Annotated in this window: 107 protein-coding genes and 1 tRNA gene (2 of these 108 cut by a window edge); 76 read left to right on the top strand and 32 right to left on the bottom strand. The window is 69.7% G+C overall.

All coding sequences use genetic code 11. The features are described 5' to 3' along the window. Positions 1 to 219, top strand: the final stretch of a protein-coding gene (locus DX116_RS05060) for an adenylate/guanylate cyclase domain-containing protein (RefSeq protein WP_233556569.1). 1,314 nt of this gene lie to the left of the window's left edge; 219 of the gene's 1,533 nt are visible here — the last part of the coding sequence; its start codon lies beyond the left edge, outside the window; it ends in the stop codon at positions 217 to 219. Between the two features lie 8 nt (positions 220 to 227). Here DX116_RS05060 and DX116_RS05055 read toward each other — a convergent pair whose 3' ends face one another. Further along, entirely contained in the window at positions 228 to 824 is a 597-nt protein-coding gene (locus DX116_RS05055) for a TetR family transcriptional regulator (protein WP_147393582.1), read from the bottom strand. Positions 825 to 928: 104 nt separating this feature from the next. Between DX116_RS05055 and DX116_RS05050 the strand changes: the two genes are divergently transcribed. Beyond that, the gene (locus tag DX116_RS05050; protein WP_119703076.1) at positions 929 to 2,356 is read left to right on the top strand and encodes an MFS transporter; all 1,428 of its coding nucleotides are present in this window, start codon (positions 929 to 931) and stop codon (positions 2,354 to 2,356) included. A 25-nt stretch (positions 2,357 to 2,381) separates the two neighbouring features. On the opposite strand, the gene DX116_RS05045 is transcribed toward DX116_RS05050, so the two are convergent. After that, positions 2,382 to 3,281 (bottom strand): LysR family transcriptional regulator, encoded by a 900-nt coding sequence (locus DX116_RS05045; RefSeq protein WP_119703075.1) that lies wholly within the window; start codon positions 3,279 to 3,281, stop codon positions 2,382 to 2,384. A 202-nt stretch (positions 3,282 to 3,483) separates the two neighbouring features. Between DX116_RS05045 and DX116_RS05040 the strand changes: the two genes are divergently transcribed. Beyond that, positions 3,484 to 4,662, top strand: a complete 1,179-nt coding sequence (locus DX116_RS05040; protein WP_119703074.1) for a CaiB/BaiF CoA transferase family protein — start codon at positions 3,484 to 3,486, stop codon at positions 4,660 to 4,662. A gap of 15 nt (positions 4,663 to 4,677) precedes the next feature. On the opposite strand, the gene DX116_RS19845 is transcribed toward DX116_RS05040, so the two are convergent. Beyond that, a complete protein-coding gene (locus tag DX116_RS19845) occupies positions 4,678 to 4,830 on the bottom strand; it encodes a hypothetical protein (RefSeq protein ID WP_158591902.1) in 153 nt (50 codons plus the stop codon). On the opposite strand from DX116_RS19845, the gene DX116_RS05035 reads away from it, so the two are divergent. From DX116_RS05035 to DX116_RS04995, 9 genes are all read left to right on the top strand, one after another. After that, entirely contained in the window at positions 4,805 to 5,671 is an 867-nt protein-coding gene (locus DX116_RS05035) for an ABC transporter permease (protein WP_158591901.1), read from the top strand. The genes DX116_RS19845 and DX116_RS05035 overlap by 26 nt on opposite strands. Continuing rightward, the gene (locus tag DX116_RS05030) at positions 5,668 to 7,179 is read left to right on the top strand and encodes a sugar ABC transporter ATP-binding protein (RefSeq protein WP_119703072.1); all 1,512 of its coding nucleotides are present in this window, start codon (positions 5,668 to 5,670) and stop codon (positions 7,177 to 7,179) included. Before DX116_RS05035 ends, DX116_RS05030 begins: the two co-directional genes overlap by 4 nt. Before the next feature lie 31 nt (positions 7,180 to 7,210). Next, the gene (locus DX116_RS05025) at positions 7,211 to 8,281 is read left to right on the top strand and encodes a sugar ABC transporter substrate-binding protein (RefSeq protein WP_119703071.1); all 1,071 of its coding nucleotides are present in this window, start codon (positions 7,211 to 7,213) and stop codon (positions 8,279 to 8,281) included. Between the two features lie 89 nt (positions 8,282 to 8,370). Beyond that, a complete protein-coding gene (locus DX116_RS05020; protein WP_119703070.1) occupies positions 8,371 to 8,907 on the top strand; it encodes a cupin domain-containing protein in 537 nt (178 codons plus the stop codon). Between the two features lie 2 nt (positions 8,908 to 8,909). Then, entirely contained in the window at positions 8,910 to 10,025 is a 1,116-nt protein-coding gene (locus DX116_RS05015) for a zinc-binding dehydrogenase (RefSeq protein WP_119703069.1), read from the top strand. A 54-nt stretch (positions 10,026 to 10,079) separates the two neighbouring features. Next, the gene (locus DX116_RS05010; protein WP_119703068.1) at positions 10,080 to 11,579 is read left to right on the top strand and encodes an aldehyde dehydrogenase family protein; all 1,500 of its coding nucleotides are present in this window, start codon (positions 10,080 to 10,082) and stop codon (positions 11,577 to 11,579) included. Beyond that, on the top strand, positions 11,576 to 12,094 hold the full coding sequence (locus DX116_RS05005) for a hypothetical protein (protein WP_119703067.1): 519 nt from the start codon (positions 11,576 to 11,578) through the stop codon (positions 12,092 to 12,094). Before DX116_RS05010 ends, DX116_RS05005 begins: the two co-directional genes overlap by 4 nt. After that, a complete protein-coding gene (locus DX116_RS05000; protein WP_119703066.1) occupies positions 12,091 to 13,473 on the top strand; it encodes a tripartite tricarboxylate transporter permease in 1,383 nt (460 codons plus the stop codon). Before DX116_RS05005 ends, DX116_RS05000 begins: the two co-directional genes overlap by 4 nt. Beyond that, a complete protein-coding gene (locus DX116_RS04995) occupies positions 13,470 to 14,408 on the top strand; it encodes a hydroxymethylglutaryl-CoA lyase (RefSeq protein WP_119703065.1) in 939 nt (312 codons plus the stop codon). Before DX116_RS05000 ends, DX116_RS04995 begins: the two co-directional genes overlap by 4 nt. A 40-nt stretch (positions 14,409 to 14,448) precedes the next feature. Here DX116_RS04995 and DX116_RS04990 read toward each other — a convergent pair whose 3' ends face one another. Next, positions 14,449 to 15,102 (bottom strand): NUDIX domain-containing protein, encoded by a 654-nt coding sequence (locus DX116_RS04990; protein ID WP_119703064.1) that lies wholly within the window; start codon positions 15,100 to 15,102, stop codon positions 14,449 to 14,451. A gap of 85 nt (positions 15,103 to 15,187) precedes the next feature. On the opposite strand from DX116_RS04990, the gene DX116_RS04985 reads away from it, so the two are divergent. Further along, entirely contained in the window at positions 15,188 to 15,958 is a 771-nt protein-coding gene (locus DX116_RS04985; RefSeq protein ID WP_119703063.1) for a cyclase family protein, read from the top strand. 26 nt (positions 15,959 to 15,984) lie between these two features. Here DX116_RS04985 and DX116_RS04980 read toward each other — a convergent pair whose 3' ends face one another. The 5 genes from DX116_RS04980 to ligD form a co-directional block, all read right to left on the bottom strand. Next, entirely contained in the window at positions 15,985 to 16,317 is a 333-nt protein-coding gene (locus DX116_RS04980; protein WP_119703062.1) for an STAS domain-containing protein, read from the bottom strand. Next, a complete protein-coding gene (locus DX116_RS04975; protein WP_119703061.1) occupies positions 16,314 to 18,593 on the bottom strand; it encodes a SpoIIE family protein phosphatase in 2,280 nt (759 codons plus the stop codon). Before DX116_RS04975 ends, DX116_RS04980 begins: the two co-directional genes overlap by 4 nt. Before the next feature lie 81 nt (positions 18,594 to 18,674). Then, positions 18,675 to 19,055 carry a TraR/DksA family transcriptional regulator gene (locus DX116_RS04970; protein ID WP_119703060.1) on the bottom strand — a complete coding sequence of 127 codons (381 nt, stop codon included), beginning with the start codon at positions 19,053 to 19,055 and terminating at the stop codon, positions 18,675 to 18,677. A 75-nt stretch (positions 19,056 to 19,130) separates the two neighbouring features. Continuing rightward, positions 19,131 to 19,628 carry a hypothetical protein gene (locus tag DX116_RS04965; RefSeq protein ID WP_119703059.1) on the bottom strand — a complete coding sequence of 166 codons (498 nt, stop codon included), beginning with the start codon at positions 19,626 to 19,628 and terminating at the stop codon, positions 19,131 to 19,133. Between the two features lie 81 nt (positions 19,629 to 19,709). Continuing rightward, the gene (gene ligD, locus DX116_RS04960; protein WP_119703058.1) at positions 19,710 to 20,666 is read right to left on the bottom strand and encodes a non-homologous end-joining DNA ligase; all 957 of its coding nucleotides are present in this window, start codon (positions 20,664 to 20,666) and stop codon (positions 19,710 to 19,712) included. 235 nt (positions 20,667 to 20,901) lie between these two features. On the opposite strand from ligD, the gene DX116_RS04955 reads away from it, so the two are divergent. Both DX116_RS04955 and DX116_RS04950 read left to right on the top strand, forming a co-directional pair. After that, positions 20,902 to 21,678, top strand: a complete 777-nt coding sequence (locus DX116_RS04955) for a sigma-70 family RNA polymerase sigma factor (RefSeq protein ID WP_158591900.1) — start codon at positions 20,902 to 20,904, stop codon at positions 21,676 to 21,678. A gap of 112 nt (positions 21,679 to 21,790) precedes the next feature. After that, positions 21,791 to 22,012 carry a hypothetical protein gene (locus DX116_RS04950; RefSeq protein ID WP_147393581.1) on the top strand — a complete coding sequence of 74 codons (222 nt, stop codon included), beginning with the start codon at positions 21,791 to 21,793 and terminating at the stop codon, positions 22,010 to 22,012. Here the strand turns inward: DX116_RS04950 and DX116_RS04945 are convergent. Beyond that, positions 22,006 to 22,497 carry a hypothetical protein gene (locus tag DX116_RS04945; RefSeq protein WP_119703055.1) on the bottom strand — a complete coding sequence of 164 codons (492 nt, stop codon included), beginning with the start codon at positions 22,495 to 22,497 and terminating at the stop codon, positions 22,006 to 22,008. The genes DX116_RS04950 and DX116_RS04945 overlap by 7 nt on opposite strands. A gap of 194 nt (positions 22,498 to 22,691) precedes the next feature. On the opposite strand from DX116_RS04945, the gene DX116_RS04940 reads away from it, so the two are divergent. Continuing rightward, positions 22,692 to 23,405 carry a GAF and ANTAR domain-containing protein gene (locus tag DX116_RS04940; RefSeq protein ID WP_158591899.1) on the top strand — a complete coding sequence of 238 codons (714 nt, stop codon included), beginning with the start codon at positions 22,692 to 22,694 and terminating at the stop codon, positions 23,403 to 23,405. Here DX116_RS04940 and ku read toward each other — a convergent pair. Together ku and DX116_RS04930 are read right to left on the bottom strand one after the other, a co-directional pair. Next, the gene (ku, locus tag DX116_RS04935; RefSeq protein WP_119703053.1) at positions 23,398 to 24,336 is read right to left on the bottom strand and encodes a non-homologous end joining protein Ku; all 939 of its coding nucleotides are present in this window, start codon (positions 24,334 to 24,336) and stop codon (positions 23,398 to 23,400) included. The genes DX116_RS04940 and ku overlap by 8 nt on opposite strands. A gap of 136 nt (positions 24,337 to 24,472) precedes the next feature. Continuing rightward, complete coding sequence (locus DX116_RS04930; RefSeq protein WP_158591898.1) at positions 24,473 to 25,201, bottom strand: CatB-related O-acetyltransferase; 729 nt, start codon at positions 25,199 to 25,201, stop codon at positions 24,473 to 24,475. A 48-nt stretch (positions 25,202 to 25,249) separates the two neighbouring features. Between DX116_RS04930 and DX116_RS04925 the strand changes: the two genes are divergently transcribed. From DX116_RS04925 to DX116_RS04915, 3 genes are read left to right on the top strand one after another with little or no spacing between them, the layout of a single operon-like run. Next, positions 25,250 to 25,822 (top strand): hypothetical protein, encoded by a 573-nt coding sequence (locus DX116_RS04925; RefSeq protein ID WP_119703051.1) that lies wholly within the window; start codon positions 25,250 to 25,252, stop codon positions 25,820 to 25,822. A 35-nt stretch (positions 25,823 to 25,857) separates the two neighbouring features. Continuing rightward, on the top strand, positions 25,858 to 26,481 hold the full coding sequence (locus DX116_RS04920; RefSeq protein WP_119703050.1) for a Pr6Pr family membrane protein: 624 nt from the start codon (positions 25,858 to 25,860) through the stop codon (positions 26,479 to 26,481). Positions 26,482 to 26,531: 50 nt separating this feature from the next. Then, positions 26,532 to 27,884 carry an NAD-dependent succinate-semialdehyde dehydrogenase gene (locus tag DX116_RS04915; protein WP_119703049.1) on the top strand — a complete coding sequence of 451 codons (1,353 nt, stop codon included), beginning with the start codon at positions 26,532 to 26,534 and terminating at the stop codon, positions 27,882 to 27,884. 197 nt (positions 27,885 to 28,081) lie between these two features. On the opposite strand, the gene DX116_RS04910 is transcribed toward DX116_RS04915, so the two are convergent. The 3 genes from DX116_RS04910 to DX116_RS04900 form a co-directional block, all read right to left on the bottom strand. After that, positions 28,082 to 29,518 (bottom strand): NAD-dependent succinate-semialdehyde dehydrogenase, encoded by a 1,437-nt coding sequence (locus tag DX116_RS04910; RefSeq protein ID WP_119703048.1) that lies wholly within the window; start codon positions 29,516 to 29,518, stop codon positions 28,082 to 28,084. After that, complete coding sequence (gabT, locus tag DX116_RS04905) at positions 29,515 to 30,861, bottom strand: 4-aminobutyrate--2-oxoglutarate transaminase (protein ID WP_119703047.1); 1,347 nt, start codon at positions 30,859 to 30,861, stop codon at positions 29,515 to 29,517. Before gabT ends, DX116_RS04910 begins: the two co-directional genes overlap by 4 nt. An 87-nt stretch (positions 30,862 to 30,948) precedes the next feature. Beyond that, complete coding sequence (locus tag DX116_RS04900; RefSeq protein WP_119703046.1) at positions 30,949 to 31,299, bottom strand: DUF3817 domain-containing protein; 351 nt, start codon at positions 31,297 to 31,299, stop codon at positions 30,949 to 30,951. A gap of 55 nt (positions 31,300 to 31,354) precedes the next feature. Between DX116_RS04900 and DX116_RS04895 the strand changes: the two genes are divergently transcribed. Then, a complete protein-coding gene (locus tag DX116_RS04895) occupies positions 31,355 to 31,999 on the top strand; it encodes an ACT domain-containing protein (protein WP_119703045.1) in 645 nt (214 codons plus the stop codon). An 88-nt stretch (positions 32,000 to 32,087) separates the two neighbouring features. On the opposite strand, the gene DX116_RS04890 is transcribed toward DX116_RS04895, so the two are convergent. Then, positions 32,088 to 32,987 (bottom strand): SDR family oxidoreductase, encoded by a 900-nt coding sequence (locus DX116_RS04890; RefSeq protein ID WP_119704132.1) that lies wholly within the window; start codon positions 32,985 to 32,987, stop codon positions 32,088 to 32,090. A gap of 52 nt (positions 32,988 to 33,039) precedes the next feature. Further along, positions 33,040 to 33,426 carry a DUF4180 domain-containing protein gene (locus DX116_RS04885; RefSeq protein WP_119703044.1) on the bottom strand — a complete coding sequence of 129 codons (387 nt, stop codon included), beginning with the start codon at positions 33,424 to 33,426 and terminating at the stop codon, positions 33,040 to 33,042. A 51-nt stretch (positions 33,427 to 33,477) separates the two neighbouring features. Here DX116_RS04885 and DX116_RS04880 point away from each other — a divergent pair, with 51 nt between their 5' ends. After that, the gene (locus DX116_RS04880; RefSeq protein WP_119703043.1) at positions 33,478 to 34,383 is read left to right on the top strand and encodes a 1,4-dihydroxy-2-naphthoyl-CoA synthase; all 906 of its coding nucleotides are present in this window, start codon (positions 33,478 to 33,480) and stop codon (positions 34,381 to 34,383) included. A 56-nt stretch (positions 34,384 to 34,439) separates the two neighbouring features. Here the strand turns inward: DX116_RS04880 and DX116_RS04875 are convergent, their stop codons facing one another. After that, on the bottom strand, positions 34,440 to 35,168 hold the full coding sequence (locus DX116_RS04875; RefSeq protein ID WP_199715930.1) for a M20/M25/M40 family metallo-hydrolase: 729 nt from the start codon (positions 35,166 to 35,168) through the stop codon (positions 34,440 to 34,442). Positions 35,169 to 35,356: 188 nt separating this feature from the next. On the opposite strand from DX116_RS04875, the gene DX116_RS04870 reads away from it, so the two are divergent. The 4 genes from DX116_RS04870 (at position 35,357) to pntB (ending at position 45,144) form a co-directional block, all read left to right on the top strand. Next, positions 35,357 to 40,099 carry an NHL domain-containing protein gene (locus DX116_RS04870; RefSeq protein ID WP_119703042.1) on the top strand — a complete coding sequence of 1,581 codons (4,743 nt, stop codon included), beginning with the start codon at positions 35,357 to 35,359 and terminating at the stop codon, positions 40,097 to 40,099. A 32-nt stretch (positions 40,100 to 40,131) separates the two neighbouring features. Next, positions 40,132 to 42,102, top strand: a complete 1,971-nt coding sequence (locus DX116_RS04865) for a phospholipase C (RefSeq protein WP_119704130.1) — start codon at positions 40,132 to 40,134, stop codon at positions 42,100 to 42,102. A 99-nt stretch (positions 42,103 to 42,201) separates the two neighbouring features. Continuing rightward, a complete protein-coding gene (locus tag DX116_RS04860; RefSeq protein ID WP_119703041.1) occupies positions 42,202 to 43,746 on the top strand; it encodes a Re/Si-specific NAD(P)(+) transhydrogenase subunit alpha in 1,545 nt (514 codons plus the stop codon). 9 nt (positions 43,747 to 43,755) lie between these two features. Next, the gene (gene pntB, locus DX116_RS04855; RefSeq protein WP_119703040.1) at positions 43,756 to 45,144 is read left to right on the top strand and encodes a Re/Si-specific NAD(P)(+) transhydrogenase subunit beta; all 1,389 of its coding nucleotides are present in this window, start codon (positions 43,756 to 43,758) and stop codon (positions 45,142 to 45,144) included. Between the two features lie 108 nt (positions 45,145 to 45,252). On the opposite strand, the gene upp is transcribed toward pntB, so the two are convergent. Beyond that, positions 45,253 to 45,894: a uracil phosphoribosyltransferase gene (gene upp / locus DX116_RS04850; protein ID WP_119703039.1), complete on the bottom strand. Its 642-nt coding sequence runs from the start codon at positions 45,892 to 45,894 to the stop codon at positions 45,253 to 45,255. A gap of 111 nt (positions 45,895 to 46,005) precedes the next feature. On the opposite strand from upp, the gene DX116_RS04845 reads away from it, so the two are divergent. The 8 genes from DX116_RS04845 to DX116_RS04810 all read left to right on the top strand — a co-directional run bounded on the left by DX116_RS04845 (position 46,006) and on the right by DX116_RS04810 (position 53,020). Beyond that, positions 46,006 to 46,476 carry a tRNA adenosine deaminase-associated protein gene (locus tag DX116_RS04845; RefSeq protein WP_119703038.1) on the top strand — a complete coding sequence of 157 codons (471 nt, stop codon included), beginning with the start codon at positions 46,006 to 46,008 and terminating at the stop codon, positions 46,474 to 46,476. Continuing rightward, positions 46,473 to 46,928 (top strand): tRNA adenosine(34) deaminase TadA, encoded by a 456-nt coding sequence (gene tadA / locus DX116_RS04840; RefSeq protein ID WP_378018823.1) that lies wholly within the window; start codon positions 46,473 to 46,475, stop codon positions 46,926 to 46,928. The genes DX116_RS04845 and tadA overlap by 4 nt, the downstream gene beginning before the upstream one ends. 98 nt (positions 46,929 to 47,026) lie before the next feature. Next, entirely contained in the window at positions 47,027 to 47,998 is a 972-nt protein-coding gene (locus DX116_RS04835; protein WP_119703037.1) for an LLM class flavin-dependent oxidoreductase, read from the top strand. A gap of 11 nt (positions 47,999 to 48,009) precedes the next feature. Next, positions 48,010 to 49,062, top strand: coding sequence for a GNAT family N-acetyltransferase (locus DX116_RS04830; protein ID WP_119703036.1), 1,053 nt, complete (start codon positions 48,010 to 48,012; stop codon positions 49,060 to 49,062). Positions 49,063 to 49,233: 171 nt separating this feature from the next. Continuing rightward, complete coding sequence (locus tag DX116_RS04825; RefSeq protein WP_119703035.1) at positions 49,234 to 50,010, top strand: SDR family NAD(P)-dependent oxidoreductase; 777 nt, start codon at positions 49,234 to 49,236, stop codon at positions 50,008 to 50,010. Between the two features lie 85 nt (positions 50,011 to 50,095). Continuing rightward, on the top strand, positions 50,096 to 51,220 hold the full coding sequence (locus DX116_RS04820) for an LLM class flavin-dependent oxidoreductase (RefSeq protein ID WP_456047841.1): 1,125 nt from the start codon (positions 50,096 to 50,098) through the stop codon (positions 51,218 to 51,220). After that, positions 51,217 to 51,822 carry a CE1759 family FMN reductase gene (locus tag DX116_RS04815; RefSeq protein ID WP_119703034.1) on the top strand — a complete coding sequence of 202 codons (606 nt, stop codon included), beginning with the start codon at positions 51,217 to 51,219 and terminating at the stop codon, positions 51,820 to 51,822. The genes DX116_RS04820 and DX116_RS04815 overlap by 4 nt, the downstream gene beginning before the upstream one ends. Before the next feature lie 112 nt (positions 51,823 to 51,934). Further along, positions 51,935 to 53,020: a hypothetical protein gene (locus DX116_RS04810; protein ID WP_119703033.1), complete on the top strand. Its 1,086-nt coding sequence runs from the start codon at positions 51,935 to 51,937 to the stop codon at positions 53,018 to 53,020. Here DX116_RS04810 and DX116_RS04805 read toward each other — a convergent pair. After that, on the bottom strand, positions 52,977 to 53,606 hold the full coding sequence (locus tag DX116_RS04805; protein WP_119703032.1) for a nucleoside/nucleotide kinase family protein: 630 nt from the start codon (positions 53,604 to 53,606) through the stop codon (positions 52,977 to 52,979). The two genes, DX116_RS04810 and DX116_RS04805, sit on opposite strands and share 44 nt — an antisense overlap. A gap of 63 nt (positions 53,607 to 53,669) precedes the next feature. Between DX116_RS04805 and DX116_RS04800 the strand changes: the two genes are divergently transcribed. Beyond that, positions 53,670 to 53,756: transfer RNA gene (locus DX116_RS04800), tRNA-Ser, on the top strand. Between the two features lie 462 nt (positions 53,757 to 54,218). Here DX116_RS04800 and DX116_RS04795 read toward each other — a convergent pair. Next, positions 54,219 to 54,905: an EthD domain-containing protein gene (locus DX116_RS04795; RefSeq protein WP_158591897.1), complete on the bottom strand. Its 687-nt coding sequence runs from the start codon at positions 54,903 to 54,905 to the stop codon at positions 54,219 to 54,221. Between the two features lie 91 nt (positions 54,906 to 54,996). Next, positions 54,997 to 55,737 (bottom strand): SDR family NAD(P)-dependent oxidoreductase, encoded by a 741-nt coding sequence (locus DX116_RS04790; protein WP_119703030.1) that lies wholly within the window; start codon positions 55,735 to 55,737, stop codon positions 54,997 to 54,999. 131 nt (positions 55,738 to 55,868) lie between these two features. On the opposite strand from DX116_RS04790, the gene DX116_RS04785 reads away from it, so the two are divergent. The 8 genes from DX116_RS04785 (at position 55,869) to DX116_RS04750 (ending at position 65,361) form a co-directional block, all read left to right on the top strand. Beyond that, on the top strand, positions 55,869 to 56,465 hold the full coding sequence (locus DX116_RS04785) for a TetR/AcrR family transcriptional regulator (RefSeq protein WP_119703029.1): 597 nt from the start codon (positions 55,869 to 55,871) through the stop codon (positions 56,463 to 56,465). A gap of 378 nt (positions 56,466 to 56,843) precedes the next feature. Next, positions 56,844 to 57,995, top strand: coding sequence for a substrate-binding domain-containing protein (locus DX116_RS04780; protein ID WP_147393580.1), 1,152 nt, complete (start codon positions 56,844 to 56,846; stop codon positions 57,993 to 57,995). A 43-nt stretch (positions 57,996 to 58,038) separates the two neighbouring features. Further along, entirely contained in the window at positions 58,039 to 60,552 is a 2,514-nt protein-coding gene (locus DX116_RS04775; protein ID WP_119703027.1) for an ATP-binding cassette domain-containing protein, read from the top strand. Next, positions 60,549 to 61,613 (top strand): ABC transporter permease, encoded by a 1,065-nt coding sequence (locus tag DX116_RS04770; RefSeq protein ID WP_119703026.1) that lies wholly within the window; start codon positions 60,549 to 60,551, stop codon positions 61,611 to 61,613. Before DX116_RS04775 ends, DX116_RS04770 begins: the two co-directional genes overlap by 4 nt. Positions 61,614 to 61,616: 3 nt before the next feature. Beyond that, positions 61,617 to 62,465: a mycofactocin-coupled SDR family oxidoreductase gene (locus DX116_RS04765; RefSeq protein WP_119703025.1), complete on the top strand. Its 849-nt coding sequence runs from the start codon at positions 61,617 to 61,619 to the stop codon at positions 62,463 to 62,465. 29 nt (positions 62,466 to 62,494) lie between these two features. Then, positions 62,495 to 62,989: a VOC family protein gene (locus tag DX116_RS04760; RefSeq protein WP_158591896.1), complete on the top strand. Its 495-nt coding sequence runs from the start codon at positions 62,495 to 62,497 to the stop codon at positions 62,987 to 62,989. 45 nt (positions 62,990 to 63,034) lie between these two features. Next, positions 63,035 to 64,264, top strand: coding sequence for an acyl-CoA dehydrogenase family protein (locus DX116_RS04755; RefSeq protein ID WP_119703023.1), 1,230 nt, complete (start codon positions 63,035 to 63,037; stop codon positions 64,262 to 64,264). Continuing rightward, positions 64,261 to 65,361, top strand: coding sequence for an acyl-CoA dehydrogenase family protein (locus tag DX116_RS04750; RefSeq protein WP_119703022.1), 1,101 nt, complete (start codon positions 64,261 to 64,263; stop codon positions 65,359 to 65,361). Before DX116_RS04755 ends, DX116_RS04750 begins: the two co-directional genes overlap by 4 nt. A gap of 4 nt (positions 65,362 to 65,365) precedes the next feature. Here the strand turns inward: DX116_RS04750 and DX116_RS04745 are convergent, their stop codons facing one another. Then, positions 65,366 to 66,370 carry a mycofactocin-coupled SDR family oxidoreductase gene (locus tag DX116_RS04745; RefSeq protein WP_233556567.1) on the bottom strand — a complete coding sequence of 335 codons (1,005 nt, stop codon included), beginning with the start codon at positions 66,368 to 66,370 and terminating at the stop codon, positions 65,366 to 65,368. Positions 66,371 to 66,422: 52 nt separating this feature from the next. Here DX116_RS04745 and DX116_RS04740 point away from each other — a divergent pair, with 52 nt between their 5' ends. The 4 genes from DX116_RS04740 to DX116_RS04725 all read left to right on the top strand — a co-directional run bounded on the left by DX116_RS04740 (position 66,423) and on the right by DX116_RS04725 (position 70,040). Next, positions 66,423 to 67,076, top strand: coding sequence for a TetR/AcrR family transcriptional regulator (locus DX116_RS04740; protein WP_158591895.1), 654 nt, complete (start codon positions 66,423 to 66,425; stop codon positions 67,074 to 67,076). Between the two features lie 72 nt (positions 67,077 to 67,148). Next, positions 67,149 to 67,907, top strand: a complete 759-nt coding sequence (locus DX116_RS04735; protein ID WP_119703019.1) for an SDR family NAD(P)-dependent oxidoreductase — start codon at positions 67,149 to 67,151, stop codon at positions 67,905 to 67,907. Positions 67,908 to 67,957: 50 nt separating this feature from the next. Continuing rightward, positions 67,958 to 69,502 carry an AMP-binding protein gene (locus tag DX116_RS04730; protein ID WP_119703018.1) on the top strand — a complete coding sequence of 515 codons (1,545 nt, stop codon included), beginning with the start codon at positions 67,958 to 67,960 and terminating at the stop codon, positions 69,500 to 69,502. A gap of 358 nt (positions 69,503 to 69,860) precedes the next feature. Then, the gene (locus DX116_RS04725; RefSeq protein WP_147393579.1) at positions 69,861 to 70,040 is read left to right on the top strand and encodes a hypothetical protein; all 180 of its coding nucleotides are present in this window, start codon (positions 69,861 to 69,863) and stop codon (positions 70,038 to 70,040) included. On the opposite strand, the gene DX116_RS20470 is transcribed toward DX116_RS04725, so the two are convergent. Beyond that, complete coding sequence (locus DX116_RS20470) at positions 70,037 to 70,255, bottom strand: Rossmann-fold NAD(P)-binding domain-containing protein (RefSeq protein ID WP_147393578.1); 219 nt, start codon at positions 70,253 to 70,255, stop codon at positions 70,037 to 70,039. The genes DX116_RS04725 and DX116_RS20470 overlap by 4 nt on opposite strands. A gap of 105 nt (positions 70,256 to 70,360) precedes the next feature. Here DX116_RS20470 and DX116_RS04715 point away from each other — a divergent pair, with 105 nt between their 5' ends. From DX116_RS04715 to DX116_RS04705, 3 genes are all read left to right on the top strand, one after another. Next, the gene (locus tag DX116_RS04715; protein ID WP_119703015.1) at positions 70,361 to 70,852 is read left to right on the top strand and encodes a VOC family protein; all 492 of its coding nucleotides are present in this window, start codon (positions 70,361 to 70,363) and stop codon (positions 70,850 to 70,852) included. Between the two features lie 57 nt (positions 70,853 to 70,909). Next, positions 70,910 to 71,860 carry a mycofactocin-coupled SDR family oxidoreductase gene (locus DX116_RS04710; RefSeq protein WP_233556566.1) on the top strand — a complete coding sequence of 317 codons (951 nt, stop codon included), beginning with the start codon at positions 70,910 to 70,912 and terminating at the stop codon, positions 71,858 to 71,860. Between the two features lie 198 nt (positions 71,861 to 72,058). After that, positions 72,059 to 73,066 carry an alpha/beta hydrolase fold domain-containing protein gene (locus DX116_RS04705; RefSeq protein WP_158591894.1) on the top strand — a complete coding sequence of 336 codons (1,008 nt, stop codon included), beginning with the start codon at positions 72,059 to 72,061 and terminating at the stop codon, positions 73,064 to 73,066. Between the two features lie 26 nt (positions 73,067 to 73,092). Here the strand turns inward: DX116_RS04705 and DX116_RS04700 are convergent, their stop codons facing one another. Both DX116_RS04700 and fabG read right to left on the bottom strand, forming a co-directional pair. Next, positions 73,093 to 73,674, bottom strand: coding sequence for a QsdR family transcriptional regulator (locus DX116_RS04700; protein ID WP_199715929.1), 582 nt, complete (start codon positions 73,672 to 73,674; stop codon positions 73,093 to 73,095). 712 nt (positions 73,675 to 74,386) lie between these two features. Then, complete coding sequence (gene fabG / locus DX116_RS04695) at positions 74,387 to 75,124, bottom strand: 3-oxoacyl-ACP reductase FabG (RefSeq protein WP_119703012.1); 738 nt, start codon at positions 75,122 to 75,124, stop codon at positions 74,387 to 74,389. Positions 75,125 to 75,988: 864 nt separating this feature from the next. On the opposite strand from fabG, the gene DX116_RS04690 reads away from it, so the two are divergent. Genes DX116_RS04690 through DX116_RS04675 form a run of 4 tightly spaced genes read left to right on the top strand, consistent with a single transcriptional unit; the run spans position 75,989 to position 79,321 of the window. Then, positions 75,989 to 77,179, top strand: coding sequence for a thiolase family protein (locus tag DX116_RS04690; RefSeq protein ID WP_119703011.1), 1,191 nt, complete (start codon positions 75,989 to 75,991; stop codon positions 77,177 to 77,179). After that, entirely contained in the window at positions 77,176 to 77,847 is a 672-nt protein-coding gene (locus tag DX116_RS04685) for a 3-oxoacid CoA-transferase subunit A (protein ID WP_119703010.1), read from the top strand. The genes DX116_RS04690 and DX116_RS04685 overlap by 4 nt, the downstream gene beginning before the upstream one ends. Further along, positions 77,844 to 78,530 (top strand): 3-oxoacid CoA-transferase subunit B, encoded by a 687-nt coding sequence (locus DX116_RS04680; protein ID WP_119703009.1) that lies wholly within the window; start codon positions 77,844 to 77,846, stop codon positions 78,528 to 78,530. The genes DX116_RS04685 and DX116_RS04680 overlap by 4 nt, the downstream gene beginning before the upstream one ends. A 5-nt stretch (positions 78,531 to 78,535) precedes the next feature. Beyond that, positions 78,536 to 79,321 carry an IclR family transcriptional regulator domain-containing protein gene (locus DX116_RS04675; protein ID WP_119703008.1) on the top strand — a complete coding sequence of 262 codons (786 nt, stop codon included), beginning with the start codon at positions 78,536 to 78,538 and terminating at the stop codon, positions 79,319 to 79,321. A gap of 22 nt (positions 79,322 to 79,343) precedes the next feature. On the opposite strand, the gene DX116_RS04670 is transcribed toward DX116_RS04675, so the two are convergent. Continuing rightward, on the bottom strand, positions 79,344 to 79,958 hold the full coding sequence (locus tag DX116_RS04670) for a TetR-like C-terminal domain-containing protein (protein ID WP_119703007.1): 615 nt from the start codon (positions 79,956 to 79,958) through the stop codon (positions 79,344 to 79,346). 132 nt (positions 79,959 to 80,090) lie between these two features. On the opposite strand from DX116_RS04670, the gene DX116_RS04665 reads away from it, so the two are divergent. From DX116_RS04665 to DX116_RS04650, 4 genes are all read left to right on the top strand, one after another. Next, a complete protein-coding gene (locus DX116_RS04665; protein ID WP_119703006.1) occupies positions 80,091 to 80,903 on the top strand; it encodes a mycofactocin-coupled SDR family oxidoreductase in 813 nt (270 codons plus the stop codon). Between the two features lie 47 nt (positions 80,904 to 80,950). Next, entirely contained in the window at positions 80,951 to 81,808 is an 858-nt protein-coding gene (locus DX116_RS04660) for an SDR family NAD(P)-dependent oxidoreductase (RefSeq protein WP_119703005.1), read from the top strand. A 144-nt stretch (positions 81,809 to 81,952) separates the two neighbouring features. After that, the gene (locus tag DX116_RS04655) at positions 81,953 to 83,179 is read left to right on the top strand and encodes an alpha-hydroxy acid oxidase (RefSeq protein ID WP_119703004.1); all 1,227 of its coding nucleotides are present in this window, start codon (positions 81,953 to 81,955) and stop codon (positions 83,177 to 83,179) included. A 77-nt stretch (positions 83,180 to 83,256) separates the two neighbouring features. Beyond that, positions 83,257 to 84,057, top strand: a complete 801-nt coding sequence (locus DX116_RS04650; protein ID WP_158591893.1) for an alpha/beta fold hydrolase — start codon at positions 83,257 to 83,259, stop codon at positions 84,055 to 84,057. A 21-nt stretch (positions 84,058 to 84,078) separates the two neighbouring features. Here the strand turns inward: DX116_RS04650 and DX116_RS04645 are convergent, their stop codons facing one another. Beyond that, on the bottom strand, positions 84,079 to 85,602 hold the full coding sequence (locus DX116_RS04645) for a PucR family transcriptional regulator (protein ID WP_147393577.1): 1,524 nt from the start codon (positions 85,600 to 85,602) through the stop codon (positions 84,079 to 84,081). Between the two features lie 260 nt (positions 85,603 to 85,862). Between DX116_RS04645 and DX116_RS04640 the strand changes: the two genes are divergently transcribed. The 6 genes from DX116_RS04640 to DX116_RS04615 all read left to right on the top strand — a co-directional run bounded on the left by DX116_RS04640 (position 85,863) and on the right by DX116_RS04615 (position 93,948). Continuing rightward, positions 85,863 to 87,071 carry an ABC transporter substrate-binding protein gene (locus tag DX116_RS04640; protein WP_158591892.1) on the top strand — a complete coding sequence of 403 codons (1,209 nt, stop codon included), beginning with the start codon at positions 85,863 to 85,865 and terminating at the stop codon, positions 87,069 to 87,071. A gap of 31 nt (positions 87,072 to 87,102) precedes the next feature. Continuing rightward, positions 87,103 to 89,868 (top strand): ABC transporter permease subunit, encoded by a 2,766-nt coding sequence (locus DX116_RS04635; RefSeq protein ID WP_119703000.1) that lies wholly within the window; start codon positions 87,103 to 87,105, stop codon positions 89,866 to 89,868. Then, the gene (locus tag DX116_RS04630; protein ID WP_119702999.1) at positions 89,865 to 90,587 is read left to right on the top strand and encodes an ABC transporter ATP-binding protein; all 723 of its coding nucleotides are present in this window, start codon (positions 89,865 to 89,867) and stop codon (positions 90,585 to 90,587) included. Before DX116_RS04635 ends, DX116_RS04630 begins: the two co-directional genes overlap by 4 nt. 31 nt (positions 90,588 to 90,618) lie before the next feature. Then, on the top strand, positions 90,619 to 91,506 hold the full coding sequence (locus DX116_RS04625; RefSeq protein WP_119702998.1) for an alpha/beta fold hydrolase: 888 nt from the start codon (positions 90,619 to 90,621) through the stop codon (positions 91,504 to 91,506). 205 nt (positions 91,507 to 91,711) lie between these two features. After that, entirely contained in the window at positions 91,712 to 92,635 is a 924-nt protein-coding gene (locus tag DX116_RS04620; RefSeq protein WP_119702997.1) for an alpha/beta hydrolase, read from the top strand. A gap of 65 nt (positions 92,636 to 92,700) precedes the next feature. Continuing rightward, entirely contained in the window at positions 92,701 to 93,948 is a 1,248-nt protein-coding gene (locus DX116_RS04615; RefSeq protein WP_119702996.1) for a metal-dependent hydrolase family protein, read from the top strand. A 26-nt stretch (positions 93,949 to 93,974) separates the two neighbouring features. Here the strand turns inward: DX116_RS04615 and DX116_RS04610 are convergent, their stop codons facing one another. Continuing rightward, positions 93,975 to 95,198, bottom strand: a complete 1,224-nt coding sequence (locus tag DX116_RS04610) for a PucR family transcriptional regulator (RefSeq protein ID WP_119702995.1) — start codon at positions 95,196 to 95,198, stop codon at positions 93,975 to 93,977. Positions 95,199 to 95,497: 299 nt separating this feature from the next. Between DX116_RS04610 and DX116_RS04605 the strand changes: the two genes are divergently transcribed. The 7 genes from DX116_RS04605 to DX116_RS04575 all read left to right on the top strand — a co-directional run bounded on the left by DX116_RS04605 (position 95,498) and on the right by DX116_RS04575 (position 104,570). Beyond that, a complete protein-coding gene (locus DX116_RS04605; protein ID WP_158591891.1) occupies positions 95,498 to 97,120 on the top strand; it encodes an ABC transporter substrate-binding protein in 1,623 nt (540 codons plus the stop codon). 22 nt (positions 97,121 to 97,142) lie between these two features. Next, positions 97,143 to 98,135 carry an ABC transporter permease gene (locus DX116_RS04600; protein ID WP_233556565.1) on the top strand — a complete coding sequence of 331 codons (993 nt, stop codon included), beginning with the start codon at positions 97,143 to 97,145 and terminating at the stop codon, positions 98,133 to 98,135. Then, positions 98,135 to 100,036, top strand: coding sequence for a dipeptide/oligopeptide/nickel ABC transporter permease/ATP-binding protein (locus DX116_RS04595; RefSeq protein WP_119702993.1), 1,902 nt, complete (start codon positions 98,135 to 98,137; stop codon positions 100,034 to 100,036). The genes DX116_RS04600 and DX116_RS04595 overlap by 1 nt, the downstream gene beginning before the upstream one ends. Then, positions 100,033 to 100,761 carry an ABC transporter ATP-binding protein gene (locus DX116_RS04590; protein ID WP_119702992.1) on the top strand — a complete coding sequence of 243 codons (729 nt, stop codon included), beginning with the start codon at positions 100,033 to 100,035 and terminating at the stop codon, positions 100,759 to 100,761. The genes DX116_RS04595 and DX116_RS04590 overlap by 4 nt, the downstream gene beginning before the upstream one ends. Positions 100,762 to 100,994: 233 nt before the next feature. Continuing rightward, positions 100,995 to 102,236: a metal-dependent hydrolase family protein gene (locus DX116_RS04585; protein WP_119702991.1), complete on the top strand. Its 1,242-nt coding sequence runs from the start codon at positions 100,995 to 100,997 to the stop codon at positions 102,234 to 102,236. Positions 102,237 to 102,279: 43 nt separating this feature from the next. Further along, positions 102,280 to 103,197, top strand: a complete 918-nt coding sequence (locus tag DX116_RS04580) for an alpha/beta hydrolase (protein ID WP_233556564.1) — start codon at positions 102,280 to 102,282, stop codon at positions 103,195 to 103,197. Further along, positions 103,194 to 104,570 (top strand): FAD-binding oxidoreductase, encoded by a 1,377-nt coding sequence (locus DX116_RS04575; protein ID WP_119702990.1) that lies wholly within the window; start codon positions 103,194 to 103,196, stop codon positions 104,568 to 104,570. Before DX116_RS04580 ends, DX116_RS04575 begins: the two co-directional genes overlap by 4 nt. 240 nt (positions 104,571 to 104,810) lie before the next feature. Here DX116_RS04575 and DX116_RS04570 read toward each other — a convergent pair whose 3' ends face one another. Continuing rightward, positions 104,811 to 106,118, bottom strand: a complete 1,308-nt coding sequence (locus DX116_RS04570) for an NAD(P)/FAD-dependent oxidoreductase (protein WP_119702989.1) — start codon at positions 106,116 to 106,118, stop codon at positions 104,811 to 104,813. Positions 106,119 to 106,228: 110 nt separating this feature from the next. Next, positions 106,229 to 106,732, bottom strand: a complete 504-nt coding sequence (locus DX116_RS04565) for an Lrp/AsnC family transcriptional regulator (RefSeq protein ID WP_119702988.1) — start codon at positions 106,730 to 106,732, stop codon at positions 106,229 to 106,231. 190 nt (positions 106,733 to 106,922) lie between these two features. Here DX116_RS04565 and DX116_RS04560 point away from each other — a divergent pair, with 190 nt between their 5' ends. The 6 genes from DX116_RS04560 to DX116_RS04535 all read left to right on the top strand — a co-directional run bounded on the left by DX116_RS04560 (position 106,923) and on the right by DX116_RS04535 (position 112,123). Further along, the gene (locus DX116_RS04560) at positions 106,923 to 108,014 is read left to right on the top strand and encodes a Glu/Leu/Phe/Val dehydrogenase dimerization domain-containing protein (protein ID WP_119702987.1); all 1,092 of its coding nucleotides are present in this window, start codon (positions 106,923 to 106,925) and stop codon (positions 108,012 to 108,014) included. Between the two features lie 67 nt (positions 108,015 to 108,081). Continuing rightward, positions 108,082 to 109,191 (top strand): thiamine pyrophosphate-dependent enzyme, encoded by a 1,110-nt coding sequence (locus DX116_RS04555; protein ID WP_199715928.1) that lies wholly within the window; start codon positions 108,082 to 108,084, stop codon positions 109,189 to 109,191. Next, positions 109,191 to 110,165 (top strand): alpha-ketoacid dehydrogenase subunit beta, encoded by a 975-nt coding sequence (locus DX116_RS04550; protein ID WP_119702986.1) that lies wholly within the window; start codon positions 109,191 to 109,193, stop codon positions 110,163 to 110,165. The genes DX116_RS04555 and DX116_RS04550 overlap by 1 nt, the downstream gene beginning before the upstream one ends. 11 nt (positions 110,166 to 110,176) lie before the next feature. Next, the gene (locus DX116_RS04545) at positions 110,177 to 111,514 is read left to right on the top strand and encodes a dihydrolipoamide acetyltransferase family protein (RefSeq protein ID WP_119702985.1); all 1,338 of its coding nucleotides are present in this window, start codon (positions 110,177 to 110,179) and stop codon (positions 111,512 to 111,514) included. Next, positions 111,511 to 111,834: a hypothetical protein gene (locus DX116_RS04540; RefSeq protein WP_119702984.1), complete on the top strand. Its 324-nt coding sequence runs from the start codon at positions 111,511 to 111,513 to the stop codon at positions 111,832 to 111,834. Before DX116_RS04545 ends, DX116_RS04540 begins: the two co-directional genes overlap by 4 nt. Before the next feature lie 4 nt (positions 111,835 to 111,838). Further along, positions 111,839 to 112,123: a hypothetical protein gene (locus DX116_RS04535; RefSeq protein ID WP_119702983.1), complete on the top strand. Its 285-nt coding sequence runs from the start codon at positions 111,839 to 111,841 to the stop codon at positions 112,121 to 112,123. Between the two features lie 20 nt (positions 112,124 to 112,143). Here the strand turns inward: DX116_RS04535 and DX116_RS04530 are convergent, their stop codons facing one another. Further along, positions 112,144 to 112,501, bottom strand: the 3' end of a protein-coding gene (locus DX116_RS04530) for a bifunctional proline dehydrogenase/L-glutamate gamma-semialdehyde dehydrogenase (protein ID WP_119702982.1). The gene runs 3,083 nt beyond the window's last position; the window shows 358 of its 3,441 coding nt (coding positions 3,084–3,441); the start codon falls outside the window, past its right edge; it ends in the stop codon at positions 112,144 to 112,146.

The raw sequence follows: 112,501 nt of genomic DNA, 5'->3' as shown, positions 1-112,501 counted from the left end.
GTCGGGCACCGCTCGCGCTTCGAGTACACCGTCATCGGCGACGCGGTCAACGCCGCGGCCCGTCTGACCGAGCTCGCCAAGGACGTCGAGGGACGCGTGCTGGTGGCCACCGCCAGCGTCACCGCTGCCGACGAGCGCGAGCGGCGCCACTGGACGCCTGATGGGTCGCCGGTGCTGCGCGGACGGTCGGAACCGACTCCCACGTCACGCCTGGCCTGACCGAGCGGTCACCTGAGCGGTGCCACAGCCCCCATCGCGTCGTCGAGGAGCTCGCCCAGGGACGTCCCCGGGTTCTCGGCCCAGGCGATCTGGGCTGCCTCCAGGCACGCGACGGCGCTGGCGGTCACGGCGGCGGCCCGCGTGCCACTGCGGTCGGCGGCATCCGTCGACGGGAGGCGCGCGGCGGTGAGCGGTGCCAGGCGCTCGACCCACAGGCGCCGACGGGTCTCGATCGTGGCCCGCAGGGCCGGCTCGGCGCGCAGCATGAGCTGGAGCGGGCGCGACTTCTCGTGGTGCTGCTCCTGCAGCCTGATCGTCGCCGAGAACGCGGCACGCAGGGCGGGCCACGCGGCCTCGTCGGCCGGACGTTGCTCGAGGGCCGTCGCGATCAGGTTGCCCGACTCGACGAGACGCTCCAGGACCAGCTCGTCCTTGCCCGCGAAGTAGCGGAAGAACGTGCGCCGCGACATGCCCGCGGCGTCCGCGATCTGGTCGACCGTCGTCGCCTCGTAGCCGTGCGCGGCGAACAAGGTCCAGGCGTGCTTGGCGACCTCGTCGCGGATCGCCTCGCGCGCGTGGTCACGCAGGCTCATGTCCGGGGTCACGGCGCCACCCTACCGTCGGTGACACCGAGGGGCGAAGTTGGCACTCGGTGTCACAGACGGATATGGTTGCTCGGCCCTACCAACATCCCCCCGGAAGAGTCGACATGACCGACCACGACGTCTCCGCCACCGCCGTGGCCGAGCACACCTCCCCCCGACGCGCGACCTTCGAGCTGCTCGTCGTGGGACTCGGCGCCCTGGTGGTGGCCCTCGCCCAGTCGGTGCTGATCCCGGTGCTGTCGATCCTGCCGGCCGACCTCGACACCTCGGCCAGCAACGTCAGCTGGCTGCTGACGTCGACCCTGCTGGTGGCCGCGGTGTCGGTGCCGATCCTCGGCCGCCTCGGCGACATGTTCGGCAAGCGCCGCATGCTGCTCGTGGCGATCGCCGCGCTCGTCGTCGGCTCGCTCATCACCTCGTTCACCGACAACATCGGGCTGCTCATCGCGGGACGCGCGATCCAGGGAGCGTCGGCCGCGGCGATCCCGCTCGGCATCAGCCTGCTGGCGACCGTCATGCCCCGCGAGCGCGTCGGCTCGAGCATCGCCCTGATCAGCGCGATGCTCGGCGTGGGTGGCTCGCTGGGACTGCCGCTGGCCGGGTTCGTCGCCGAGCACGCCGACTTCCACGTGCTGTTCTGGATCACGGGCCTGGCCGGTGTGGTGGCCTTCGTCGGCATCCTGCTGATCGTCCCCGAGGCGCCGGGCCGCAGCGGGGGACGCGTCGACGTCGTCGGCTCGGTGCTGCTGGCCGCCGGGCTCGTGTGCCTGCTGCTCCCGCTCGCGCAGAGCTCGACGTGGGGCTGGGACGACCCGCGCATCTGGGTGCTGCTGGCCGCCGCCGTCGTGCTGATCGCGATCTTCGGGTGGACGCAGCTGCGCATCGAGGACCCGCTCGTCGACCTCAAGGCCCTGCGTCGTCCGCCCATCGTGCTGACCAACGCGGCATCGATCCTGTTCGGCTTCGCGCTGTTCGCCTCGTTCATCGGCACCGCCTCCTACATCGAGGCGCCCGAGTCGAGCGGCTACGGCTTCGGCTCCAGCCTGCTCGTGGGCGGTCTCGCGATGCTGCCCAGCGGCCTCATGATGCTGCTGTTCGCGCCCGTCGCGGCCAAGCTCATCGCGACCCGGGGGGCGTCGCAGACCCTCGCCCTCGGCGCGCTCGTCGTGGCCGCCGGTTTCATGGCGCGCATCTTCGTGCACGAGGCGCTGTGGCAGGTCGTCGTGGGCTCGACGGTCATCGGCGTCGGTACCGGCATCGGCTACGCCGCGATGCCCTCGCTCATCAACGCCCACACGCCGGCCGACGAGACGGGTGCGGCCAACGGCCTCAACTCCCTGTTCCGTAGCCTCGGCAGCTCGCTGGCCAGCGCGATCGGCGGCAGCATCCTGGCGGGGTCGACCGTCATCGTCGGCACCTTCGCGGTGCCGTCGCTCGACGCGTACCAGCTGATCTTCGCCCTGTGCGGCGCCGCGGCCGTGCTCGCCGCCGTGCTGGTCATGTTCATCCCGCACCGCCCCCAGCAGGCCTGATCAGACAGGCCGCCCGGGTGGGCGATCAGGCCAACGAGGTGCGCAGCGTGGTCGCGACGTGTTGGGCGGCAGGTGAGATCGAGCGTCCAGGGACGTAGGCGAGCACCAGGTCGCGATCGACCGTCGGCTCCACCAGCTCGGCGGAGCTCAAGCCGGCGAAGGACATCAGCGGCAGGACCATCGCGGGTGCAGCCGCCACGCCGAGGCCGGCGGCAACGAGGCCGGCGATGACCGCGATGTTCTGCGCTTCCGCAGCCTGCGCCGGGGCCAGGCGGAGGCGGGAGAATGTCTCGTCGGTGAGCGCTCGCAGGCTGCTGGCCTCGCCGAAGCTGACGATCGGTTGCTCCGCCAGGTCTGCCCAGGTCACCTGGTCTCGCCCATGGAACGGATGGTCGTCGCGAAACACCGCGTGGAACCGGTCCTTGGTCAGCGGCGTGAGGGCGAGCTCGTCCGGCAACCCCTCGTCGACCGTGATCGCGAAGTCGACGCGGCTGGTGAGCAGCTGCTCGGTGGCCACGTGCGCCAAGGTGTCGGCGATGTCGAGGACGATGTCAGGCGATGTCACCCGCAGCTCGGCGACGATGGCAGGCAGCATCGTCGCGGCGATCGACGGCAGAGCAGCGATGCGCACGATGCCGCCGAGGCCGTCGCGGAACAGCACGAGCTCCCTGAGCCCACGCTCGTAGTGCTCCACCATCGCCGACCCGAGCCGCACCAGCTCGCGGCCCACCGCGGTGGGCTCCACCGAGCGGGTCGTGCGTTCGAACAATCGGGCTCCGACTCGTCGTTCCGCCTCGTTGACCGCGCGGCTGAGAGCGCTCTGCGACATGTGGACGGCCTCGGCTGCGACCGTGAATGACTGTTTCTCGGCAACTTCCAGAATCAATCGCAGGTCGCGGAGGCTCAAGTCGATGGAGGGGTCCATCACGTCATGTTAATGCGTCTGATGCATCAAATAATGCAAATTCTAGCGTGCGGGCGCATCAATTGCGCTCGTATCGTGACGTGGGCCACCCGGGAGATGTGGCGACGGTCACGTCGCCGACGTGTGTGGCGATCTCGACCAGACGGAGACACGTGATGACGCGAAGCTGCTCAGGCATCCACCACCGAGGACCGGTGCGACGATGACTGTTGCCTTCCAGCCGCTCGCTGGGGTCCGCGTCATCGACTTCACCCGTGTCCTGGCCGGCCCGTACGCGACGATGCAGCTCGCCGAGCTCGGTGCTGACGTCATCAAGATCGAGATGCCCGGGACCGGCGACGAGACCCGGGCCTGGGGGCCTCCCTTCGTGGGCCAGACCAGTGCGTACTTCCACGCCGTCAACCGGGGCAAGCGCAGCGTCGCTCTCGACCTGACCACCAAGGACGGCCGCACGGCGGTGGATCGTCTGATCGCGTCGGCCGACGTCGTGGTCGAGAACTTCCGTCCGGGCGTGACCGATCGCCTCGGCATCGGCCCAGCGGCGGTGCTCGAGCGTCATCCTTCCGTCGTGTACGGGTCGATCACGGGCTTCGGCGTCGATGGTCCGATGGCTACTCACGCCGGCACCGAGGTCATCGTGGAGGCGGAGTCGGGGCTCATGAGCATCACCGGCCTGCCGGACGGCGAACCGGTTCGCTTCGGCGTCGCCATGGTCGACCTGGCCACAGGCCTGTCGCTGGTCAACGGTGTTCTCGCCGCCCTGCTCGAGCGTGTCCGCACGGGTCGCGGGCGGCGCATCGACGTCTCCTTGTACTCCACGGCCATCAGTGCCCTGGGCACGGTCATCGCCGGATCGTCCGTCGACGGCGGGACGCCGCGCCCGTGGGGCAGCGCGCACCCGTCGATCGTCCCCTACCGGGCCTTCGCCGCCCAGGACGGCCACGTCGTCCTCGGTGCCACCAACGATGCGATGTACCGCCGACTGATCGAGTCGTTGGATGCCTCGAGGGCCTTGGGGCGACACGCGTGGAGCGGCAACGCGGGCCGGGTGGCCGAGCGAGACGAGGTCGAGGCTGAGCTGCAGTCGATCGTGGGCGAGCTCACGGTGGACGAGCTGCTCACCCGGCTGCGCCGGCTCGGCGTGCTCGTCGCCCCCGTCCGCACGCCTGGCGAGGCTGCACGCAGCGACCAGGCCGCTGCGCTGCGACTCATCATCGACGACGACGGGCTCCTGGTCCCCCGGTCACCGCTGTCGTCGACCGGCACGCGGGACCTGTGCCGGGCGCCTGAGCTGGGGGAGCACACCGAGCAGGTCTTCACCGAGCTCGACGGTCTCGACGTCTCGCCCAGCACCGGAAAGGACAACCATGTCGTCAACTGAGAGCGCTGTGACGGATCAGGCCGCCGCTCCGGCCGCCCCAGAAGGGCCGAGGTCCAGCAGGTCGTCGGTCCTGCGACCGATCGCCGCGAACAGGCCCTTGATCGCGGTGCTGTTCCTGATGCTGCTCGTCGGGTTCTTTGCGGTGAAGCTGCCGGACACGTACCTCACGGCCGACAACATGAAGTCGGTCCTGACCCAGCAGTCGACGCTGCTGGTGCTTGCGCTGGGCGTCACGTTCGTCCTCGTGATCGGTGAGTTCGACCTGTCCTTCGCATCGACGATCGGCTTGTCCGGAGCGAGCTCGATCCTCCTGATGTCGAACCACGACGTGTCACCGCTGGTGGCCGTCGTCGCCGCGATCCTCGTCGGCGGAGCTGTCGGGGTCGTCAACGGGGTCGCCGTCGCCTGGGGGCGCGCACCCGCCTTCATCGCGACGCTCGCCGCCGGCTCGGCCGCCGTCGGGATCGAGCAGCTGATGACCAGCAACAACACGATCTCGGACAACATCCCGCTCGGCTACCTCGGCTTCACCCTGAACGAGCACCTGGGACTGCCGTGGTCCACCTGGCTGACGCTCTTGCTGGTCGTGGTGGCGGTCGTCGTGATGTCGTTCACGACACTCGGTCGGCGCCTCCGCGCCACGGGGATGAACCCGACGGCGGTGACCTTGGCGGGCATCTCGGTGAGCCTCGTCCGTCTGTCGGCCTTCGTGGTCCTCGGGCTGCTGGCCGGGCTCGCCGGCGTCATGGTCACGTCCCAAGGTGGTTCCTACTTCCCCAACAGTGGCGCCGGCCTCCTGCTCCCGCCCTATTCAGCGGTGTTCCTCGGCGCCGCGATCGTCGGTCGAGGTCGGTTCAGTCCTGCCGCGACCGTGTTCGGCGTCGTCTTCATCGCCCTGCTCGAGCGCGGACTGACGATGATGGACCAGAAGGCGGCCGTCATCCAGCTCATCGAGGGAGCCGTGCTGCTCGCGGCGGTCGTGCTGGCCCGGCAGGAGCGCAAGCAGTGACCTCCTTCGAGACCGAGGCGCTCCGCGCAGACGGCGTGACGAAGCGGTACGGTCCGGCCCTGGTGCTGGACCGGGCGTCCTTGACGTTGGTGGGGGGGCGTGTGGACGGCCTGATCGGCCGCAACGGAGCGGGCAAGAGCACCTTCGTGAACGTCCTGACGGGTCGCGTGGGGGCCGACGGCGGCAGCGTCGCCGTGGCCGGCGCAGAGCTGGAGCTGAAGGGACCGGCCGAGGCCCTTGCCGCTGGCATCGTCGCCGTGCCGCAGGAGCTCGTGATGCCCATGGACATGACGGTCACCGAGGTGGTGACGTTCGGCGCCGAGCCGAGCCGGGGTGTCCTCCTCGCGCCCCGCGCCGCCGAGCGCCATGTCCGCGCGCTGTTCGAGTCCCTCGGGCTCGACCTCGACGTGCGCCGTCGGGTGAGAGAGCTTCCCGTGTCCTGGCAGAAGGTCGTGCTGCTGGCGCAGGCGCTCCACCGCGACGCGCGCATCCTGATCCTCGACGAGCCCACCGCCGCGATGAACGCCGAGGACTGCGAGCGGGTCATGACGGTCGTCCGCAGGCTCAGGGAGCGAGGTCTCGCGATCCTCTACATCAGCCATCGATTCGACGAGGTCGAGGCGCTGTGTGATCGAGTCACCGCCATGGCGGACGGTCAGGTCATCGACGTCATGGAGCAGGGCGAGGTCACCCACGACAGGCTCGTGCGTGCCATCACCGGACCCGAGGTCGTCGCGACTCGCCCGACGCGCGCATCCGCGCCACGAGCCCTGCGGGACAGCCCCGTGTCGTTGACGGCAACCAATCTGAGTGGCGCCCGGCTCGATGGTGTCGACATCGAGGTCGTGGCCGGAGAGATCCTCGGTGTCGCAGGCCTGCCCGGTTCTGGTGCCGAGGAGGTCTTCGCGCAGCTGGCCGGTCGCCAACGGCCTCGAGGTGGGTCGGTGGAGGTCGGTGGCGAGCCGCTCACGACGGCCGCGAGCGCGAACAGGCTGGGAGTCAGCCTCCTGCCGGCCTCGCGGGCGTCGGCCTCGTTGCCCTCCGAGCCCGTCATCGAGAACCTCGTGCTCCCCGCGCTGCGCCGGGTCGGGCGACACGGCTTCATGACGGTGCCTGCCAGTCGTCGCCGGGCAGCGGCCATCATCGATCGACTGTCGCTCCGACCTGTGGCGGACCGCCTTCTCGGGCAGCTGTCCGGTGGCAACCAGCAACGGGTCCTGGTGGGTGCCAAGCTGCTGGCCGAGCCACGCTTCCTGCTCCTCGAGGACCCCACGGTCGGCGTGGACGTGGCAGCCCGCGCAGAGCTCCACACCCTGCTGTGGAGTCTTGCGGACGAAGGACTCGGCCTCGTCGTCGGATCGAGCGACGCGGAGGAGCTCCTCGAGCTCTGCGACCGCATCGTCGTCCTGCGACGAGGTCGCATCGTCGCATCGTGGTCGGCCGCCGAGGCGACCGAGTACGCGCTCATCGGGGCCATGACCGGCAGCATCGCTGCACCAGCGAGCTGAACACCGGATACACCGGAGAAGGAGAAACATCATGCGAGGAACTCAAGGACGACGTTGGTCGGCCGTCGTGGCCGGACTGGCGCTGCTCGTGCCTCTGTCGGCGTGCGGGTCGTCCGACAGCGGGGACGGGGGAGGCGCCGGTGGGTCCGGTTCCAAGGACGTCGGCTCGAAGACGATCGGGTGGGTCGACGGCACGCTCGCCGGCTCGTACCAGCAGCGGCTCTACGAGGCGGGCAAGGACGCGGCGTCCCACGTGGGGTGGAAGGTCAAGACGGTAGACACCCAGGGCGATCCGGCGAAGGCCGCCTCCGGCGTCTCCAGCCTCGTGACCTCGGGCGTCGACGCCATCATCATGTCCGCCGTGACCCCGTCGACGGCGCGCGCCGGTCTGCTCCAGGCCAAGGCCAAGAAGATCCCCGTCCTGATGGTCGGGTCATCGGTCGACAGCAGCCTGAACTCCGACCTCGACCTCACGTACATCGGCGAGGACGAGGAGGCGCTCACGAAGCCGCTGGCCGACCTGATGCTTCAGAACCTCAAGCCCGGCGACCAGGTCGGGATGCTCACGACCACGGCACTGGCCTCGGCGGTCGAGCGCACTGATGCGCTCACGACCGCGCTCGAGGATGCCGGCATCGAGGTCGTCCCGCCGCTCGAGACCGGATTCGACTTCAGCGCGGGTCAGAAGAATGCGGCGACCCTGCTCAGCCAGAACCCGAGGATGACGGCGATCGTCCCCATCTTCGACCTCTGGACGGCGGCGACGCTCAGCGCGCTCAAGTCGGCCAAGCGCGACGAGGTCAAGGTGTACTCCTACTACGCCGACGCCATCAGCACGCCGCTGATGCGGGACAACCCCGACGTCGTGCTCGGCCTCGCCGACGGCGACATGATCTCGAGCCCGTACGTGGCGATCGACAAGCTGCTCGCCTTCTTCGCGGACGGCAAGAAGATCACCGAGTCGGACGATGACTACGAGTACGTCGCGGTCACGAAGGACAGCCTTCCGCCCGGAGAGCAGAATGGGCCGGTCTCCCAGGCGGAAGCCGCGAAGCCGTTCTTCGAGAAGTGGGCCGCCGAGTACGACATCGCCGCTTCGTGAAGCCCCGGTCGGGGCGGGCCAGGTGCCGCTCCGACCGGGTGCCCGGGGACAGCCCGGTACACCTCGACACCGACCACGAAGGAGACACCATGACCAGCCGACGACGGGTCGTCACCGGCCACACCGACAACGGGACCTCGACGATCGCGAGCGACGCCGCCGTCCCGGCCCGTACCTCACCCGGCCTGCCCGGGGTCGACATGCTGTATCTCTGGGGCACCGACGGGCCGCAGGCATACCCCGACCAGGGTGCGGAGCCGGCCTGGACGCAGCACTTCCCTCCCGTCGGGGGGTTCCGGTTCGTGACGTTCACGCTGCCGCCGGCCGACTTCGTCCGGCCGGAGGACGCGGACTCGCCGGAGAACCAGCAGCACGCCCGATCGTCCTTCCCAGGGCTGCTCGAGACCTACCGCGAGGACGAGCCAGGCGTCCACACCTCCGACACGACCGATGTCGCCGTGGTGCTCTCGGGCGAGGTCGTTCTGGGACTGAGTGACGGGACCGAGACGACGCTGGCTGCTGGCGACACGGTCGTCCAGAACGGCACCGCTCACAGCTGGACCAATCGGACCAACCAGCCGGTCGAGATGCTCTTCGTCCTGGTCGGCGCCACCCGGAAGGCGTGAGGATGAGCGAGCAGACCACTGGCCGCGCGGCCGTGATGAGCGACTACAAGGAAGACTTCGAGATCCGGGAGTACCCGCGACCGGTCGCGGCTCCGGGTGGTCTCGTCGTCGAGATCGACGTGGCCACGGTCTGCGGGTCGGACGTCCATGCGTGGCAGGGCAACCTCGCCCTGCCTGTCGATCCACCGCTGATCCTCGGGCACGAGATGGCCGGCCGGATCGTCGAGATCGGCGACGGAGCGGAGCTCGACAGCGTCGGCCAACGGCTCGAGCTAGGCGATCGGGTCGTGTGGGCTCACGTGCCGTGCGGCCGATGCCACGAGTGCACGGTGCTGCACCAGCCCGTGCTGTGCGCACGCCGCTACATCGCCTATCTCACGAGCTGCGCGGAGGCTCCGCACTTCACCGGCACCTTCGCCGACTACGCGATCGTCCGCCCCGAGGCGGGACGCGTCCGGGTGCCCGATGGCGTCGAGTCGTCCTGGGCATCTGCAGGCAGTTGCGCGCTCCGCACCGTCGTCAAGGCGCTCTCCCTGGCGGGCAAGATCGATCACGACGACACCGTCGTCGTGCAGGGAGCGGGACCGTTGGGGCTGTTCGCGACGGCGCTGCTGTCGATCCACGAGCCGCGCAAGCTGGTGGTCGTCGGTGGTCCCGAGGACCGTCTGGAGCTCGCTCGCGAGTGGGGTGCCACTGACACCGTCCTCGTCGACCCGTCGGCTGATCCCGCCGGACGCATCGCCGAGGTCACGTCGATCACGGGGCGCGGTGCGTCGGTGATGTTCGAGCTCGCAGGTGCTCCGGGAGTCATGACCGAGGGCATCCAGATGATGGCCCGCGGAGGTCGCTACGTCATGCTCGGCACGCTCGGAGGCCGGCCGCAGGAGATCAGCGTCTCGACGATCGTGACACGCGGCATCACGGTCATCGGCTCCATGAGCGGTGAGATCGGCGACTACCACACCGCGATGCAGTTCCTCGATCGCTATCAGGACCGCTTCGACTGGAATCGCATGCTCGGCAACGAGTACGGCCTCGACGAGCTCGCCGACGCTATGGCGGCGATGCGCCGGATGGACGAGATCAAGCCCGTCATCCGGCCGTCGCGCCAGACCTGAACCCCCTCTAGCCCATCAGCATCCCGGCCCTCAGGCCGCCACGGAAGGACCAGCATGTCGACCGACACCTCGCCCGCCAATCTCCACGAGCTGCGTGGAGGACTCGATGACCACGGCACCGCGCTCCCCGGGACGTTCCCGCTCGACGTCGGCGGAGAGCTCCGCGAACCCACGACGTGGGTCAAGAACGTCGACCCCGCTACCGCAGGAACGCTGGCGACGGTCGCGTCCGCGACACCTGATGAGATCGACGATGCCGTGGTCGCGGCTCGTGGGGCTGCCCCCGGGTGGGCGGCACTGGCGCCCAGCCAGCGCGGCACGTTGCTGCGCAGGCTGGCCGATGTGGTCCGTCGTGACGCTGACGTCCTCGCGCGTCTCGAGACCCGCGACACCGGCAAGCCACTGACGCAGGGACGGGCGGACATCACCGCAGCCGCTCGCTACTTCGACTTCTACGGCTCCGTCGTCGAGGGATTGCTCGGCGACTCCATCCCGCTGGGCCCCGGTTCGCTCGCTGTCGTCGATCATCAGCCCCATGGAGTCACGGGCCACATCGTGCCCTGGAACTATCCCGCGCAGATCACGGCCAGATCGGTGGGTGCCGCCCTGGCAGCCGGCAACGCAACAGTCGTCAAGCCCGCGGACGAGGCTCCGATGGTGGCCTTGGCGTATGCACGTCTTGCCAGGGAGGTCGGTTTCCCGGCCGGCGTGCTGAACGTGCTGCCCGGAGGCGCCGATGCCGGTTCTGCGCTGACCGCCCACCCCGACGTCGACCACGTGTCGTTCACCGGGTCCGTTGCGACGGGTCGGCTCGTCGCCGCGGCCACCGCTGGCCGTGGTCGTCCTACGCTGCTCGAGCTGGGCGGCAAGTCGGCGCACGTCGTGCTCGAGGGAGCCGACGTGAGCAGGGCGGCGCCAGTCATCGCCCGCGCCCTGCTGCTGCACGCCGGTCAGACGTGCACCGCCGGGACGCGTGTGATCGTTCACGAGTCGCTGCACCGGGAGCTCGTCGCGGCGCTCGCACCTCACTTCGAGGCGGCCACTCTCGGCCTCGGCCTGACTGATCCCACCGTCGGCCCGGTCGTGTCGGAGCAGCAGGCCAGGCGCGTGCAGGGATTCCTGGAGCGAGCCGAGTCCGAAGGTGCCGTCGTCGCGGGTCGGGCTCCCGCCGTCGAGGGCCTCACGGGATTCTTCGTCCCGCCCGTCCTGTTCGACCAGGTGTCGCAGGACACCGAGCTGTTCGCGGAGGAGGTCTTCGGACCGCTGCTCGCGGTGACCATGGTGGCATCGGACGACGAGGCGATCGCCGCAGCTCACAACAGCCGTTACGGCCTGACCGGGGCCGTGTGGTGCCAGGACATCGACCGTGCCCTGCGCACGGCTCGCGGCCTCGACGTAGGCCAGGCCTATGTCAACGGCTACGCGCCGGGTGGTGGCGTGGAGCTGCCGTTCGGGGGGACGCGTGACAGCGGATACGGCCGGGAGAAGGGCGTCGAGGCCCTGCGCGAATACTCGCGCATGCGGACGCTCTTCGTCGACATCGCCGGCGCATGAGCGGATTCTCGGCCGACCGAGGTCGCGGCGTCACCGTGGAGAGCCCCGCCGGAGGGTCGCTCGACGACTCCCACCTCGTCGAGGTGTGGGGCGACACCGTGGACGAACGCCACGTGAAGATCGCCGTCGCGCTCGGCGTGCTGCTCGCCGTACCGTCCTTTCTCGGTGCCCGAGAGGTGCTGACGACCACGATGGACAACCAGGACCTGGCGCGCACCTACTCGATGCTGACAGGCCTCGCGGCCTGCCTGGTGTCGGCGCTGGTCTCGGCGCGGCTCTTCGAGCCGAAGCGCATCGTCACCGAGCGCCAGCTCGACCCGGAGGAGCAGATCGCTGCGGCGATGGAGCTCGCCCAGCTGCCGCAAGGACTCGGCACTCTCGACTCCTTGAGCGAAGGGGAGCAGGAAGACATGCGACGCCTCGGGTTGTACGACGTCTTCGCGGAGGCCGAGCGCCGGATGGCGCTGCAGGCACAGACCGCCACCGGTCATGTGACGCCTGGAGGCATCCCATGAGTGTCGAGGTGCTCGACGGCCTGACCGCCGCCCTGCTGGCAGGTCTCGCGGGAGCCGTCATCTTCTCGCTGCTCGGTCTCGTGTCAGGTACGGACGAGACGGCGACGCTTGCCCCGTTGACCCTGGCGGTCGTGCTTCTGGGCGTCCCCCCCGCAGGTGTGCTGACCTTCTTCATCGCGGGCGCTGCGGCGAAGCACATGACCCACGCGGTGCCTACGACGTTGCTCGGCATACCCGGCGACACCATGGCGATCGCGGTCATGGAGGAGGCCAACTACCTGCGACGTCTGGGCGTCCCCCACATCGCGCTGCGCAAGATGATCTCGGCGGCGCTGATCGCGGCCTTGATCGCGGTACCCGTCTCGGTCCTTGCCGCCAGCGTGCTCGCCAACGTCGCCGACAACCTCCGAGAGGTCGTGCCGTACCTGTTTCCGATCATCGCGATCGCCATCGCGTACCTCTCGCGGGGCCGCTGGGCCTCGGTGCTGGCACTGGTCCCGCTCACCGCGATGATCACGGGGCTCAACTCCTACGTCTCAGCCGAGACGGGCAAGACCCTCGCGATCAGCTTCTTCGTGGGTCTGGCGATCGGGCCGATGATCGTCGACCTGGTCGGGCTGTCGTCCCCGCTGCTTCGTCAGTCGCTCGTCCGAGACAAGCGCCCGACGTTCTGGCTGGCACCGGAGGCACCTGAGTCGGGTCGTCGTCGGATGCAGAACCCACTCACGGTGCTGAACGGCCGGGAGATTCGCGACACCTCGATCGCCGCCGCCGCGACGAGCCTCACCTTCGTCGTGAGCCCCTTGGCGATGGCGATCCTCGTGGGCGACGTCGTCGGCTCGCGGGTGAAGCACGCCTATCAGCGGCTCACTCGGGTGATCTCGGTCCGCAACGGTGTCACGGACTCGACGTATCTCGCTGAGACGTTGATCCCCTTGGTGGCCGTAGGACTCCCTCTCAGCCCGATCGCCGCCGGGGCCGCGGCTCCGCTGTTCAACGCGCCGCCGGTGTTCACGGTCGGCGGGGACGGTGTGGAGCTCGAGAACCTCCACACCATGCTGTCGGCTCCGCAGTTCCTGGTCTTCAGCCTGATCGGCGTGAGCCTGGCCGGGTTGATCGCCTACCCGCTGACGGTCCGTTACGCCCGCCGAGCGGCGATGTTCGTCGCCCGGCGGCTGAGCCACGAGGCAGTCATCGGAGCCTTCGCCGGGCTGGTGCTCGTCGTCGCCATGTACGAGGGCGGCCTCTACGGCGTCATCGTGATGGTGACCGTCGGCCTGGTCGGCGGCATACTCAACAAGACGATCGGCATGCACGTCGGCGTCCAGTGCATGGCGTACTACGTGTCCGTGCTGTCCGTCCCGGTGCTGCTGGGATGAGCGTCACGGCGTGGCCTGTCCTCCCGGCGACACATCCGGAGGCCGGCCTACCGACCAGCGTCTCGGTGTACGAGGTGGGTGCCCGCGACGGCCTGCAGGCCGAGATTGGCATCGTCGCGACCGAGGAGAAGATCCGCTTCCTCCTGGCCCTCCGGGACGCGGGTCTCCGGACCGTCGAGGCCACGAGCTTCGTCTCGCCACGGTGGGTGCCTCAGCTCGCCGACGCGGCCGAGGTCCTCGCCGGTCTCGGCGACGACCTCGCGCCGTACCCGGTCCTGGTGCCCAACCAGCGTGGCCTGGAGCGGGCGCTCGAAGCCGGTGCCACGGCGGTGGCGGTGTTCGTCAGTGCCACCGAGACCTTCGCGCAGCGCAATCTCAACATGACCCGCGGGCAGGCTCTCGAGGCGGCGCAGTCCGTCGCGGCCTCGGCGCTGGATGCAGGCCTCACGGTGCGCGGATACGTCTCGATGTGCTTCGGCGATCCGTGGGAGGGACGCGTTGCTCCCCAGGCCGTCGCCGAGGTGTCGCGATCGCTGATCGACGCCGGTGCCTACGAGGTGTCGCTCGGCGACACGATCGGCGTCGGCACAGCAGGTCACGTGCGGCACCTGGTCGACGTGCACCGTGCCCATGACGTCCCGGTCGACAGCGTGGCACTCCACTTCCATGACACCTACGGCCAGGCGCTGGCCAACGTCCACGCCGGGCTCCAGGCCGGCGTCAGGTGCTTCGACGCCTCGGCCGGCGGCATCGGCGGGTGCCCATTCGCGGGGACGGCCACCGGCAATCTCGCGACCGAGGACCTGCTGTGGATGCTCACGGGCCTCGGGATCGAGACAGGAGTCGATCTGGCTCAGGTCGTGGCGGCAGGTGCTCGGATGACGTCCTTGCTCGGGAAGCCCACGCAGTCCCGCGTGGCTGCGGCGCTCGGATGACCGGCGGGATCCTGGGCCCGCGAGCCCAGGGGCGTCTGGGTCAGCGGCTGAAGGGGCCCGTCAGGACGGCCCACTGCAGCAGCATGATGGTCTTGGCGTCGACGACGGTGGAGCCGATGCCGGCCAGCGCCTCGTCGACCGTCAGCTCGACCAGCTCGATGTCCTCGCCCTCGGCCTCGACGCCGTGGTGCGTCCCGTCGACGTCGTCGCGCCGGTAGGGCGCGGCGTAGAAGTGGATCTTCTCGGTCACCGACCCGGGGCTCATGAACACGTCGAAGACGTGCTCGACGTCGCCGACGGCCACGCCGGTCTCCTCGGCGGCCTCGCGCCGGATCGCGGTCTCGGGATCGTCCTCGTCGAGCAGCCCGGCGGGCGTCTCGAGGAGCATGCCGTCGGGGTGGCCGTTGACGTAGACGGGGTAGCGGAACTGGCGGGTCAGCAGCACGGTGCGCCGCGAGACGTCGTGCAGCAGGATCGTCGCGCCGTTGCCGCGGTCGTAGGTCTCACGACGCTCGGTGCGCCAGGTGCCGTCGGAGCCACGGATGTCGAGCGTCGTCGCGCGGACGACGTACCAGTCGCTGGCCAGCAGCTCGACGTCCTTGACGACGACGTCGGGGTTGCGGTCGAGACCGAGCCCCGTCAGGTGCAGGCCGGTGCGGCCGCGGCGGTCAGGGACGTCGACGCCAGCAGTCATGCGACCAGCCTGCCAGGTGAGTGCACCGGAGGGCGAGGCCGCTCCGGCCGTGCGAGTGTGGAGGCCCGACCGATGGGAGCACACCATGGCCGCATCATCTGAAGACGCCGACCGTCACCCGCTCTGGGCGCTGCAGCGCCAGCTGCTCGAGGGTCACGTCTGGACCGACCTGACGCACGCCTTCCACCCGGGCCAGCCGCACTTCCCCGCGTTCCCGGACGAGGAGCGCACCCAGGTCTTCGACGTCTCGAAGGACGGCTTCACGGTGCACCGTCACACGATCGTGGGGCAGTGGGGCACGCACGTCGACCCGCCGTCGCACTTCGTCGAGGGTGCCCGGACGCTCGACGCCGTGCCGATCGAGCAGATGATCCTGCCGCTGGTGGTGCTCGACATCTCGCACCGGGTCGCGGGCGACCCCGACGCCGTCCCGACGCTCGACGACGTCACGGCCTGGGAGGAGCGCAACGGTGCGATCCCCGCGGGATCGTTCGTGGCGCTGCGCACCGACTGGTGGAAGCGGTGGCCCGACGCCGCGGCGATGGAGAACCGCGACGCCGACGGCGTCAGCCACGCGCCGGGCTGGTCGCGCGAGGTGATCGAGCGGCTGGTCGACGCCGGGGTCACGGCCGTCGGGCACGAGCAGACCGACACCGACGCGGGACGCTCGACGTCGGCCGGCGACTACGGCCTCGAGCTGCTCTGGCTGCAGCACGACCGCTGGCAGGTCGAGCTGATGGCTCGTCTCGACGAGGTGCCCGAGGCGGGTGCGCTGCTGGTCGCGTCGTGGCCCAAGCCGCTCGGGGGGTCGGGGTTCCCGGCCCGCGTGTTCGCGATCCATCCGACCGGCGCCTAGCCGACGCGACCGGCCGTGGCGCGGGGTCAGTCGCTGGTGGCGTCGTCGACGCTCTCGTAGAGCGCGAAGACGTCTTCCATGCCGGTGACCGACAGCACGCGACGGACGATCGAGTTGGCGCCCGCGATGCGGAACGTGCCGTCGTCGCGCGTCAGCTGCCACCCGCTGACCAGCGCGCCCAGGCCCGACGAGTCCATGAAGTCGACGCCGGTCAGGTCGACCACGACCCGGGCGTTGGAGTCGCTGAAGCGCTCGACGATGTGGGCGCGCAGGGTGCGTGCGGTCTCGACGTCGATGTCGCCGGCGAGCTCGATCACGTCGAACTCGCCGCGCACGCGATCGGCGATGGTCAGGCTCATGCAGGCTCTCCCGTGAGGTCGGTGCAGCGGCGCAGGGCGACCACCGTCAGGTCGTCGTCGAGCGTGCCCGGGACGGCCGTCAGCAGGTCGTCGATCCAGGCGTCCAAGGTGTCGGTGTGGTCGGAGTGCGCGGCCGCGGCCGCGAGGCTGTCGATCGAGACGTCGATCTCGACGCCGCGGCGCTCGACCAGGCCGTCGGTGTAGGCCAGCAGGATGTCGCCGTCGGCCAGCGTCAGGCGGTCGGTGCGTGCCTCGCCGTGCGCCACGCCCAGCAGGGGACGACCCGCGTGCGGCATCACCCTCACCTCGTCGCCCGACAGCAGCAGCAGGGGCGGGTGGCCAGCGTTGGCGAGCTCGACCTCGCCGGTGCGGGGATCGAGCGCCACCACCACGGCCGTCGCGGTCTGGCCCGGCAGCAGCGACTGCACCAGCACGTCGAGACGGTCGAGGCACGCGGCGGGGGAGTGGCCGTCGAACATGTAGGCACGCAGCGCCGTGCGCGCCTGCGCCATCGCCGTCGCGGCCGTGACGCCGTGCCCGGCGACGTCGCCGACGCTGACGACGAAGCGCCCGTCGGGCAGGTGGAAGGCGTCCCACCAGTCGCCGCCGAGCTGGCTGCCCTTGGCCGGACGGTAGCGGGCGAGGACGTCGTGCCCCTCGACCGTCGGCGCCTCCTCGAGCACCACGGTGCGCTGCAGCGACTCGGCGATCGCGGTGTGCTCCTGGCTGCGGCGCAGCAGCTCGCTCGACAGGTGCTCGCGCAGGCTCTGGGCCGCGGCGACCTGCCACGCGAGCCAGGGCGCGCTGCGTCCGCGCACGACCTGGCGCCACTTCGCGAACGACTTGCGGGGGCTCAGCCGGACGTTGGGGTTCTCGGCGAGCGCGAGGGCCTTGTTGGTGGGATCGCCGCCCCAGTCGACGGTGCGCTCGATCTCGGGGCGCAGCCACATGAGCCAGCGGTCGGGACCGTTGCCCACGTGCAGGGCACCGGCGGCGACGTCGGCGATGTGCTCCAGCTCGGGCGCCAGCACGCTCAGGTGGTCGGACGCCGTCGGCTGTCCGGCGGGCCCGTCGAGCTGGCGCGCGATGAGGTGCAGATCGGCCTCCGACGGCACCTCGCCGACCGTCAGCAGGCGACCGTCGACATACAAGGCCGCGCCCTGCGCGTCGACGAGCTCGAGCAGGCGCTGGTCGTCGAGCAGGGCGTCGTAGAGCGGGCGGGTGTCGGCCGCGAGGGCGGCCGTGAGGCGTGCGAGGGTGACGCTGGCGCGCAGCTCGTCGGTGTGGGTGTCGGCACGCTCGCGGTCGTCGATCAGCTGCGACGCGGTCTGGCCGAGGAACTCGGCGGCCGACCGGGCGTCGTACGGCACGCGCAACGGCCCGGAGTAGTGGTGGCACGCGACGAGCCCCCAGAGCAGCCCGTCCTTGACCATCGACACCGACATCGACGCCGAGACGCCCATGTGTGACAGGTACTCGATGTGGATCGGCGACACGCTGCGCAGCACCGAGTGCGACAGGTCGAGCGGAGCCCCCGTCGACGGGTCGATGACCGGCTCGAGCGCCACGGGCGCGTACTCGATGTCGGCGATCAGCCGGGTCCAGTTGACGGTGTAGAGGCGCCGCGCCTGGGCCGGGATGTCGGTGGAGGGGTAGTGCAGGCCGAGGAAGGGGTTGAGGTCGTCGCGGCGGTCCTCGGCCACGACCTCGCCGTTCCACTCGGGGTCGAAGCGGTAGACCATGACGCGGTCGAAGCCCGTCAGGTGCCGGATCTCGGAGGCGAGCTGCTGGCAGAGCTCGGCGGTTGTCGACGACTGCGTGAGCCGCGTGACGGCGGCGCGCGCCGAGCGGTACGACACGGTCTGGCTCGGCACCGGCACGGTGACGGGCTCGACCTCGACCACGATGCGCCCGCCGGAGCGGTGCACGATGATGTCGACCTCCTCGCCGGCCAGGTCGCCGTGGCCGGGAGGCATCGTGGTGCGGATGGGCGTGCTCATGTCGTCGGCGGCCACGGCCTGGGCGACGGACGCCGCGGGCTCCTGCCCCATCGCGTCGCCGACGTCGGTGCCGATGAGGTCGTGCGCGGGACGACCCAGCATCTGCGCGCAGTTGCGCGACACCGTCACGACCCGGTGCTCGGCGTCGAGCGCGAGCAGCAGACCGTGGGGTTGGATGGCGCCCGGGATGTGGATCGGCTCGCGCTCGCAGTTGGTCAGGTCGGGCGTCGAGTAGGCCGGGGTGTGGGCTGCGGCACGACTCAGGTCAGGGATCACGGGGCGTCTCTCGTAGGGCGCACCGCCTGGTGGCTCAACCGGTTCGTCGCAAGGCTATCGCTTGCGGGGACCGGCTGCCGTTCAGGCCACGCACTCCATGCACAGCGTGGCACGGGGGAACGCCTCGAGACGAGCGCGGGCGATGGAACCCGAGCACGACTCGCAGATGCCGTAGAGATCGGCGTCGAGGCGGGCCAGCACGTGCTCGATCTGCGAGAGGATGGCGGCGGCGTTCGCGGCCTGGACGGCGTCCTGCATCAGCTCGGAGCGCTGCGACGCGACGTCGAGCTCGTCGTGCAGCACCTCGATCGTCGCGGCCGACACGTCGCCGGTCGCGTCGACTCCGAGCACGACGAGCTCGGCCTGGATGCGCGTCACCGAGCTCTCGAGCAGCTCGCGGATGGCGGACAGCTCGGCGGGCGTCCAGGCGGGGTCGGTGGTGGGGTCGAGCTCGAGCGTCATGGCGAACCTCAGGGGGGCGGGGAATGAAGGTTGCTCCCTCATACCCCGCCCCCCGGCGGTCAATCGCCGCTGCGACTAGATCTTCGGCGCGGTGTCGGTGCCCGTCACGTCGGTCGGCGCGGGGGCCGGCGGGGGAGTGGTGGCCGCCGGCGGCGGCACGGGGGCGACGTACGGAGCAGGAGCGTCGCCCTTGCGCTTGAGGATCGCGAACGCGGCGGCACCCGCACCGGTGAGGATGCCGACGGCGGCGACGCGGCGCAGACGCTTGCGCTGCGGCTTGACCTTCTCGGGCAGACGGTCCTGGACGTTCTCGGGCAGGCGGTCGAACAGGTCGTCGCGCAGGTCGAGCAGCTGGTCGCGGTCGGGCAGGTGCGACACGATCTGGTCGCGGACCGCCGGTGCGCGGTCGGCGACCTGCTTGCGCAGCTCTCCGGTCTGCTCGACGATCTGGTCGCGGACGGCCGGCGCGCGGTCGGCGACCTGCTTGCGCAGGTCGTCGGTCTGCTCGGCCAGCTCGCTCAGCTGGGCCTCCAGCTTGTCGCGGAGGGTCTTGTTCTTGAACGGCCTCGTCATGTCGTGCTCCCTTGTGTGATGGGTTCGGGTCGGGTGGGACGGTGGTCGGCTGGTGCTGGGTGGGTCGAGGATTCGCGCCGGTCAGCGTGGTGCCGCTGAGTCGAGACTTTCACCTCTCGTGCCGTGGCGCGAGGCGGCCCCGGCACTCGGTGGGTCGGCGCCGAGCTCGGCGAGCGGGTCCTTGCGACGTCGCATGCGCGCCAGGACGTCGTCGAGCGTCAGCTGCTGCAGGTCGTCGCCGAGCTCGCGCCAGGTGCGCGGCACGGCGACGCGCGGCTCGATGGTGCCGCGCAGCGAGTAGGGCGCGACCGTGGTCTTGTTGCCGTTGTTCTGGCTCCAGTCGACCAGCACCTTGTCGGTGCGCTCGCTCTTGCGCATCGAGCTGACGACCAGGTCGGGCAGCTCGGACTCGAGGGTCTTGGCGAGCTCGTGGGCGAAGGCGTTGACGTAGTCGGAGTCGTTGGTGCCGTCGAGGGCGGCGTACAGGTGGATGCCCTTGCTGCCGCTCGTGACCGGCACGGCCTGCAGGCCGACGTCGCGCAGGAGCCCCCGGGCGGCCTTGGCGACGGTCACGCACTCGGGCAGACCGGTGCCGGGCCCGGGGTCGAGGTCGAGCACGAGCCGGTCGGGGTGCTGGGGGACGCCGTCGTCGTCGACGCGCCACTGCGGCACGTGCAGCTCGAGGGCGCCGACCTGACCGGCCCAGGCGAGGGAGGCCTCGTCGTCGAACACCGGGTAGGTGTTGGTGTGGTCGCGGTGCTCGATCGCGACGCGCCGGATCCACGTGGGAGCGGAGTCGGGCAGGTTCTTCTCGAAGAACACGTCGCCCGGCCGGTCGGCGGTGCCGACGCCGTCGACCCATCTCTTGCGCGTCACGATGCGCCCGGTCACGTGGGGGAGCAGGTGGGGAGCGATCGCGAGGTAGTACGCGATGACGTCGGCCTTGGTCGTCCCGGTGGACGGGTACACGACCTTGTCGGGGTGCGTGAGGCGGAGTCGCCGACCCGAGACCGTGACGTTCTCGGTGCTGGTCGCCATCGGATGCCCTCTCGGTGGCCGTGGATGTCGCGATCTGGGGAAATTTCTTGTACCCGGGTCGCGATGGACGAAACCCCTGCCGTGCGACGGGTTTCGTCGCGCCTAGTTCTTTCGTACTAGACGCAGTAGTCAGAATTGACTGAACAAGTCTTGCGCAACCTTGCCCCGAGGTGCGATGGTGAGACAGCTGGTTGAGCAGAAGCCCGCAATGGATCGAGACATTGAGAGAGTCATCGTGAATTCTGCTCCCACGCAAGTCGCCCAGATCCACCCCGACGACACCGCCGCACAGCTCCAGGCCGCGGCGGCCGCATCGCCCGTCGAGCGCGCACGCATCGAGGACGAGGTCGTCCGCCGTCACCTCGGGCTCGCGCGTCACCTGGCCGGTCGCTACGCGGGCCGCGGTGTCGACCGCGACGACCTCGTGCAGGTCGCCAACTTTGCCCTGGTCAAGGCCATCCGCGGCTTCCACCACGACCGCGGCGAGTTCGTCCCGTTCGCGACGGTGACGATCCTGGGCGAGATCAAGAAGCACTTCCGCGACCACTGCTGGAGCGTGCGCCCTCCCCGTCGCATCCAGCAGATGCAGGCCGACATCACCGCAGCGTCCGAGCGTCGCCTCCAGAACGACTCGCGCACCCCGCTGGTCGCCGAGATCGCGCACGACATCGACGCGTCGGAGTCCGACGTGCGCGAGGCCATGGCCGCCCGCGGCTGCTTCTCGCCGACGTCGCTCGACCAGCCCATGCGCGAGGACGGCCAGCCGCTGGGCGAGACCCTGCGGTGGGACGAGCCGGCCTACGCCTTCATCGACGACTGGGTCACCGTGGGCCCCCTGTGCCAGGACCTCACCGACGACGAGCGTGAGCTGTTGCGCCTGCGCTTCGTCGAGGACCGCACGCAGCAGGAGATCGCCGATCTGGTCGGTGTCAGCCAGATGCAGGTCTCGCGCCGCCTGTCGAAGCTGCTCGAGCAGCTGCGCGTGCGCGCCTCGGTCGACGACGCCGCCTAGGTCGAGCGGTCCCAGCGCCCGGGTCCGCACGGCCGACATCGGTCGTCGTTGGTAACGTTCTCGTGCCGGTTCAGCAGCAGCCGTCTGCTTCGCGAACCGAAAAGAGCAGCCGTTGCCACGCATCACCTTGGTGTTCACGCTCAGTGACCCCCGAGCCCAGGCCGACCTGCTGCGCGAGTTCGCCCTGCACGACGGCGTCGTCGCGACGCCCGACGAGGTCGAGGGCGCACCGGCGATCCGCATCGAGGCCCGAGACGCGGTGAGCAGCCTGTGGGACGTCCGGGCGACCGTCGGGATGTTCGACGACCTGGCCCGCGAGTGGTCGGCTCAGTGAGCGCTGGGGGGACGGCTCGGCGCGAAGGTGCTGCTGGAGAAGGCCGGGGCAGCGTCCTGGGAGCCGATGTGGTCGGCGATCGACGAGGCCAGCTCGGACGCTCGCACCATCGCTCCGTCGAGACTGCCGGTCGGCAGGCCGAACGGTGCGTGCCAGATCATCGACACGTCGTGGCTGTCGCCGCACTGGCGGCACAGGTGGTCGAGCCGAGCCGCGGCCAGCTCGTCGTCGGACGTGGCGCACACCGCGACGACGTGGGTCGCGGGCATCTCGCGCGACGTGAGGTCGGACAGCGCCTGCTCGCCGGCGCGGGTGTCGAGGCGCACGATGGCATGGGTCACGGAGGCGAGCCAGCCCATCGGGGTGGTGACCGAGTGCGTGCTGCAGCCTCGCCGGCCGAGCTCGTCGCTGATGGCTGCGCCCAGTGCGTCGCGGTCGCCGAAGAGCGTGACGGTGGGACCTGCCAGGTGGAGATCGGTGGTCATGTGGCCATCCCTTCGTGGAGCCTCGAGACGGCGGGTGCCGACGGCGCGACGGACCGGGACGGTTCGTTGCGGAACTACACCCGATGCGCAGTACCCTTGGCGCGCGTGTCCAAACCGCGGACGCACGTCGACCGACCGGCCGTCGCGACGAGGTCGTCGCGATGAGGCGCCCCGATCTTCGAAAGGTGTCATCGATGGAAAGCCTGACGTTCTTCTCGCAGATGGCCCTCGACCTCCACGACGCCCCGACGTCCGAGAGCACGATCGAGCGCATCGCCGAGTACGCCAAGCTCGCGATCGGCTGCGACGAGGCCGGCATCATGCTGGTGCACGCGCGCAACCAGATCGAGACCGCGGCCGCCACCGCGCAGCGGGTCGGCGAGTCGCACAGCCTGCAGATCATCCACGACGAGGGCCCGTGCCTCGATGCGATCGACGGCCACGACCACTACCACTCCGACGACATCCGCATCGATCCGCGCTGGGCGAAGTGGGGCCCGGCCGTCGCCGAGCTCGGCCTGCGCAGCGTCCTCAGCCTGCGGCTGGAGACCCGGGCGCGCCGTTACGGGTCCCTCAACCTGTACGCCGAGCGGGTCGGTGCGTTCGACGAGGACGACCTGGCCGTCGCGACGATCTTCGTGCGACACGCGTCCGTCGCCATCGCCAACGCCCACAACGAGGAGGGCCTGCAGGTCGCGATCGACGCGCGCAAGCTCATCGGGCAGGCGCAGGGCATCTTGATGGAGCGCTTCGACATCGACGCCGACCGGGCCTTCGAGTTCTTGCGGCGTCAGTCGCAGTCGCACAACGTCAAGCTGCGCTACGTCGCCGAGTGGGTCGTCGACCACCGCGACACCCCGGACGCGACCTTCTCGGCGCCGGCCGACCAGGACGCCTCGGTCAGCTAGCCCGGCGGGACGACTTCTTGGCGGGCGCCTTCTTCGCGGCCGTCTTCGCGCTGGCGGCCTTCTTCGCGGCCGGTTTCTTGGCAGCGGCCTTCTTCGCCGGGGTCTTCTTGGCCGGCGCGCTCTTCGTGGCGGGGTCCTTCTTGGCCGTGGTCTTCTTGCGGTCGATGCTGCGCTTCAGCGCCTCCATCAGGTCGACCACGTCGGCGTCGTCGTCGCTCTCCTGCCCGCCGAAGGTGGCGCCGGTGTCGAGCGCGGCGCCCTGCTCGAGCTTGGCCTCGACCAGGGTGCGCAGCTGCTCCTGGTAGTCGTCGGTGAACGCCGCGCTGTCGAAGTCGCCGGTGAGCGAGTCGACGAGCTGGGCGGCCATGTCGCGCTCCTTCTGCGTGATGCGCGGGGCCTCCTTCAGCACGTCGAAGGTGGGCGAGCGCACCTCGTCGTCCCAGAGCAGCGTCTGCAGCAGCAGCACGTCGCCGCGCACGCGGAGTGCGGCGAGGCGGGTCTTCTGGCGCAGCGCGAAGCGGACGATCGCGGTGCGGTCGGAGTCCTCGAGGGCGCGGCGCAGCAGGGTGTACTGCTTGATCGTCGCGGCCTCGGGCTCGAGGTAGTAGCTCTTGTCGAGTCGCAGGATGTCGACCTGGTCGGCTGGCACGAACTCGACGACCTCGATCTCGTGGTTGCGCTCGGCCGGCAGCGACTTGATGTCCTCGTCGGTCAGCACGACGGTCTGCCCGCCGTCGTCGTAGGCCTTGTCGATGTCGCCGTAGTCGACGACCTTGCCGCAGACCTCGCACCGCCGCTGGTAGCGGATGCGCCCGCCATCGGCGTCGTGCACCTGGTGCAGCGGCAGGTCGTGGTTCTCGGTCGCGCTGTAGACCTTGACGGGCACGCTGACCAGCCCGAAGCTGACGGCGCCCTTCCAGATGGATCGCATCCTTCATTCCACCGCGGCCGGGGGCAGGTCGCAACGCCTGGGTCCCGGTGGGTCGGCAACGACGCGCACGCGTCGGTGACCTCTCGACCGTCTGCCGCCGCATGCGGTGCCAGATGCACCGCCCGGCAGGGGAGGTTCAGCGGAACCGGGCGAAGCGCCTGCGGGGCTCGTCAGGCTTCGGGATCTCGACGAATCCCGGGTCGTACGGCTCGAGGCCGGCCTTGATGCGAGGGCGGAGCGCCGCCGCGGCCGCCGCTGGGTCGTCGAAGGGGATGCCGGCGAGCTGGTTGGGCGAGTGACGCCACCACTGCAGCGCGACCAGTGCGTCGCGGACGTCGTCGGGCAGGCGCTTCTTGATGACCTTGGCGGGCAGGCCGCCGCAGATCGTGTAGGGCGGGAGGTCCTTGGTGACGACGGCGTTGGCCGCCACGATGCAGCCGTCGCCGATCGTGACGCCCCGCAGCACGACGACGCCGGCGCCGAGCCAGACGTCGTTGCCGATCCAGGCGCGGTCGGGGCCGACGCTGCGGAACGACTGGCGTCCACCGGCCTCAGGGTCGATCACCTCGGCCTCGGCGGCCGCGGGGTGCCAGCCCCACGTGGCCGCCTTGTACTGGAACGCCGAGACGCCCATCCACGTCAACGGGTGGCCCGTGGCGCCGATCGTCGAGTTGTTGCCGATCTCGCTGTAGCGGCCGATGTCGGCGGCCTGCACCTCGACGTGCTGGCCGAACTCGGTGAAGCAGCCGACCCGGGTGTCGGAGCGCAGCAACAGGTCGCCGAGCACGCGGACGGGGGGCTCGACGAGTAGGCGCGACGAGCCGACGCGTCGGACGTGATGGTCTCCACGGATGTGCTCGGACACGTTCCTCCTCGGGGCGGACCTCAGGCTATCGACTGCCATCATGGGCGCGTGAACCGTCCTGACCTGCGGATGCTGCTCCGCGATCGCCGCCACTGGCGGGGCACGGTCCACGAGCTGTGCGAGATCCGTGCCGACGGCTCCGTCGGGGGTGTCATCGCCTCGGCGAAGCAGTCGCTCGACCGCGCCCGGTTGACGCTGGTGTTCCACACCGACGTCGAGCACAACCGGCCGCTCTTCGCCTTCGCCAGCGACCACGTCTGGGACACGTGGGGCACGTACGCGGTCACGGACGACCGGGGAGTCGTGCTCGGCTCGTTCCGCAAGGACGTGAAGGCGTCCTTCGGTCGCTCGACCTGGCACCTCGAGACCGCCGACGGCATCACGGCCGTCGGACGCGAGCGCAGTCGCCTCTGGGCGCTCGTGCGGCGGTTCTCGGACGATCCTCCGCTCCGGTTCGACTTCGCGACCGGCGACGGGCACGTCGTGCTCTCGACCGCCCGCCGATGGGTGCTGCGCCGCGAGTACGACCTGGCCCTCTGGGGCCTGCCCGACGGTCGCCGGCTCGACTGGCGGCTGGCAGCGGCCGTGGGGTCGGGCGTCACCCTTTTGCAGCGCGACTGATCGCGCGCCGACCCGGTGACGACTATCGTCGATGCGTGACCCGCACCTGGCACGGACTCATCGCGCTGCTCGTCGCGATCGCGCTGGTCGGCCAGACGGCGATCACGGTCGACGACGGCCGCTCGCTCGTCAACTTCTTCAGCTACTTCACGATCGAGTCGAACATCCTCGTGCTGGTCGCGTCGGTGCTGCTGGTGCTGAGGCCGGACCGAGGCGGCACGGCCTTCGGCATCCTGCGGCTCGGCAGCCTCACCGCGATCACCGTGACCGGCGTGGTCTACGCGACGCTGCTGGCCGGCAACGCGGAATTCGAGGGTGCGGAGTGGTGGTACGACAAGATCTTCCACTACGTCGTGCCCGTGATGACGGTGATCGGCTTCGTCGCCCTGCGGCCGCGCACGCGTCTCGAGCGGACGGCCCTGTGGTCGCTGGCCTTTCCCGTCGCGTGGCTGGCCTACACGCTGGTGCGGGCCGAGGTGGCCGATCCGGTCTACGCGCTGACGCCCACCACGACCGCGCCGGTGCCGTACGGCTTCCTCGACGTCGCCGACCTCGGCTGGCTCACGGTTTCGTCGATCTGTCTGGTGATGACGGCAGGATTCGTCGCGCTCTCAGTGTTCTACGCCCGTATCAGTCGTTCTCGCCCGGCCAGGCGGTAACGTCGGGCTCATCCCGGCAGCGTGATCCCCACCTCTCCGAAGGAGCGCCCATGACCAGTCCCACCTACCAGGTGACCGATCCGTCGACCGGAGACGTCGTCGAGACCTTCGACCACGCCACCGACGCCGAGATCGAGTCGGCGCTGACGTCGGCGCACTCGGCCTACACGGCGTGGAAGGACGTGCCGATCGCCGAGCGGGCCGTGGTGGTCAAGCGGGTCGCGGCGCTGTTCGCCGAGCGGGCCGACGAGCTGGCGGCCATCGCGACGACCGAGATGGGCAAGCCGGCGTCCGAGGGCGTCGAGGAGGCCGAGTTCTGCCAGGCGATCTTCGACTACTTCGCCGACGAGGGCCCGACCCTGGCCGCCGACCAGGAGATCAAGGGCATCACGGGCGGCCGCGCCGTCGTGCAGAAGCTGCCGGTGGGCCCGCTGCTGGGCGTCATGCCCTGGAACTTCCCGTTCTACCAGATCGCCCGCTTCGCGGCGCCCAACCTGATGCTGGGCAACACGATCATCCTCAAGCACGCCGAGTCGGTGCCGCGGTCGGCGCTGGCGGTGCAGAAGATCATGGACGACGCCGGGCTGCCGAAGGGCGCCTACGTCAACATGTTCGCGACCTTCGACCAGGTCGAGACGATCATCGCCGACCCGCGGGTGGCCGGGGTGTCGCTGACCGGCTCGGAACGCGCGGGCGCCGTGGTCGCGGCCCTGGCGGGCAAGAACCTCAAGAAGTGCGTGCTCGAGCTCGGCGGCTCGGACCCCATGGTCGTGCTCGACACCGAGGACCTCGACGCGGTCGCCGATGCCGCGTGGGACTACCGCATGTACAACACGGGGCAGGCCTGCAACTCCAACAAGCGCATGATCGTCATGGACGACCTGTTCGACGACTTCGTGGGCAAGCTGACCGACAAGGCCCTCGCCCTCGACGCGTTCTCGCCGCTGTCGTCGCGCAAGGCCGCCGAGACCCTGCACGAGCAGGTCCAGGACGCCGTCTCCAAGGGTGCGACCCTGCACGCCGGCGGCGTGCTGAGCGACGGGCCCGACGCGCACTACACGCCGGCCGTGCTCACGGGCATCACCAAGGACATGCGGGCGTACTCCGAAGAGCTGTTCGGCCCGGTCGCGGTGGTCTACTCCGTCGGATCGGACGACGAGGCGCTCGAGCTGGCCAACGACACGACCTACGGTCTCGGCGGCTCGGTGTTCGCGGTCGACGAGAAGAGGGCGCGCTCGCTGGCCGAGCGTCTCGAGGTCGGCATGGCCAACGTCAACACCACGGCGGGCGAAGGTGCCGAGATCCCGTTCGGCGGCGTCAAGCGCTCGGGCTTCGGCCGCGAGCTCGGCCCCCTGGGCATGGACGAGTTCGTCAACAAGCGCATGTTCTACATCGCCGACTGACCGAGCTCGCTCCGCGAGCGAGCGTCAGTCGGCCGCCAGCGGAGCGTGAGTGGTTCGCGGCGAAGCCGCCGTTCAACGAGGCGCTGGTGAGAAATCAAGCGCGGGTGCGTGTCTGCACCCGCGCCGGATCAGCCGCACGCCTCGCGATGGGCGGCTTCGCCGCACGGCGCTCACGGCCGCCCTCTCGCTGCGCGCGTTCAGTCCTCGGGCCAGGCGATGCTGAGGTACTGGGTCTCCTGGAACTCCTCGAGACCCATGCGGGCGCCCTCACGACCGATGCCGCTCTGCTTCATGCCGCCGAACGGTGCGGCGGGGTCGGAGACCAGCCCGCGGTTGACGCCGACCATGCCCGCCTCGATGGCCTCGCCGAGGCGGATGCCACGCTGCAGCTCGCCGGCGTAGACGTACGCGGCCAGGCCCATCTCGGTGTCGTTGGCGTAGCCGATCACCTCGTCGTCGGTCGTCCAGGTGACGATCGGCGCGATCGGGCCGAAGATCTCCTCGTGCACGATCTCGGCATCGGCCGGCACGTCGACGAGCACCGTCGGCGGGAACCAGTAGCCCTTGCTGTCGGACGGCACGGACGCCTCGTGCGTCACGCGGGCGCCGGCCTCGATCGCCCCGGCGAGCAGGGCGTTCGTCTTGTCGACGGCCTTGGCGTTGATGAGCGGACCGATGTCGGAGCCGTCCGCGGCCGGGCCGACCTTCAGCGAGGCGACCTTCTCGCCGAGCTTGCGGGCGAACTCCTCGGCCACGTCGGCGTGGACGTACAGCCGGTTGGCGGCGGTGCAGGCCTGACCTCCGCCACGGAACTTCGCGATCATGGTGCCCTCGACCGCGGCGTCGAGATCGGCGTCGTCGGTGACGATGAGCGGGGCGTTGCCGCCGAGCTCCATCGACGAGTTGACGATGCGGTCGGCGGCCTGCTTGAGCAGCACCGAGCCGATGCCGGTCGAGCCCGTGAACGAGACCTTGCGGACGCGGGGGTCCTCCAGCCACGTCGTGACGACCTTGCCGGCCGACGACGACGGGACGATGTTGACGACGCCCGCGGGCAGACCCGCCTCGACCATGAGGCGGGCGATCGCGAAGGCGGTCAGCGGCGTCTCGGACGCCGGCTTCAGCACGACGGTGCATCCCGCGGCGAGCGCGGGCGCGATCTTGCGGGTGGCCATGGCCGCCGGGAAGTTCCACGGCGTGATGAGCGCCGCGACGCCGACCGGGTGGTGGGTCACGAGGGTGCGGGTGCCGCCGGCGGGCGCGACGCCGTAGTCGCCGCCCATGCGGACGCCCTCCTCGGCGAACCAGCGGAAGAACTCGGCCGAGTACGTCACCTCGCCCTTCGCGTCGGTCAGCGACTTGCCGTTCTCGGCGGCGATCAGCTCACCCAGCTCGTCGCGGTCGCGGATCATCAGCTCGAACGTGCGGCGCAGGATCTCGCTGCGCTCGCGCGGGGGCAGGTGGCGCCAGGTCTTCAGCGCCTTGGCGGCGGCGTCGACGGCCGCGGTCGCATCGGCCTCGCTGCCGTCGGAGACGGCGCGGATCGTCTCGCCGGTCGCGGGGTCGACGACGTCGAACGTGCCGTTGGCGCCGGGGAGCCACTCGTTGTCGATGAACAGGTCTGTCGCGGTCATTTCGTCTCCTCGAAGGCGTCGATGAGGACCTGGAGTCCCTCGGTCAGGAGCTCGTCGCTGATGGACAGCGGCGGCAGGAAGCGGAGCACGTTGCCGAACGTCCCGCACGTCAAGACAATCACGCCCGCCTGGTGGGCGCTCGCCGCGACGGTGCGGGCCAGGTCGGCGTCGGGCTCGTCGGTGCCGGCCTTGACCAGCTCGACGGCGATCATGGCGCCGCGGCCGCGGACGTCGCCGATGCGGTCGTCGTCGGCCTGCAGGCGGTGCAGCACCGGCATCATCAGGCGCTCGATCTCGCCGGCCCGATCGACCAGGCCGTCGTGCTCGATGGTCTCGATCGTGGCCAGGGCGGCGGCGCACGCCAGGGGGTTGCCGCCGTAGGTGCCGCCGAGGCCGCTGACGTGCGAGGCGTCCATGACGTCGGCGCGCCCGGTGACCGCCGACAGCGGCAGGCCGCCGGCGATGCCCTTCGCGGTCACGATGAGGTCGGGCACGACGCCCTCGTGGTCGCAGGCGAACATCGCGCCGGTACGGGCGAAGCCGGTCTGCACCTCGTCGGCGACGAACACGACGCCGTTGTCGGTGCACCACTGCGCGAGCGCCGGCAGGAAGCCGTCGGCCGGCACGATGAAGCCGCCCTCACCCTGGATGGGCTCGATCACGACGGCGGCCAGGTTCTCGGCGCCGACCTGCTTCTCGATGACGCTGATGGCGCGCTGCGCGGCGGTCGTCCCGTCGACGTACGTTCCTGATGAGTCGAGTCTGTCGCGGTACGGGTACGACAGCGGCGCGCGGTAGACCTCGGGCGCGAACGGGCCGAAGCCGCTCTTGTAGGGCATCGACTTGGCCGTCATGGCCATCGTGAGGTTGGTGCGGCCGTGGTAGGCGTGGTCGAACACCACGACGGCTTGGCGCCCGGTGTGCGCGCGGGCGATCTTGATGGCGTTCTCGACGGCCTCGGCGCCGGAGTTGAACAGCGCGCTGCGCTTGTCGTGGTCGCCCGGCGTCAACCGGTTGAGCGCCTCGGCGACGGCGACGTAGCCCTCGTAGGGGGTGATCATGAAGCACGTGTGCGTGAACGCCTCGACCTGCTCGCGCACGGCCTCGACGACGCGGGGGGCGCTGTTGCCGACGGTCGTCACGGCGATGCCGGAGCCGAGGTCGATCAGGCTGTTGCCGTCGACGTCCTTGACGACGCCGCCGCCGGCCTCGACGGCGAACACCGGCAGGGTCGTGCCGACGCCGCGGGCGACCGCCGAGGTCTTGCGAGACATGAGCTCGATCGAGCGGGGGCCGGGGATCGCGGTGACGAGCTGGCGGACCTGGGGCAGGGAGGCAGACATGAGGCCATTGTCCGACCGTGAACCCATGCCGTCCAATACTGAGTGGTGATCGGATGTATGCGCGCTCAGCATGAGCTGCGCGGCCGGCTAGAGCGAGGTGGGTGCTTCGCGACGAGCCGCCGGGGCGAGCAGGCCCTGGCGGTCGGCCCAGGTCTCGAACCACACCGTGAAGAACGGCGGGATGCTGGCCGCGAGCCCCAGCACGAGTGTCTTGGCGTCCCACCGGAAGGCGCGCGCCGACACGAGCGTCGAGAGGACGTAGAGCACGAAGATGCCGCCGTGGATGGGGCCGGCGACGGGCACGCCGCCCTCGGTGAGCCCGAGCGGCTCGGCGTCGAGCACCCACTTGAAGAACATCGCGACGAGCAGGAGGCCCCACGAGACGGCCTCGGCGATGGCGACGGTACGAAAGACGGTGCGGATGACAGCAGGATTCACGCCACCACGCTACCCGCGTAACCGCAGCGAAATGCTGACCGGTGACAATGGTCATATGGCCTTCCTGCTGCGCGTCGAGCTTCCGGACGTGCCCGGATCACTCGGTGCCCTGGCGACGGCGCTCGGTGGCGCCGGCGCCGACATCGAGGCGATCGAGATCGTGGAGCGCCGGGCGGGCGGCCTCGTCATCGACGACGTCCTCCTCGAGCTGCCTCCGCAGGTCATGCCCGATGCGCTCATCACGGCGTGCCACCAGCTCGAGGGCGTGACGGTCGAGTGGATCTCGCGCTACAACGCCGGTGCGAACCTCAGCATGGACCTCGAGGCCGTCGAGCGCTTCACCGACGACCCGGCCCAGGCCATCGCCCGTCTGGTCGAGGTCATCCCCGAGACGTTCCGCACCGACTGGGCCCTGGCGCTCGACCGCGTCGACGGTGCGATGCACGTGATGGCCCAGTCGCCGACGGCCCCGAAGCTGGTGCCCGAGGCAGACGACTGGCTGGGTCTGCGCAAGGCCAAGGTGCTGCGCGAGGTGCCCCAGTGGGAGTCGACGGTCCTGGCCGCGGCGCCGGCCCGCGACCGCCGGGGCAACGGGCTGGTCGTGGTGGTCGGACGACACGGGGGGCCCGAGTTCCTCAACTCCGAGGTCGCGCGGCTGGGGCACATGGCGTCGTTGGCCGCGTCCGTCCAGACCGTCTGAGCCCTGTGACGACCTGATCGCTGATCGAGCCTGCTGGCTCACCGGGCTTCGCCGACCGGCGGCTCCGCCGCGCGCCGCTCACGCTTCGCTAGCCTGCCTGCGAGCGCCTCGCTTCGCTCGGCGTCGCAGGCACGTGGGCGTGGTGGAAGCGGCCGAGCGCGTCGACCTCGCGCTCCATGCCGGGCACCGCCTTCGACGCCATGCGCTTGAGCACGGGCCAGGCCAGCGGTGAGTTGACCAGCGACTTCGTCCAGTTCGAGACGATGACGTTCTTCGGGACGTAGGCGCGTCCCTTGCGCTTGGCCAGCCCGGCCAGGATCAGCTCGACGCACGTCTCGACGCTGGTGGTGCCGTTGGCGGGCCACGGCAGCTGCTGACGGACCCGGCGGAACGTCGGCAGGTCCTTCTCGGCGTTGCGGACGATGTCGGTGTCGATCCACGACGGGTGGCACACGCCCACGGCGATGCCGAGGTGGGCGACCTCCTGCTTGTACGCCAGGGCCAGCGTCTCGGCGCCCGCCTTGCTCGCGTTGTACGAGGCGAGGCCCGCCAGCGGGGTGAACGAGGCCTGCGACGCGACGACCAGGGCGTAGCCCTTGGTCTTGGCGAGGTGGGGCGTCGCGTACTTCAGGGTGCGGAAGACCCCGTTGACGTTGATGTCGACGACGCGCTCGAAGGCCTCGTCGTCGATCTGGCGGACGGTGCCGTACGACGCGATGCCGGCATTGGCCAGCACGAGGTCGAGACGTCCGAAGTGGGCGGCCGCCGCATCGGTCGCGGCCTGGACGGCGGCGCCGTCGCGCACGTCGGCCTCCCACCACGCGGCGGCGTCGCCGAGCTCGTCGGCGAGCGCCGACAGCAGCTCGGGCTCGAGCCCGACGAGGGCGACCCGGCCTCCTGCCTCGACGATGCCGCGGGCCACACCCGCTCCGATGCCGCGCGCGGCACCCGTGACGAGTGCGACCTTGCCGGTGAATGTCTGAGCCATGTCGGTCAACATACCGTCGGTATCTGAGTTGCGCCAGGGAACGTCGTGCGGGTCACCGCGACGAGGGGCTCCGCCGGTCGAGTCGTGCCTGGAAGGCGTCGAACGTGGGGCTGAACCACACCTGGGTGCCGTGGTTCACCTGGTCGACCCAGCCGGCGAGCGCGGTGTCGGCGGCGACCCGCTCGGCGATGTCGCCCACCACGGCGAGCCGGACGCCGTACGTGCCGAACTTCTGCGTGATGCCCTCGGCGACGCCGGTGGCCAGGTCGAAGAAGTCGTCGGTCAGACGTTCGGCGGGCACCACGACGATCTGGGCCCGCTGACCGATCGCCTCGCCGACCAGCTCGGTCGCGGCGCCGTCGGTGTCGAGGGGCATCCCGTCGGGTGCGCAGACCATCACCGAGGTGCCGTACACGGTGACCAGGTGTTCGTCCGTCATGGGCTGACCATAGCGACATGTCGGGCAGTCGCGCCGGGTAACCTCGCCGCCATGACCGTCTCCGAGACATTCGATCCGTCCGCCTGGCAGGAGGTCCCGGGATTCGAGGGACTCCAGGACCTCACCTACCACCGCGCCATCTCGCACGGCACGGTCCGCATCGCCTTCGACCGTCCCGAGGTGCGCAACGCCTTCCGCCCCGGCACGGTCGACGAGCTGCTGGCGGTGCTCGAGCACGCGCGGACGTCGTCGGACGTGGGCTGCGTCCTGCTGACGGGCAACGGCCCGTCGCCGAAGGACGGCGGCTGGGCGTTCTGCTCGGGGGGCGACCAGCGCATCCGCGGCAAGGTCGGCTACCAGTACGCCGAGGGCGAGACCGCCGCGACGGTCGACCCCGGCAAGCTGGGCCGCCTGCACATCCTGGAGTGCCAGCGCCTGATCCGCTTCATGCCCAAGATCGTCATCGCCGTGGTGCCCGGATGGGCCGCCGGTGGCGGTCACAGCCTGCACGTCGTCGCCGACCTGACGCTCGCCTCGGCCGAGCACGCACGCTTCAAGCAGACCGATGCCGACGTGGGCTCGTTCGACGGCGGATTCGGCTCGGCGTACCTCGCCCGTCAGGTGGGCCAGAAGTTCGCGCGCGAGATCTTCATGCTGGGCGACGAGTACTCCGCCGACGACGCGCACCGCATGGGCATGGTCAACAAGGTCGTCCCGCACGCCGAGCTCGAGGCCGAGGCGCTCGAGTGGGGACGCAAGATCAACGCCAAGTCGCCGACAGCCCAGCGCATGCTCAAGTACTCGTTCAACATGATCGACGACGGGCTGGTCGGCCAGCAGGTGCTGCTCGGCGAGACCACGCGCCTGGCCTACATGACCGACGAGGCCGCCGAGGGACGCGATGCCTTCCTCGAGAAGCGCGAGCCCGACTTCTCGCCCTTCCCCTGGTACTACTGAGTCCCTGGTGCTGCTGAACCCCCAGCAGTGCTGGGCGGGCGCGCCCGGGGCCGCCCTCAGGCGCGGAGCAGCTCTCGCACCACGTGCTCGCAGGCGGCGAGCTGCGCCGTGGGCACGTGCTCGTGCTCGGTGTGCGCCAACCGAGGATCGCCCGGCCCGAACGTGAGAGCGGTGAGGCCGAGCCGCTCGAGGCGAGCTGCCCCGGACCGTCCGGCGGCCCGGACCGGCTCCGGCTCGACCAGGGCGAGGAGCTCCGCGACGGCAGGGGTGTCGAGATCGCCGTCGGCGAACTCGACGCGAGCGTCGGTGGGCTCCAGCACGATCGCCAGGTCGGCCTCGAGCAGGTCGGGGCGCTGCTCGGCGAGCCGGTCGAGGCCGCTGGGCCCGTCCGCCGCCTCCCCGCCGTCGTGGAACACGAAGGTGGCATCGCGGCCGTAGGTGCCGAGCGTGGCCGCCTTGAGCATCGCCGCGAGCCCTCCCTTCATGTCGCACGCGCCCAGGCCGAAGAGCTTGCCCATCTCGACGTACGCGACCGGATCGCCGGCGCCAGCGACCGTGTCGAGGTGACCTGCGAGCAGGACGCGCTCGGGGTGGCCCAGAGCGGTGCGGGCGACGACGGTGCCGCCGAAGCGCTCGACGGTCAGGTGCGGCTGGGTCCGCAGAGCCTGCTCGATCGAGTCCGCGATCGGTCCTTCGTCGCCGCTGGCGGACCCGATGTTCACCAGCCCCATGGTCAGGGAGGCGATGTCGAGCGGCAACGGGAGCGGCATGACGAAGGTGTCCACGTCGATCACTCTCCCAGCCCTGGATCCGGTCGTCGACCAGAGGCGTCCACGTCTCGATAGTTGTTCATCGCAACCATTCCGGTCGTTGGTGGGACGTTCATCTCGGGCCGCTCAACTACCCATGCGTCATAGCGGCCTGTCGGGTCTGCTGGCACCCCTCTGCACGACCGCACCGAACTGGAGAGCTGATGAACGTCGCGCCGCCCCTGAGGGTCATGGAGCAGCACCGCGGGTTGCGCCGGCTGTGTGCCGTCCTGCTGGCGTTCGCGATGGGGCTGGCCGTGCTCAGCGCCGTCTCGCCGAGCGCCGTCGCCGCGTCGTCGGCACCCGACCACCTCGTGATCTCGGCCGTCTACGGCAGCGACGGCGGCGCCTACAACAGCGACTGGGTCCAGCTCTACAACCCCACCGACAGCGACATCTCGCTCGGCACGATCAGCGGCTCGACCGTCACGCCGAGCTACTACCAGTGCTACCGCTCGGTCACGAGCACGAGCTGCTCGTCGATGAAGCTGTACGGCACCGTGCTGGCGCACCACTCCTTCCTGATCTGGAACGGGCACAACGCCGACACCGCGGCCGGCAGCAGCCGCGGCCTCCCGCCGGCCGACGTCACGCCCGACCTGAACTTCGCGCTCAACGCCGGCAACACCGCCGGCACGTCGACCGACCCGTCGGGCCAGTCGAACAACGGCTTCGGCGGCTACTCGTCCGGTGGACAGATCATCCTGCTCAAGGCGTCGAGCGGTGGCACCTACACGGGCACCGGCGACCTGTCGTCCGCCGCCGCCAAGACCGCCGGTGTGGTGGATGCCGTGGGGTGGACCAAGTACGCGTCATCGGCGTACACGCAGCCGGGAAGCGCCGAGACCGGCGGTGCCGCCACGGTGTCCGGTGCCTCGGCCGGGTCGTCCAACGCGTACGTCTCGTCGCGCACGTTCACCGGCGGCGTCCCGGTCGACACCGACAAGAACGACCACGACTTCACCGCCGTCACCGGGTTCGCGCTCACCTCGCAGGCGAGCAGCCGCGTCACCGTGGCGAGGATCAGCGACGCCATCGCCAGCCCGAACCAGCCGATGACACCCGTCCAGGCGCAGGGCAGCAAGGGAGTGGGCACGCTCAGCTACGCCGCGACCGGCCTCCCGGACGGTGTCGTCATCGATCCGAGCACCGGTGTCATCAGCGGAACGCCCGCGGGGACGAACGACCTCACGGCCTATCCGGTGACGGTCACCGTCTCCGACCAGACACCGAGCCAGCCGGACACCGCGAAGACGTCCTTCACCCTCACGCTGAGCAAGGTGCTGCGGCTCGACCCGCTGTCCGACGCCTCCGTCCGCAAGGGCGAGGCCCTCGCGCCGATCCAGGTGGGCACTCATGGCGGGACGCCCGGCTACACCTACACGGCGACGGGCCTGCCGGCCGGCATCGCGATCGACCCGGGCACCGGCCTGATCAGCGGCACCCCGACGGACGCCGTCGCGCACTACGGCGTCCACGTGACCGTGGGCGACAGCGGCACGGGCGATGCGGCCCAGTCCGTCGCGGCCGACTTCACCCTGATCGTGCGGCCCAGGACGACGGCGCCGGGTGGCTCCGACCCGCTCGCCGGCCTCAGGATCAACGAGGTCAGGAACACCGGCCGCCCGGCCGACGACTGGGTCGAGCTCGACAACACCGGGGCCGCTGTCACCGGTGCGGCGGTGAGCCTCGTCGACGACGACGGCGATGCGTACGCGCTGCCGTCCCAGGACATCGCCGCGGGCGCGTTCGTCGTCGTCGACGGTGACGACCTGCACGCCGCCGGCCTCGACCTCGACGCCGCCGACACCCTGGACCTCATCGACCGCGACGGCACCGCCCTCGACGAGACGTCGTGGACGTCGCACGCCCCGACCTCATGGGCGCGGACCACGGACGGCACCGGCGCCTTCGGCGTCTCGGCCTACCCGACCAAGGGCACGACGAACCCGGGCGCGCCGGCGATCTCGCCCAACGACCTGCTGGTCTCCGAGGTCAACTACGACACCAACTCGACGGACTACTACGAGTACAGCGAGGTCACCAACACCACGGACCACCCGATCGACTTCGCGGCGTACGGCCTCACCCTGACCAAGAGCGGCACGGCGATGACGCTGCACGACTCGTCCGACACCTCCAAGACGTCGCCGACGGTCGACCCCGTCATCCCCGCCCACGCCACCCAGATCTTCTGGTGGGTCGAGAACCAGTACCTCGGCGTCAAGACGACGGCGCAGTTCCTGGCGAACTACGGGCTCCCCGCGTCGACCCCCGTGGTGCTGGTGTTCGGCTTCTCCTCGCTGGGCAACTCCGGCGGCGACCACAGCTACGACCTCTCGGTCGTGGCGGGCGGCAGCACGCTGGTCTCCCGCGCCTACGTCGACACCCCGTGCGCGGCCAACACCTTCAACGGGGCGTCGGTCTGCCCGGCCACCAACAACAACTCCGCCGAGCACTACGCGGTGCCGGCCGACCGTTCCCGGCCCGATGCCGCTGTCTGGTACAACTCGCTGTTCACCGGTGGCGACAACGTCAACCACACCCAGAAGGCGAAGCTCAGCTCGCCGACGACCATCGATCTCGAGCAGGTGGCATTCACCCGGGCCGTGAAGATCGCTGGAGCGACCGCGACCGCCGTCACCCTGCACAACTACTCGAGCGCGACGGTCGACGTGTCGGGGTACGTCCTGCAGCGAAACGGCGCGGGCACCGGCTACAGGTTGCCGTCGGGCACGACGATCGGGGGCGGCGACGACCTCGCGATCGCGTCGTCCGACTCGGGACTGTCGTTCGCCGGCCGCGACTACGCCACGCTGCTCGCGCCGCGCGGGTATGCCTACAGCGACGGGGTCGGCATCGCCGACACGACGGGCCCCCTGCTCAGGACGCTGGCGTACGACGCGAGCTCGGGGAACGACCCCGTGATCGACCCGACCACCGGTCTGCCGCTGCCTCCGGCCGGCGGCCTGTACCGACCTGCCGGCATCTCGGCGCACGACGGCACGGTCTACGTCTCCAACACCGGCGACAACCTGCTCGCCACGGTGGCCCACGGATCGAACGCGATCATCGCCGGCTCCCTGGCGGGATACGGCGAGCTCGGCAACGAGGGTCCGGCGACGCAGGCCCAGCTGTACCAGCCGGGCGGGACGGCCCTGGACTCGCACGGCAACCTCTACGTCGCGGACAGCGGCGACAACGTGATCCGCGTGATCACCACCGACGGGACGATCCATCGCTTCGCCGGGACGGGTGTCGCCGGTGGCGCGGGGGCGACGGTGACCCCGAGCAGCACGCCGCTGTCGGTCAACCTCTGGCACCCGAACGACGTCGTCGTCGACGGCTCGGACAACGTCTTCATCGCCGACACCTCGGACAACCGGATCCTCGAGGTCACCCCGGCCGGCACGATCCGGGTCGTCGCCGGCACCGGCAGGGCCGGCTACACCGGAGACGGCTCGCCCGCGCCGGCCGCGAGGCTCTCTCAGCCCGCCGGCGTCGCGGTCGACGCCGACGACAACGTCTACATCGCCGACTCGTCCAACAACGTGGTCCGCCGCGTCGACGGCACGAGCGGCGAGATCACCACGGTGGCAGGCGACTACGCGGCCGGCCTGGCGGGCAACGACTGCCTGGGCGGGTACTCGGGCGACGGCGGTCCGGCCACGTCGGCCCTGCTCAACGACCCGCAGGGCGTCGCGATCGACGGCGCCGGTGACCTGTTCATCGCCGACACGTTCAACCACGCGATCCGCCAGGTGCTCCCGAGCGGCGTCATCTCGACCGTCGTCAACGTCGGAGCCGTCGCGGGCTCCGGCAATGCGAGCCCGACGGGCAACGGCTCGCTCCCGGCGACCACCAGGCTCAACACGCCGCACGCAGTGGCCATCGACCCCGTGACGCACCACCTCTACATCGCCGACACCAAGAACAACGTCGTCGACGAGGTGGTCAACGCGGCTCAGGGCGGCCAGGCCGCAGGCCCCCTCGAGCCCGCCGACCAGGTGGCCGTGACCGGCTCCGGGGTCGCCTCGAGCGTCTGTGCGGCCCGTGCGAACGGCCCGGTCGTCTCCACGGACGGACCGACCGTCACGGGGACGCTCGCACCCGGTGCGACCCTGACGGCCGACTCCGGCACGTGGAGCCCGACCCCGGACTCCTTCACGTACCAGTGGCTACGAGACGGTGTCGCCATCGGCGGGGCCACCACGAAGACGTACGTGGTGACGAGCGGCGACGCCGGCCACGCGCTCGCCGTCGCGGTGACCGCGGCCAAGGAGGACTACGCCTCGGCCAGCGCGACGTCGGCCGCGGTGGTGGTCCCGGTGCCGCAGCCGAGCACGCTGACCACCGCTGCTCCCAGCGTCAGCGGCGCGGTCAGGGTGGGCTCGACGGTGACCGCGACGCCGGGCGCCTGGTCGGCCGGCTTCTTCCCGGTGACCTCTTTCAGCTACCAGTGGCTGCGCAACGGCGTGGCGATCCCGAGGGCGACGCGGTCCACGTACACGGTGTCCAGGAAGGACCACCGCAGCAGGATCTCCGTCCGGGTGACCGGCTCGTACGCCGGCTACACGAGCGCGACCGCGACGTCCTCGACGCACTCGGTGGCCGCCGGCAGGCTGGTCTCCGCGACTCCGAGAATCACGGGCAAGGCCAAGGTCGGCAGCCGGATGACCGTGAAGCCGGGGACGTGGAGAGCCGGCGGGGCGAGGCTGAGCGGCCACCACCTCCACTACCAGTGGTACGCCGACGGCCGGCGGATCAGCGGCGCGAAGCACGCGACGCTCGCGATCGGCCGCAAGGACGAGGGCAAGCGGATCACCGTCAAGGTCACCGGCTCGACCACCGGCTACGCGACCGTGACGAGATCGTCCAAGCACACGGCCGCGGTGAGGGCCCGATGACCAGCGAACGCACCGACCGAGAGATGGAAGACATGTCCGACACCAGCAACGCCCAGACCGGCAACAGCCAGCCCGACGCGCACGTCTCGCGCCGCACGGTGATCATGGGCGCCGCCGCGGTCGCCGGGATGGCCGGCATGTCGGGGCTGCTGCCCAAGAATCTGATGGCCGCCGCCGAGGCGGCCGAGCCCGCGTCGTTCGACCTGTCGCAGATCAAGCACGTGGTCTACGTGATGCAGGAGAACCGGTCGTTCGACCACTACTTCGGGACCTTCCCCGGCGTCCGCGGATTCGACGACCCGACGGCCATGACCCTCGCGAACGGCAACTCGGTCTTCCAGCAGCCCGATCCGTCGAACCCGCTCGGCTACCTGGAGCCGTTCCACATGGACACCGCCAACACGGCGGCGGCGGCGGTCCCGTCGCTGTCGCACGACTGGCGCGACCAGCACGCCTCGTGGAACAAGGGCGCGATGGACGGGTGGTTGCACACCCACGTCGCCGCGGACGGAGCGCTGAAGGGCTCCTACACGATGGGCTACATGAAGCAGCGGGACATCCCGTTCCACTGGGCGCTGGCCGAGAAGTTCACGTTGCTGGACAACTACCACTGCTCGGTGATGGGTCCCACGTACCCGAACCGCGCGGTGTGGATGTCGGGCACCAACGACCCTCAGGGCACGAAGGGGGGTCCGATCCTGGAGACCGTCAAGCCCAACGCCCTGCAGTGGACGTCGGCCGCCGAGGTGCTCCACGACGCCGGCTACACCGTGAAGACCTACACCAGCTCCGGCTCCTACAACTACTTCACCTGGTGGGCGAACCTCGCGGTCAAGGGTCGCGTCGACGACGAGCTCTACAACCGGCTGATGACCAACGGCTCGCTCTTCGGCAACGGCACCCCGAACGGCGCCGGCGACCCGTTGCACCCGACCGCGGCGCACACGCCGTACCTCGCCTTCGAGGAGGACTGCGCCAACGGCACCCTCGCCGACGTGACCTGGCTCTTCCCGGACGGCCCCTACGCCTCCGACGAGCACCCGCCCAACACGCCGGCCGCGGGCGCGTACTTCCTGGCGTCCAAGCTCGAGGCGCTGGCCGCCAACGAGGAGCTCTGGAGCTCGACGGTCTTCATCATCAACTACGACGAGAACGACGGCTTCTTCGATCACGTGCCGCCGCCGATCCCGGATCCCGACCTGCACCCCGAGGAGTACGTCAGCGTGCCGTCGCCGCGCGGCACGCCGGGCGGTGGCCTGCCGGCCGGCGCGGGCTTCCGGGTGCCGTGCCTCATCATCTCGCCGTGGACGGTCGGCGGCCACGTCTACTCCCAGGTCGCCGACCACACCTCGCCGCTGCAGCTCATCGAGGCCATCACGGCCGCCGGCGGTCTCGACCTCGGCACGCCCACGAGGTCGCTGGCCGCCAAGCAGCCGGCGGTCTTCAGCGACATCACGTCGTGGCGTCGCGACACCTTCGACGACCTCGCGGGTGCCTTCCGGAACGAGGCCCTCGAGGCGCCGACGGATGAGGAGTTCCTCGCGGCGAATCGCGAGGCCAACTACGAGGCCCAGCTGGCCGCCTCGACGCTGGCCATGCCGAAGCGTCCCGGTGCCAGCCAGACGATGCCCCACCAGGACCCGGTGGCGACGTCAGCCGATGCCGCACCGGCGTCGTCGGCCCGGACCCCGGCCGCCGCGCCGCAGGAGGTCCACGTGCCCGCGCCCACCGTCAGCACGGTGCACGTCACCGCCGCCGTCCTCGTCGGTCGCCACGCCGTGGTCACCCTCCAGGGCGGCAAGCCGACGTCGGCCGTCGTCGTCCGCAACGCTCGCGGCAAGGTCGTGGCCCACGGCCGCGTCCACACCGGCGGGCGGCTGGAGCTGAAGGTCCCCACGGCCCGGCTGTCCACCGGCCGCCACGGCTTCACCGTGATGTACGTCGACGCCCGCGGGCACCACCACACCAAGAACGTCAAGGTGCGGGTCACGCCACGGACGTAGGGACAGAGGTGGCCCACCGGTAGCCACCTGGATGCCACCTGGTGAGACGCGGGTCTCACCAGGTGGTCGTCCGGGTTACGAACGGATAACGTTCGCCGAATGAGTGTCGTCGGAGTAGTCAGTGAGTCGGTCCAGGGCGAGACGCGCGTCGCGGCCACGCCCGAGACGGTCGGCAAGCTGATCGGACTCGGCTACGAGGTCGTCGTCGAGTCGGGCGCTGGCGAGAAGGCGTCGTTCACCGACGCCGCCTACACCGAGGCGGGTGCCACGATCCGCGGCACCGCCGAGACGTGGGGCAGCGACGTCGTCCTCAAGGTCAACGCGCCCTCGACCGACGAGATCGGCCTGCTCGCCGACGGGGCGACGCTCGTCAGCCTCATCAGCCCCGCGCTCAACCCCGATCTGGTCGAGCAGCTGGCGTCGCGTCCCATCACGGTGCTCGCGATGGACGCCGTGCCGCGCATCTCGCGGGCGCAGTCGATGGACGTCCTCAGCTCGATGGCCAACATCGCCGGCTACCGCGCCGTCGTCGAGGCCGCCAACGTCTTCGGACGCTTCTTCACCGGGCAGATCACCGCAGCCGGCAAGGTGCCGCCGGCCAAGGTGCTCGTCGCAGGCGTCGGCGTGGCGGGCCTGGCCGCGATCGGCACCGCCAACAGCCTCGGCGCGATCGTCCGCGCCACCGATCCGCGGGCCGAGGTCGCCGACCAGGTCAAGTCGCTCGGCGGCGAGTACCTGAAGGTCGAGGTCGAGACCGAGCAGTCGACCGACGGCTACGCGAAGGCCACGACCGATGCCTACAACGAGCGCGCCGCCGAGATCTACTCCGAGCAGGCCGCCGACGTCGACATCATCATCACGACGGCCCTCATCCCCGGCCGCGCGGCGCCGGTGCTCATCACCGAAGCCGATGTCGCGTCGATGAAGGCCGGCAGCGTCATCGTCGACATGGCCGCGGCCAACGGCGGCAACGTCGTCGGCTCACGGCCCGGCGAGGCGGTCGTGACGCCCAACGGCGTCACGATCCTGGGCTACACCGACCTGGCGGGACGTCTGCCCACGCAGGCCTCGCAGCTCTACGGCACCAACCTCGTCAACCTGTTGAAGCTGCTGACGCCGGCCAAGGACGGCCAGCTGGTCCTCGACTTCGACGACGTCGTGCAGCGCACCATCACGGTCGTCCGCGACGGCGAGACCACGTGGCCTCCGCCGCCCGTGCAGGTCTCGGCGGCCCCGGCTGCCGCGCCGGCTGCCGCTCCCGCGGAGCCCAAGCCGCCCAAGGCCGTCATGACGCAGCGGGCCAAGCTCGGCCTGGTCGGTCTCGGCATCCTCGCCTTGTTCCTTGTCAACGCCTACGCGCCCGAGCCCCTGCCCGAGCACTTCACGGTGCTGACGCTGGCGATCGTCATCGGCTACTACGTCATCGGCAAGGTGCACCACGCACTGCACACGCCGCTCATGTCGGTGACCAACGCCATCAGCGGCATCATCGTCGTCGGCGCGATGCTGCAGATCGGCACCGAGGGCACCGAGAACGACACCGTCATCCGGGTGCTCGCGTTCGTCGCGATCCTGCTCGCGTCCATCAACGTCTTCGGCGGATTCGCCGTGACCCGCCGCATGCTCAGCATGTTCTCGAAGTAAGGGCTGATCATGGATTCCGCAAGCATCGCCACCGCCGCGTACATCGTCGCGTCCCTGCTGTTCATCCTGTCCCTCGCGGGGCTGTCCAAGCACGAGACCGCCTCCCAGGGCGTGCTGTTCGGCATCTCGGGCATGACGATCGCGCTCGTCGCGACCTTCGTGCTGATCGCCGACCTCGCCGACACGACCGCGGTCGTGCTGCTGCTGATCGCCGTCGTCATCGGCGCCGCGATCGGCCTGTGGCGTGCGCGCGTCGTCGAGATGACCGGCATGCCCGAGCTCATCGCGCTGCTGCACTCGTTCGTGGGTCTGGCGGCGGTGCTGGTGGGCTGGAACGGCTACCTCCAGCACCAGCCGTTCACCCTCGACTCGCTCGAGGACATCCACAACGCCGAGGTGTTCGTCGGGGTCTTCATCGGGGCCGTCACGTTCACCGGCTCGATCGTGGCCTTCCTCAAGCTGTCGGCCCGCATCAAGAGCAGCCCGCTGATGTTGCCGGGCAAGAACTACATCAACCTCGGCGCGCTCGTCGCCTTCGTGGCCCTGACGGTCTGGTTCGTGATCAGCCCCGCCCTGTGGCTGCTGGTGCTCGTCACGCTCGTCGCGCTGGCGCTCGGCTGGCACCTCGTGGCGTCGATCGGCGGCGGCGACATGCCCGTCGTCGTGTCGATGCTCAACTCGTACTCCGGCTGGGCCGCGGCGGCGTCGGGCTTCCTGCTCGACAACGACGCGCTGATCGTCACGGGTGCACTGGTCGGCTCGTCGGGTGCGTACCTGTCGTACGTCATGTGCCAGGCGATGAACCGCTCGTTCATCTCGGTCATCGCCGGCGGCTTCGGCATCGAGGCCGGACCCGCGGACGACAAGGACTACGGCGAGCACCGCGAGATCAACGCCGAGGACACCGCCGAGCTGCTCAAGAACGCCTCCAGCGTCATCATCACGCCGGGTTACGGCATGGCCGTCGCGCAGGCGCAGTACCCGGTGGCCGACCTGGTCCGCAAGCTGCGCGAGCGCGGGGTCGAGGTGCGCTTCGGCATCCACCCCGTCGCCGGACGCCTGCCCGGGCACATGAACGTCCTGCTCGCCGAGGCCAAGGTGCCCTACGACATCGTCCTCGAGATGGACGAGATCAACGACGACTTCAAGGACACCTCGGTCGTCCTGGTCATCGGTGCCAACGACACCGTCAACCCGGCCGCGACCGAGGACCCGTCCTCGCCGATCGCCGGCATGCCGGTGCTGACGGTGTGGGAGGCCCACGACGTGGTGATCTTCAAGCGGTCGATGGCCACGGGCTACGCCGGCGTGCAGAACCCGCTGTTCTTCCGCGAGAACTCGCAGATGCTGTTCGGCGACGCCAAGGAGCGGGTCGAGGACATCCTCAAGGCGCTCTGAGGTGGACGGGGCCCGGTCCCGAGCGATGCACGGTGGACACGCCACCGTCTGAGGCCGGAATCGGGTCTATTCGGTGGAGGATCCACCGCACCGGAGGGGTGGGAGCGCTCAGCCGACGACGCCGTAGAGGCGGTCGCCGGCGTCGCCCAGGCCCGGCACGATGTAGCCCAGCTCGTTGAGCTTCTCGTCGAGGCCCGCGGTCACCAGCGTGACCGGGACGCCGATGGTCTCGAGCTCGGCCTCGATGCGCGCGACGCCCTCGGGCGCGGCCAGCAGCGTGACGGCCGTGATGTGGTCGGCCCCGCGCTTGACCAGGAAGTGGATCGCCGCCGCCAGCGAGCCACCGGTCGCGAGCATGGGGTCGAGGACGTAGCACTGTCGTCCGGTGAGGTCGTCGGGCAGGCGCTCGGCGTACGTGACGGGGTCGAAGGTCTCCTCGTTGCGCACCATGCCGAGGAAGCCGACCTCGGCCGTCGGCAGGAGGCGCTGCATGCCCTCGAGCATCCCGAGGCCCGCGCGCAGGATCGGCACGACGAGCGGACGGGGATCGCTCAGCTTCACGCCCCGCGCCATCGCGACAGGCGTCTTGACGTCGACGGCCTCGACGCGCACCTCGCGCGTCGCCTCGTAGGCCAGCAAGGTCACGAGCTCGTCGGCCAGGCGCCGGAACGTCGGGGAGTCGGTGGACTCGTCGCGCAGCAGCGTCAGCTTGTGCGAGATGAGCGGGTGGTCGGCGACATGAACCTGCATGCGCCCAGACTAGTGCGCCGCGGCTCGCGACTAGCCGCGGCGAGGGCGGGTCTGTCACCATCGCAGAAGGTGCCGCTGTCTTGCGAGACCTTCCCTCACGAGAGGCACGACATGGCCGAGGACGACGTCGACTTCGCCGTTGCCGCCTACCACGACGAGGGACGCTGGCAGGTCGTCGAGCTTGATCCGCGGCTGGGCGAGGACGTCGACGACCTCCGCGACGCGCTCGGACGGTTCCCGTCGGACGTGGGGGTGCTCGGCCTGGTGTCGATGAACGACGACTTCTTCGTCATCGTGCGGCGCTCGGGCACGCAGCTGCGGGTCATGCTGTCGGACGTCACGGCGGTCGACGACTGGCCGCTGGCCGATGGCGTCGCCGATCTGCTCGACCTCGCGGCGGGAGCCGGGGCTGCCGAGGACGCGGAGCCCGTCGGCGACCTCGAGATCCTGAGCGACCTCGGGGTCACGGCGTCCGACCTCGTGGCGTTGTGCGACGACGACGACCTCTACCCCGACGACGTCCTGTTCGACGTGGCCGAGCGTCTCGGCTTCGGGGGCGAGCTCGAGGCCGTCCTCGGGTGAGCCGCGACGAGTGGATGGGCGAGGCGCTCGACCTCGCCCGCCAGGCCGCGGCCGACGGCGACGTGCCGGTGGGTGCCGTGGTGGTCGATGCCGCCGGCGATGTGATCGGTCGCGGGCGCAACACCCGCGAGCGCGACGGCGATCCCACCGGTCACGCCGAGATCGTCGCCATCCGCGAGGCCGCGACGGCCATGGGGGAGTGGCGGCTGCACGGGTGCACGCTGGTCGTGACGCTCGAGCCCTGCACGATGTGCGCCGGGGCGATCGTGGCGTCCCGCATCGACCGGCTGGTCTTCGGGCCGTTCGACGACAAGGCCGGCGCGGTCGGCTCGCTGTGGGACGTCGTCCGCGACCGCCGGCTCAACCACCGGCCCGAGGTCGTCAGCGGCGTCCGGGCCGCCGAGTCGTCCGAGCTGCTGCGCGCCTTCTTCGCCGCCCACCGCAATCTGTGACGCCCACGGCGTCTCGGACGTCCGGTGACGCCGTGGGCGTCACACATCGGGGGATTGGCTGTGGGAACAGGCGGTGCCGCCGACGGGTTGACCCGGGCATGAGGCTCTCGTTGCTCGACCGGTCGCGGACGCGGATGGGACGTCCCGAGGCCGAGGGGCTGACGGGCTCGATCGAGCGGGCCGAGCAGGCAGAGCGCCTCGGGTACGAGCGGTTCTGGGTCGCCGAGCACCACGCCGTCCCGGGCATCGCGAGCGGCTCGCCGCCCGTGCTGCTCGCCGCGATCGGCGCTCGCACGTCGACCATCCGGCTCGGGTCGGGCGGGGTCATGCTGCCCAACCACCAGCCGCTCGTCGTCGCCGAGCAGTTCTTGATGCTCGAGGCGCTCTACCCGGGTCGGGTCGACCTCGGCGTGGGCCGGTCGGTCGGCTTCACCGCGCCCGTCCGCGAGGCCCTGCGCGCCGACCTCGACGCGACCGACACCTTCGAGGCGGACGTCGACGAGCTGCGAGACCTGCTGCACGGGGACGCCGCCGTCACCGCCCACCCCGTCGCCGAGGCGCCGGTGCCGATGTCGCTGCTGGCGACCGGGCGCGGCCTCGAGATCGCCGCCAGGCTCGGCCTGCCGGTCGTCGTCGGTGGCCCGGTGCTGTGGACCGCCGACGGCGCCGAGGCCATCGCCGCCTACCGTCGCGGCTTCCGTCCCAGCGAGCTCGTGCCCGAGCCGTACGTGACGGTCTCGCTCGACGTGTTCGTCGCGGACGACGACGCGTCCGCCCGTGAGCTCGCCCTGCCCGAGGCGTGGGCGATGGCCCGCTCGCGGCAGACCGGCGAGTTCCCGCCGCTCGAGCCTGTCTCGTCGATCCGTGCCCAGCCGTGGAGCAGCCAGCTGACCAAGCGCGTCGAGACGTCGCTCGACCGCGCCGTCGCCGGATCGCCGGCCACCGTCGCAAGACGTCTCGACGACCTCGCCGAGCGCACCGGCGCCGACGAGCTGATGGCCTCGACGTCGACCTTCGACCGCGGCGGCCTGGTGGCGTCCGACCGAGCCCTGCGCCAGATCGTGACGTAGCGTCTCGACGCATGAGCCTCACGATCGACGAGCTGGTCATGCCAGATGCCCTGGACGCTCCCGGTGGTGACGACTTCGCCGAGTACGCGACGCTGAGCAACGACGTCGAGAGGCACACGCTGGGTACCGACCTGCTGGCGATGGGCCTGCACGAGATGCTCTCGGAGTACGTCAGCACCGCCAGCCGCACTCGCCGGCACCTGGTGGCGCGCCACGGTGACGTCATGGTCGGGCGCGCGATGATCACCACGCGTCCGCTGACCCCCGAGGCCGGCGCCTACCTGATGGTCGACGTGACGCCCGCCCGACGTCGCCGCGGCATCGGGACGGCCCTGCTCGCGGCCGCCGAGGCGCTTGCGGTCGAGCTCGGTGCACCGGTGCTCAAGGTGGCCGTCGCCCACTCGGTGCGTGACGGCGGCGAGCGCGTCGAGCCCCCGACGGGGTTCGGTGACCTGCCTGCGGACGATCCGGGCGTCCGGTTCCTGCGGGCGCACGGCTACGCGCTGGAGCAGGTGACCCGCATCAGCCTGCTCGACGCCGACCGGCTGCGCGATCTGGCAGCGGCAGGCGTCCCGGACGACTACCGCTTGCTGACCTGGGCCGGGCCGACCCTCGACCAATGGATCGACGAGCTCGCCGCGCTGCGCACCCGCATGAGCACGGATGCCCCGTCGGCGGGGATGGTGATGTTGCCCGACCCGTGGGACGCAGGCCGGGTCCACGAGCACGACGAGCGCATCGCGTCGAGCAGCCGCACGATGCTGACGGCAGCCGTCGAGCACGTGCCGTCGGGGGTGCTGGCCGGGTTCACCGAGATCGTCGTGTCCGAGGGTGGTGCCGTCGCGGTGCAGGAGGACACGCTGGTGCTCACCGACCACCGCGGACGCCGTCTGGGCATGCTGCTGAAGAGGGTCAACGCCGAGCAGCTCGTGGCGACGTTCCCATCGGTCGAGGCCGTGGTCACGTGGAACGCCGAGGAGAACCGTCCGATGCTCGACGTCAACGAGCAGATGGGGTTCCGGGAGATCGGCCGCGAGGCCGGCTGGCAGAAGCACGTCCTCTGACTCGTCGCGCGAACGTCATCACCGATGCGGCGACCCAGGTACTGATGTGATGACGTCCGGGCCGGTCTGGCGGGACGTCATCACTTCAGTACCTGCGACGCAGCGGACGTGATGACGTTGGGACGGCGGTGCGCCCGGAATGCTCGGCGGCCGCGGCTCGTTGAACCGGGCATGACTCACAACTCCTACGGCTTCGCCGGCAAGACCGTCCTCGTCACCGGGGGAGGCACCGGCATCGGCAGGGCGATCGCCCTGGCCTTCCTCGCCAACGGCGCCAACGTCGCAATCTCGGGCCGCCGCGAGGACAAGCTGCGCGAGGCCTTCGAGGGCCAGCCCGACGACCGCACGCTGACGGTCGTCTCGGACGTCGGCGACGCGGCCGACGCGAAGGGGCTCGTGGCGGCAGTCGTCGAGCGCTTCGGACAGCTCGACGTCGTGGTGAACAACGCTGCCGCGTTCACGAGCGGCGAGTTCACCGAGACCGCGGGCGAGCACTGGGAGCGCATCCGCACGACCAACATCGACGGCTTCGTCCACCTGGCGCTCAGCGCGCTGCCCGAGCTGGAGCGAGTCGGCGGCAACCTCGTGGGGGTCTCGTCGGTGTCGGCGATGCGCGGCGACTGGGGCCAGTCGCTCTACAACGCGAGCAAGGCCGCGGTGCGCAACTTCATCGAGTCGCTCGCGCTCGACTACGGCGGCCGCGGCGTGCGGCTCAACTCCGTCGCGCCCGCGTTCACCATCACGCCGATCACCGAGTCGATGACCGAGGACGACGAGCTGATCGCGAAGTTCACCAACCGCATCGCCCTGGGGCGCCCCGGCCGCCCCGAGGACGTCGCGCCGGCCGTGCTGTTCCTCGCCAGCGACGACGCGGCGTACATCACCGGTGCGACCCTGACGGTCGACGGCGGCACGAGCGCGTCCACGGGGCAGCCGCACGTCGAGTGAGCGGGGAATAGAGGAACTGCTAAACTAGTTGAAAGTTGAACAAGCCTCGGTGGACTCGTCACCGGGCCTGGGCAAGGAGACTCGTATGAGCAGCATGCAGTTCGGCATCTTCAGCGTCGGCGACCTGACGGTCGACCCGACCGACGGCTCGATCCCCACCGAGCACGAGAAGCTCCAGGCGCTCGTCACGATCGCCAAGAAGGTCGAGGACATCGGCGGCGACGTCTTCGCCGTCGGCGAGCACCACGACTCCGGCTTCGTCCCGGGCGCGATCAGCACGCTTCACGCGTTCATCGCCGCGCAGACCGAGCGCATCATCCTCTCGACGTCGATCGCGCACATCACGACCAACGACCCGATCAAGATGGCCGAGGACTACGCCACGCTGCAGCACCTCTCGGGCGGCCGCGCTGACCTCGTGCTCGGTCGCGGCAACACCGGCCAGGTCTACCCGTGGTTCGGCAAGGACCCGTCCAAGGGCGTCGAGCTGACGATCGAGAACTACCAGCTGCTGCGCCGTCTCTGGGACGAGGACGTCGTCAACTGGGAGGGCAAGTTCCGCACGCCGCTGCAGAGCTTCACGTCCATCCCTCGCCCGCTCGACGGCGTCTCGCCGTTCGTCTGGCACGGCTCGATCCGCACGCCCGAGGTCGCCGAGATCGCCGCGTACTACGGCGACGGCTACTTCGCGAACAACATCTTCTGGCCCAAGGAGCACTACATCCGGCTGATCAACTTCTACCGGCAGCGCTACGAGCACTACGGGCACGGCACGCCGGAGCAGGCGATCGTCGGCCTCGGCGGTCAGTTCTTCATGCGCAAGAACAGCCAGGACGCGATCAACGAGTTCAGGCCGTACTTCGACAACGCCCCGGTCTACGGGCACGGGCCGTCGCTCGAGGACTTCCAGGCCCAGACGCCGCTCGTCGTCGGCAGCCCGCAGGAGGTCATCGAGAAGACGCTGGCGTTCGCCGACTACTTCGGCGACTACCAGCGCCAGATGTTCCTCGTCGACCACGCCGGTCTGCCGCTCAAGACCGTCCTCGAGCAGCTCGACCTGCTGGGCGAGATCCTGCCGACGTTGCGCGCCGAGTTCGACGCGCGTCGTCCGGCAGGAGTCCCGGACGCGCCCACGCACGCCAACCGCGTCGCCGCCCGCGACGCCAAGCTCGCCTCGCCCGTCGAGCCTGTCGAGACGAGCAAGGCATGACCACCGTCGTCGCGATCACCGCCGGCCTCAGCGAGACGTCGAGCACGCGCCTGCTGACCGACCGCCTGGTCGAGTCACTGGGTCGGCAGACCGGCGACGTCTCGGTCGAGATCGTCGCACTGCGCGAGCTGGCGCACGACGTCGTCGACGCGACGCTCACGGGCTTCGCCTCGCCGCGGCTGCAGGACGCCCTCGACAAGGTCGCCGCCGCGGACGGCCTGATCGTCGCGACGCCGATCTACAAGGCGTCCTATCCGGGGCTGTTCAAGTCGTTCTTCGACGTCATGGAGACCGACGCCGTGATCGGCAAGCCCGTGCTGCTCGCCGCGACGGCGGGCACGGCCCGGCACTCGCTCGCGATCGAGCACACGCTGCGGCCGCTGTTCGCGTACATGCAGGCGCTGGTGGTGCCGACCGGCGTGTTCGCGTCGACGCACGACTGGGGCGCCGAGGGTGCCCAGGCGCTCGAGCAGCGCATCGACCGCGCCACGGCTGAGCTGGCGAGCCTGCTGAAGGGTGCCGGCACGGGACGCTCGCGCGACGACGAGTTCGACCTGTTCAGCGAGACCTTCCGCTCCATCGCGGAGGGCCCGCGGGCCTGATCCGTCCCTGCCCGTCCCCCCAACTCTGTGACGCCTGCGGCGTCATCCCCGATCCGTGACGCCGTGGGCGTCACGGATCGCGGGTGCTCGAGGGCCGACCTAGGGTGGGTTCGTGCCTGCCGACCTCGCCTCCCGCTTCCGGCTCGCGCTGGCCGACCCGCCCCGTGACCTGGGGCGCGGGTTCCGACGCGTGGGGCTGCGTGCTGTCGTCGCCGACACCAACCGGGTCGCGCGCCGTGTCGACGTGCCGGGCGAGGCCGTTGCCGAGGGTTTCACGTGGGACGACCACGACGCCGCCACCGACCGCTGGTGGCCGCAGGGCATCACGACGTCCGCCGACGCCTACGGGCACGACACCGGTGCCGGCACGTTCGAGGGCCGCGACGTCCTGCTGACGAGCTGGTACGCGCACGGACGGTTCGGGCGGCGCCTGCTCGGTTCGCGCATCACGGTCGTCGTCGACATCGACGGGGCCGCGCCCGTCTACCGGCACGTGCTGCTCGTCGAGCCCGTCAGGGTCGGGCCGCTGCACCTGCTGCGTCCGGTGAGGGTGCACGCCGGCGGCATCGTCTGGTACGGCGACCACCTCTTCGTGGCGGGCAGCGGGGCCGGCATCCGGGTGTTCCGGCTCGACGACATCACCCACGTGCGCAACCGGGTGCGCGCCCGCGGCTACCGCTACGTCCTGCCGCAGACGTCGACCTATGCCGCCGAGCAGGACACCGACCACGAGCCGTTGACGTACTCGTTCCTGTCGCTCGACCGCGGCACCGAGGCCGACAGCCTCGTGGCCGGTGAGTACGGCACGAAGGACAGCCCGACCCATCGACTCGTCCGATTCCCGCTCGACCGCGACACCCAGCTGCTCCGCGGCGACGAGCGCGGGCGCAGCGCGGCCCTCGAGCTGCACGACGGGCAGCCACGCATGCAGGGCGCGACGCTCGTCGGCGGCACCTGGGCCGTGACGGCCAGCGCCGGCGAGGGACGCGCCGGCGACCTCTGGGTCGGGCGACCCGGCCACCTCCACCGGCACCGCGGCGTCCTGCCGACCGGGCCCGAGGACGTCGCGCACTGGCCGCAGCGCCGTCAGCTGTGGTCGCTGTCGGAGTGGCCGGGGCGACGGTGGGTGTTCGGCATCGACGTCGACCCGTGGGTCACGCCGGGACGAGCAGATCAGCCTGCTCCCGGCGAGCGATGACGCGCTGAGCGTTGGGCTCGTCGACCGTGTCGACCCACGCCTGGGCCTCGTCGCGGGGCTTGCCGTGCTTGACGTGGCGGTCGACCAGGCGTGAGCGCCGACGTCCGTCATCGAGGTCGACGAACCACACCTCGTCCATCAGCGCGCGGGCAACGGGCCACGGCGCCGCGTCGTCGAGCAGGTAGTTGCCCTCGGTCACCACGAGCGTCGTCGAGGGCGGGATGGTGATCGCGCCGGCCAGCGGCTGCTCGAGCTCGCGCTCGAACGACGGCGCGAGGACGTCGTGATCGAGCTCGTCGCGGAGCCTGTGCAGCAGGGCGACGTACCCGTGCCCGTCGAACGTCTCGATCGCGCCCTTGCGATCCAGCAGCCCGCGCTCGACCAGCGCGGCGTCCGCGAGGTGGAAGCCGTCCATCGGCACCTGCACGGCCTCGACGCCGCGCGCCCGCAGACGCTTGACGAGCGTGGCGGCCAGCGACGACTTGCCGACCCCAGGTGCTCCGCAGACGCCGAGGACGCTGCGCCGGCCCGGCACGACGAGGCCTTCGGCGCGTTCGGTCAGCTGCCGCAAGGTCGTGGACTGCACCTGCCCATCATCGCGCAGGACGCGGGTTCGGCGCTTCGGAGAGGCTCGGGTATGGTTTCTCGCGGTGACGTGTCCGAGCGGCCGAAGGTGCAACACTCGAAATGTTGTGTAGGTTCACGCCTACCGTGGGTTCAAATCCCACCGTCACCGCACGACAGAGGCTCCGTTCCTCCTTGCCATGGCAGCGGGGAACGGAGCCTCTTCGCTTTGCGTGGTGCTCATTGCATCCAACCGGCCCGCATCTGTCTGATCTTGAGATGATCTTGGCCACCGTGGGGGAGGTTACAGCTACTGCACGAAATGATCCGCGGTCATCACTGCTCGCAGCCATGACCGGGGCCCCCATATTCCACGGTGGTGACGTGGCTGTGCCGCGGGCGCTACTCGCGGCGGCGCTCGGAGGTCGCCGGTTTCGCCGAGGTTCCACACGGCCAGCTGCTGCGACGGCTCCGACGTCCATCACGCCGGCCAGAGCTTCCATGTCTTCATCGGGTAAGCCCGATGATGCGCAGGCAAAGGTCGACTCGTAGACGATCGCTCGACTGGCGCTGACAGGCCGCACGAGCCCGGGCCGGGGCTCGTGCGGCTACCTCCGGCTGCCGCTAGGTCAGCTCAGCGCAAGAACCGTTCCGAGACTGTCAGCATGGTGATGGCGTGACCGGCCTGGGCGATGAGCTCGTCGAAGGCTGCCCGATCGGCGTCCACGCCGTCCTGGAACGCCGTCAGGGTCGGCCACCACAGCTGGCGGGCGCCGAGGAAGGGTGCGGCGCTGTCGCTGTACACCTCAGTGCTTGGCCGGTTCACTGCGTGGCGCAGGGCACCGATCCGTCGGCCGAGCTCGGCGTCGTCCGCGCCGGCCCAGTCGTGATTGCCGTCGAGGCGCACGAACTGCAGCAGTTGGATGCTGGTCGGCCGCTCCAGTACGTCCCACTGCCGATCGACCGCGTCGCTGGCGCCAATGGCGGGCCGCGAGGTGATGACTTCCTCCTCAGTGATGAAGAAGACGACCCTCGTCAGGTCTTGGAACAACGGCTCATCGGGGCGGATATTCTCGACGAATAAGGGCTCGTCGACCAACGCGTCGGCGTCCTTAGCGGAGTCGAACGAGGGCATGGAGACGGCGTCGAACTCGTCCTGGCCTGGGCCAAGGCGGTCGGTGTCGAACTGGTGCGCTTGGACGTAGGTGAGCATGCCCGGGATCTGGCGGCCCATGGTGCCGTGCGGGTGGCGCAGGTGGTCGTGGAAGCGCTGACGTTCGATATCGGGCCGGCGAGGGATGAGGGAGAAGAAGCGAATCACGGAGAGCTCCTGACATGGTTGATGTGAGTAATCGGCCGACGTGGTCACGGGTGGGTGATCACGCGGGGAAGGCCGCGATGATCGCGACCGACTACAGGTCGGCCTTGGCGCCGGCGGCGGTCAGATCGAACTGGGTCGGTGGCCCGGCCAGACGAGCCTTTGCCTCGACAGCGGACTCGTCGAGGATCTCGATCTCCCCAGCGGCGATTCCGTCCAGAGCTCGACGGACAAGATCGGCCGGGTCGTTGAGCCGATGCTCGGGCAACACGACCCCGGATCCGCTCGCGTAGGCGCGCAGGGTCTCGGTGTCGATGAGCCCCGGAACCAGCGCACTGACCAGCGTGTTCTGGCCGGCCAGCTCGACACGAACCCCGTTGGTCAGCCCCCACTGCGCGGACTTCGCCGCCGCGTAAGCAGTATTGCCGTCGAAGGTCATCCACGCCACCGCCGACAGCACGTTGAGAATGGCGCCACCGCCGTTGCGGGCCAGGACAGGAGCGAACGCACGGATCATGGCGAGCGTGCCGTAGTAGTTGGAATCCATCGCCGCGCGGATCGAGTCGAGATCTCCACCGATGAAGTTGCCGCCCCCGGTGAACGCCGCATTGTTGATCAGCAAATCGACATCGGTTGCAGTTGTCGCCGCCGCCGAGACGGACGCCGGATCGGTGATGTCCAGCCGGAGCACCTCAGCACCTGGCAGGTCGACGAGCTCGGGGCGGCGGGCGGTCGCGTACACCTTTGCGCCTCGCTTGAGCAGCTCCGCCGCGAAATGGTGGCCCAAGCCCCTGTTCGTCCCGGTGACCAGGGCTGTCGCGCCGTCAAGATTCATGGTGAGTCCCTCTTGTTGGAATTGGCCGTGCGATCTAACTTGATCGACCGATCAGGTTGATTCGCCGAGCGTAGACGAAGTTGACCGGTTGATCAAGTTGCCCGGTCGGTCACGTTGGTACATTAGGAACTGTGATCTCATCGGCTCGCCCGCTCCGCGCTGACGCAGCCCGTAATCGAGAGCTCCTCCTGGCTGCGGCCGAAGAGGAGTTCGCTGCGCGCGGCATCGATGCCTCGATCGCGGACATCGCAGACCGGGCGGGTGTGGCGAAGGCGACGGTGTTCAGTCACTTCGCCTCGAAGGAGGAGCTGATCGCCGCGATCGTCGGCAACCACTTCGCGGAGCTCACGGTGGTGGCCCGACGGTTGCTCACGTCGGCCGACCCGGAGGCCGCGCTGTCGGACTTCCTTACTGAAGCCGCCCACGGGATCAAGCAGCAGGACCTCACCTTCCTGCGAGCCGACGACGACTCCAGAGTGACCGAGCTGCGCAACGACCTCCACGAGGCCGTCAGTGCACTCGTCGACCGGGCTCGTGCGGCGGGGGTCGTCCGGGCCGAGATCACTGGCACCGACGTCTTCCTCTTGATCTGCGCGCCCGTTCACATCGCAGGCTGCCATCCTGATGCGGACCCGGATCTGTGGCGTCGGTACCAGGCCATCATCTTCGACGGGTTGCGCCCCACTCGAGCCGAGCTGCTGCCACAGCCGCCGCCGAGCTGGCCGTGATCGAAAAATTTAGGACGGGTGTCGCTGCGCGCACTGGTTTATAGCTGGTCGGCCGCGCTCGACGTCCATGAGGTCGGCCTTCGCGGTCACAGCCTGGCGCGTCGCTTGATCGATCTGCCTCGCCCCGAAGGTGCCCCGCCTGAGGTGCGGGGCAGTTCGCGTCTGAGTGCGTGCAGGCACTCCTGGTCCACTGGCGAGTTGCGGCGGCATGGATCACGCGCAGGAGTGCGGCACGTCTTGACTTGTTGAGCGCCCGCTCATAAAGTGAGCGCTCAGTCACCAAATGTGGGCGTGATCACACTTGCGGGTGTGGGGTCCGGGTGGGGTGGCTGGTTCGGGGTCGTTGTGGTTGATGGATCTGATCGGAAGGTGTGTTCGGTGCGCGCTAAGACTGGTGCTGTTGCGGTGTTGTTGCTGGGGGCGATGGTGTTGTCGGCGTGTGCGTCGACCACGTCTGACTCCTCGGATGGTTCTGGTGCTTCGGCGAGTTCAGATGGCAAGGCGACGGTGGTCAGCTTCGACATCGACGAGGGTCAGCAGACTCCGGCCCAGCCGTTGGACAGCTGGTGTGGTGACAAGAAGGTCAAGGTGGGTCTGGCCGTGGCGCAGGCGGTCAATTCCTGGATGAAGACGCTGCACTACCAGGTTGATGAGGCGGCCAAGCAGTGCAAGTCCATCGATGGCGAGGTCTTGTTCACCAGTGCTGGCGGTGACCAGCAGCGGGCGATCAGTCAGATCAACAGCCAGGTCGCCCAGGGGGTGGACGTGTTGCTCGTGCAGGCGGACTTCGGTGCAGCCGAGCTTCCGGCGATCCGCTCGGCGCAGAAGGCTGGCGTGAAGGTCATCATCTACAACTCCGCTATCGGAGGAACGCCGGGCAGGGACTTCACCGCCCAGACGATCTTGGACGGCCGCCTTGCTGGCAGTGACATGGCGACCAAGCTCGGCCAGAACGTGAAGAAGGGCAACGTGGTGTTCCTGGGCGGGATTCCCGGAGCAGCCTCGTCCAAGGCCATGCTCGATGGTGTCAAGGAGTCGCTGAAGGACTTCCCCGACCTCAAGCTGCTGACCGACACCCCGGTCACGACGAGCTGGACCGCCGCGGGAGCACAGCAGGCCATGGCAGGCCTGATCGCCCAGTCCTCGAACATCGACGCGGTCATCACTGACTACGGGGTGACCGCCCGCGGCGCGATCGAGGCCTTCAAGCTGGCAGGCAAGCCGATCCCCCCGATCTCGACCCTGTCCACCGACAACCAGTTCGGTTGCGCGTGGAAGGAGCTTGCCGACGACAAGATCGACGTCCCAGTCTTCACCCTGGACGGCGGGACCTGGATGGGCGAGATCGCCCTACGTCAGGGAGTAGCCGCAGCCACGGGAAAGAAGTACAACGCGGACCAGACATTCAAGCTCCCGCCCTTCACCGACACCGCCGCCGGCAAGACACCACCCTGCGACCCCAACCTCCCACCCGACGCAGACCTCGCCGCCGGACTCACCACCACCCAACTCAACACCATCTTCAAATAACCAAGACCCACACGAGCATGCGAAACCCCACGGAGGGAATTCGATGAGCCAGACAGAAGTTCTCGCCGAGCTGGAGCAGACCTGGAGCATTGGCGGGTTGAGGATCGAGGGTGTCAGCAAGAGCTTTGGCGGCGTCCGTGCCTTGAGGGACGTAAGCCTCGAGGTGCGTCCCGGCGAGGTGCTGGGGCTGGTTGGCGAGAACGGTGCCGGCAAGTCGACCTTGATGGCTATTGCCGCTGGTTCTCTGGCGCCGGACGCCGGACGGGTCTCGATCAACGGCCAGCCCTTGATCGAGGCCAGCCCAGAGGAGGCGCGGCGGCGAGGTCTGGCCATCGTGAGGCAAGATCCTGCGCTGATGCCGGATCTCACTGTCGGCGAGAACCTCTATCTCGGAGTGTCGAAATCCCACAGGCCGAGCAGCCGAACGATGAGCGAATGGGCGCGGGGATGCTTGACGTCCTGGGACGAGAACATTCTGATCGATCCCGCCACTCGAGTCGACACGCTCGTGCCGGAGGAGAAGTTCGTCGTCGAGATCAGCAAGGCGCTCGCGCAGGGTCCAACGGTTCTGGTCCTCGACGAGCCCACGGAGCATCTCTCAACCGAGGATGTCCAGCGACTGTTTGTGCGCATTCGGTCGTTGAAGGAATCGGGGTGCGCGGTGGTCTATATCTCCCATCGCGTCCATGAGGTCCGACAGATCGCAGACCGCATCACTGTCCTGAGAGACGGACAGGCGCAGGGGACCCACGCGACCGAAGATCTGGATGAGTCGAAGATCGTCAATTTGATCGTGGGTCGTTCGGTCGCGAGTGCTTTTCCGGTTAAACCGCCCCTGGAGGGACGTAGGGGAGACGTCCTGAAGGTCGAGAACTTGAGCGGTGCGGGATTCTCCGACATCTCCATGACCCTCAGGCAGGGTGAAGTCGTCGGGCTCGCTGGGATCGACGGCAACGGTCAGCGCGAGTTCATACGGTCATTGGCGGGCCTCAACCGGAGCCGCGGTGTTGTCAAAGTCGGACGAGATTCGATCTCGATTCGGTCCGCCGCCCGCGCTAGTGATGCCGGCGTTGCTTACGTGCCGGGCGATCGGCACCACGAGGGAATCGTGGACACCCTGTCCGTGCGAGAGAACGTGAACATGCGATCGCTGGGATCGCACGCTTCGTGGGGTTTCCTGCGACGGTCTGATGAGGATGCCGCAGCGCAGCAAGCGATTTCGTCATTTCGTATCAAGACACCGTCGATGCACACGCCGATCAGCTCATTGTCAGGGGGCAATCAGCAGAAGGTCGTGCTTGCAAGTGTCCTGGCAACTCGACCGCGAGTCCTCCTGGCCGACGAGCCTTCGCAGGGCGTGGACGTCGGTGCGCGGTTGGAGATCTATGAGCTGATCAGAGAGTCTGCTGCCACCGGGACTGCTGTGCTGGTTGTCTCGGCTGACGCGGCCGAACTGGCAGGCTTGTGCGATCGTGTGATCGTCTTTTCGCGCGGCACGATCGTGGCCCAGCTGAGCGGAGACGACGTCTCCGAACGCAACATCACGAGTGCTGTTGTCACCTCGACCGCCGAGCGAGTCAAGCCCGAGCGAGCATCTCCGCTCGTAACGTGGCTCGCGGGCTCGTGGGCCTCACCCGTCAGTGTCGCAACAGCGGTCGTCGCACTGGGAGTGTGGGCCAGCCTCGCGAGCAGCTTCTACCTCAGCAGCCGCAGTATCAGCGTGCTTCTCTCCCTGACCGCAACGCTCGCACTGGTTGCGTATGGGCAGCAGCTGGCGATGACCATTGGTGGCATCGACTTGTCGGTCGGGCCACTCATGGGCAGTCTTGTGGTCATCGAGTCGTTCTACCTGGTCGACAACGCGACACCTCTTACTCAGGCGTTTGGGTGGATCTTGCTCTTCGGTGTGGCCATTGCGGTCGGATTGCTCAACTGGCTGTTAATCGATGTCGTGGCCCTGCAACCGATGATCGCGACTCTTGTGACGTTCACGGCCCTTCAAGGCCTGTCCCTTACGCTCAGGCCAACTCCTGACGGGGTGATTTCTTCGGCCATCACCGATCCGATCAGCTCGCAGTTCGGCGCGGTCCCGGTCGTCTTCGTCGCTGCGGTCGTCATCGGGGTGGCTTTGGAGCTGGTGCTCTTCCGATCCCGTGTCGGCATAGCCCTGAGGGGCCTGGGATCCAACCCGGAGGCCGCACGCGTGGCGGGAGTGAAGCCTCGACGCTTCCACATCATGGTGTACGTCGGATGTTCCCTGTTCGCGGCGCTTGCAGCCATCCCACTACTGGCCCAGGTCGGGTCAGGGGACCCAGCAGCGGGCATCTCCTACACGATCGGGAGCGTTGCCGCAGTTGTCATCGGTGGAGCAAGTGTCTTCGGCGGGCGTGCCTCCTTTGTCGGAGCCTTGCTCGCGGCTCTGCTCATCGGACAGATCGACACTGTGACCGGCATCCTCAACCTCAGTGAGGCCTGGAGCTCATACCTGCTCGGTGGGATGATGCTTCTCGGGGCAGCCGCCTACAGCAAGAGTCGTCAGCTGGCGTTGCCCCGATGACCGCCGTCGAGGAAACACCAGGTGTCAGAGCCGACGAAAGAAAGCCTTCTCGGATTCGCGTCGGTGAGTTCGGCTGGATCTGGCTCGGGCTGGTCGGAGTCTTCGTCGTCAGTGCCGTGGCGGCTCCGGGAACGCTGCGGCCAGACACCTTGGCCTCTCTGCTTCCCTTTGCTGGAGTGCTGACTTTGGCATCGATCGGGCAGACCCTCGTCATCCAGCAGAGGGGCCTTGACCTGTCGGTGCCGGGGACGATGGCGATCTGTGCCCTCACCATGGCAAAGCTCGACGACGAGCACACGGTGCTGGTCTCGGCCATCGCGGCTTTGGGCGTGGCAGTGCTGATCGGAGCCTTCAATGGTGTGATCATCACCAAGCTCTCGGTGACGCCGATCATCACCACTTTGGCTGTCAACTCCTTGCTCGTCGGTGGAGCGTTCACCTATGCGGGCGGCTCAGCTGTGTCGGTCTCGTCGACCATGACGGACTTCACCCGCGCCAAGCTCCTGGGCGTGCCGTCCATCGTCATCATCACGGTGGCGCTTGTCCTCCTCCTGGCTTCCGTGCTCCTGAACAGCGTCGCGGGGCGAAGGTTCGTCTTGGTCGGTTCAAGCCCTTGGTCCGCAAGAGCCGCCGGAATCCAGGTGACGCAGTACCAAGTCGGGGCGTACGTGTTCTCTGCTGTGTTCGCTGGGTTTGCGGGGGTTCTGCTGGCCGGCTACACCGGAGTGGCGACGGCCGACTTGGGGAAGCCGTATCTGCTGTTGACCGTTGCGGCAGTGGTGATCGGGGGCACGCCCCTCTCCGGCGGTCGAGGCAGCCTCATTGCCACCGCTGCGGCCGCCCTGTTCTTGTCACAGCTGGACCAATTGACTCGCGCCCTGGGTGGCCCGAGCTCGGTGCAGTACTTCGTGCAGGCCAGTGCGCTGGTGCTCGCCTCGACGCTGCGATACCTCGCATTTGGCTCGGTGTTCAGGTCTCGAGACGTCGGCGCCTCTCTCACCTCCACCGATGGAGCTGTCCCCAGTGCCGGGGAGCCACATCACCTCACAAAAGGAAGTTGATAAATGGGATCTTTGGACGGAAGAGTTGCTTTCATCACGGGTGTGGCCCGTGGTCAGGGACGCAGCCACGCGCTCAAGCTGGCCGAGGCGGGTGCCGACATCGTCGGTCTAGACGTCTGCGAGGACGCGACCTCGCCCCGCTATTCGCTGGCCACCGAGGACGACCTCGACGAGACCGGTCGGCTGATTGAGAAGCTCGGGCGCCGGGCCGTGCTCCGCAAGGCTGACGTCAGGAACTTGGAGCAGGTCAGCGCCGTGGTCGCCGAGGGGGTCGCCGAGCTGGGCAGGTTGGACGTGGTCGTCGCCAACGCCGGCATCTGCTCGATCGGGTCGACCGCCGAGCTCACCGAGGAGGCATTTCTCGAGGTCATCGACATCAACCTCTCGGGTGTGTGGCGCACCGTGAAGGCGTCCGTGCCTCACCTGCAGGCTGGCGGCCGCGGGGGGTCGATCATCCTGACGAGCTCGGTGGCGTCGGTCATCCCGCCGCCCAACATCGCGCACTACAGCGCCGCGAAGGCCGGCGTGAACTCGCTGATGGCGTCGTTCGCCCTGGAGTTCGGACCCGAGCTCATCCGGGTCAACTCGGTGCTGCCGACCAACGTCGACACGCCGATGATCGACAACGAGTTCGTCCGCAAGCTGTTCATGCCCCACCAGGAGGACCCGACCAGGGAGGACGCCGCGAGCGCCGACTCGGCGTACGTCCAGCTGCATGCCATGCCGGTGCCATGGGTCGAGTCGGACGACATCAGCGAAGCCGTCCTCTTCCTGGCCTCGGACGCCTCCCGCTACATCACCGGAGTCCCCTTCCCAGTCGACGCCGGCTACCACATCAAGAAAGCTCACTAGGCCTCTCGGGCCCGAGAAAGGAACTCCAGATGTCCAACGCAGGAATCACCTCGATCTTCCACGTCAACATCATCACGCGCGACATGGATCGCGCGATCAAGTGGTACACCGAGGTGCTCGGGGCGAGCCTGATCGATGGCCCCTACGACGGCGAAGGTCTTAGCACCCGCGCCATCTCGTTCGGCCTGGACGGCACCGGGGTTGAGCCCGAGGACGTCAAGATCCGATACGCGCTCCTGGGGTGGGGCGAAGGTGAGGACCAGACGTTCCTGGACCTGATCGAGTCGGTCAACCCCGCCAGCTTCGGCTCGGTGCACCCGAGCGTGCTCCACGTGGGACTACGCCGGATCTGCTTCACGGTCGAGAGCGTCCAGAAGTCCGCCGATTTTCTCGTCGCGAACGGTGTGGAGCTCTTGACGCCGATCGTCGAGTTCGACGCGACCGAGGGGCCGTTGGAGGGCCACGCCTGCGTGTGTTTCACCGATCCCGATGGGACGGTCCTCGAGGTCTTCGGACCGATGTAGCCGCTGCAGCCGACGAGGGAGGACACATTGAAGGAGCACGTACGCATGTCACCAGTTGTCACCCGTCCACGTCACCGGTCCAGCGCCGCCGACGACCGCCCGACCGACCTCGCGGAGCTCTGCCGACGGGCGGCCGACTTCCTCGACGACCACGACGGACAGGACTCGGCGACGTTCCTCCGCGCCCGGTTCGACGCCGGGCTCGCCTGGGTCGGCTATCCCGAAGGGTGTGGCGGATGGGGCTTGCCGTTGGCATGGCAGTCAGAGGTCGATCGGATCTTCGAAGAGGCGGGCTCGCCCTCCAACCGGCCCGAGGTCAACGACATCGGTCTTGGCATGGCGGCACCGACGATCCTGACGTTCGGGACCGACGAGCAGAAGCGCAGGTTCCTGCGACCGCTGTGGACCGGTGAAGAGATCTGGTGCCAGCTTTTCAGCGAACCCGGAGCCGGTTCGGACCTGGCCAATGTCTCCACGCGCGCGTCTCGTGACGGCGACGAGTGGCGTGTCACGGGACAGAAGGTGTGGACGTCCAGGGCTCACAACGCTCAGTTCGCGATTCTTCTTGCGCGGACAGACGCCGACGTACCTAAGCACCAGGGCATGACCTACTTCTTGTGCGACATGACAGATCCGGGGATTGACGTGAGGCCGTTGCGGCAGATCACGGGAGAGGCTGAGTTCAACGAGGTCTTCTTGACCGACGTGCGCATCCCTGACAGCCGTCGACTGGGCGCCGTGGGCGACGGCTGGAAGATCGCGACCGCGACGCTTGCCAACGAACGTGTGCACATCGGTGGCCAGGGCGCGGCCCGTGAGACCGGCATGATCGGTGTGGTGGCAGCCACGTGGCGGAGGTGTCCCGATCGCCGCGCGCCGGACCTGCACGACCGGCTGATGGAGTTGTGGGTCGATGCAGAGGTGTCTCGCCTCAGCGGTATGCGGCTGCAGCAGAAGTCGACTCACGGGCGGCCGGGCCCCGAGGGAGCGGCTATGAAGCTCTCCTTCGCGCGGACGAACCAGCGTCTCACTGGGCTCGAGCTGGAGATTCTCGGCGAAGACGGTCTGCGCTACTCGGACTGGACGTTGGTCCGTCCCGAAGAAGTGGAGCTCACCGGACGGGACGCGGGATACCGCTACCTGCGCGCCAAAGGCAACTCGATCGAAGGGGGCACCTCGGAGGTCCTTCGGAACATCATCTCTGAACGCGTGCTGGGACTGCCTTCCGAGCCACGTGTCGACAAGGTTTCCCCGTGGAAGGAGCTTGCCAAGTGAGCGAACCGTCAGACCTGGACCTGCTGTACACCGATGTCGAGGACGACCTGCGCGCCGTGGTGCGCCGTCTGCTCGCCCAGCGATGTGATCCTCACGCTGTCGCAGCCCTGTACGACGGTGACCGATCCCCGGTCGCACCCTTGTGGCACGGGCTTGCCACCGAGCTGGGCTTAGCGGGCTTGATCGTGTCCGAGGACCGTGGTGGCGCCGGGGCGACTGCACGCGAAGCCGCGGTTGTGCTGGAGGAGCTCGGTCGGGCGGTCGCGCCCGTGCCATTCTTGACAAGTTCAGTGATCGCGGCCACGACGCTTCTCGATACTGACTCGACGCTTGTCAGGTCCCTCGCAGCAGGAGAGACGGTCGTGGCGCTCACGCTGCCGTGGTCAACTGCGCCTTTCGACGATCTTCCGTCTATCGCTGTCGATCGTGGCCTTCTGACTGGGACGATGACCAGTGTCGCAGGAGCCGTAGAGGCAGATGTCCTCCTGGTGCCGGTTGCCACGGATGAGGGCGTTGCGCTGTACGCCGTGAGTTCAGAGGAGGTGCAGGTCACGCCGATCGTGTCTCTTGACATGACCCGCCAGCTTGCTGATGTGTGCTTCTCGGGGGTGGCGGGTGAGCTGATGCTGCTCGATGCCGAGACGGCGGTGCGACGCGGCCTGGAAGCTGGATGCGCTCTGCTCGCATCCGAGCAGCTGGGTATCGCGCAGTGGTGCCTCGAGGCCACGGTCGCCTACGTCAAGGACCGCCGCCAGTTCGGCCGGGCTGTCGGAGGGTTCCAAGCTCTCAAGCACAGACTCGCCGACGTCTACACCGGCGTTGAATCCGCGGCTGCGGCTGCGCGCTACGCTGCCGCAAGCCTCGCGGCAAAGAGCGACGATCTCAGCGTCGCTTGTGGAGTTGCTCAGTCCTACTGCAGCGACCAGGCCGTCGCCGCGGCGGAGGAGGCGGTACAGCTGCACGGCGGTATCGGCATGACGTGGGAGCACCCGGCTCACCTCTACCTCAAGAGGGCGAAGGCGGACCAGCTCGCGTTGGGTGGTCCCGGTGCACACCGAAGGCAGCTCGCCGATCTCGTGGGGATCTCGGCGAGCTGACCTGCTACTTCAGGACCTGTCCGCCGTCGACGGGCAGCGAGACGCCGGTGATGTAGCGGGCCTCGTCGGAGGCGAGGAACAGCACCGCGTTCGAGACGTCGGCAGGCTCGACCCACGAGATCGGCAGCACCGTGAGTGGTGCGAGGCGTTCTTCGAACTCTTTCTTCGAGACGGAGTCGAGGTCACCTGCGAAGAGCTGGTACGTCCCCTCGTTGTGGATCATGGCCGTGTTCACTCCACCTGGGTTGACCGTGTTGACTCGGATGTTGCTGGGGCCGAGCTCCAGCGCCATCGTCTTCATGAGACCTAGGACGCCGTGCTTGGTCGCCGCGTAGTGGCCCATGTTCTCGAGCGGCTTCAGACCGGCAGACGAGCTGGTGATGATGATCGAGCCGCCGTGGCCCTGCTCGAGCAGGATCGGGATTGCCGCGCGACAGGTGTTCCAGACACCCGTGAGGTTGATGTCGAGCGTCTGGTGCCACTCGTCAGGCGTCAGCTCGTGCGTCTTGGCGTAGGACACGATTCCGGCGTTGGCGCAGACGATGTCGAGTCGACCGAGCTCCGCCACCCCCTCCCGCAGCACCTGCGCCAGTCGGTCTCGGTCACGAACGTCGGCTACCCTCGTCACGACGCGGCGCCCGAGCGACGCCACGAGGCTGGCGGTCTCCTCGAGATCCTCGGGCCTGGCCGGCGGAGCGAAACCCGACGACACAGGCGCGCAGATGTCGATCGCGAAAATGTCGGCGCCCTCCTCGGCTAGACGTACGGCGTGACTGCGTCCCTGTCCACGTGCTGCTCCGGTCACGAAGGCCACGGTGCCGTCGAGTCGTCCCATGTCGGTCTCCCTCTTGCGGTTGGTCTGGTGGCCGGGTCGGACGACCCGGAAGTGTGACATCTCGTCAGTAGTAACACGTACATGCCCGGTAAGCAAGCGCTCAGTCAATTGCTGGCCATCGCTCATCCGGGACGTGAGTGAGCGCTCAGTTGTGATAGAATGGGCCACGAACATTCCCGGTAGTCTCGTGCGTCTGCAGAGACACGAGAACCAGGAAGGAATACTCATGGCAACACGAGTCTGGAACGATCAGACAGGCCCTGCGCGCTACGTGGCCCCCGATCCCGACTTCTGGGATCCCAAGCTGTCCGACGCGGCCCGCAGGCTGCTCGGGTCCGCCGTGCTGTGCTTCGCGCGCAACGGCTTCTACGGCACGCGGACGAGGGACATCAGCGCGGGGGCCAAGCTCAGCGCGGGGTCGCTCTACACGATGTTCGATTCCAAGGAAGCGGTGTTCTTCGAGATCACCCGCTCGGGACACATCGACACGCTGGCCTGCCTCAACGCTGATCCAGGTGACGGCACGCCGACCGAACGGCTGCAGAGGCTGGTGTCGATCTACGTCGAGTGGCATGCCCGCTACCACACTGTCGGTCGCGCGTGCCAGCACGACCTCGCCGTGCTGACCGAGGAGCACTTCGCCGAGATCGTCGAGTTGCGCCACCAAATCGAGGCCATCTTCCGCAACGTCGTGGAGGAGGGGGCGAAGGACAACACCTTCGACGCGGCCGACATCGACGGCGTGCTCCGCGCGATCCACTCCTTGAGCATCGACGTGACGCGCTGGTACGGCCTCGACGGCACCGAGTCCCCGCAGAGCATCGCGGCCTTGTACTCCAAGTTCGCCCTTCGCATCGCGACGCCGCCGCCGTCGTCGTAGGTGCTCGACGGGTGAGGCGCCTTGAGCGGCTCACCCGGTCATCACGTCACATCGCGCTCACGAAGGATCATCATGGACACCTCGCACCTGTTCTCGCTCGAAGGACGCTCCGCCCTGGTTACGGGCGGGTCGCGGGGGATCGGTCGGATGATCGCCGAGGGATTCCTCGCGCAGGGTGCACGCGTCTACATCTCGTCGCGCAAGGCGGAGGCCTGTGACCAGACCGCGACTGAGCTGTCGCGGCTCGGCACGTGTGTCTCGCTGCCCGCCGACGTCTCCACCCTGGACGGGATCAACGAGCTCGTCGCGCAGTACCGCGAGCACGAGCCGGCCTTGGACGTCCTTGTCAACAACGCGGGCGCGACGTGGGGGGCGCCGTTCGACGAGTTCCCCGAGTCCGGGTGGGACAAGGTCATGGACGTCAACGTCAAGAGCCTCTTCTTCCTGACCCAGGCCCTCAAGAGCGACCTCGCCGCCGCCACGGCCGACCGGCCGGCGAAGGTCATCAACATCTCCTCGGTCGATGGCCTGACGATGAACGAGTGGGAGACGTACTCTTACCACGCCAGCAAGGCGGCTGTGGTGCACCTGACCAAACGCATGGCGCTGCGGCTGGCCGCGGACGGGATCGTCGTGTCCGGCATCGCCCCAGGGCCGTTCCCTACGCAGATGAACAAGGAGGCGGACCAGCTCGTCGGCTCGGTTCCCGCCGGGCGGGTCGGCGAGCCCGAGGACATGGCCGCGGCCGCGATCTACCTCGCGTCACGTGCGGGGGACTACATCGTCGGCAGCACGATCCCCGTCGAGGGCGGACTACTGCTGAGTCGATAGGGCGCTCGAGCTCCGTCACGCAACGTTGTCTAGGTAGAGGATGATTCACGATGTCGGTGGACCAGCGAGAGTACGTCGACCTCGTGAGGCGCACGTGGGGGCACGCTGGCGCGCACCCCGATGCGGTAGCGGTCCGGCAAGGTAGGGACGAGTGGACCTACAGCGATGTCGTGCGCGCCGCGTCGCGTCACGTCCGCGACCTCCGAGCTGCCGGCGTGACTGCTGGAGACCGGGTCCTTCTCGTGGCACCCACAGGCGTCGCGTTCGTCCAGGCCTATCTGGGCATCCTGGCCGCGGGTGCGGTCGTCGTCCCCGTCAACCCGCTCTGCACGACACGCGAGCTCGAGCACTTCGCCCGCGACGCTGACGTCTGCATGGTGATCGCGTGGCACGACGACGCGACGTCGACTTGCGAGGTTGCAGCGACGTTGACCGTGCCGTTCGTCGAGCTTCGTGAGATCGCGCCGGGCGCCCGCGACGACGTGGCCGATGTCGAGGCGCGGCCGGTGGAGGACACGGCTGCCCTGCTCTACACCTCGGGGACGACCGGGGTGCCCAAGGGTGCCATCATCACCTTCGGCAACATCTTCGCCTCGACGTCGGCCGTCCGGCACGTCTTCGAGCTCTCCGCGGACGACAGGCTCGGCACGGCGCTTCCCCTGTTCCACGTCTACGGGCAGGTCGCGGTGCTCGGCGCAGCACTCGACGTCGGCGCGAGCGTGTCCCTGCTGCAGCGTTTCGCAGCGGACACGATGCTGCGCATGGTCGAGGTGGACGAGCTGACCGTGCTGAGCGGGGTCCCGACGATGTGGATCGAGATGCTCGAGTCCGCGCGCCACCTGGACCCGGCGCCGAGCATCACGTCCCTCCGAGTGGCCTCGTCGGGAGGGGCGACCCTGCCGACGGAGGTCAACCGGGCCTTCGCGTCAGAGTTCGGTGCGACCGTCCAGAGCGGCTACGCGCTGAGCGAGACCACGGCGATCGGGGCGTGCGAGCACTCCGGACGGGAGTCGCGCGAAGGAAGCGTCGGCCAGGCGGTGAGCGGCGTGGAGATCAGCGTCGTTGACGACCACGGCGACCCGGTGCCGGTCGGGACCGTCGGCGAGGTCACGATCGCGGGTGCGAACGTCACGCCCGGCTACTGGAGGCGTCCCGAGGCGACGGCGGAGGCGTTGGCGGGCGGTCGCCTCCTGACAGGCGACCTCGGCCGCATGGACGAGGACGGTTATCTCTGGATCGTGGGTCGCAAGAAGGAGCTCATCATCCGCGGCGGCTACAACGTCTATCCGCGTGAGGTCGAGGACGCGCTTTACGAGCATCCCGCCGTGCTCGAGGCGGCCGTGGTGGGCGTGCCCGATGACCGACTCGGGGAGGAGGTCGCGGCCGTGGTCTCCTTCCGTTCGTCCTCGTCGGCGTCGCCGGCAGAGCTCCGAGCCTGGCTCGACGAGCGGATCGCTGCCTACAAGGTGCCTCGGCTCATCCAGGTCGTCCCGACACTGCCTAAGGGAGCGACCGGAAAGATCCAGAAGACGGCGATCGATCGCGACGTCGTCAGGGATCTCGGCACGCGTGTGAGGCGATCGCCCGCGCAGTAGGTCTCGCGGCCGAGGGCGAGGACGACAGCCGACGGCACGCCCCGGTAGGCCACCGTCTCGCCCGAGACGGTGGCCGGCTGATGGCACGGCACCACTGGTGCACGCCTGGGGCCCTTCAACAGACGGACGACGAGCATCCGCCGAGTGCGTGTTCATCTTTTCATTGACAGACTGAGCGCTCACTCCTAAGTGAGCGCTCGGTCATCATGTGGTGGCCGTCACATGAGCGCGCGTCCGGATGCAGACAGGACGCGAGACAGAAAGGGCACTCATGCAGAAGAGCTGTGCAACGGACCACAGGGTCGGGCGCCGGAGGAGGGTGGGAGGCCGAATCCGTGTCGCCCTCGTCATCGCGATCGTGGGTTCACTGACCTCCGTGCTGGCGGCTTGCGGAAGCACCACGGCCGACGACCAGGCAGGTGGTGACGGAGGGACGACCTTCGCGGCGGGATTCGACGGCAAGCAGGCTCTGGACGAGGCCTTCAAGGGCACCGTTTTCCCGATCCCGACCGATGCCCCCAAGCCGGTGTCGGCCTAGGAGAGGATCGCGGTGCGACCGAGCTTCTGGATCAGAGCACGCGTCTCGTTCAGGTCATCGGCGGTCGCCAGCGGGTAGTGGATGGTCGGCTCGTCGGTGAGTCGATCGATGCCGATGATGTCCGCGCCCTCCTTCGCCAGGTGAAGCGCATGGCTGTGACCTTGTCCGCGCGCGACTCCTGTGACGAGTGCGACCTTCCCGTTCAAAGCTCCCATTCCGAGCTCCTGTCTGTTCGTCGTGGATGTGACATTGTGACAAGCGTAACATAGACTGAGCGCTCAGTCAGTCAAGAGATGTGCTGAGAGACGGAGGAGAACGTCATGTCGGACCTTGGAATCACAGGGATTTTCCACGCGAACATCAACGTGCGAAACATGGACGCGTCAATCAAGTGGTACACGGAGGTGCTCGGCGCGACATTGCGGATGGGGCCGTACGACGACGAGGGCCCGAACATCCGCGCCGTCTCGTTTGGGTCGGAGGCGTTCGGGGTGCACCCCGACGAGATCAAGATCCGGTACGCGCTCCTGGGGTGGGGCGAGGGTCCGAACGAGACGCTCCTGGACCTGATCGAGGCGGTGAACCCGCCGACGTGGGGTGAGGTGTACCCGAACGCGATGAAGGTCGGTCTGAACCGGCTGTGTCTCGCGACGGAAGGCGTCGAGAGCGCGTACGCGAAGCTCCAGGAGCGAGGGGTCAAGATACTCACTCCGCTCGTGACCTTCGCGTCCGACGGCTTTGACGAGGACAAGTGCTGCTTCTGCTTCGAGGACCCCGACGGGGCTGTGCTGGAACTTTTCGGGACTCGGTGAATCCGGTGCATTGACAGACTGAGGTCTCGTTCGTAGAGTGAGCGCTCAGTCACTAATGTGTGGCCGGTCACAGTAACAACGCGTTCCGCAGCCACACCACCACACGGCTCAACACCATCCTTCTGTAGTCACCTCCCTACACTCCGACAGGACGGAACATCGATGGGTACTCTCGACGGCAAGGTCGCCTTCATCACCGGCGTGGCGCGAGGGCAGGGAAGAAGTCACGCCCTCACGCTCGCCGAGGCGGGCGCGGACATCATCGGGATCGACGTGTGCCAGGACGTGGAGTCGGCGCCCTATCCGATGGCAACGGCCGACGAGCTCGATGAGACGGCTCGACTCGTCGAGAAGCTCGGTCGTCGCGCCATCCTCCGTCAGGCGGACGTCCGCGACCTGGCGAGGATGAGCGAGGTCGTCGACGAAGGGGTCGACGAGCTGGGGCGGCTGGACGTCGTGGTCGCGAACGCGGCGATCTGCACGACGGGCGCGACCCTCGACCTCGACGACCTGACGTTTCAGGAGATGATCGACGTCAATCTGAAGGGGGTTTGGCACACCGCGAAGGCGGCGATCCCCCACGTCCGGCGAGGTGGTCGAGGAGGATCCGTCATCCTCGCGTCGTCGTGCGTCACCTTCGCGCCTGTCGCCAACATGGCCCATTACGGGGCGTCGAAGGCCGGGGTCAATGCGTTGATGGCGACGCTCGCACTCGAGCTCGGGCCTGAGCTGATCCGGGTCAACTCGGTCAATCCCACCAACGTTGACACGCCGATGCTGGACAACGAGCACGTGCGGCGCTTGTTCATGCCGCACCTCGATAACCCGACCAGAGACGACGCGGCGACTCCCGGCTCGGCGTACCACGCGTTCCACGTCATGCCGATCCCGTGGGTGGACCCCTCCGACGTCAGCGAGGCAGTCCTCTTCCTCGCCTCGGAGGCGTCGCGGCACGTCACGGGCGTGGCGCTCCCTATCGACGCAGGGTTGCGGATTCGGAAGATGTGACCGCAACCGCCGCAGATGTTACCTACTGCAGTACGTAATCCCCAGCCATGCGCTGAACTTAATGTGATCTAGAACACGAGGTGTGACATGACTGTAAGCCCTCCGCAGCAGACGACCGATCGACCGGGACGGCTCGGCGATGACACCCGGTCGCTAGCTACCGACAAGCGGACCTCGCCAGACCTGCTGAAGGCGCTCGTGTCGTTCGGGCTCGACGGCCAAGGGGTCCCCTCGCCCGTGCGCGCGTCTGACGACCTCGACACGGTGCTCGCGGCGGTGCGCGAGGCTGACGAAGGCTTCCAAGGTCTCTACGACAGCATCGATGTCTCGCTACCGGGGGACTCTGACGACGTCGAGACCAGTGTCGCGACAGTCGAGGGAGTCGACGGCGACATCATCACGTTGCACGTCATCCGTCCCAGCGGCGTGACGGGTCCCCTTCCGGGCGTCGTCTACCTGCATGGCGGCGGGATGGCGATCCTGTCGGCGGACAACCCGGTGCACCGTCGATGGTGCATGGACATCGCCCAGGCCGGTGCGGTTGCCGTCATGGTCGACTTCCGCAACGCGTCTCGAGGCGAGGAGCACCACCCGTTCCCGACTGGGGTCGAGGACTGTCTCAAGGCGGTCACCTGGGTGCACGAGCAGCGCGAGGCGCTCGGGCTCTCGACGGTCGTCCTCCAGGGCGAGTCGGGAGGTGGCAACCTCGCCATCGCCACGGCGTTGCTTGCCAAGCGCAGGGGGATAGAGGCGATTGACGGCGTGTACGCGAGCGTCCCCTACATCAGCGGAGGGTACGTCTGGGCCCGTGAACGCAAGCTCGCGGAGCTGCCGTCGATGATCGAGAACGATGGCTACTTCGTCTTGTGCGAGCAGATGGGTCTGCTGGTCCGCGCCTACGACCCCACCGGCGAGTACGCCGATGATCCGATCGCGTGGCCCTATCACGCGTCGGAGGAGGAGCTGCGTGGACTGCCTCCGTTCGTCATCTCGGTCAACGAGTTGGATCCGTTGCGTGACGAGGGCATCGCGTTCGCCCGTCGGCTCGCCCGTGCGGGCGTCCCCGTCGCGTCTCACGTCAATCTTGGGCTGATTCACGGCGCGGAGCTGATCTTCCGTCACTGGGTCGGGCCCAGCACGCGGGCAGCCGTGGCCAGCATCGTTGGCTTCGCGCGTGATCGAGCGCGCCTGGCCGCCCGCACCTGACGCGGTGTCGCGTCAGAAAATGCCTGTCAGCGCAGGAGAGCTGCGATTGCCTTGCCGACCTTGCTGGAGTCCGGCTGGTCGCCGGTGATGAGGTCCACGTAGCAGAACGACTCGGCGATGCGCACGATGAGGTAGGCGAGATCCTCCACCGGCATGTTGCCATTGGCAGGCGCGTCCTCACGCAACATCGTGGTGACGTACTCGATGAAGCTGCGTTGGTGGCTGCTCGCCCGCGTCGTCAGGATCCGCAAGGCGATCTCGCTTTCCTGCTTCAGAAAGTGACGCATGAACGGTGCATCGAGCACCGCCGCGATGAACGCCTCCATGGTGGAGGCGACGGCGTCAGCGCCGGCGCCGGTCGCACGGCGGCGACAGCCGTCGAGCGTCGCCCGACCGAGCGACCAACTGACCTCGCCGAGCAGCAGGTCGCGACTGCCCACCCACCTGTTCAGCGTCATCCGGCTCACGCCGAGCTCGTGCGCGAGCTGACCCATCTCGATGCGGCGGGACGCCATGAACTGCTCGCGCGCGAGCCTGATGGCGGCGCGCCGACCTTCTTCGACCGGCGAGACACGAGGTGTTGTCTCGCCGCTAGGGTCGGGGCTCACCGCGCGAACTCTAGTCGACCGGGGCTGCGCCCGGCAGCCCCGTGGTCCTGCTGCGCGATGTCCCGAGGGTGGATCGGACGGTCCACCGTCAGGACGCGCGGCGTGAAACCCCACTCGTCGGCGCCCAGGCGCGACACGGGCTGGAGGCGGTCAGAACTGCCTCGGGACGCCCGGAGACTGTGGTGTGTCCCGGGCTCCACAAGGTTCAGATTCCTTGGATCCCTATGAGGAGTTCGACCTGCGTTCGGGACCAAAATGACTCGATCGTCGAGTTGTCGTTTCCGATCGATCCTGGACTCCGCGTTAAGAAGACGTGGTGACGGGAAGTTTCTCAACATCTTGGGGCGTATTCGGCACAGCCATCATGTGGTCATGCCACGCCTGCAGCTGTTGCCAGGGGTCGTGTGTCGCGCGCGTTGCGAGATTGAAGCGGACCACCTCGGGACGCAGTCGTACCTTTATCTCGTCCACCTGAAAGGCGGGGTAAATGTGACCCCGCGACGCGGGAAGCCCGATCAGGTGTCCACGCGTGCGCCAGCGGCTCACCTCGCGTCCCGGCGGTCGAAGGCCCAAGGTCGCACCGAACTGCTCCGCAGTCAGCATGTCGAGCTGGACGAACCACGCAAGAGCGGCCGGACTCAACCTATTCTGCGCGTGGCGTGCAAGAGTAGTCAGACTCTTTGTGGAGGCCATGTCGGTTACCCGGGCGGGTTCAGATCGAGAGTCCGCCGTCGACAGGGAGGACGACGCCGGTGATGTAGGCGGCCTCGTCCGACGCGAGGAAGGCCACTGCATCCGCCATCTCACTTGGATCCGCAAATCGACCCATTGGTATTGCCGACTCGAGCTCGGCACGCCTAGCCGGTGGAATCGAGGCGATCATGCGAGTCTCCGCATTCGGAGAAATCGCGTTGACAGTCACTCCAAAACGAGCCAGCTCTTTCGCCGTGGTCTTCGTGAAGCCAATGATCCCTGCCTTGGCCGCCGAGTAGTTGGACTGGCCCACATTGCCGCGCAGACCTGTGTAGGACGTGACGTTGATGATTCGCCCAGAGCGCTGCTGACGGTAGTGCGGCACCACAGCCCGGGTGAACCGAAAGGTGCCCCCGAGATGTACTGCAAGAACGGCCTCCCAGTCGTCGTCGGGCATCTTCCACACTGTGTTGTCTCGCAAGATGCCGGCATTGTTGACCAAGACGTCTATTCGTCCTGCCAGATCTACTGCGTCGGACACGACTCGTTCCACGTCATCGGTGGACGACACGTCCGCCTGGACGGGGATGGCCCCGATGGCAGCAGCTGCGGCATCAAGCGCTTCGGCATCAAAGTCGACCATGAAGGTCTGCGCTCCCGCCCTCGCGAACCGCTCAGAGATGGCGAGACCGACCCCGCGTGCGGCGCCCGTGACGATGACTGTCAGACCAGCAAAGTCGTACGAGACGTTCGGCATCGTGCCACCTTTACGGAGTGAGTGAGCGCTTGCTCAATGACTAAGCGCTCGCTTAGCGTGCCGGGTCTGTTCGAGTCTGTCAAGGGGATGTGCGCCCTCCATCGCGAGTCCTGGGCGTTCCCGTTTGCGCGCATCAGATTATGAGTAGTGCCCCTCAACTGTTGGGCTGGGTCTCGGAATGACCAGGGGAAATTGTCAGCGACGCTGCGGTGCGCGTTCAGTTATGACGAGTCCGCTCCGATGATCGATCGGTCGGTCGGTCGGTCGACGAGATTCGCATCCCCATCAAGGGGGTGCGCAAGCACACGGCCGCCGCGATGGTCCCCTGCGTTCACGGCACCGCACGTCACGGAGTTCGTGACGCTCGAAGTCTCCGCCACGATGGGGTCATCGGTCGGTCCGCATCGTGTGGTGGTGACGTGGTCGAATGACGCCCGAGAGGACGCCGACCGTTCCGCCTGGTTGGGCAGTGCTTCGCTCGGATCGTGCGTTCGCGCGTGTCAGCTCGGCGCCTCGGTGCAGCCGTGCTGAGCACGCCATGGGCACCTCCTTGCCGCGTGCGCAGTTCCTCCTCGAGGCGGTGCACGGGTCTGGCCCAGCGCGTCGAAGGCATCCCAGTCGTCGGCCATGATGGCGCTGAAGCGCTCGGTCTCGAGCGTGCGGATGAGGGACTCGATGTCTGTCACGTGGTGCGGCCGATGGGGCGGGGCCCCGGTCAGGACGACACCCGTGCCGACCACGCCGGACTGTGCGGCCGGTGAGGGCCCCGACTCCGGCTGCCGCGGGCTCGTTGCTGACGGCCCTGGGAGCGCGTACGCTCATGGATGGAAAACGAACACATGTACGCATAGCGAACAGGACATCATGACGGGCGCATATCTCTACGCGGCGGACCGCACCCCCTTCGGACGGTTCGGCGGTGCTCTCGCGGCCGTGAGACCCGACGACCTGGCGGCGTCCGCCCTCACCGGGCTGCTCGACAAGGCGCCCGGCCTCGACCGCGGTGCGATCGCCGACGTGGTGTGGGGCAATGCCAACGGTGCCGGCGAGGACAACCGCAACGTCGGTCGCATGGCCGTCCTGCTGGCGGGTCTGCCGACCTCGGTGCCGGCGACGACGGTCAACCGGCTCTGCGGGTCGAGCCTCGACGCCGTGCTGATGGCGTCGCGGTCCATCGAGACCGGTGATGCCGACGTCGTCGTCGCGGGTGGCGTCGAGTCGATGACGCGCGCGCCGTGGGTGCTGCCGAAGCCGGCCCGCGGGTTCCCGGCCGGCGACACCACGGCGGTGTCCACCACGCTGGGATGGCGCCTGGTCAACGCGCGCATGCCGAAGGAGTGGACGATCTCGCTCGGCGAGTGCAACGAGCTGCTGCAGGAGCGGTTCGGCATCAGCAGGCAGCGACAGGACGAGTTCGCGGCACGGTCGCACGCGCTGGCCGACGAGGCGTGGGCCTCCGGGTTCTACGACGCGCTCGTGACGCCGGTCGCCGGTGTCGAGCTCGCACGTGACGAGAGCATCCGTGCGGGCTCGACCGTCGAGAAGCTGGGTGCGCTGAAGACCGCCTTCCGGGCCGACGGCACGATCACCGCCGGCAACGCCTCGCCGCTCAACGACGGCGCCTCCGCGGTGCTGATCGGCTCGGAGCAGGCTGCCGGCCGCATCGGCGCCGATCCGATCGCGCGGATCGCCGGCCGCGGTGTCCACGCCCTCGACCCCCAGGACTTCGGCTTCGCCCCCGTCGAGGCTGCTGAGGCGGCACTGGGTCGCGCCGGCATCTCGTGGGCCGACGTCGGTGCCGTCGAGCTCAACGAGGCCTTCGCGGTCCAGTCGCTGGCCTGCGTCGACGCCTGGAAGATCGACCCCGAGCTCGTCAACGCCAAGGGCGGCGCGATCGCGATCGGTCACCCGCTCGGCGCGTCCGGTGCCAGGCTCGTCGGCACCCTGGCCCACCGGCTCCGCGAGTCGGGTGAGAGGTGGGGCGTCGCCGCCATCTGCATCGGCGTGGGGCAGGCGCTCGCGATCGTCCTCGAGAACGTCGAGGCGACGCGATGACGCTGGTCGTCGACACGGCGCTCGAGGCGGTGGCCGGCATCGAGGACGGTGCCACGGTCCTCATCGGCGGGTTCGGGATGGCCGGCATGCCGGTAGCGCTCATCGACGCGCTGATCGAGCAGGGCGCCGGCGACCTCGAGATCGTGTCGAACAACGCCGGCAACGGCGACACGGGCCTGGCAGCGCTGCTGGCGGCCGGGCGGGTGCGCAAGATGGTGTGCTCGTTCCCGCGGCAGAGCGACTCCTACGTCTTCGACGAGCTCTACCGGTCGGGCAGGATCGAGCTCGAGGTCGTCCCGCAGGGCAACCTGGCCGAGCGGATGCGTGCCGCCGGAGCCGGCATCGGTGCGTTCTTCTGCCCGACCGGCGTCGGGACGCCGCTCGCCGAGGGCAAGGAGCAGCGCACGATCGACGGACGCGACTACGTCCTCGAGCTGCCGATCAAGGGCGATGTCGCGCTCATCGGCGCCCACGCCGCGGACCCCGCCGGCAACCTCGTCTACCGCAAGACGGCACGCAACTTCGGGCCGGTCATGGCGACCGCGGCCACGACCACGATCGTCCAGGTGTCCAGCCTGGTCGAGCTGGGTGGCCTCGACCCCGAGAGCGTCGTCACCCCCGGCATCTACGTCGACCGCGTCGTCCGCGTCGGCCAGGAGGACTCATGACCATCGCCGTCACCGCGCACGAGACGATCGAGCACCTCGACCGCGCGGCCCTGAGCCGTGACGAGATCGCCGCTCGCATCGCGCGTGACATCCCGGCCGGCTCGTTCGTCAACCTCGGCATCGGGCAGCCCACGACCGTCGCCGACCACCTGGACGCCGGATCGGGCGTCGTCCTGCACACCGAGAACGGCATGCTCGGCATGGGTCCTGCCGCCCACGGCGACGACGTCGACCCCGACCTCACCAACGCCGGCAAGGTGCCGGTGACCGAGCTGCCGGGCGCGTCGTACTTCCACCACGCCGACTCGTTCGCGATGATGCGCGGCGGCCACCTCGACGTCTGCGTGCTCGGCGCCTTCCAGGTGTCCGAGCACGGCGACCTCGCCAACTGGCACACCGGCGCGGAGGACGCGATCCCCGCGGTCGGTGGCGCGATGGACCTCGCGATCGGCGCCAAGGACGTCTTCGTCATGATGAGCCTGTTCGCCAAGGACGGAGGCTCGAAGATCGTCCCGACGTGCACCTACCCGCTCACGGGTCTGGCGTGCGTCAGCCGGGTCTACACCGAGCACGCGATCCTCCTCGTCGGTGCCACGGGCGTCACCGTCGTCGAGACCTTCGGCATCTCGGTCGACGAGCTGCAGGCCCGCATGGACGTCGGACTGCGGCGACTGGAAGGCTGAGCCTCGTGGTGGGCGAGGCGCGACCGCGCGACGAGTTCGTGCAGTCGCTGGCGCGAGGTCTCAGCGTCATCGCCGCCTTCGACGCCGATCATCCCTCGATGACGCTCAGCGAGGTCGCCGCCCAGACGGCCCTGAGCCGGGCCGCGGCCAGACGGTTCCTGCACACCTTGGTCGAGCTGGGCTACGTCCACACCGATGGACGCGGATTCGCGCTGACGCCCCAGGTGCTGCGACTCGGCACGTCGTACCTGTCGGGGCTGGGGCTGCCGGCGATCGCCCAGCCGCACCTCGAGCGGCTGTCGGGTGTCGTGGGCGAGTCGACGTCGGCGGCGGTCCTCGACGGACGCGACATCGTCTACGTCGCTCGCGCCGCGACCCGCAGGATCATGAGCGTCGGGATCACCGTGGGCACCCGTTTCCCGGCCTACGCGACGTCGATGGGACGGGTGCTGCTGGCATCGCTCGACCCCGGCGACCTCGATGCCTACCTGTCGGCGGTGGAGATGCCGCCGCTGACCGACCGGACGATCAAAGATCCGTCCGCGCTGCGCGACGAGATCGACACGGTGCGCCGTCAGGGATGGTGCGTCGTCGACCAAGAGCTGGAGGCGGGTCTGCGGTCGGTCGCCGTGGCGGTGAGGCGCGGGGGTCGAGCCGTCGCGGCCGTCAACGTCTCGACGTCGGTCGCGGCCTCCGACGTGGCGAGCCTGACCGAGCAGCACCTCGAGCCGCTGCGGGCGACCGCCGTTGCGATCGGCGCCGACCTGGACGCCTCGCTGCTCTTCGGGTGAGGACGGTGGCCGTTGCCAACCCTCAGGACGCCGTCGCGTCGGCCGCGGTCATGCCGATGAAGTGATCGACGTACGCGTCCCGACCCACGGAGGTGGTCGCCGAGGCGCTGCCGCTGAAGATCGTCGACATGTACAGGCCGCCGAGGAACATCTCGAACAGGAGGTCGGCGTCGAGTCCCGGCCGCAGCTCGCCTCGCTTTGTGGCGCGGTCGAAGATCTCGCGACCCTGCGTCATGCCCAGGTCGGCGACGGTGGAGCGGTAGCGGGCGCCCAGGACCTCGTCGGTCTGAGCCTCCGACAGGAAGCGCAGCTGGGCGTGGCGTGAGGGGGCCTCGATGAGCTCGGACAGGACGGCTGCGAGCTGCTGCACGTCGGTGCGGTACGACCCGGAGTCGGGGATCGGCGACCAGCGGGCCGATCGCTCGACGGCCGCCAGCATGAGCTCGTCGGGAGTGTCCCACCGCAGGTAGACCGAGTTGCGGGCCACGCTCGCGGCCCGCGCCACCCGGGCGATGCTGAAGTCGCGGATGCCTCGCTCCGACAGCTCCACGAGGGCTGCCGCGATGATGCGGTCGTCGATGCCTTCGTCGCGAGGTCGACCGGTTCGCGCCGCGGCGTCCGCCGTCCCGTCGTCCATCGGGTCACGATATCCCTTCGCCAGGGGTACATACTGAACACTAGTGTTCGGTATGGTGTGGGACACATCGAGTCAGCGACTCGAGCGGCACGTCGTGCGAGACGACGTTCCTCGACGTGACAGGAGAGCATCATGGGAAAGCTTGACGGCAAGGTCGCCTTGATCACCGGAGCGGCGAGGGGGCAGGGACGCAGCCACGCGGTCATGCTGGCGGCGGAGGGCGCCGACATCATCGCGGTGGACGTCTGTGCCGAGGCCTCGGCCGTCGACTACCCCGCGGCGACGCCGGCCGACCTCGACGAGACCGTGCGACTCGTCGAGGGCCTCGGTCGCCGCGTCGTCGCCCGGCAGGCCGACGTGCGCAGCTCGGCCGCGCTCGCCGCAGCCGTGGCCGACGGCGTGGCCGAGCTCGGCTCGGTCGACATCGTCGTGGCGAACGCGGGCATCGTGTCGTGGTCGCGCCTGTGGGAGATGCCGGACGACATGTGGCAGGACATGATCGACATCAACCTGACCGGGGTGTTCAACACCCTGAAGGCCGCGGTGCCCTCGATGATCGAGCAGGGCCGCGGCGGCGCCGTCGTCATCACGAGCTCGGTGGCAGGGATCAAGTCGCTGCCGGCCCAGGCGCACTACTCGGCGTCCAAGCACGGCGTCGTCGGTCTCATGAAGACCGCCGCGATCGAGCTGGCGCCCTTCGACATCCGGGTCAACGCCGTGCACCCCTGGGGCGTCGACACCGCCATGGGCGGCATGACCGGCACGGTCGAGCGCCTTCTCGCCGATAACCCCTCGTACGCGAACAGCTTCGGCCAGCTGCTCAACGACCCGCCCATCGCCCAGCCGCAGGACATCTCCGAGGCGGTCCTGTATCTCGTGGGTCCCTCGGGCCGCCTCGTCACGGGGATCTCGCTGCCGGTGGACGCCGGCGCCACGAAGGTCTGACGCGTCCACGCTGAAGCCAGAGCAGATCTACAGGAAGAAGGAGTGACATGAGGTTGCAGGACAAGGTCGTCGTCATCACAGGAGCAGGTTCAGGTCTCGGACGGGAGTCGGCGCTGCTGTTCGCCAGCGAGGGCGCGCGTGTCGTCGTGACGGACCTCAGCGCGTCGCGTGCGGGCGACGTGGCCCAGCAGGTCCGCGACGCGGGCGGAGAGGCGGTCGGCCTCAAGGCCGACGTCACGGTGGAGGCCGAGATGCAGGCAGCCGTGGCGGCGGCGGTCGACACGTGGGGACGCCTGGACGTGATGTACGCCAATGCCGGCATCGGCGAGATCGGGTTCGGGTCGGTGGCGTTCGAGGACCTGACCCTCGAGAGCTGGAACGCCGTGCAGGCCGTGAACCTGACCGGCGTGTTCCTGGCCGCCAAGGCCGCGGTGCCGGTCATGAAGGCGCAGGGCGGCGGCAACATCGTGGTGACGAGCTCGGCCTCGAGCTTCGCCGCCTACCCGCACTTCATCAGCTACACGGCGTCGAAGCACGGCGTCAACGGACTGGTGAAGGTGCTGTCGCTCGAGCTGGGACGTTTCGGCATCCGGATCAACGCCACGTGCCCCGCGCACGGCATGTCGGCCAACCTGCCGCTGCCGCTGGACGCGGAGGTGCTGGGCAAGTCGTACGAGCAGATGGGGGAGTGGGACACGTCCGCCGCCGCGATGCCGTTGCGTCTGGACCGTCCGCCGACGCTGCGCGACAACGCCAACGTGGCGCTCTTCCTGGCCTCGGACGACTCGGCGTACATGTCCGGTGTGTGCCTTCCGGCGACCGACGGTGGCACGCTGGCACGAGTCGCGATCGTCTTTCCCGAGGACGTCGGTGGCGAGGGGCTCGGGGTGCCGAGCATCGACTGAGATCCGTCGAGAAGGCTGGCCGTCCAGCTCACGCGGTGACGTGCGTCGTCACGGCCCTGGTTGTGCCACGGCACAACCACGGGACGTCGAAGATGGCGCGCGACGACATAGGACGGGTCCGCGGCCGCTCCTACGGTGGAGTGCATGAGCACCACTGCCAGGCGCCGTCCTCGCCTCCGCGAGCTTCGCGCCTACGTCCCCCCGAGGCGTGGACTGCCCACCAGCCGATCCAGGCTCCAGGAAGCAGCCACGGTCGAGGACCTCCGCAGGTTGGCCGAGAGGCGTGCCCCGAGGCTGGTGTTCGACTACGTCGACGGCGCGGCCGAGGACGAGCGGTCGCTCAGGGCCTCGGTCGAGGCTTTCGACCAGCTCGTCTTCCGTCCCCGCATCCTGCGCGACGTCGGCGCCGTGACGACGACGACACGGATCCTGGGTCGCGAGACGTCGATGCCGCTCGTGCTCGGGCCCACCGGCTTCACACGGATGATGCACCGCGACGGAGAGATCGGGGTCGCCACGGCGGCAGCATCCGCCGGCGTGCCGTACACGCTCTCCACCATGGGCACCACCCCGGCGGCCGACCTGGCCGCGGCAGCCGGCGCGGGCTGGAACTGGTTCCAGCTGTACGTCATGCGGGACCGTGGCCAGAACCTCGAGACGCTCGCCAAGGCCCGTGAGGCCGGCATGGATGTGTTGGTCCTGACCGTCGACGTCCCCGTGGCCGGTGCTCGACTTCGCGACGTGCGCCACGGGATGACGATCCCGCCGACCTTGCGCTGGAAGACCGCCGGCCAGGCCGTCAGGCGACCCGCCTGGACGTGGGACTTCCTGACCAGCGAGCCGCTCAGCTTCGCCGCCGCAGGAGGCTCGCCCGACGATCTCGCCGGCATGATCAACACCATGTTCGACCCCACGACCACCCTGGCGGACCTCGAGTGGATCCGCGGCGAGTGGGAGGGCAAGATCCTGGTGAAGGGCGTCCAGGACGTGGACGACGCCGTCGACCTGGCCTCGATCGGCGTCGACGGGCTCGTGGTCTCCAACCACGGCGGGCGACAGCTCGACCGCGCGCCCGTCCCCCTGCGGCTCCTCCCGGGGGTCCGGGAGGCGGTCGGCCCCGACCTCGACGTCTTCCTGGACGGAGGCGTCCGCAGCGGAGCCGACATCGCGGCGGCCGTGGCCCTGGGTGCCACCGCCGCCTTCGTCGGACGGGCGTACCTGTTCGGTCTCATGGCCGGGGGGCACGACGGCGTGACGAGGATGCTCCAGATCGTGCAGGCCGAGCTGACTCGCACCATGCAGCTGCTCGGCGCCACCAGCATCGACGAGCTCGATCACCGTCTTGTCGCCCTCGAGGAAGGAACACCATGAGCCATCTCTCCACCTGCACGCTGCCGGACGGGCGAACCGTGGCCTGGGCGGAGTTCGGGGCCCTTGACGGTCTCCCCGTGATTCAGCTGCACGGCACGCCGGGCGGCCGCCTCGTGGGCGCGACCGAGGAGGAACGTCTGGTCCGTCAGGGTCTTCGTCTCATCACGCCCGAACGACCGGGATACGGGGCCAGCGATCCACGACCCGGCCGCACGGTGGTCGATGACGCCGACGACGTCGTCGCGGTCATGGATGCGTGCCAGGTCGACCGTGCCGTGGTCATCGGCGGCTCGGGAGGGGGCCCGCACGCCCTGGCCATGGGTGCAGCGGCACCCGATCGCGTCCTCGCCGTCGGCGTGCTCGTCGGAGCGACCCCGTCGCTGCTCCCGGACGAGGTCGAGCTGCTCGTCGGGGTCAACCGTCAGGTCCACGAGCACCGCACCGACCCGGCAGCGCTCCGGCAGCTGCTGGGGCCGGTGCGTGAGGCGATCCTGCGTGACGGGCTCGCCTCGGTGGTGCCGGACGCCGCCGAGGCGGACCGCGAGAAGATCATTGCTCGGGCCGCCGAGTCGGAGCGTGCCGTCAGGAGTGCGCTCGATCGAGGCGTCGAGGGCATGGTCGACGACTACGTGGCCCTGTGGGGGAAGCCCTGGGGCTTCGAGCTCTCGAGCGTCGCGGCGCCGGTGGTGTGGGCCCACGGGCTCCAGGACCACTTCGTGCCTCACGCGGCAGCGGCCCGGACCGCTGCGCACCTGCCCGACTGCCGATTCGTCACGTGGAGCGACGCGGGGCACATCCCGTCGCCGGAGCTCGTCGGTGAGTTCCGCGTCGCCGTGCTCGGCGCGGCGCTCGCCGGTGCAGGCCTGCCCCCCAGGTGAGGACACCGTGCTGGCCGGGCGCTACGACAGCAGACGGATCTGCAGCTCGGCCAGCAGCCGCTCATCGGCGCTGTCCAGGCTGAAGCGCGCGACGTCCTGGGCCTTGTTGATGCGGTAGCGAACGGTGTTGACGTGGACGCCCAGCTGGGCGGCGACGGCACGCATGTCGCCGACGGACTCGAAGTACGCCCGTAGCGTCGTGACGAACTCCGTGCCCTCGGCGCGGTCGTGCTCGCCCAGACGGACGATGGGACCACTCAGCAGCGACGGGTGGGCGAGGGCCACCTCGCGGAACTGCTCCAGCCGCCAGCTCGCCTCGACGTCGTCGCCGTCGGTCAGCGCGGTCCATCCTCGACGCTCGGACAGCACCAGGAGCTCGTCGACCGTCTGCCTCATGGCGGCCGTCTCGGTCAGTGACTGGTAGGACGAGCTCACCATGGCGCGGTGCGGGGCCGACTTCTGCAGGCGCGTGTGCATGTCGGTGACGACCTGCACGGCCCGCCGCCGCTGGTCGACGTCGGGCGCCTCGAAGAGCACGTACACCGCATCGGGACCGGCGGCCACCTGCGAGCTGACGCGGTAGGCGTCGCAGTGCGTGCGCACCATGCTGACGAGGCGCCGCACTGTGCCAGCGCGCTCGTTCTCCTCGGTGGCTGTGGGGCGGAGCCCGGCCAGCACGAATCCCTGCTCGAGGTCGACGCCGAGCTGATCGGCGACGAGTCGCTCGGTCCGCGCTCCCGAGAGCAGCGCACGGAATGCGGCGGACCCGGACGCACCTGCGAGCCTGTCGCCGGCCGAGTGCCTCAGCAGGGTCAGGGCCGCCAGGTCGGCGCCCTGCCGCAGGCCTCGGCGGACCTCGGCGTCCGAGACGACACCGTCGGGCTGCCACCAGATGGTGGCCAGCACCTCGGTGCCGGCTCGGGCGGCCACGGCGTATCGCTGCCCGAGACCGGTCACCTCCTCGTCCGCCAGCCGGACGATCTCGCCACGGCGGAGCGCCTCGACGGCCCCGGTGCGGCGAAGGCCCTCCAGGGCCTCGGCCGGCGCTCTGCGCGCCAGGATCGTCTGGCTGCGGACCTCGTCGTGGGGTTGTCCTCCCGAGTACGCGATGAGTCCCCACCCCGGATCGAGCAGCACCACGGGACCGCCGCACATCGAGGCGATGGCGTCGGCCAGCCCGAACAGGGACTCCTCGCCGTCGGGGGACGCGCCGACCGCCGTGGCCGCGGTGCGCAGGAGCGGCACGACCAACGACCAGTCCACGTCGGGATCGATGACCAGGACGGAGACCGGTGCCTGGTCGGCCGCCGGGACGGAGCGACCCTTCAGCACCACGGCGGCAGCGCCGGCGTCGACTGCTGCGGCGACGAGGTCCTGGCACGCCGGGGTGCCCCACTCGAAACCTGGCGCCACGATCATGGCGTCTGCCCGAGGAGGCACGGGGAAGGCCGGGTCCGTCACCAGGATGTCGTCGACCACGGCGTCCGAGGGGCCGGCCGTGCCGCCGATGACGGTCGGTCCGACCCGGTCGACGATCTCCGCCACGGTGCATCTCGCCATTGCCATCGGCCGCCTTCGGGTGTCGGATGCGGCGCGATCGCACCGGTGGGTGTGGCCCAAACCGTCATCGTAGCCCGACGTCCGGCTATCGCTCGGCGCTCGCAGGGGGACCTTCGTGGAGCGCTCGGCGGCTCTTGTCGCGCAGGACAACGGCCGCCGGTCGAATTTGGTGTGCTCTCCACCACGACGAGCCGCACGGGTGGACCAACCTGGGGGCACACCCGTCGTCCACCCCAGGAGTTCCCATGAGCAGATCCCGTTCCTCCAGGCTGGTCGTCGCCGGCGCCCTGTCCGTCGTGCTGGGGTCGGCGCTCCTCACCGGGTGCGGATCGTCCGACGACGGCGGCTCCGACCCGTCGGCCGGACTGACCGGCGATCCCATCACGATCGGATACGTCAACACCGAGGGCAAGGGAGCGCTGTCGTCCCCGACCTACACCGAGGGCGTCGATCGTGCCGTCGAGCGGGTCAACGAGGACGGCGGCATCGACGGCCGCCCCGTCGTCGTGAAGAAGTGCTTGACCGACGGGAGCCCGGCGTCGTCGATCGCCTGTGCCAACGGCTTCGTCGAGTCCGGTGTCGTCATGGTGCTGAACGGGCTCGACGCGGGATTCGACGCTGCTGCCCCGGTCCTCGTGGGCGCCAGGATCCCGGCGTTCGCCGCGCTCTTCCCGGGGCCGGTGGCCGGTGCCGAGCCGACCTTCTTCCAGATGACCTCGCCCCTCGCCGCGCTCGCCGTGCCCTTCAGCGCGCTGGCCGAGCTGGAGGTCGAGGACGTCGGCTTCGTCGCGATCGACGTGCCGACCGTCAAGCAGGCCTACGACGGCGTGGTGGTGCCGCTCGCCGGATCCGCAGGCATGAAGACGAGCCTGATCACCTACGACCCCGCCGCCGTCGACTTCACGTCGGTCGTGTCGACCCTGAAGGCGAACGGGACCGAGGCGGCGATCTTCAGCGGGTCGGAGGAGCAGTGCTCGTCCTTCGCCAAGGCGGCCACCACGCTCGACTACCAGGGGACCGTGGTGATGGGCACGTGCACCGAGTTCATCGACGAGCTCGGCGACGATGCCGCGGGCCTGCTCACCCTCGGCTTCCTGTACCCGCCGGAGGCCGCCGACGATGCGCCCGCGAACATCCAGAAGGATCTCGAGCAGTACGAGGACGACGTCACGGGGGACGGGTCCGACGTGTACTCGCTCTACGGCTACGCCTCGGTGATCGACGTGGCGAGGGTGCTGGAGACGATCGACGGCGAGATCAGCCCGGCCACCGTGGGGACGGCCTTCGCCGGGCTGAGGGACTTCGCGTCGTTCGCCGGCAACACCCTCACCTGCGCCGACCGGCCGGCTGCGCAGGGATCAGCGTGCGACACCTCGCTGCTCGTGTTCCGGGTGCTCGAGGACGGCACGCTCGAGACGGTGGGCGACGGGTTCACCGCTCCTCCCAGCGCATGATGGCGTCGCGTCGCTCGACGGCAGCCGTCTCGTGACCGAGCTCGCGCTGTTCGCGCTCCTCGGGCTCGCCGTCGGGTCGTTGTACGCCGGTCTGGGCATGGGCATCGTGGTGACCTTCCGCACGACGGGAGTCGTGAACATCGCCCAGGTGGGACTGGGCATGTGGGGGGCCTTCGCGGCCGACGAGCTGGCCTCGACCGGGCGGCTGGTGCTGCCGTGGGTCGGTCCTGCCTCGGCCGTCGGGCTCGGGGGCCCGTGGCCGGGGTGGGCAGCGCTGGCGGCAGGCGTCGTCAGTGCAGCCGTCCTGGGCGCTGCCGCGCACCTGCTGATCTTCCGTCCCCTCCGCAGTGCGCCCCAGCTGGCCAGGATCGTCGCGACGGTCGGCCTGCTGCTGACCCTGCAGGCCCTGATCGGGCTGCAGTTCGGGACCGGCACCCGCCGGCCCGAGTCGCTGCTCCCGGACGGTGTGTGGAGCGTGCAGGGGCTCGACGTCCCGGCCGACCGGTTCGTCCTGGCGGGTCTGACCCTGGCGATCGCGGCGGTCCTCGTCATCGCTCAGCGTCGGACCCTCGTCGGCCTGGCGCTGCGTGCCACGGCCGAGGACGAGACGTCGGTGGCGCTGGCGGGATGGTCGCCGAACCTGCTCGCCGCTCTGGGATGGGCGATCGCCGGCGCGGTGTCCGCGACGTTGGCGAGCCTGGCCGCGCCCAGCCTGGGTCTCTCGCCCACCACGTTCCCCGCCCTGCTGGTGCCGGGTCTGGCGTGTGCCCTGGTCGGACGGCTGTCGTCGATCGGGGTCGCCGCTGTCGCGGGCCTCGTCCTGGGGTCGGTGCAGTCCGTCGTCGTCTACCTCACCTCCCAGCCGAGCTGGCCCGACTGGGCTCGTACCGGCCTCGGAGACGCGTTCCCGCTCGTCGTCGTCGTCCTCGTGCTGATGCTGATGGGACGCTCGCTGCCCGAGCGTGGCGCGATCGTCACCGACCGGCTCCCTCCGGCGCCGCGGGGTCCTCTGTCGTGGCCCCTGGCGGCGTCGGCGGTGACCGGTGCCCTGGCACTGCTCGTCCTCACGTCGGGCACGGTGCGCTTCGCCGTCATCACCTCGATGATCTTCGTCCTGTTCACGCTGTCCGTGGTGGTGGTGACCGGCCTGGTGGGTCAGGTGTCGCTGGCGCAGGCCGCGGTGGCCGGTGTCGCCGCCTTCACGGTGGCTCGGGTGACGCCTGACGTCCCCTTCCCGCTCAACCTGGTGGTGGGAGTGATCGTCGGCACCGTGATCGGCACCGCGATCGGGGTGCCGGCCCTGCGCATCCGGCACGGGCAGCTCGCGGTGGTCACCCTCGCCGCAGCCGTCGCCGTCGACGCGTTCGTGTTCCGCAACTCGGCGCTGAACGCGGTCGGCCAGGGCGCCCTGCCCGCCCCCCGCCTGTGGGGTGCGGACTTCTCGGTGCGGCGAGGCGATGACCTCGCACGGTGGCCCTTCGGCCTCCTCGTGCTGACGATCGTGGTCGCGGCGTGCGTCGGAGTCGCCGTGATGAGTCGTGGTTCCCTCGGCCGGCGGTTCCTCGCGGTGCGGGGTGACGAGCGAGCGGCGGCCGCCGCCGGGATCGACGTGGCGCGGACGAAGCTCCTGGCGTTCGCGATCTCGTCCGCTCTCGCGAGCCTCGGCGGTGTCCTCGTGGCCTACAGCTACGGTCAGGTCTCGGCCGAGCCCTTCGGCGTCATGGTCGGCGTCACCTTCCTGCTGTTCGCCTACATCGGGGGCGTCACCTCGGTGACCGGGGCCCTCGTGGCGGCAGCCTTCGCGCCGGGCGGGCTGGCCTTCCTGCTCCTCGACGGAGTCGTGGACCTCGGCGAGTGGTTCCCCTTCGTGTCGGGCCTGGCCCTGCTGGTGGTCATCGTGGCGTACCCGCAAGGAAACGCGGGTGCGCTGGCGAAGGTATCTGCCCGGCTCGCCGCGCTGCGCGGCATCGGCCCGGTTGAGGTCGGACCGGCATCTGCCGGGACCGGCGACGTCCACGGGGCCGAGCGCGTGGCGGGTGAGCCCCTGCTCGACGTCGACGGCCTGACCGTGAGGTACGGAGGCGTCCTGGCGGTCGACTCGGTGTCGTTCCGCCTGCGCTCCGGCGAGGTGCTCGGGCTGATCGGCGCCAACGGTGCGGGCAAGAGCAGCGTCGTCGACGCCCTCACGGGCTTCGCTCGCAGCACCGGAGGGATCCGGCTGCACGATCGCGAGATCAGCGGCCACGGGCCGCGAGATCGTTACCGCTCCGGTCTGGCGCGCACGTGGCAGTCGACGGCGTTGTTCCTCGACCTGTCGGTCCGCGAGAACATCGATGCGGCGACCGTCACGTCGTCGCGGCGTGCGCGCACGGAGTCGGCACCCTCGAGCTCAGATCCTGGCGACCAGGCCCTGATCGACTCCGGGTCGTGGCCGCTCCAGCACCACATGCCCGACGAGCTGTCGACCGGACAGCAGCGCATCGTCGGACTGGCGAGGGCGCTCGCGGGTCGGCCCAGCGTCCTGCTGGCCGACGAGCCTGCCGCGGGACTCGAGCCTGCCGAGCGGATCGCCCTGGCCGACCGGCTGCGCTCCATCGCCGCCCGCGGAGCAGGCATCGTCCTGATCGAGCACGATCTCGAGCTGGTCATGCGCACGTGCGACCGCGTGATCGTGATGGACCGCGGCCAGGTGATCGCCGAGGGAAGTCCCGAGGCGGTCCGGTCGGATCCCGCCGTGATCGCGGCCTACCTCGGGGCGACTCCAGAGACGGCCGTCCTCGGCGGAGGTGCACCATGACGGCGATCGAGCTGCGAGACCTCCGCGCCGGGTGGCGGGGGGTCGAGGTGGTGCACGGTCTCGACCTGACCGTGGAAGCGGGTGAGGTCGCGCTCCTGCTGGGTCCCAACGGCTCGGGCAAGACCACGACGTTGCTGACCGTCGCCGGGGTCCTCCCGGCGATGGGAGGATCCGCGCACGTCTTGGGGAAACCGGTTCGCGGTGGGTCGCCGCGCCGTCAGGTCGCCCGGGGCCTGGCCATGGTGCCCGAGCACCGCGGCCTCTTCAGCCAGCTGACCGGACGCGAGAACCTTCGCCTGCGCTCGAGGGGTGACCGCGCGGCGACGTCCGAGGCGCTGGCCACCTTTCCCGCTCTCGAGCCGGTGCTCGACCGACGGGCCGGGCTGCTGTCCGGCGGGGAGCAGCAGATGCTCGCACTGGCCTGCGCCCTCACCCGCCGCCCGAGGGCCCTGGTCATCGACGAGCTCACCCTCGGCCTGGCGCCCATCGTGGTCAAGGACATCCTGCCCGTCCTCCGGCAGGTCGCCAGCACCGGCGTGGCCGTCCTCCTCGTGGAGCAGCACGTCCACGCGGCCCTCGCCGTCGCGGACCGTTGTGTGATCCTCCGACAGGGGCGTGTCGCCTACTCCGGGTCAGCGGCCGCCGTCAGGGACGACCCGGACGTCGTCGAGAAGAGCTACTTCGGCGCCCAGCAGCCCACACCGCACCAGAGCACGTGATCTCGTGACCAGCACACCCCCAGGAGGCACCATGACGACCGTTCCCGAGCGGCGGACGACGACTCTCAGCGACGGACGAGTGATGTCCTACATCGAGGCGGGAGATCCTGACGGCGTGCCGCTGCTGTTCACGGTCGGCTCGCCCTCGAGCGCGATCGGGGGGCTCGCGTTCGCCGATGCCGCCGCCACGAACGGGGTGAAGCTCATCTCGATCGACAAGCCCGGGTACGGCCGGTCCACGCGCGATCGTCACCGGTCGCTGGTGCGATACGGCCACGACGTGGCCGAGCTGGCCGATGGCCTGGGCCTGGACCGGGTCGCTCTGGCGGGTCAGTCGGGCGGCGGCCCGCACGCGCTGGCGGCCGCTCACGTCCTGGGTCCACGCGTCTCGACGCTGACGCTGATCTCCAGCTTCGGGCCGTCCTCGGAGGCGTCGGAGCGACGCGAGCTCAACCCGCTCATGCGGTCGACGGTGGTGCTGGCGCGGAACGCGCCCTGGCTGATCGGCGCGACGGTGGCCCCGATGAAGCTCATGCTCGGCAATGCTGCTCGTGCCGAGCGGCTGATGAGGCGCAGCGCCGCGAAGATGTCTGCGGACGACCGCGAGGCCATGGACGATCCTCGGTCCGTCTTCCTCCTGGAGGGCGCCGAGGAGGCCTTGAAGAGCTGGTCCGCCGTGTGCGACGAGTTCCGCGCCATCGGGCGCCCGTGGGGCTTCGCGCTCGAGGAGGTTCGCGCTCCGACGGACCTGTGGCACGGCACCAACGACGCGAGCTGCTCGATCGGAGCGGCGCGGGCGATGGCCAGCCTCATGCCGCACGCGACGCTGCACGAGCTGCCCGGGAAGGGACACGCCTTCTTCGGCGCGGACCTCTCCGTCGCCATGGCGAACGTCCGTGCGAAGGCCTGGGGCCTGTGAGCCCCACCAGCCCGTGTCGCTCGGGGCCGGGCATTCACGCGACGAGCGTCCATGGATCGTCCGCTCGATCACCACGACACTCGGATGACGGTCCCGCACGGGCCGGGCGATCCCTTCCGTCGAAGAAGAGTCCATCGAAGAAGAGCCGGAGGATGCCGACGATGAGCAGCACGACCCTGAGGTCCACGGGTGTGGGAGGAGCCGCATGACGGGCCTGGAGCCGATCGAGGCCAGCTTGAGGAGCGTGCTTCCCGCCACGCGGTACTACGAGGTCGAGTCGCAGGCGGCGGAGGCCAGGTTCGCCGTGTGGGTGACCGTTCCCCCCGCGTACGACAAGCACCCGGATCGCCGGTACCCGGTCGTGTACCAACCGGACGGCAACAAGTCTGCGCCCACCACCGTCAACTCCCTTCTCAGCGACGACCCCATCAACCCCATCGAACCCCTCATCCAGGTCCAGGTCGGGTACACGGGCCACGATGCCGGTCGCATGCTCGCGGTGCGTGCGCGCGACCTCGTACCCCCGGGCGAGCCGCTGGACCCCGCCAACGCGAGCGAGGAGGCCATGGAGAGCCTCGTAGCCGCCAACCTGCTGGCGGAGCCCGATGCGGCGTACTACCTGCACAATCTGCGCCACCCGGCAGCCGACCGCTTCCTGGCGTTCCTCGCCGAGGAGCTCCACCCCTTGATCGCCGCCGAGCTCCGCGTCGACGAGACTCGCCTCGGACTGCACGGATACTCCTACGGCGGTCTCTTCGCCGCCTGGGTGGCCATGCAGCGCACCATCTTCTCCCGCATCGGCGTGGGCAGCCCCGGCATCCTGCCGGACACGTCCCAGGTGCTGCACCGCTACGACCAGGAGCATGCCAGCGACGCCGACCACGCCGGTCGCGAGCTGCACGTCACGGTGTGCGAGTCCGAGCTGACGGTGTCGCCCTACTACCAGCGACTCATCGGCGCCGGCACGACACAGCTGCTCGGTCGCCTCGCTCAGACTCCCTTGCGGGGACTCACGTACTCCAGCCGCGTGATGGCCCACGAGTCGCACGCCACGGGATCGGTGGCCTCCTACTACAGCTACCTGAGGGCGTGCTGGCCGTCCGTCAACCCACCTCGCACCATCGTCTGACGTGAGAGTCGCCGAGTGATGAGGACCCCTCCGTCAGGCATCGTCCCCCACCACCAGGAGCCAGCATGACCACGACATTGTTCCGCGACGCCCAGATCTTCGACGGTGTGAACCCCGGCCGTCGCCCCGGACACGTCCTGGTGGAGGACGGGATCATCCGTGCCGTCTCGGACGCACCGATCCAGGGATCGTTCGACACCGTCGTCGAGGTCGGTGGGCGAACGCTCATGCCGGGTCTGATCGACCTGCACGTGCACATCTGGGCGGCCGACCTCGACGTCACCCGGTTGGCGCAGCAGCCCACCGAGTACTACGCGATGTTCGCGGCACGGTTCCTGCAGACCAGCCTGGACCACGGCTTCACGACGCTGCGCGACGCCGGAGGGACCGACGCGGGCTTCGCCCGCGCGATCGAGCAGGACTGGATCGCGTCACCGCGGTTCTACCACTCGGGCCGCTACATCTCGCAGACCGGCGGACACGGTGACTTCCGGGCCGGCTCGCAGCAGGACCTCTCGGGGTGCGAGTGCTGTCCGCCTCGTCACGAGCGGTTCACCGCGATCGCCGACGGGCCGGACGCCGTGCGACGTGCCGTGCGCGAGGAGTTCCGTCGGGGTGCTCGCGCGATCAAGATCATGGCGTCCGGGGGCGTGGCGTCGCCGAGTGATCCTCTCGACGCCCTGCAGTTCACCGATGCCGAGATCCTCGCTGCGGTGGAGGAGGCCGATGTGCGCGGCAGCTACATCTTCGCGCACTGTCACCCGGACGCGGCCATCCGACGGGCGTCGGACCTCGGGGTGCGCTGCATCGAGCACGGGACGTTCGTCAGCCCGGAGACCGCTGGGGTGCTGGCCGACAACCGGACGTACGTCGTGCCGACGCTGGCGGTCGTGAAGGCGCTGCAGGACGACGGTGCGGCGCTGGGGCTGCCCGAGGTGAGCCAGCGCAAGCTCGGGGGCGCCCTCGATGCGATGCTCGAGGGATTGGGCCGGTTCAAGGAGGCGGGCGTGAAGGTCGGGTTCGGCACCGATCTGCTCGGCGCCAGCCACGAGCGCCAGGGTGATGAGTTCGCGCTGCGGAGCGAGGTGCTCAACGGCTACGACATCCTCGTCTCCGCCACCAGCACGGCCGCGGAGATCCTGCAGGAGGAGGGGCGTCTCGGCGTCGTCGCTCCGGGCGCACATGCCGACCTGCTCGTCGTGGACGGCGACCCGCTGATTGACGTCACCGTACTGGGCCACCGCGGTGCGACGCTCCCCGTGATCATGAAGGCCGGCCGGTTCCACAAGAACGAGCTGGCGCGGATCGGGTGAGCCGCGGCGGGGCGGCCGCCGGGACGTCACCGATCGAGCGGTCTGGCTCCCGGTGCCAGGGCGCGGATCTTGAGCGCGAGGTGCAGCATCAGGCGGTCGGAGCCGGAGCCGAGGTCGCAGCCCGTGACCTCCTCGATGCGCCGGAGACGCTGGTAGAACGTGGCGCGGTGCACGAACAGCACACCGGCCGCGCGGCGCACGTCGCCGGCGTGGTCGAGGAAGCACTCGAGCGACTCGAGCAGGATGCCGTGGTGGTCGGCCGCCTCGAGGGCCTGCAGGGCCGGGACGGACGACACCGCGGCGATGTCGCTGCTCGTCATCCGCAGCAGCAGCTGGTAGGGCCCGAGATCGGTCCATCGCGCGAACGGCGAGAACGAGGAGACCAGGTCGGCGGCACGCGCGGCCATCAGCGCCTGTCGGTACGACACGTGAAGGTCGTCCAGCTCGGTGACGACGTCGCCCAGCCCGAAGGTCACGTCGGCGTCGCCCGACCCGCCGCCGCCCAGCCGCTCGGAGATGTGCTGGCGCAGCGACGCGATGCGCAGGTCCGACCACGGCTCGGCCCCCGCGAGCAGGAGCCAGGCCCGCGCGGGGCCTGCCACCACCATGACCGTCCCGGACGGCAGGCGTCCCGAGGCCTCCTGCACCGCCAGCTGCAGCTCGGGGTCGCCCGTCGTGGTGCTGGCCAAGGTCGTCGTCCGGACGGCGAGCACCTGGTAGGGCTGCGGGTGCTCGGGGAAGACCTGCTCGGCCCGCAGGTCTTCGACGGCCTGCGCCCGGGCCGCCTCGTCGGAGCTGACCAGCTCGCGCAGCACGGCCTCGTGGCGGTTGCGCAGCCGTTCACGCATGAGTCGGCCACGGTAGAGCAGCACCCCGGCCTGCTGCGCGGCGACGACCGCCCGGTCGACGTCCTCGGTGGGGATCGGGTGGCCGGCCCACTCGATGAGCCAGAGGAAACCGAGCGACAGGCCCTGGTATCGGACGGGTACGCACAGCCTGCGCGTCACGCCCAGGTCGACCTCCTCGACCCAGCCGGGCTCGGTCCAGTCGGCGATGCCGACGCCGAGGATGCGTTCGACGACCTCGCCGGGCACCTCGCGGTTGAGGATCGAGCTCGACCTCAGCTCGTCCTCCTCGCCGAAGTGGCGGCTCGAGGCCACGAGCCGGATCGAGGTGTCGTCCACGGCGACGGACCGTTGCAGACGGTCGGCGAGATCGTCCACGATGGCCTGCAGGGTGTCGAAGTCCATGGTCGTCGATGTGGCCGACCCGTGACGTCGATCGGGCGCGGCGGCGTCCTCTCCGGTGCGAGGTCTCACGGTACCGTCCTGTTCCTTCGGCCTGTCGACCCACGCTATGCGGCGTGCGGGACCGGTGTGGCCTGACAGGTGTCGCGTAGGCGGGCCGCTTCTCGCGACGGATGTCTCTGGCTGGCGTCCGGCGGGCTGGGCGACGATTCCCGGAACGTCAGGCCGCCGCCGCTCATGCCGGCAGTCCTCACGTCTCACGTCGCGGGCCCCGTCCCGCGCTTCTACGAAGAGGTGTGCTCATGCGTACGACCGAGACCCGAGCGATCAATGGCCGGGAGCCCCACCGACTCCGCACGCGAGCGGCGGTGGCGACCGCGACGCTCCTCGTCGCCGGCGGTCTCGCCGCCTGCGGCGGCTCGTCCGACTCCGGCGGCAGCGGCGAGTACGTCAGCGGTGAGACGTTCACGATGGCCACCGTGAGCGACCCGGGCAACCTCGATCCGCAGGCCTCGTTCCTCGCGGCGGAGTTCGCCCCCTTCGCGTACGACACCCTCGTGGCGACCGACGACAGCGGAGAGGTCAAGCCGCAGCTCGCCTCGTCGTGGGAGGTCACCGAGAAGGCCGTCACCTTCGAGATCCGCGACGGCGTCACCTGTTCGGACGGCTCGACGTTCGATGCCCAGACCGTCGTCGACAACATCGCGTACGTCGCCGACATCAAGAACGCGAGCCCGTTCCGCGGGGTGTACGTGCCGGCCGACGCGACCGCCAGCGCCTCCGGGTCGACGGTCACCGTCACGCTCCCCACGCCGGCACCGTTCGTCGTCGCGGGCTTCGGTCGCCTGCCGATGGTGTGCGAGTCGGGCATGAAGGACAGGGGCAGCCTCAAGGCCGGCAGCGCCGGGACCGGCCCGTTCACCGTGACCGAGTCGGTGCCGGGCGACCACTACACCCTCGCCGTGCGCAAGGGCTACACCTGGGGACCGGGCGGTGCCGCGACGTCCGAGCCGGGCACGCCCGCGAAGGTCGTGCTCAAGATCGTCGCCAACGAGACCACGAGCGCCAACCTCGTCCTCGGCGGTCAGGCCAACGCGGCCTCGTTCTTCGGCCCCGATGGCGACCGGCTCGCGAAGTCGGGCATCGATGCGGTCAAGACGCAGAGCGCCTACGCGCACCAGTGGTACAACCAGGCCCCCGGCCGCGTCGGCAGCGACCCCGTCGTCCGCAAGGCGCTCACCCAGGCACTCGACCTGGACGAGCTGCGCACCGTGATTGCCCCGGGCCGAGGCTCGGCCCCCACCGCCGTGGCCGTCTACGACCCCGGCGTGTGCGGCTACAACTCGGTCAAGGGCAACCTGCCGGGCACCGATCCGGCGGCGGCGGCGAAGGCCCTGGCCGAGGACGGCTGGACCAAGGGCGGCGATGGCATCCTCGCCAAGGACGGCAAGAAGCTGGCCATCAAGTTCATCTACAGCAGCCAGGGACCCGGCCAGACCGCCGCCTCAGAGCTGGCGGTCGCGGCGTGGAAGAAGCTCGGCGTGAAGGTCGACGCCACCCCGCTGGACGTCACCGAGCAGACGGCGGCCCTGTTCTCCACCGGTGACTGGGACGTCACCTGGTCGTCGCCGAAGGCACCGACCCCGCAGGTGGTCGTGCCCTTCTTCTCGGGTCCCTCCCCGGCCAAGGGCGGCAACAACCTCGCGTCGATGGACAACCCCGACTACGACGCCAGCGTGAAGTCGGCGTTGACCAAGGTCGGCAACGACAGCTGCTCGGACTGGAAGGCAGCCGAGGCGGCGCTCCTGCGCGACGTCGACATCGTCCCGTTCTCGAACATCACCATCCTGACGTTCCACAAGAACGCGGAGCTCAAGCGTGCCGGCGTCCTCACGGTGCCGACGAGCATCAGAATGCTGGGCTGACCCGCCCGTGGAGGTCCAGGACGTGGTGATCCAGCAGGCCGAGGTCCAGCAGGCGGTGAGTCGGCCGCGGGGGCGGTGGTGGACGTTCGCCGGCCGGCGCGTGAGGCGGCTGCTGATCTCGCTGTGGGTCCTGGTGACGGCGTCGTTCCTGATGATCCAGCTCGTGCCGGGCGATCCGGTGCGTGCCGCGCTCGGCACCAACGCGCCTCCCGACCTCGTCGCGAGCAGGCGGGCGCAGCTGGGTCTCGACGACCCGCTGCTGGAGCAGTACCTGCGCTATCTGGGGAACCTGTTCACGGGGGACCTGGGCGAGTCCATCCTCACCCAGCTCCCCGTGGCGGACACGATCGTGCAACGGCTGCTGGGGACGCTCTCGCTGGCGGTGCCGGCCTTCCTGCTCACGTTCGCGATCGCGATCCCGGTGGGCGTCGCCATGGCCGTCGCCACGCGGCGGGGGCGTCGGCGCCGCGCGGAGCTCAGCTTCGTGGGCACCAGCATCGTGCTCAGCTCGATCCCGGAGTTCGTCGTCTCCGTCGCGCTGGTCGCGGTGGTCGCGGTCAACCTGGGCATCCTCCCGGCCGCCGGCAGGGACGGCATCGGGTCCTTCGTGCTGCCGGTGCTGGCGCTGTCCATCGGTCCGGCCGCCGTGATGTCACGCATCGTCCGCGTGGAGATGCTGGCCGTGCTGGACGCCGACTACGTCCGTACCGCCCGGTCCAAGCGGCTCAGCTCGCTGCGCATCAACCTGCGCCACGCGCTGCCCAACGCCGTGACCGCGACCCTCACGCTGAGCGGCATCATGTTCGCGGCCATGGTCGCCGGCACGGTGCTGGTCGAGAACGTCTTCGCCTGGCCGGGCCTGGGCAGCACCATCGTCTCCTCGATCCGGAGCCGGGACTACCCGCTGGTGCAGGGCTCCGTCCTCGTCTACGGCGCGATCGCGCTCCTGGCCAACACCCTCGTCGACGTGGCTGTGGCCGCCCTCGACCCACGCTCGACGATCGGAGACTCGTGATGCGTCGCCACTGGCCCCAGGTGCTGCGCACCCCCGTCGGGATCGTCGGCATCGCCTTGCTGACGATCCTGCTGCTGCTCGCCGTCCTCGCGCCACTGCTCTGGGGTGACCGCGCGACGGCGACCGACACGGGCGACATCCTCTCGGGGCCGTCGTCGCAGCACTGGGCGGGCACCGACGACCTCGGTCGCGACATCTTCTTCCGGACCCTCGTCGCGACCCGTCTCTCGATCGTCCTGACGTTGCTGGCCACCGCGCTCGGCGTCGGCCTCGGCCTGCTGCTGGGCCTGGCTCCGCTCCTCCTCCCGCGGCGCCTGGGCCGGATCATGGTGGCGTTCCTCAACGTGCTGCTCGGCTTCCCGAGCCTGCTGATGGTGCTGTTCCTGGCCGTCATCCTCGGCGTCAGCACGTCCAGCGCCGTCCTTGCCATCGGCGTCGCGATCGCGTCCCCCTTCGCGCGGCTCGTGCACACCCTGGGCGCGGGCATCGCCGAGCGGGACTACGTAGCGGCGGCGCGCATCTCCGGCGTCAACCCGGTGCGCGTCATCGTGCGCCACGTGCTGCCCAACGTCGCCGAGCCCCTCGTGGTCAACGCCACCGTCACCGCGAGCAGCGTGCTGCTGGCCTTCGGCGGGCTGTCGTTCCTCGGCATCGGCGTGCAGCCGCCGCAGTACGACTGGGGACGTCTGATGCAGGACGGGCTCGGCAGCATCTACACCAATCCGCTCGCCGCGTTGCTTCCCGGGATCGCCTTCGTGGTCACGGGGCTCGCGTTCAACCTGACGGGCGAGGCGGCCGCCGGCACCTTCGGGGCGAAGTCGCGGAGCAGGAGCAGGTGGACGTCGCCCGCGGCGCCGGTCACCGTCCGACCGAGCGGGAGCGGTGACGAGGAGCACGCCCGCGTCGCCGACGTGCTCGACGTCCGCGACCTGCACGTCTCCTTCCCGGGGCCGGAGGGCCCGATCTCACCGGTGCGCGGCGTCTCGCTCACCCTGCGGACCGGCGAGGCCGTCGGGGTCGTCGGCGAGTCCGGTTCGGGCAAGTCGATGACGGCGCTCGCCGTCGCGCAGCTGCTCGAGGAGCCCGGACGGGTCACGGCCGAGCGGCTCACGTTCTGCGAGACCGACCTGCAGGCCGGCGCCCGCTCCGACCACGACGCGCTGCTGGGCACGTCCCTCGCCGTGGTGTTCCAGGACCCCATGAGCTCGCTCAACCCCGTCATGCGCATCGGGAGCCAGCTCGTCGAGGCGGCACGCCGTCACCAGGGCCTGACCCGGCAGGAGGCGTCGGACCGGGCGGTCGACCGCCTCCGAGCCGTCCACCTGGCAGATCCCGAGCGCCGCGCGCGTCAGCACCCGCACGAGTTCTCGGGCGGCATGCGCCAGCGCACCATGATCGCGATGGGGCTCATGGGCACGCCCCGACTGATCGTCGCCGACGAGCCCACCACCGCTCTCGACATGACCGTGCAGCGCCAGGTGCTCGACCTGCTGCAGGAGACCCGCCGCGACCACGGCACGGCGATCCTGCTGATCAGCCACGACGTCTCGGTCGTGTCGAGCGTCTGCGACCGCGTGCTCGTCATGTACGCCGGCCGGATCGTGGAGGACCTCCCGTCCGCCGACCTGCGCACGAAGGCGCGACACCCCTACACCCGTGCGCTCATCGGTGCGGTCCCCGACATGGCGACCGATCTCGACGCCCCCCTGACGACCATCCCGGGCCAGCCCGTCGACCCCCGGAACGTCCCGGACGGCTGCGCGTACGCCGCCCGCTGCCCCCTGGCGACCGAGCGCTGTCGGCAGGACGACCCCGTGCTGGTGGCCGACGCGATCGGCAGCGTGGCGTGCTGGCACGCCGACGTCGCCCTCGACGTCCGCATCGAGGAGGAGGCCCGATGAGCCGGTTGGACTTCGAGGACGTCACGGTCCGGTACGGGCACCACACCGTCCTGGACCGTGTCAGCCTGACCGTGCCGGAGGGCCAGATCATGGGGCTCGTGGGCGAGTCGGGATCGGGGAAGTCGACCCTCGCGCGGGCCGCGGTCGGGCTCGCGCCACTGGACGGTGGGCGCATCCTGCTCGACGGCCAGCCCGTGAGGCACCGAGGGCGCCGCCGGCCGATCCAGATGGTCTTCCAGGACCCGTTCTCGTCGCTCGACCCGCGGATGAGCATCGGCCGGAGCATCGCCGAGGCCCTGCCCGACCGGCTTGGGCGTGGGCCGCGGGCGGCCGAGATCGCCCGCCTGGTCCAGCTCGTCCACCTGGACCCCGATCGGGCGGCGGACGCCCCGAGCCGGCTCTCGGGAGGGCAGCGGCAGCGGGTCGCCATCGCGCGAGCCCTGGCCGGACGACCTTCGGTGGTCCTCGCCGACGAGATCACCTCGGCCCTCGACGTGTCCGTCCAGGGCGCCATCTTGAACCTCGTCAGGGAGATGCAGCGCGAGACCGGCCTGACGGTGCTGTTCATCTCCCACAACCTCGCGGTGGTGCGGTACGTGGCGACCCACGTCGCGGTGATGGCCGGGGGCCGCATCGTCGAGCAGGGACCGACGGCCGACGTCTTCGCGAACCCCGCCTCGGCGTACACACGCGAGCTGCTCGCCTCGATCCCGGGACCGGCGTGATCAGGTCCGGCGATCGGCGAGGATGACAGCAGTCGATCATCCGCGCGGGAAGTCGCGACACGTGGCTACTCCGTCGCGCGGTCGCGTCAGGCGATGCTGGTTCGATCAGGCCGGCCACCGCCGCCGTGGCGCAGCGAGGGGAGAGTTGTGAGTGTCGAGGAAGTGGACGTGCCCCCGGGCGTAGCGGAAGGATCCCACCTGGCATCGATCCGGGGCGAGAGAGAGTGGCAACGATGACGCAGATCATTCTGGAGAACGCCCGAGTGTTCGACGGCGTGTCCGAGGAGTGCCCCGACGGCATGTCGGTGCTCGTCGAGGGCGGGACGATCCGCGAGGTCTCCGACCGTCCCATCCGGGCGGACGACGTCCGGCGGATCGACGTCGCCGGCAAGACCCTGATGCCCGGCCTGATCGACATGCACGTCCACTCGTACTTCTCCGACCTCGACCCTCGCGTGCTCAACGACCGCGACGCGCCCTACCGCACGGCCTACGCGATCAAGAAGCTCGGCCACGCGCTCGACAGCGGATTCACCACGGTGCGCGACATCGGCGGCGGTGACTACCCTCTCGCGGCCGCCATCGCGGACGGACTCGTCCGTGCGCCTCGCTTCTTCTACGCCGGCAAGATCCTGTCGATGACCGGTGGTCACGTCGACTACCGCACCCCCAACGAGAAGCACCACACGCACGGGTACTGCTCGTGCGACGCCATGAACTGGGCCGGCGTGATCGCCGACGGCGTCGACGAGTGCATCAAGGCCGCGCGCGAGGAGCTGCGCCGCGGAGCCCACTGCATCAAGATCGTGGCCTCGGGCGGCGTGATGTCGCCGAGCGACCCGATCTGGATGAACCAGTTCCGCGAGGACGAGATCCGCGCGATCGTCCAGGAGTGCGTCGAGCGCCGCACCTACGTGTCGGCCCACTGCCTGACGAGCGAGTCGACCCGTCGGTCGGTCGAGTTCGGGGTGCGCTGCATCGAGCACGCCGCGCAGATCGACGCCGAGACGGCCGCCTTCGTCGCCGAGCGCGGAGCCTACGTCGTGCCCACCATGGTCTGCCTCTACTCGCTCGTCGAGCAGGGGCTCGAGATGGGCCTGCCCGGCGACCGCATGGACAAGCTGCGTGCGGTCTACGACGACTCGATGGCCGGGCTCGACGTGATGCGCAGCGCCGGCGTCAAGCTGGGCTTCGGCACCGACCTGCTGGCGGGCTTCTACCCGCAGCAGACCCGGGAGTTCACGCTGCGTCGCGAGGTCTTCTCGCCGCTCGAGCTGTTGCGCCAGGCGACCTCGGTCGGCGCGGAGATCCTCATGCAGGAGGGCAGCCTGGGCTGCGTGCAGCCCGATGCCCTTGCCGACCTGATCGTCGTCGACGGCGACCCGTTGAAGGACGTCGGTCTGCTCGCGGCCGAGGGCCAGCACCTGGACCTCATCATGCGCGGCGGCGACCTCGTCAAGAACCGGCTGGGCTGAACCAGCCGGCTGTCCGTGCCAGCAACGACCCAAGGAGCAATGTATGACCGACACAGTCGACCGCGCCGATCAGCAGGAGGACGGAGCCGTCTCCGCCATGACCCCCACCCAGGTGTTCGGCGCGACCGAGTACTTCGAGATGGACTCGACGGCGGTGGGCGCTCGGTTCGCGGTCTGGGTGACGAAGTCCCCGACCTACGAGCAGGACGCGGACGTGGCCTATCCCGTCCTGTACGTGACCGACGGCAACTTGAGCGTGGGGCAGACGGCGCCACTGGCCGTCATGCAGAGCGATCTGCTGCTCCGCATCGATCCCTACCTGCAGGTGACGATCGGCTACGCGGGCGCTGACGCCGACGACTGGGGTCGCGTGCGCAACCGTGACCTCGTGCCGCCGGGCGAGCCCGTCCCGCCGGCGATGCGCGGGTCGCTGGAGGCGGCTGTGGAGAACCAGCTGATGACCCGCGAGGCGGCCGATGCCTATCTCGCGGAGCTCTCGGGCACGCGGGCCGACGCGTTCTTGTCGTTCATCACCGACGAGCTCCACCCCGAGATCGCCCGCCGGTTCCGCGTCGCCCACGAGGGCCACGGCCTGTTCGGGTACTCCTACGGCGGCCTGTTCACCCTGTACGCCCTGCTGACGGGGTGCTTCCTGTTCGCCGCCTACGGCGCGGGCAGCCCCGGCATCGCGTCGACCGAGAGCCAGGCGCTCACGCTGCTCGAGCAGCCTCTCGACCTCAGCGGCAAGCGTCTCCACCTCACGATCAACGGTCCGGAGATGACCGGCGACATGCCCATCTACCGCCAGCTCGGACGTGGGTTCGCCGACTTCGTCGAGGCCGTGCGCTCCGGCGACTCGGGGCTGACGCTGACGACGCAGGTGCTGGGCGAGACCCACCTCACGGGTCTGCAGCCGTCCTTCCTCAGCTTCATGCGCACGTGCTGGACGACTGCTGCATGACGCTGCTCGACCGCCTGCGGGAGCGGATCCCGGCCGACCGTCTCCAGCTCGACCCCGGAGTGACGGCGAGCTACTCGCACGACGAGGCCGAGTGGGCGCCCCACGGGGCGCCCCTGGTCCTCGTCCGGCCGCGTACCGCCGAGGAGGTGCAGGAGGTCGTGCGCGCGTGCATCGAGTTCGACGTGCCCGTGGTGCCCCGCGGTGCCGGCACGGGGCTGTCGGGTGGCGCCAACGCGGTCGACGGTTGCGTCGTGCTGTCGACCGAGGCCATGACGACGATCAGCGAGATCGACGCCGTCGAGCGGCTGGCCGTGGTGCAGCCGGGTGTCGTCAACGACCACCTGCGTGCCGCGGTCGCCGAGCACGGCCTCTGGTACCCACCTGACCCCGCCTCGGCCCCGTGGTCGACGATCGGCGGCAACGTCGCGACCAATGCGGGTGGTCTCTGCTGCGTGAAGTACGGCGTCACGGCCGACTACGTGCTCGGGATGCAGGTCGTCACCGGCACCGGCGAGCTGGTCCGGCTCGGGCGGCGGACGGCCAAGGGCGTCGCGGGCTACGACCTCGCCCGACTGATGGTCGGCTCGGAGGGCACGCTCGGCGTCATCACCGAGGTCACGCTCAAGCTGCGCCCGCAGCGTCCGCCGGAGCGCACCGTCGCCGGCTACTTCTCGTCCATCGTCGACGCCGGGCGTGCCGTCGCGGCCGTGGGTGCGGCCGGCCTCGTCCCGTCCGCGCTCGAGCTCATCGACCGGCACTGCCTCGAGGCGGTCGATGCGTGGAAGAAGATGGGCCTGGCGGTCGAGGCCGACGTCGTCCTGCTGGCGCGGTGCGACGTCCCCGGCGTGGCAGGCGACGAGGAGGCCGAGGCCATCCGCGCGTGCTTCGAGCAGGCCGGCGCCACCTGGGCGGCTCGGTCGACCGACCAGGCCGAGGCGGACGCCCTGTTCGACGCCCGCCGCCTGGCCTATCCGGCCCTCGAGCGGCTGGGCCCCGTGCTCACCGAGGACGTCTGCGTGCCCAAGGCCGCGGTGCCGGAGATGCTGGCCCGCATCGAGGCGATCGGCGCGAAGCACGACACCCTGATCGCCAACATCGCCCACGCAGGCGACGGCAACCTGCACCCCCTGCTCGTCACGCCGCGGGGCGACGACGAGGCCAGGGCGCGTGCCCAGCGGGCCTTCGAGGAGATCATCGCGGCAGCGCTGGCCCTGGGCGGCACGGTGACGGGCGAGCACGGCGTCGGCCTGCTCAAGATGGACGGCCTGGCCGCCGAGCTGCCGCCGGCGGTGATGGACATGCACCGCGCAGTGAAGGCCGCGCTCGACCCGCACGGCATCCTCAACCCCGGCAAGGTTATCGCCGCGGACTGACGCCCTCGCCCGGGCGGTGCGTGTGCCACCGTCCGGGCAAGAGCGGTGGGGGCACCCCCCGAAGGGGCGGGAGAAGCGAAAAAAAAGGGGGGGTCCCCCCCCCGACGGGGGGTGCGTGCGCCCCGGCCCGGCAATGCCCGGGGGGACCACCCCCGTATGGGCCGGAAAAGCGGCTCATACGGTGGTGGACCCACCGCTTCGGTCTTTCGGTGGCGTAGGCACCGCCTGGGGCGGGAGGGGTCAGCCCATGACCGTCCCGCTGGACTCGGCGTTGACCGGGCGCCGGCGGGAGTACGCGCCGAGGTCGACCGTGAGCCCGGTGCGCTCGCCGCGATACTGGACGGGATCGCTGTCGTGGTCGTGCCCGCTCTCGACCGCCAGCACGATGTCGCGCATGAACTGGCCGGCGACCGGGGCGTTCTTGAACTGGTTGCCGCTCGTGCCGATCGCGACGTAGAAGCCGTCGAGCGAGGTGCGGTCGTAGATCGGCGTCCAGTCGGACGACACGTCGTAGACGCCGGCGATGCCCCGCACCTTGGACGGCACCCCCAGCTCGCCGAACCGCCGCGCGGCACGGGTGACCTGCGCCTCGAACGCGGCGCGCGTGGGGTCGAGGTTGGCGCCGTCCGGGTCGTCGATCCAGGGGAGCGGATCGCACTCGGGCTCGGTGCCGCCGACGTAGAAGCCGTCGCCGGGTGCGCCGCGCACGTAGGTGCCGAGGTCGAGGTCGGCCACGACCGGGCCGATGCGGTCGCCGTCGTTGAAACCGGGAGGCGCCGTCACGTGGTGCACCTCCTGACGCATGGGCCGGGTCGTGATCGTGAAGTCGTCGCCCACGCCGGCCATCTGGTTGAACGCCGGCGACCAGGGGCCGGCGACGTTGACGACGACCGGGGCGTCCACGCGGCCCCCGTCCGCCAGGTCGATGCCCGTGACGCGGTCGCCCGTCTGCCGCACCGCCGTCACCTCGGTGCGGAACAGGAACTGGGCCCCGGCCTCGCGCGCCGCGGCGGCCAGGTTCGCGGCCGCCAGCATCGGGTCGTCGACGTAGCCGCCGTCGGGCGTCCACAGGGCGCCGAGAGAGCCGGCCGGATCGGCCCAGAAGGCGTCGTCGTCGAGCTGCTTGGGAGGCCAGAAGCGACCCGGGTCGAGGCCGGGCACGCGGGCAGCGAGGGTCGCCGCGTCCCACCGCTCGTAGGGCACGCCGGCCCGGTCGAACAGGGGCACGACCTTCTCGGTGGGCGCCAGGTCGACGTCGAGGAAGACCATCCCGGTGCGCCGGAAGCCGGCCATCCCCGCTGGGTCGACCATGCCGAGGTGGCCGGCCCAGTCCTCCCAGCAGTGCTTGGACTCCCAGGCCGCCGCGACGCTGGGGAAGATCGAGTAGTTGAACCGGACCACGGCGCTCGAGGCGCTCGTCGAGCCCTGCCCGGGACCGTGGAGCCGGTCGACGACGACGACCCGCAGGCCTGCGCGCGCGAGCTCGAGGGCGGTCGAGGAGCCGATGACACCGGCCCCGACGACGATGGCGTCCGCACTGAGATTCATCCGATCATGGTCGGTCGCGGCGAGGGGTCGGCGGAATGGTCCCGTGTCGCGCAAACGCCGAGCGGACCACGACAGGCGACGCGCCGCGTGCGGGCCTCGACCGGCCGTCCTCAGTCGAGGACGGCCGGGGTGGAGCGACCCCACCCCGCATCCTCGGTGAGCTTCTGCAGGAGGGGCTGCACCCGGAACGGCACAGGGGTCGAGACGTGGAAGGTCGACGTCGTCTTGCGCACGCCCTCGATGGCCACGATCGAGGCCGTGAGCTCCTGGAGAGCCGCTAGCGAGGCGATCGCCACCGGGACCAGGATGTCCTCTCGACCGGCCTGGATGCGCACCTCGACGACCTCGGGAAGGTCGGCCAGACGCCGGATGATGCTGTCGAGCAGGCGCTGGTCGAGCTCGACGCTGACGAGAGCCTGCAGCGGCAGCCCCACCGCCGCGAAGTCGATGATCGGTCGAAAGCTGAGCACGCCGGTGTCGAACAGCCTGGTCATGCGCAGCTGCACCGTGTTGCGGCTGACGCTGAGCGTCTCGGCCATCTCGGCGACACCGGCCCGGGCATCGGCCGTGAGCAGGCGGATGATCTCGGCGTCGAGGCGGTCGATCGTTGACATCCTGACAACCTCCTGGAGAGAAAGTGCTCACGTGGTTGGCGTCTTGCTTAGTTGTGACGCGAACTGTTGACGCTGCGTCTCAGACTTTCCACTATTGAGCAACGAATTGTCCAGTGTGACCCACAGGACACTCATCCGTGACCTGACGTGCCACGAGCGCGGACGGCTACTCGACGAAAGATGCGTCGCCATGAGCACGAGCACTCTCGACCACCCCTCCGACCCCCTCGCCGTCTTCGAGCGCGCCGATGAGCTGCGCGACGCCGGCCACGAGCAGATCGTCTTCTGCCGGGACGAGCCGACAGGTCTGCGGGCGATCATCGCGATCCACGACACGACCCTCGGCCCGGGGCTCGGCGGCACGCGCTTCTACCCGTACGCGCACGAGTCGCTGGCGCTGACCGACGCGCTGCGCCTGTCGGAGGGGATGACGTACAAGGCGGCTGCGGCAGGCATGCCTCTCGGTGGCGCGAAGGCCGTCATCATCGGCGACCCGGCCACCGTCAGGACCGAGGCCCTGCTCGAGGCGTACGGCCGGTTCGTCGAGTCGCTGGGCGGCCGGTACTACACGGCTGCCGACGTGGGGACGACGTCGGCGGATCTCGACGTCATCGGGCGGACCAGCAGCCACGTCGTGGGACGGACCACGACGGCCGGCGGCTCGGGTGACAGCGGCTACGCGACGGCCCTCGGCGTCTTCTCGGCGATGCAGGCCGCTGCCGCGGTGTCCTGGGGCGGCAACGGTCTTGCCGACAAGGTCGTCGGCGTGGAGGGCGTCGGCAAGGTGGGGCGCCACCTCGTGACGCTGCTGCTCGCGGTCGGCGCGCGGGTCGTCGTCTCCGACCCCCGCCCGTCCGCCCTCGACGACCTGCGCGAGTCGGCGTCGAAGGTGCAGCGGGCGGAGTCGGTGCTGGCGGAGAGGCTCGACGTCTACGCACCGTGCGCGCTGGGCGCGAGCCTGTCGGCCACCACGGTCGACCAACTCGCCGCGACCGTCGTCTGCGGTGCGGCGAACAACCAGCTCGCCGAGGCGAGCGTCGCACGGCAGCTCAAGGAGAGGTCGATCCTGTGGGTCCCGGACTACATGGCCAACGCCGGCGGTCTCATCCAGGTCGGCGGCGAGCTCACGAACGAGCGCCGGGAGGACGTCCTGGCCCAGGTGAGGCGCATCGAGCACACGGTCGGCGAGGTCATCCGCGCGGCGCTCGACCAGGACGTCACGACGTCGGAGGCCGCTCGCGGCGTCGTCGACCGCCGTCTCGCGGCGGGACGGACGGCCTGAGATGGCCGTGCACCCGACCATGCTCGCCGCCGATCCGATGCCCGGCACGTCCGAAGGGACCTCGTCCGTGACCACCATCTCGCCCCTCGCCACGCTCCTCGCCGCCCAGCAGACGGACCCGACCTCGACGCCCCCGTTCCAGCTCGTCGACGAGCACGGCGACCTCACCGCGGCCGGCCGCGAGGTGGGCGTCGACCTCGACCTGGCCAAGGACCTGCACGCCGACATGGTGCTGGCCCGCCGGCTCGACCAGGAGGGGCTCGCGCTCCAGCGCCAGGGCGAGCTGCACCTGTGGCTCATGGCGTGGGGGCAGGAGGCCGCGCAGGTCGGCTCGGTGCGTGCGCTGCAGCTCTCCGACCGCGTGTTCCCGAGCTATCGCGAGCACGCCGTCGCGCTGTGCCGCGGCATCTCACCGGCCGACATCATGCGGCAGTGGCGGGGCGTCGCCCACTCGGGCTGGGATCCGGCCGAGTCGAACGTCCACATCAACTCGCTGGTGCTCGGCACCCAGACCCTGCACGCGACGGGCTACGCCACGGGCGTGCGGCTCGATCGCTCCGACGAGGTCGTCATGACCTACTTCGGAGACGGCGCGGCCAGCCAGGGCGACGTGAACGAGGCCTTCAACTGGGCGGCGGCCGGCGGCCTGCCCGTCGTGTTCTTCTGCCAGAACAACCAGTGGGCAATCTCGACCCCCACGGCCACGCAGATGCGGACACCGCTGCACGTGCGGGCCGCCGGCTTCGGGCTGGCCGGCTACCACGTCGACGGCAACGACGTCCTCGCCGTGCACGCGGTCACGCAGCACGCGGTGGCCCGGGTGCGCGCGGGCGAGGGGCCAGCGCTGATCGAGGCCCAGACGTATCGGCTCGCGGGCCACTCGAGCTCGGACGACCCGAAGCGCTATCGCACCGACGACGAGCTGGCCGGGTGGCAGGCGAAGGACCCCATCGTCCGCCTCGAGCGGCTCCTGCGCAGCTCGGGTGTCGACGACACCTACTTCGACGAGCTGCAGGCGCGCGAGGAGGCGTTCGCCGCCGAGGTGCGCGAGCAGTGCAAGACGCTGCACGGCGACGACCTCGCCGTCGTCTTCGACCACACGTACGCCGAGCCGCACCCCGTCATGGAGTCCGAGCGGGCTCAGCACGTCGCGCGCCGTGACCGGACGGTGGCCTGATGGGCACCCGGTACGCCCTCGGTGCGGCGATCAACGCGGGGCTGCGCGCAGCGATGGCGCGCGACGAGAAGGTGCTCGTCATGGGCGAGGACATCGCCGCGCTGGGCGGCGTGTTCCGCGTGACCGACGGGCTGGCGGCCGAGTTCGGCACCGACCGCGTCGTCGACACCCCGCTGGCCGAGTCGGGCATCGTCGGCACCGCGATCGGGCTGGCCCTGCGCGGGTACCGCCCCGTCTGCGAGATCCAGTTCGACGGCTTCGTGTACCCGGCCTTCGACCAGATCGTCAGCCAGCTCGCCAAGATGCGCGCGCGGTCGCAGGGGCGCCTGTCGCTGCCGATCGTCATCCGCATCCCCGTCGGCGGTGGCATCGGCGCCGTCGAGCACCACTCGGAGTCGAACGAGGCCTACTTCGCCCACACGGCCGGTCTGCGGGTCGTGTCGTGCTCGAACCCCGACGACGCGTTCCACATGATCCAGCAGGCGATCGCGTCCGACGACCCCGTCATCTTCTACGAGCCCAAGCGGCGCTACTGGGACAAGGGCGAGGTGCTCGACGAGCCGAGCCGCTCGCTGCACGAGGCCGCCGTGCTGCGCGAGGGGACGGACTGCACGCTCGTCGCGCACGGTCCCACCGTGGCGACGGCCCTGGCCGCCGCCGACGCGGCGCGCGAGGACGGCTTCTCGGTCGGGGTGGTCGACCTGCGCACCATCTCGCCGCTCGACGTCCCGACCCTGCGCAAGGTCGCCGCGGCGTCCCACCGCGTCGTGGTCGTCCACGAGGCGTCGACGTTCCTGGGGATCGGCGCCGAGATCGCCGCGACCATCACCGAGGAGTGCTTCTACGACCTCGAGGCCCCCGTGCTGCGCGTCGGCGCGTACAACCTGCCGTACCCGCCCGCCCACATGGAGGACGACTTCCTCCCCGACGTCGACCGGGTCCTCGAGGCCGTCGACGCCAGCCTGAGCTTCTAGGAGATCCGCGCATGTTCGAGTTCAAGCTCCCCGACGTCGGGGAAGGCCTCACCGAGGCCGAGATCCTCGACTGGCAGGTCTCCCCGGGCGATGCGGTCACGGTGAACCAGACGATCCTGGAGATCGAGACGGCCAAGTCCGTCGTCGAGCTCCCGTGCCCGGTGGCCGGCACCGTCTCGCTGCTGCACGTGCAGCCCGGCGAGACCGTCGCGGTCGGCACCGTCATCATCTCGATCGACGACGGCAGCGCCTCGTCGGCTGCGCCCGGCGACGTCGAGGTCGCTCCCCGGGCCGAGCCGCAGGCCGAGCCCCACGACGAGTCGCAGCCGGAGGACGCGCCGGAGGACAAGCCCCTGGTGCTCGTCGGACCGGGACCGACGACGGCCGTCCCCCGCACCCGCCGACTGATCCGACGGCCGCAGGCCGACGTGCCGATCCCTGTCACCCCTGCCACGGCGGAGGTGGGCGAGAGCCGTGGTGCGACCCGTGCCAAGCCGCCCGTCCGGCTGCTGGCCAAGCAGCTCGGCGTCGACCTGGCGTCGGTCGTCGCGTCGGACGGCGACGTCATCTCGCGTCGCGACGTCGAGGCAGCGGCTGCGGCCACGTCGGCTCCCCAGGCGGTGCCGGCGGCGAGCGTGACGTCCGGAGACCGCGAGACGCGGACGCCCATCAAGGGGGTGCGCAAGGCCACCGCGGCCGCCATGACCCGGTCGGCGTTCACGGCGCCCCACGTGACCCTCTTCCTCACGGTGGACGTGACGCGCACGATGGACCTGCTCGCCAGGCTCAAGGCGGACCGCGCATGGTCGGGCGTGCGCCTCACGCCGCTGGTGCTCGTGGCCCGTGCCCTGCTCATGACCATCCGTCGTCACCCTGGCATCAACGCTCGCTGGGACGAGGCCGCCCAGGAGATCGTGCAGCCGCACTACGTCAATCTCGGGCTGGCGGCGGCGACTCCGCGCGGCCTCATCGTCCCGAACGTCAAGGACGCCGACGCCGTCGACCTGCGGGGCCTGGCCGACGCCATCGCCGAGCTCGTGGCTACGGCCCGTGCCGGCAAGACGTCGCCGGAGGAGATGTCGCGCGGCACGATCACGATCACCAACATCGGCGCCCTGGGCGTCGACGCGGGCACGCCGATCCTCAACCCCGGCGAGGCGGCCATCCTCGCCTTCGGAACCGTCCGCGACACCCCGTGGGTCGTCGACGGTGAGCTGCAGGTCCGCAAGGTCACGCAGCTGGCGCTCTCGTTCGACCACCGGCTGGTCGACGGCGAGCTGGGCTCGAACGTGCTGGCGACGCTGGGCCGACTGCTGGAGGACCCCAGCGAGGCCTTCGTGCTGTCATGACGTCGCGGTACGGACTCGTCCTGCGCGACGAGAAGGTCTCGGGTCTCGTCGTCCTGACGGTGTATGCCCGCGGGGACGCCGCCGTCAGCAGCCGGGTGCTCCAAGGGCTCACCCTCCGTCGCTTCGCGGTCGAGCGGTTCATCGTCGACTTCAGCGGCTTCGACCACCACTCGGTCAGAGGGCTCGAGGACGTCGACGGCGAGGTGCTGCGCATGACGATAGTGGTCTCGTTGCCCCACCACGACGACCTCGAGCGCATCGGCAAGCTCCTCAACCGCATCGTCGACGTGTACAAGGTCGAGCACACCTTCAGGATCTGAGCAGATGACATCATCCACCCGTTCCACTCCGTCACGCGCGACGTCGTCGTGGTTCGCCACCGCCTCGCAGAAGGTGCGCGCCGGCGACGGCCATCCGCGCGCCGGTTCCCTCGTGCCGTGGGGCACGGTCCACGCGCGCCGCCTGGGCTCGGCCCGGACGGCCTGCGGGGTCGCCTGCTTCACGTGGCCGATCTTCTTCGACCTCGACGTCCGCCACGAGCGCGCGCTGGAGGTGTGCGACGACTGTCGCCGAGTCGCCCTCCACGACCGTCCCGCGGTGGAGTGGTGACCTGGACGACCTGACGGCCGTCAGATCAGCTCGTCGGTGAGGTGGTCGGGCGTGCCGAAGCGGTGCGCGGTGATGCTGACGGCCTGCTCCTTCAGGAACGGCAGCAGCTCGATGCGTCCGGCCTCGGTGACCTCGTGGTCGTGGACCGCGAGGTCAGGACGTCCGCCGGTGGCGCCCGCGACCACGGAGGCCGGTGCGCCGATCAGGCGGACCCGGTCGTGGGACGCCGACGACAACCCGGCGAGCCAGGCCGCGTCGTCCTCGACCGTCAGCGGCATGCGGACGTCGTCGAGCCACGACCGGACGGTCGCCGGCACCTCGACCGCGCTCGAGACCGTCACGGTCGCGCCCGTCAGCGATGACGCGCCCAGCACGCGC

Origin of the sequence: Aeromicrobium endophyticum (assembly GCF_003586285.1) — a bacterium.
Taxonomy (GTDB): Bacteria; Actinomycetota; Actinomycetes; order Propionibacteriales; family Nocardioidaceae; genus Aeromicrobium; species Aeromicrobium endophyticum.
Note: the sequence above shows the minus strand (reverse complement) of the source record. Positions and strands in the feature narration are given on the sequence as shown.

What these genes read in the sequence shown, in the direction of transcription:
- gabT (WP_119703047.1), bottom strand. Translation starts at nt 30,861, where the DNA reads ATGTCTGCCTCCCTGCCCCAGGTCCGCCAGCTCGTCACCGCGATCCCC.
- DX116_RS04970 (WP_119703060.1), bottom strand. Translation starts at nt 19,055, where the DNA reads ATGACGCTCGAGCTCGACCCCACCACCGACCCCGCCTGGACGCCCGCC.
- DX116_RS04820 (WP_456047841.1), top strand. Translation starts at nt 50,096, where the DNA reads ATGAGCAGCATGCAGTTCGGCATCTTCAGCGTCGGCGACCTGACGGTC.
- DX116_RS05025 (WP_119703071.1), top strand. Translation starts at nt 7,211, where the DNA reads ATGCGAGGAACTCAAGGACGACGTTGGTCGGCCGTCGTGGCCGGACTG.
- DX116_RS05010 (WP_119703068.1), top strand. Translation starts at nt 10,080, where the DNA reads ATGTCGACCGACACCTCGCCCGCCAATCTCCACGAGCTGCGTGGAGGA.
- DX116_RS04765 (WP_119703025.1), top strand. Translation starts at nt 61,617, where the DNA reads ATGGGATCTTTGGACGGAAGAGTTGCTTTCATCACGGGTGTGGCCCGT.
- ligD (WP_119703058.1), bottom strand. Translation starts at nt 20,666, where the DNA reads ATGGCGACCAGCACCGAGAACGTCACGGTCTCGGGTCGGCGACTCCGC.
- DX116_RS04775 (WP_119703027.1), top strand. Translation starts at nt 58,039, where the DNA reads ATGAGCCAGACAGAAGTTCTCGCCGAGCTGGAGCAGACCTGGAGCATT.
- DX116_RS04835 (WP_119703037.1), top strand. Translation starts at nt 47,027, where the DNA reads ATGAGGCTCTCGTTGCTCGACCGGTCGCGGACGCGGATGGGACGTCCC.
- DX116_RS04815 (WP_119703034.1), top strand. Translation starts at nt 51,217, where the DNA reads ATGACCACCGTCGTCGCGATCACCGCCGGCCTCAGCGAGACGTCGAGC.
- DX116_RS04755 (WP_119703023.1), top strand. Translation starts at nt 63,035, where the DNA reads ATGTCACCAGTTGTCACCCGTCCACGTCACCGGTCCAGCGCCGCCGAC.
- DX116_RS04565 (WP_119702988.1), bottom strand. Translation starts at nt 106,732, where the DNA reads ATGTCAACGATCGACCGCCTCGACGCCGAGATCATCCGCCTGCTCACG.
- DX116_RS04915 (WP_119703049.1), top strand. Translation starts at nt 26,532, where the DNA reads ATGACCAGTCCCACCTACCAGGTGACCGATCCGTCGACCGGAGACGTC.
- DX116_RS04885 (WP_119703044.1), bottom strand. Translation starts at nt 33,426, where the DNA reads ATGACGGACGAACACCTGGTCACCGTGTACGGCACCTCGGTGATGGTC.
- DX116_RS04910 (WP_119703048.1), bottom strand. Translation starts at nt 29,518, where the DNA reads ATGACCGCGACAGACCTGTTCATCGACAACGAGTGGCTCCCCGGCGCC.
- fabG (WP_119703012.1), bottom strand. Translation starts at nt 75,124, where the DNA reads ATGCCGAACGTCTCGTACGACTTTGCTGGTCTGACAGTCATCGTCACG.
- DX116_RS04990 (WP_119703064.1), bottom strand. Translation starts at nt 15,102, where the DNA reads ATGACTGCTGGCGTCGACGTCCCTGACCGCCGCGGCCGCACCGGCCTG.
- DX116_RS04825 (WP_119703035.1), top strand. Translation starts at nt 49,234, where the DNA reads ATGACTCACAACTCCTACGGCTTCGCCGGCAAGACCGTCCTCGTCACC.
- DX116_RS04665 (WP_119703006.1), top strand. Translation starts at nt 80,091, where the DNA reads ATGGGAAAGCTTGACGGCAAGGTCGCCTTGATCACCGGAGCGGCGAGG.
- DX116_RS04620 (WP_119702997.1), top strand. Translation starts at nt 91,712, where the DNA reads ATGACGGGCCTGGAGCCGATCGAGGCCAGCTTGAGGAGCGTGCTTCCC.
- upp (WP_119703039.1), bottom strand. Translation starts at nt 45,894, where the DNA reads ATGCAGGTTCATGTCGCCGACCACCCGCTCATCTCGCACAAGCTGACG.
- DX116_RS04870 (WP_119703042.1), top strand. Translation starts at nt 35,357, where the DNA reads ATGAACGTCGCGCCGCCCCTGAGGGTCATGGAGCAGCACCGCGGGTTG.
- DX116_RS05005 (WP_119703067.1), top strand. Translation starts at nt 11,576, where the DNA reads ATGAGCGGATTCTCGGCCGACCGAGGTCGCGGCGTCACCGTGGAGAGC.
- DX116_RS05020 (WP_119703070.1), top strand. Translation starts at nt 8,371, where the DNA reads ATGACCAGCCGACGACGGGTCGTCACCGGCCACACCGACAACGGGACC.
- DX116_RS04895 (WP_119703045.1), top strand. Translation starts at nt 31,355, where the DNA reads ATGGCCTTCCTGCTGCGCGTCGAGCTTCCGGACGTGCCCGGATCACTC.
- DX116_RS04830 (WP_119703036.1), top strand. Translation starts at nt 48,010, where the DNA reads ATGAGCCTCACGATCGACGAGCTGGTCATGCCAGATGCCCTGGACGCT.
- DX116_RS04995 (WP_119703065.1), top strand. Translation starts at nt 13,470, where the DNA reads ATGAGCGTCACGGCGTGGCCTGTCCTCCCGGCGACACATCCGGAGGCC.
- DX116_RS04615 (WP_119702996.1), top strand. Translation starts at nt 92,701, where the DNA reads ATGACCACGACATTGTTCCGCGACGCCCAGATCTTCGACGGTGTGAAC.
- DX116_RS04890 (WP_119704132.1), bottom strand. Translation starts at nt 32,987, where the DNA reads ATGGCTCAGACATTCACCGGCAAGGTCGCACTCGTCACGGGTGCCGCG.
- DX116_RS04680 (WP_119703009.1), top strand. Translation starts at nt 77,844, where the DNA reads ATGACCATCGCCGTCACCGCGCACGAGACGATCGAGCACCTCGACCGC.
- DX116_RS04715 (WP_119703015.1), top strand. Translation starts at nt 70,361, where the DNA reads ATGTCGGACCTTGGAATCACAGGGATTTTCCACGCGAACATCAACGTG.
- DX116_RS05040 (WP_119703074.1), top strand. Translation starts at nt 3,484, where the DNA reads ATGACTGTTGCCTTCCAGCCGCTCGCTGGGGTCCGCGTCATCGACTTC.
- DX116_RS04585 (WP_119702991.1), top strand. Translation starts at nt 100,995, where the DNA reads ATGACGCAGATCATTCTGGAGAACGCCCGAGTGTTCGACGGCGTGTCC.
- DX116_RS04535 (WP_119702983.1), top strand. Translation starts at nt 111,839, where the DNA reads ATGACATCATCCACCCGTTCCACTCCGTCACGCGCGACGTCGTCGTGG.
- DX116_RS04945 (WP_119703055.1), bottom strand. Translation starts at nt 22,497, where the DNA reads ATGACCACCGATCTCCACCTGGCAGGTCCCACCGTCACGCTCTTCGGC.
- DX116_RS04610 (WP_119702995.1), bottom strand. Translation starts at nt 95,198, where the DNA reads ATGGACTTCGACACCCTGCAGGCCATCGTGGACGATCTCGCCGACCGT.
- DX116_RS04550 (WP_119702986.1), top strand. Translation starts at nt 109,191, where the DNA reads ATGGGCACCCGGTACGCCCTCGGTGCGGCGATCAACGCGGGGCTGCGC.
- DX116_RS04640 (WP_158591892.1), top strand. Translation starts at nt 85,863, where the DNA reads ATGAGCAGATCCCGTTCCTCCAGGCTGGTCGTCGCCGGCGCCCTGTCC.
- DX116_RS04545 (WP_119702985.1), top strand. Translation starts at nt 110,177, where the DNA reads ATGTTCGAGTTCAAGCTCCCCGACGTCGGGGAAGGCCTCACCGAGGCC.
- DX116_RS04760 (WP_158591896.1), top strand. Translation starts at nt 62,495, where the DNA reads ATGTCCAACGCAGGAATCACCTCGATCTTCCACGTCAACATCATCACG.
- DX116_RS05050 (WP_119703076.1), top strand. Translation starts at nt 929, where the DNA reads ATGACCGACCACGACGTCTCCGCCACCGCCGTGGCCGAGCACACCTCC.
- DX116_RS04865 (WP_119704130.1), top strand. Translation starts at nt 40,132, where the DNA reads ATGTCCGACACCAGCAACGCCCAGACCGGCAACAGCCAGCCCGACGCG.
- DX116_RS04690 (WP_119703011.1), top strand. Translation starts at nt 75,989, where the DNA reads ATGACGGGCGCATATCTCTACGCGGCGGACCGCACCCCCTTCGGACGG.
- DX116_RS04880 (WP_119703043.1), top strand. Translation starts at nt 33,478, where the DNA reads ATGACCGTCTCCGAGACATTCGATCCGTCCGCCTGGCAGGAGGTCCCG.
- DX116_RS04790 (WP_119703030.1), bottom strand. Translation starts at nt 55,737, where the DNA reads ATGAATCTTGACGGCGCGACAGCCCTGGTCACCGGGACGAACAGGGGC.
- DX116_RS04595 (WP_119702993.1), top strand. Translation starts at nt 98,135, where the DNA reads ATGCGTCGCCACTGGCCCCAGGTGCTGCGCACCCCCGTCGGGATCGTC.
- DX116_RS04860 (WP_119703041.1), top strand. Translation starts at nt 42,202, where the DNA reads ATGAGTGTCGTCGGAGTAGTCAGTGAGTCGGTCCAGGGCGAGACGCGC.
- DX116_RS04940 (WP_158591899.1), top strand. Translation starts at nt 22,692, where the DNA reads ATGGAAAGCCTGACGTTCTTCTCGCAGATGGCCCTCGACCTCCACGAC.
- ku (WP_119703053.1), bottom strand. Translation starts at nt 24,336, where the DNA reads ATGCGATCCATCTGGAAGGGCGCCGTCAGCTTCGGGCTGGTCAGCGTG.
- DX116_RS04685 (WP_119703010.1), top strand. Translation starts at nt 77,176, where the DNA reads ATGACGCTGGTCGTCGACACGGCGCTCGAGGCGGTGGCCGGCATCGAG.
- DX116_RS04605 (WP_158591891.1), top strand. Translation starts at nt 95,498, where the DNA reads ATGCGTACGACCGAGACCCGAGCGATCAATGGCCGGGAGCCCCACCGA.
- DX116_RS04580 (WP_233556564.1), top strand. Translation starts at nt 102,280, where the DNA reads ATGACCGACACAGTCGACCGCGCCGATCAGCAGGAGGACGGAGCCGTC.
- DX116_RS20470 (WP_147393578.1), bottom strand. Translation starts at nt 70,255, where the DNA reads ATGGGAGCTTTGAACGGGAAGGTCGCACTCGTCACAGGAGTCGCGCGC.
- DX116_RS04630 (WP_119702999.1), top strand. Translation starts at nt 89,865, where the DNA reads ATGACGGCGATCGAGCTGCGAGACCTCCGCGCCGGGTGGCGGGGGGTC.
- DX116_RS05045 (WP_119703075.1), bottom strand. Translation starts at nt 3,281, where the DNA reads ATGGACCCCTCCATCGACTTGAGCCTCCGCGACCTGCGATTGATTCTG.
- DX116_RS04845 (WP_119703038.1), top strand. Translation starts at nt 46,006, where the DNA reads ATGGCCGAGGACGACGTCGACTTCGCCGTTGCCGCCTACCACGACGAG.
- pntB (WP_119703040.1), top strand. Translation starts at nt 43,756, where the DNA reads ATGGATTCCGCAAGCATCGCCACCGCCGCGTACATCGTCGCGTCCCTG.
- DX116_RS04745 (WP_233556567.1), bottom strand. Translation starts at nt 66,370, where the DNA reads ATGTTCGTGGCCCATTCTATCACAACTGAGCGCTCACTCACGTCCCGG.
- DX116_RS05015 (WP_119703069.1), top strand. Translation starts at nt 8,910, where the DNA reads ATGAGCGAGCAGACCACTGGCCGCGCGGCCGTGATGAGCGACTACAAG.
- DX116_RS04735 (WP_119703019.1), top strand. Translation starts at nt 67,149, where the DNA reads ATGGACACCTCGCACCTGTTCTCGCTCGAAGGACGCTCCGCCCTGGTT.
- DX116_RS05000 (WP_119703066.1), top strand. Translation starts at nt 12,091, where the DNA reads ATGAGTGTCGAGGTGCTCGACGGCCTGACCGCCGCCCTGCTGGCAGGT.
- DX116_RS04570 (WP_119702989.1), bottom strand. Translation starts at nt 106,118, where the DNA reads ATGAATCTCAGTGCGGACGCCATCGTCGTCGGGGCCGGTGTCATCGGC.
- DX116_RS04985 (WP_119703063.1), top strand. Translation starts at nt 15,188, where the DNA reads ATGGCCGCATCATCTGAAGACGCCGACCGTCACCCGCTCTGGGCGCTG.
- DX116_RS04670 (WP_119703007.1), bottom strand. Translation starts at nt 79,958, where the DNA reads ATGGACGACGGGACGGCGGACGCCGCGGCGCGAACCGGTCGACCTCGC.
- DX116_RS04740 (WP_158591895.1), top strand. Translation starts at nt 66,423, where the DNA reads ATGGCAACACGAGTCTGGAACGATCAGACAGGCCCTGCGCGCTACGTG.
- DX116_RS04730 (WP_119703018.1), top strand. Translation starts at nt 67,958, where the DNA reads ATGTCGGTGGACCAGCGAGAGTACGTCGACCTCGTGAGGCGCACGTGG.
- DX116_RS04590 (WP_119702992.1), top strand. Translation starts at nt 100,033, where the DNA reads ATGAGCCGGTTGGACTTCGAGGACGTCACGGTCCGGTACGGGCACCAC.
- DX116_RS04560 (WP_119702987.1), top strand. Translation starts at nt 106,923, where the DNA reads ATGAGCACGAGCACTCTCGACCACCCCTCCGACCCCCTCGCCGTCTTC.
- DX116_RS04625 (WP_119702998.1), top strand. Translation starts at nt 90,619, where the DNA reads ATGACGACCGTTCCCGAGCGGCGGACGACGACTCTCAGCGACGGACGA.
- DX116_RS04660 (WP_119703005.1), top strand. Translation starts at nt 80,951, where the DNA reads ATGAGGTTGCAGGACAAGGTCGTCGTCATCACAGGAGCAGGTTCAGGT.
- DX116_RS04540 (WP_119702984.1), top strand. Translation starts at nt 111,511, where the DNA reads ATGACGTCGCGGTACGGACTCGTCCTGCGCGACGAGAAGGTCTCGGGT.
- DX116_RS04965 (WP_119703059.1), bottom strand. Translation starts at nt 19,628, where the DNA reads ATGACGAGGCCGTTCAAGAACAAGACCCTCCGCGACAAGCTGGAGGCC.
- DX116_RS04770 (WP_119703026.1), top strand. Translation starts at nt 60,549, where the DNA reads ATGACCGCCGTCGAGGAAACACCAGGTGTCAGAGCCGACGAAAGAAAG.
- DX116_RS04655 (WP_119703004.1), top strand. Translation starts at nt 81,953, where the DNA reads ATGAGCACCACTGCCAGGCGCCGTCCTCGCCTCCGCGAGCTTCGCGCC.
- DX116_RS04575 (WP_119702990.1), top strand. Translation starts at nt 103,194, where the DNA reads ATGACGCTGCTCGACCGCCTGCGGGAGCGGATCCCGGCCGACCGTCTC.
- DX116_RS04980 (WP_119703062.1), bottom strand. Translation starts at nt 16,317, where the DNA reads ATGAGCCTGACCATCGCCGATCGCGTGCGCGGCGAGTTCGACGTGATC.